Raw genomic sequence first — 115,343 nt, 5'->3', positions numbered from 1 at the left:
AGGCCCGCGATCCAGTTCGAACAATGCCGGCAGGCCAGGCAATCGCGCCATCAGTTGCTGATGAAAGCGCATGGCCTGTTCGGCAGCCCTGATGTTGTCCGGGGTGTGCAGGAAGACATAAGGCGTGCGCCCCTCTTCGATCCACACGGCGACCTTTTCCACCCACTGCACCAAAAACTGATCATTGGCCTCCAGGTCAGGACCGCCGATGAAACGGACCTGAGGAAACAGGGTCAGCGCGGCCGGACGAGGTGGCACCTTGGGTTTTTTCGATTGGGCGTGCAGGACTGCGGGATCGCTTGAGACGCAGCTGAACAACGCGCGGGAATCGAGACAGATGCGCTCGACGCCTCGGTCCAGCAACAGGCGATTGAGCATGCGCTCTTCATCACCTTTCAGGAAAAACGCCATATTGCGCACTTCTACGGCAAGCGGCACGTTGAGTTCGTCGAGAAAGCCGGCCAGCTCGGCCAGACGCTGCGGCGTGAAGCTGGCGGGCAACTGCAGCCAGAACGGCGCGATCCGCCCGCCCAGAGGCGCAAGTAACCGGATGAATTCCTCAGCGGCGCCGACCTGCTCACGAAGGTCGCCGTTATGACTGATGTCTTTATGGAATTTGGCGGTGAAACGAAAATCGTCGGGCATCGTTTCTGCCCAGCGCTGCACCGTGGTGGCGGCGGGACGGGCGTAGAAAGTGGTGTTGCCTTCGACAGCGTTGAATACCTGAGTGTAAAGATTCAGGAAATCATTGGGGCGGGCATCTTCTGGATACAGCGAATCGCGCCAGGCGTTTTCACTCCATGACGGACAACCAACGTAGTAAGGCAGACGGGACACAATCAAACGTGCAGATCGAGCCCCGATACTTCAAGGTCCCAATCGACAAAACTGGCAGTGGCCATATAACTGGCCAGCGCGTGGGCGACACGAGAGCTCATGGAGCGCGGAAAAATGATGTCTTGCGGACGCGCAGGCACGTTGGCAGTGCTGCCAATCGGTGAATCACCCGTTTCACGGCGAGCGCGCGCTGGGGGCGGCGGCAACTCGGCATCAACTACGACTTCCTCAAAAGACCCTTCGACGGTCGAAGGCGTTTTCTGCGGCTTTCGCTTGATGGGATACGAGCGTGATGAGGTTCCGTCTATGCGCATCGATTATGTACTCGGCGTCGATAGTAGCAATTTAGCGTTACCGCCTTGTAGTTCGCAAATTGCGTAACGATAACTAGACCACATATCTTGCAACTTGTTATCGCCAAATGAGATTAAAGACCATTCAGACGATAAACGGTAGATGGCAAACTGATATTTTTAAATACTGGCTGCGCGGTTGGCGAGTATTGAAAGACATCTGCATGGAATGCGGCAGGCTGTTGTGCAAGCCCCGCCCTTCCGTCAACGCGCCTTCGGCGTAGCCACCTTGTCACGCAGGTAAACCGGCTGAGCGTCATCCGCAGGCAGGGCTTCGCCGCGGTGCCAGGCAAAGGTTGCCAGCGTCAACAGATCCTGCGCGTGCGGCAGCATGGCTGCATCATGGCCTGTCAGACTGAGCGGAATACGCTCTGCATAGCCCCAGCCCGTACCGGCGCCAAACCACTGCCCGCTGGCGTGCGCAGGCAGCGCGGCCAATTCGGGCGCCATCACCGCCTCTTCGCCCAACAGGCGCATTTCCCCGGCGGCCTCGTGATAGCAACCCCAGTACACCTCGTCCATGCGCGCATCGATAGCCGATGCCACCTGCGACACGCCGTGTTCGCGCAAGGCGCGCTGCGCCAGCACGGCGAGGTTCGACACGGGCAGCACCGGACGCTCAAGGGCGAATGCCAGGCCTTGCACGACGCCGATGGCAATACGCACGCCGGTAAACGCGCCGGGACCGCGCCCGAAAGCGATGGCGTCCAGCGCCGACATGGCAATGCCCGCCTCGGCCATCAGGCTTTTGATCATGGGCAGCAGCCGCTGGGCATGCAGGCGCGGGATCACCTCGTAGTGGCTCAGCACCTTGCCGTCATGCAGCAAAGCGACCGAGCAGGCTTCAGTGGCGGTGTCCAGGGCCAGCAAGGTGGTCATCGGTGTTTCCGTCGTGGTCAATGTGAAAAAGTGCAGCAGTATAAATGACAAATGGCCCGCAAGCGGGCCATTTATTGTTCAGACCGAGAGCCTTACTTCAGGGCTTCCAGTACTTTTGCAGTGATGTCCTCAACCGAACCGACGCCCGGAATATGGCTGCACTTGGGCTTGCCGTTCTTCGCTTCCAGCTTGCTGTAGAACTCGACCAGCGGCTTGGTCTGAGCGTGGTACACCGACAGGCGATGACGCACGGTCTCTTCGACGTCGTCCTTGCGCTGCAGCAGTGGTTCGCCGGTCACATCATCAATGCCTTCAACCTTCGGCGGATTGAAGATGGTGTGGTAGATGCGCCCGGAACCTTCGTGAACCCGGCGGCCGGACATGCGCTTGACGATTTCTTCGTCATCGACGGCGATTTCCAGCACATGGTCGATTTCCAGACCGGCTTTCAACAGGGCTTCGGCCTGTGGAATGGTGCGCGGAAAGCCATCGAACAGCACGCCGTTCGCGCAGTCCGGCTGGGCCAGACGGTCCTTGATCAGGCCGATGATCAGGTCATCGGAAACCAGACCGCCCGAGTCCATGACGCTTTTGGCCTTCAGGCCCAGCTCGGTTTCAGCCTTGACTGCAGCACGCAGCATGTCGCCTGTCGAAACCTGCGGGATGCCGAACTTTTCAGTGATGAATTTTGCCTGAGTACCTTTACCGGCCCCGGGAGCTCCCAGCAGAATCACGCGCATCGTCATGCTCCTCAAATTTTTTATAGTGAAATCATCGGATTCGCCTCGGGGGCCAATCTAAAAAATGAATCAGGCCAATAGGCCGAAAGGCTGATCAAGATACACAGCAGACCGAGGCCGCACAAGCCGCCGAAAGTCGCAGTAAGCGCAGGCGTACCGCCTTGTCAGCCTTGATTTCAGAGTGATATGACCTGTATCAAGGTTTACGGCAGGCCAGCCTGCAAATCCCGCGCTGACCATCGCCGGACCGAAAAGGCCCGGCGATGGCATGGGCCTCATCCATCAGCCGGTGTTGCGCAGACCGGCAGCAATCCCCGCTACAGACACCAGCAGCGCCAGTTCCAGAGGACTGTCCAGACTGGCTTCACGATTACGCGAGCGCGACAGCAGCTCTGCCTGAAGCAAATGCAACGGGTCAAGGTAGGTGTTGCGCAGACTGATGAATTCCAGTGTTTCAGGACTGTGGGCCAGCAGTTGCTTCTGCCCGGTCAACCCCAGAACCACATTGCACGCCTGCGACAATAGGTCGCGTAAATGTGCGCCCAAATGTTGCAGCTCGGCGCTGACCAGACGTTCGTCGTAGAGTCGGGCGATGTCCGCATCGGCTTTGGCGAGGACCATTTCCAGCATGTCGATACGGGTTCTGAAGAACGGCCACTGCTCACGCATCTGTGCCAGCACCTCGCCTTCGCCGCGCTCCAGGGCTTTGCTCAGTGCAGCTTCCCAACCCAGCCAGGCGGGCAGCATCAGACGCGTCTGCGTCCAGGCGAAGATCCACGGAATGGCACGAAGACTCTCTACACCGCCCTCGCGGCGCTTGGCCGGACGACTGCCAAGTGGCAAACGCCCCAGTTCCTGCTCGGGTGTCGCCTGGCGGAAATACTCGACGAATTCAGGGTTCTCACGCACCACCGCGCGATAGGCGCTGACCCCGTCGCCGGCCATCTGGTCCATCATCGTCCGCCACGCCGGTTGTGGAGGTGGCGGCGGCAACAGGGTCGCTTCCAACACGGCGGCCAGATAAAGATTGAGGTTCTGTTCGGCGATGTCCGGCAGGCCGAATTTGAAACGAATCATTTCCCCTTGCTCGGTGGTCCGAAAACGCCCGGCCACAGAACCCGGCGGTTGCGACAGGATCGCCGCGTGCGCGGGACCGCCGCCACGACCGACTGTACCGCCACGGCCGTGGAACAGCAGCAATTCGACCTGCTGCTCGCGACAGATCTCCACCAGCCTTTCCTGAGCGCGGTACTGCGCCCAGGCCGCCGCCGTCGTGCCGGCATCCTTGGCCGAGTCGGAATAGCCGATCATCACCTCTTGCGGGCCGTGCAGACGCGAGCGATAGCCCGGCAGCCCGAGCAGCGTCTCGATCACTGGCCCGGCGTTATCCAGATCGGCCAGTGTCTCGAACAACGGCACCACACGCATGGGCCGCTGCAGCCCCGACTCCTTGAGCAGCAGCTGCACGGCCAGCACATCCGAGGCCGAGCCGGCCATCGAGATCACATAAGACCCCAGGGACGCCGCTGGAGCGGCTGCCACCTCCCGGCAGGTTGCCAGCACCTCTGCGGTGTCGGCTGCCGGCTTGAAGTAGCTCGGCAGCAGCGGCCTGCGGTTATTCAATTCACGCAATAGAAAGTCGATGCGGGCCTGCTCATCCCACTCTTCGTAGCGACCCAGCCCCAGGTAATCAGTGATTTCGGTCATCGCTGCGCAGTGACGGCTGGAATCCTGGCGAACATCCAGACGCACCAGAAACAGACCGAATGTGACTGCGCGACGCAGGCAATCCAGAAGCGGCCCGTCGGCGATCACACCCATGCCGCATTCGTGCAGCGACTGGAAGCACAGCAGCAAAGGGTCCAGCAGTTCACGGTTGTCCCGCAGCACCGCTTCCGGCGCAGGCAAGGTTTCGCTCAATGAGGCATTGGCCCAGTTGCGCGTCGCACGCAAACGCTCGCGCAGGCGTTTGAGCTCCGCCCGATAGGGCTCGGCGCTGTCACCCACGCTGGCACGCAAAGCGTCACTGGCTTGCTGCATCGACAGTTCTGCGGCGAGATTGTCCACGTCACGCAGATACAGGTCAGCCGCCATCCAGCGCGCCAGCAACAGCACTTCGCGGGTGACCGCAGCCGTGACATTCGGGTTACCGTCACGGTCGCCGCCCATCCAGGAGGCAAAACGGATCGGCGCGGCTTCCAGCGGCAAATGCAGGCCGGTGGCCGCATGCAACGCATGGTCAGCCTTGCGCAGGTAGTTTGGAATGGCGTGCCAGAGCGAGTGTTCAATGACCGCGAACCCCCATTTGGCTTCATCGACCGGCGTAGGTCGGATGCGCCGGATCTCTTCGGTGTGCCAGGCCTCGGCGATCAGCCGCTGCAGGCGCGAAGTAATCTGTGTGCGCTCGGTGCTGTTGAGGTCGCGATGATCGAGTGCTGCCAACTGCGCAGCGATGGCGTCGTATTTCTGAATCAGCGTACGGCGTGCGACCTCGGTGGGGTGCGCAGTCAGCACCAGCTCGATTTCCAGTTTGCTCAGCTGACGTGCCAGGGCAGCAGGTGAATGGCCTTCGGCCTTCAGGCGATCAAGCAGCTCGGGCAGTACTCGCGACTCGAACGGCAGCGGCTGTTTATCGTCGCGGCGGTGCATGAGCTGATATTGCTCGGCAATATTGGCCAGGTTGAGAAACTGGTTGAACGCACGTGCAACCGGCAGAAGCTCGTCATCACCCAGCCCGTCGACGCTGGAACTGAGTTGCTCGGCCCCTTCTGCGGAACCGCGCCTGCCCGCTTTGGCACCTTTGCGAATACGCTCGATCTTGTCGAGAAATTCAGCGCCTCGCTGCTCACGAATCGTATTCCCCAACAGCTCACCCAACAGGTGAACGTCTTCGCGCAGACGCGCATCGATATCGGCCATCGTTCCTCTCCCGCTTTTTATCTGGGCTCAGTTGCGTACCCGCTCGGCAGCACGGGCATACGTGAATTCAAATCCGCTGTGCCAACAGTGCACCAAAAGCCTGCAATTGGACAAATGCTTCAGCAAAAACCTGAACGCCATCAGGGTTATTGATCGTGGCTTCACGCCCCTTCATATGATGGACAACATATTGGCAATCGTCTGAAGGCCTCTGAAAAATCCTGACCGCTCAGTAGATATTTATCTGAACTATTCAAAAACCGCGCAGGTCGGAACGATTAACCATTACAGGAAAGCCCGAAAGGCAGTAGGCGGTTGTACAACCTGATGCCCGGACTTGATGCAACGACTGTCATGGATAACCACGTTGGAGTCAGACATTGGAGTTGATCAACATGAACACCCTAACTGCCAAAACCAAGTTCAAAGGCCTGCGCGGTCTCAAGCTGGCTGCGCTGGCACTCGGTAGCACCTTTATCCTGGCCGGTTGTGCCGGTAACCCGCCCTCTGAGCAGTACGCGGTTTCGCAATCGGCCGTCAACAGCGCTGTCAGCGCTGGCGGTACCGAGTTCGCGGCGGTAGAAATGAAGTCGGCTCAGGACAAGCTCAAAGCTGCTGATCTGGCCATGCAGGATCATAAATACGATGAAGCACGCCGTCTGGCTGAACAAGCCGAGTGGGACGCTCGCGTAGCAGAACGTAAATCTCAGGCCGCCAAAGCTGCCAAGGCCGTGCAGGACGCTCGTCAAGGCGTCAACGAACTCCGTGAAGAAGGCCTGCGCCAGGTACAGTGATTGCCCTGCGCCCCCTTCTGTTTTCATGAATTCGTAACTGATTAAAGGACGACCCTATTATGCGTAAACAATTGATGATCCCTGCTCTGCTGGCCATGAGCGTTGCCTTGGCAGCCTGTGCAACCAAGCCGAACCCTAACCTGGAACAGGCTCGCAGCAACTTCACCGCGCTGCAGACCAACCCTCAGGCCACTCAAGTCGCAGCCCTGGAAACCAAGGACGCCAGCGAATGGCTGACCAAGGCAGAACAGGCCTTCCGTAACGATGAAGACGTACAGAAAGTCGATCAACTGTCGTACCTGACCAACCAGCGTATCGAGCTGGCCAAACAGACCATCGCCCTGCGTACCTCTGAAGCAGCTCTGCAAAACGCTTCTGCCGACCGCGCCAAGGCCCGTCTGGAAGCGCGTGACGCGCAGATCGCTGCACTGAAAAACAGCCTGAACGCCAAGCAGACCGAACGCGGTACGCTGGTGACTTTCGGTGACGTACTGTTCGACTACAACAAGGCCGAACTGAAGCCAACCGCCCAGGGCGACATTGGCAAGCTGGCTGGCTTCCTGCAGGAAAACCCGGACCGTAAAGTGATTGTCGAAGGCTATACCGACAGCACCGGTTCGGCTTCCTACAACCAGTCGCTGTCCGAGCGTCGCGCCAACTCGGTGCGCATGGCTCTGGTACGCATGGGTGTAGACCCAGCGCGCGTTGTGACCATGGGTTATGGCAAGGAATACCCGGTTGCTGACAACTCCAGCAACTCGGGCCGCGCCATGAACCGTCGTGTGGAAGTCACCATCTCCAACGACAACCAGCCTGTTGCACCACGCTCTTCGATGAAATAAGCGACTGAGCTGCTGCACCGAAGCCCCGCCTGCGCATACAGGCGGGGCTTTTTCATGGGCGAGGGTTTTTACCGCTGTCTTTATTGCCGAGGCGTTTGCTGACCCAGGCAACGTACTGCCTGCCTGCGATCATCGATCAATACGCCCGACAGACCTTTTCGTGACGTATCGAACAACACCAGTACGCCATCAACGCACTGCGCCACCTCGGCGGCCGGCGTGGCAGCGACTTTATAATCCTCGCCGGGTACGGTTTTTAGCAGTGTGAATTCACCGAGCAGCAGCGCATCTTCTGGCTTTGCGAAGTGCAGGTAACCGTAAAGCCACAGGCAGCCCACCGTGCCGATGACTGCACCGACAGCGCTGAGGATCATGCCATTGAGGTTACGGTCGCCACTCATGGCGCTGGCGGTGTGGCGGGGGTCGGGTAGTTGGGCACTTCCGCAAGGCGGCGCAGGCCGTTGAAATGCGTCGGATCGTCCAGATAACGCAGCATCACCTGACGCCAGAGAGGGTCTGCGAATGTCTGTACGTGCTCGCCCCGGGTCAATTGCAATACGCGCGGTGGTGGCGCGGCCTTGTACAGCTCGATACCGTTGGCGAGTGGTACCAGCGTGTCGTCCATGCTGTGAAAGATCAGCATCGGCGTGCCGGCCAATCGTGGCAGGCCGTTGACGGCACTGTCTGCCTCCGGGATCAGCCAGGACAAGGGCGTTTTCAATGGCCAGGTCAGCCACGATTTACTCAGCGAGTTTCGCGCGACGCTGCGGTAGCTGGCCGGCACGCTGTCCAGCACCAATGCCTTGAGCCGCGAGCGCTCCTGCGGGTGTTCGGACAGGTAATGCACTGCCAGTGCTCCACCAATACTTTGTCCCAGAACCACAAGGGGTTTGCCTTGCACTTGCGGTGCAGTGTTCAACCAGTCGAAAGCGGCTTGAACATCCTTATAGACCGCAGGCAGGCTCGGCTCGCCCTGCGACTCGCCATAGCCGCGGTAATCCAGCATCAGCACCTGATAACCCTGCTCGGGCAACCACCAGACGCCACCAAGGTGCCAGGACAGGTTGCCACCGTTGCCATGCAGATGCAGCACCGTACCCTTCACCGGCACGCCTTCCCTGGCGGGCAGCCACCAGCCATGCAGGCGTGTACCGTCGGCCGCAGTGAGGTTCACGTCCTGATACTGCAGGCGCGCCTTGTCGGGCGTGAACGGAACACCTGGTTCGGGGTAGAACAACATCGAACTGCAACCGGTGAGCGCAAGGATCAGGGTGAAGATGCCGAGCAGTTTCAAATGAGGTTTCCTTGTTGTTTTCATCGCCACATCACTGCCGTGCTGGCGCAGAGCAATGGCACGATAGTTACAAGATTATCGTTCCTCACGCTCCAGCGTGGGAATGCCGTTCTGGACGCTCTGCGTCCGATCCTGACTGTGCAGCGCGGCGCAGATTTGTGACGCCGAGCGTCACCCACTGCGTGCCAACGCGGAGCATTGGCACGATAGTCAGTTCGGCCTACAAAATATTCGAGTAGTCCGCTTCGATGCGGTCCAGGCTCAGGTGGTTGAGGAAGTTGGAGAAGCACATCCAGGCCGACAGGGCGTTCATGTCCCGGAACTGCTCGGGCAGGTACTTGGGTGCAACCACCAGCCCTTCGTCCACCAGTTGGCGCAGGGTACGCATGTCTTCCAGCGTGGTCTTGCCGCAGAACAGCAGCGGCACCTGTTCAAGCTTGCCCTTGCGCACGGCGAGCTGAATGTAGTTGTAGACCATGATGAAGCCTTTCAGATAGGACAGGTCCTTGGTGAACGGCAAGCCGTTGGGCACCGAGCCGCGGAAGACGCGACTGGCATTGCCGTAGCTCTCCGACATGCCAAAACCCTGCTCGCGATAGAACTCGAACACCTGCAGAAAATCAGCGCCCTGCTCGGCCATGTGAATGGCGCGCGTGCGGTTGGTCAGCTTGCGCAGGCGGCTGGGATAGGATGCAAAGGCGATGACTTCCATGAGAATCGCCAGGCCTTCCTGCGTCACCGTCGACGACGGCGGCCCCTTGGACAAGAACGTACAGATCGGCTGGTTTTGCCCGTTCAGCGTGGTACCCACGTGCACCAGCCCTTCGTGCACTTCCAGCGCACGGACGTCGCGCTCGTTGAACATGGCGTCGGTGCGGATCTTGATGTAGTCGGCACCGGCAGCCGCATCAGCGACGATCCCGTCGGATTCGAAAACCCGGATGGTCTCCTCGGCCTCACCGAACACGCGGTTCAAACGCGATTGCAGCAGCGAAACGGCGTCCTTGGCGGTGAGCGTTTTCGGCTCGTCCTTCAGGTCGCCGCGTCCGGCAATGTTGTTCAGGTAATCCGAAAGCATCAAGCCAAGATCGGCCAGCGTCGGGTCACCCGCATGAAAGGCGTCGGATGCCGCGCCGTACAGTTCCTGAGAAATCAGGCCGAAGTCGGACGTACCGCGGGCCTCGAGCATACGCACCACCATGCGGTACTCACGGCACATGCGGCGCATGATCTGACCGACCGGATTGAACTGCCCCAGTTGGCGCGTGACGTCGCGCTCGATGTTCTGAAACTCCTGTTTCAAGGCGGAAGAGTCGAAACCCAGCGGACGGTTTTCGTAGTAGGCGCGGTCCACGGCAGGAAGCGCCTTGCCCTTGGCGGCCAGAAACTCCTTGCGGACGTTCTCATCCCATTTAACTGCATCCAGAATGCGAATCGGCGTCTGTGCAACGACGATCCGATCCGATAAAGCACGAATAGTCTGTTGATACTCGTCCACCGGTACTCCTTGGCTGGCTGTCACGCTACTGCTTGGCGGCGCCGAACAACACGCCACCTCTGGAAAATATCGAAACCGGCAGGATCGTCAAGCCATCTGAACAGCCGATCCCAGGCACTCGCGCAGCAGTATAGTCACCCTCGAAGCGGCTGCGGGGTCCCCAGGACCAGACGCATCTGCCGCGTCAGGATACAGAGCATTTCTTCGTCCGCCTGACGCTGCGGCCCATGCAGCAGACCTTGATACTCAATGCGACGAATAAGCCCCGTCAACACCTGAGCATCCTGATAGGGCTGCAGGGAACCGATCACCTGAAAGAACTGACAACTGCCTTGCAGAAGAATTTCCTGATGGGCCATGACCAGCGGCGTCAGGCGCGGGTTGATCAATGCTTCGTGGTAGAACGCCTGCTCGGCGATCAGATAGTCACGCCGGGTCAGCAATTGATGGCGAATATGCTCCGTCACCATACGCGCAATGTCGTCCGCCAGACGAAACCGGTCAGTCGGGCTCCCGGAACTGCGGCTCATCATCTCGCGCAGAATGCCTTCAGTGTTTTGCCACAGCCGCGCCAGATAGTCGGCACTACGCTGTACATACTGGGCGAAGGCATCGGTCAGCAGATCATCGATGTCCTTGAAGTAATAGGTGGTTGCCGACAGCGGTACGCTGGCTTCGGCGGCCACTGCACGATGGCGTACGGCGCGTACGCCGTCACGCACCACGATACGCATGGCGGCATCGAGAATGACCTGCCTGCGTTGCTCACTGCCCTCACGCGCAGCCTTGCGCCCCTGATACTTGACACTTTTGGCCACCGCGCTCGCTACTCCGGCGGCCCCTTCTCTGGCAATCGTCACGACAGCTTCCTTATAAGTCGCTCTGAAATGAGTCGATCTGAAAAAACACTTAAAAAAAAGCCGCCCAATGAAGGCGGCTGTTTTTCCACTGATTACGCTTGCGGGCGCATGTGCGGGAAGAGGATCACATCACGGATCGATGGCGAGTCGGTGAGCAGCATCACCAACCGGTCGATACCGATCCCCTCGCCTGCCGTCGGCGGCATGCCGTACTCCAGCGCGCGGACGAAGTCGGCGTCGTAGTGCATGGCTTCGTCGTCACCGGCATCCTTGTCGGCCACCTGAGCCTGGAAGCGTTCGGCCTGATCTTCGGCGTCGTTGAGCTCGGAGTAGGCATTGGCGATTTCGCGACCGCCGATGAACAACTCGAAACGGTCGGTAACATTCGGGTTTTCGTCATTGCGGCGCGCCAGCGGCGACACTTCGAACGGGTACTGGGTAATGAAGTGAGGCTGTTCCAGCTTGTGCTCGACCAGCTCTTCGAAAATCATCACCTGCAATTTACCCAGACCTTCGAAGCCCAGCACCTTGGCACCGGCCTTTTTCGCGATGGCGCGGGCCTTGTCGATGTCCTGCAGGTCGGCAGCGGTCAGCTCGGGGTTGTACTTGAGGATCGAGTCGAACACCGACAGGCGCACGAACGGTTCGCCGAAGTGGAACACCTTGTCGCCGTAAGGCACGTCGGTGGTACCCAGAACCAGTTGCGCCAGTTCGCGGAACAGTTCCTCGGTGAGGTCCATGTTGTCTTCGTAATCGGCGTAGGCCTGGTAGAACTCGAGCATGGTGAACTCGGGGTTGTGCCGGGTCGAAACACCTTCGTTACGGAAGTTGCGATTGATCTCGAAGACCTTCTCGAAACCACCGACCACCAATCGCTTGAGGTACAGCTCCGGGGCGATACGCAGGAACATTTCCATGTCCAGCGCATTGTGATGGGTTTCGAACGGCTTGGCCGCCGCGCCACCGGGAATGGTCTGCAGCATCGGCGTTTCGACTTCGAGGAAGTCGCGCTTCATCAGGAAGCTGCGGATGTGAGCGATAACCTGCGAGCGCACGCGGAAGGTCTCGCGCACGTCTTCGTTGACGATCAGGTCGACGTAACGCTGACGGTAGCGCTGTTCGGTATCGGTCAGGCCATGGTGCTTGTCGGGCAGCGGACGCAAAGATTTGGTCAGCAGACGAACGCTGGTCATCTCGACGTACAGGTCGCCCTTGCCGGAGCGTGCCAGAGTACCTTCGGCAGCGATAATGTCGCCCAGGTCCCAGGTTTTCACCTCGGCCAGGGTTTCTTCAGGCAGGGTCTTGCGGTTGACATAGACCTGGATGCGCCCGGTCATGTCCTGGATCACCATGAACGAGCCACGGTTGAGCATGATGCGACCGGCAACCTTGACCGGAATCGCTGCCTCTGCCAGTTCTTCCTTGGTCTTGTCGACGTACTGTTTCTGCAGGTCATTGCAGTAGCTGTCGCGGCGGAAGTCGTTGGGGAAGGCCTGACCCTTGGCACGGCCTGCTGCAAGCTTTTCCTTGCGCAAGGCGATCAGGGTGTTTTCTTCCTGTTGCAGGGCTTGCGGGTCGAGTTGTTGGTCGCTCATGTCTTTAAAGATTCCATCACAGGTTCGCCCTCGACTTGCGACGAGGGACTTGAGGTGTCGGCTGACGGTTTACAGCCCTTGCTTGAGGCTCGCGATCAGGTATTCGTCGATATCGCCATCAAGCACCTTGTCGCAGTCGCTGCGTTCGATGTTGGTCCGCAGGTCCTTGATACGCGAGGCGTCCAGTACGTAGGAGCGAATCTGATGACCCCAGCCGATATCGGACTTGGTGTCTTCGAGTGCCTGGGACGCTGCATTGCGCTTCTGCACTTCCTGCTCATACAAACGGGCCCGCAGCATTTTCATGGCGGTGTCCTTGTTCGCATGCTGGGAACGCTCGTTCTGGCAGCTGACCACGGTATTGGTCGGAACGTGGGTGATCCGCACCGCCGAGTCAGTGGTGTTTACGTGCTGACCACCGGCCCCGGAAGAACGGTAGGTGTCGATGCGCAGATCCGCCGGATTGATGTCGATTTCGATGTTGTCATCGATTTCCGGCGAAACGAATACGGCCGAGAACGAGGTGTGGCGACGGTTGCCGGAGTCGAACGGGCTCTTGCGCACCAGACGGTGAACGCCGATCTCGGTACGCAACCAGCCGAAGGCGTATTCGCCCTTGATATGCACGGTAGCGCCCTTGATACCGGCGACCTCACCGGCAGACAGTTCCATGATGGTAGCGTCGAAACCGCGCTTGTCAGCCCAGCGCAGGTACATGCGCAGCAGGATGTTCGCCCAGTCCTGCGCTTCGGTGCCACCGGAGCCGGCCTGGATGTCCAGATAAGCGTTGTTGGGGTCCATGTCGCCGCTGAACATGCGGCGGAACTCGAGCTTTTCCAGCGATTCGCGCAGGCGCTCGACTTCGGCGGCGACGTCATCGACGGCAGCCTGGTCTTCTTCTTCGGCAGACATCAGCAACAGGTCTTTGGCATCGGCCAGACCCGAGGACATTTCGTCCAGGGTTTCTACGATCTGCGCCAGCAGGGAGCGCTCGCGCCCCAGTTCCTGGGCGTAGGCCGGGTTGTTCCAGACGTTTGGATCTTCGAGCTCGCGGTTGACTTCGGTCAGACGATCATGTTTGTGATCGTAGTCAAAGATACCCCCGAATGGTTTCGGAGCGCTCGGACAAATCCTTGATGCTGTTTAGGATCGGGTTGATTTCCATGGTAGGCAGCACTCGCAGGCGAAATTTTCAAAGCCGACGAGTATACCCCAGGCAAGGCCACGAAAGCAGCCCGTCGAGCGGGCGTTGTGAGGCCTATTTACCGGTCGCTGCCGGCGTCAGCCCGCCGCGACCTGATTGCGCCCGTTATTCTTGGCCTGATAAAGCCCCTTGTCGGCATCCAGAATCAGCTGACGGCTGTGCATTCCGAGCTGCGGCGTCACGGTTGCCACGCCGATACTCACCGTCAGGCTGGAGCCAGGCGCTGGCGCCATATGCGGGATATTCATGCCGGAGACACTCTGGCGCAGCTTTTCAGCCAGCAGACGCGCCCCTCCCGGCGAGGTGTTGGGCAGGACCATGGCGAACTCCTCGCCGCCGTAGCGAGCCGGCAAGTCCGACGGGCGACTGCAACTGTTGCGGATTGCCTTGGCGACCTGACGCAGGGCCTCGTCACCCTCAAGATGCCCGAAGTTGTCGTTGTAGGGTTTGAAGTAGTCCACATCGATCATCAGCAACGACAACTGGGTCTGCTCGCGAACTGCACGGCGCCACTCCAGTTCCAGATACTCGTCGAAATGGCGGCGGTTCGACAGCCCCGTGAGGCCATCGGAATTCATCAGGCGCTGCAGAACCAGATTGGTATCGAGCAGTTGTTGCTGGCTGACGCGCAGGGCCCGATAGGCCTCGTCGCGCTGCAACAGGGTCATGTACGAGCGCGAGTGATAGCGAATGCGCGCCACCAGCTCGATGTTGTCCGGCAGCTTGACCAGATAGTCGTTGGCCCCGGCCGTGAACGCCGCGCTCTTGATCAGCGGGTCTTCCTTGGTGGACAGCACGATGATCGGGATATCGCGGGTCAGCGGGTTGCTGCGGTACTCGCGAACCAGCGTCAGCCCGTCCAGGCCCGGCATCACCAGGTCCTGCAGAATCACCGTCGGCTTGATCTGCACGGCCTGTGCAATCGCCTGATGCGGGTCGGCACAAAAATGAAAGTCGATGGACTCATGGCCGGCCAGGCCGCGTCGTACGGCTTCACCAATCATGGCCTGATCATCCACCAGAAGCACCATTGCGCTGTTTTCATCCGGCGTCTTGAGCTCATCCGTTTGCAGGTCATTCATGATCTTTCTCCTGATCGCCGACTGCCACTGAGTTCAGCAGAGCAGTCATTGAGTAAATACCTCGATCAAGCGAGGTGCTATGGCGGGCAATGGGGAGATTTCCACGGCAGCATCAATGGCTGCAGCAGCCTTGGGCATGCCATACACAGCAGAACTGGCCTGATCCTGAGCGATGGTCAGAAACCCCCGCTCACGCATGGCCTTGAGCCCCTGTGCACCGTCGCGCCCCATCCCGGTCAGCAGAACGCCGACCGCCTCGCCACTCCAATATCGGGTAACGCTCTCGAAAAACACATCAATCGAGGGCCTGTAAACTTCATTCACCGGCTCCGCTGTGTACGCCAGCGTGCCGTCCTTGAGCAAACGGATATGATGATTGGTGCCTGCCAGCAACACCACACCCGGCTGTGGCGTTTCGCCTTCCCTTGCCAGACGTACCGGCAGGCCGGAGGCCGAGCTCAACCACTCGGCCATACCGGCGGCGAAGACCTGGTCGACGTGCTGTACAAGGACAATCGCTGCCGGGAAACTCACCGGAAGCGCCTTGAGCAGAATCTCCAGCGCTGCAGGCCCGCCTGCCGAGGAACCGATCGCCACGAGCCGGTCACGTTTCGACGGCGCGGAAACCGGCGCAACCGCGACCCGTTCAACGCCGACACGCTGGCCGATCAGCCAGTCGATATTGAGGATCTTGCGCAGCAGGGGCGCCGCCGCCTCCTTTGGATTGGGGCCACCAATGGCCGGCGTGTCCACCACATCCAGCGCGCCGTGCCCCATCGCTTCGAACACGCGGCGCATGTTCTGCTCGCGGTCGACGGTCACGATAACGATAGCGCAGGGTGTTTCGGCCATGATCCGGCGGGTGGCTTCGACGCCATCCATCACCGGCATGATCAGATCCATCAGGATCAGGTCCGGGGTCTGCTCGACGCAACGCTGCACGGCGTCGGCACCATTGGACGCCACCCAGATGATCTGATGCGCGGGCTCGAAAGCCAGTGCACGGCGCAGGGCTTCGATGGCCATGGGCATATCGTTGACGATGGCAATCTTCATCCTTGCGCGTCTCCTATCAATTCGACGACAGCGTCGAGCAAGGCATCATCGTGGAAACTGGCCTTGGCCAGGTAATAATCGGCGCCAGCGTCCAGGCCGCGACGCCGGTCCTCTTCACGGTCCTTGTAGGACACGACCATGACCGGCAGGGACTGCAAGCGGGTATCGCGGCGCAACAGGGTCACCAGCTCGATACCGTCCATACGCGGCATGTCGATGTCGGTAATCAGCAGGTCGAAGTCCTCGGCGCGCAGCGCGTTCCAGCCGTCCATTCCGTCCACGGCCACCGACACCTGGTAGCCGCGACTGAGCAGCAGCTTGCGCTCCAGCTCGCGCACGGTCAAAGAATCATCGACGACCAGCACGCGTTTGCGTGACACCTGGTCTGCCTGACGAGTGCGTCGGTCGATGCGCTCCAGGCGGCCGGTATTCAGAAGTTTTTCCACCGAGCGCAACATGTCTTCGACATCGATGATCAGCACCACCGAACCGTCGTCGAGCAAGGCCCCCGCCGACACGTCCTGAACCTTGCCCAGGCGCGCATCGAGCGGCATCACCACCAGCGTGCGCTCACCGATGAAGCGTTCAACGGCCACGCCGTAAACAGCATCACGCTCACGAATCACCACAACCTTGAGCGTTTCTCCGGCCTTCTGCGCAGCCGGCCGATTCAACAGCTGACTGGCCGAAACCAGACCGACATGACGCTCTTCATCCCAGAAATGCTGACGCCCTTCCAGTTGCAGAATGTCGTCAGGCTGCAGGTCGCGCATGCGCTCGATATGAGCCAGCGGGAAGGCATACGCTTCACCGCCCACTTCCACGACCAGGCTGCGTACCACTGAAAGCGTCAGCGGCATTTCTATCCTGAAGCGACTGCCCTCGCCCGCCCATTGCTGCAGCTCAACGCTGCCGTGCATCTGGCGAACCATATGCTGCACGGCATCGAGGCCGACACCACGGCCGGAGATCTGCGTGACCTTGTCGCGCATGCTGAAGCCCGGCAGGAACAGAAAACTCAGCAGTTCCTCCTCGCTCAGCTGCGCAGCGGTCTCGGCCGGCGAGAGCTTGCGGTCGATAATGTTCTGGCGCAGACGTTCAAGGTCCACGCCGCCACCGTCATCGCTCAACTCAACGACCAGCAAGCCAGCCTGATGCGACGCCTGCAGACGAATCAGACCTTCAGGGTCCTTGCCGGACGCCACGCGCTTTTCGGGCGACTCGATGCCGTGGTCCACGGCGTTGCGCAGCAGGTGAGTCAAGGGTGCATCGAGCTTTTCCAGCACATCGCGATCGACCTGGGTCTTCTCGCCTTCGATCTGCAAGCGGACCTGTTTACCCAGCTCACGCCCCAGATCCCGGACCATGCGCGCCTGACCATTCAGTACGTCGGCGAAAGGTCGCATGCGGCACGCGAGTGCCGTGTCGTATAACAGTTGCGCACGTTGTGCCGACTGCCAGCCGAATTCATCCAGCTCGGCAGTCTGCCGGGCCAACACCTGCTGCGCCTGGGACAGGAGGTTGCGCGCGTCCTCCAGGGCTTTTTGCACATCGGCCGAAGGACCTTCTTCACCAAAGCTGGCCCCCAATACCTCCAGCGCACGGTCGCTGCTGCTTTGCAGGCGCTTGAGACGCTGCATACCGGCCAGCAAAGGCTTGAGGCGCTGAGTCTCGACCAGCGATTTGCTGGACATGTCCAGCAGCCCGTTGAGGCGCTCGGCGGTGACTCGTAACACGCGTTCGCCGCCCTCGGCCACACGCCGTTCACGCAAGGGCGTGAACGGTGCCTCTGGTTCCGAAGCCGGCATGGCGGCTGGACTGGCAAGCGACGCGGCGGCCAACGGCGCTGCGACAGACTCAGGCGCTGGCACAACCGACCCGCTTGACGTCTCAAGCTGCAGCATCGCGCTGGCCAGCAAGGCCTCCGAGGCTGGATCCGGCAGTGGTGTACTGACCGTACGCGCCGTGCCAGCGCCGGAAGCCAGCAACGTATTGAGCCTTTCGACATAACTGTCGATATCAGGCTGACCAATACCGTCGCTGCCGGGCGTGGCGATACGCATCAACAGGTCGGTCCCCGACAGCAGCGCGTCGATATGCTCGGCCTGAAGCAGCAGACGCCCTTCCTGAGCGCTGACCAGACAGTCTTCCATCACATGCGCGACACTCACACCGAAATCGACGCCGACAATCCGCGCTGCGCCCTTGAGCGAGTGAGCGGCACGCATGCAGGCTTCCAGCTGATCCGCCTGAGTCGGGTTACGTTCGAGTGCCAGCAGGCCCGCACTCAATACCTGGGTCTGCGCGTCGGCTTCCAGCGTGAACAGTTCGAACAGCGAGGCGTCACGCATTTGATCTGGCGTCATGTGAGGCTCCGATACACCGCCGACAACAACTCTTCTTCGTCCAGCCAGCGCAGGCTGCGGCCCTTCCATTGCAGCACGCCACGGGTGAAACGGGCATTGGCATGCGTGCCGGATGCCGAAGCAGCTTCCAGCTCACGCTCGTCGATGGCGTGAATACCGTCCACCTCGTCGACCGGCACCACCACCGGGCCGCCTTCGACGCTGACGATCAACATGCGCGGTACCACCCGCGTCGACGGGGTACTCACCGCGGTGCTGTCCAGCCCGAGCAGCTCGACCAGCGAGATGCACGCTACCAGAGCGCCGCGTACATTGGCGACACCCAGCAATGCACGCGAACGCTGGTGTGGCAGTGAATGGATGGTCTGACTGGGGGCGACTTCCGAGAAGCAGCGCGACGCCAGCCCCAGCCATTCTTCACCAAGCCGGAATACCAGAATCGAGCGCGTCTCGATATCGCGCAGCAACACCGAACCCTGAAACTGTTCTGGCGACTCCTGGACCAGCGAGTAGCGGTCCAGCAGACGGGTGGCGGCAGCCGAATAAACCGCGCAATTGCGGCAGTGGATATGCTCTGCAAGCAACGGGCAGGAGCGATCGCCATGAATACCGATGCGGTTCCAGCAATCATCGATATCCAGGGCCTGATCATGGGTCAGACTGGAAAAACCGGACACGCCCGCCATCATTGGTTTCCTTGTTTATTCGTGCCACGTGCTGCGCGGTCCTGCAAGCGCCGGGCGCCGGCAGTGTCACCCTGGGCAGCCAGCAATGCTGCCAGTTGGGCCAGCGATTCGGAGTGCTGCGGTTGCAGATACAGCGCCTTGCGATAGAAGCCCTGCGCCTGTGGCACCTGGCCTTCCACTTCGCTGAGCAGACCCAGCCAGTAAAACACCTGCGCGACCGGCTCATGCTGCTGCAGGTAACGCTCGCACGCAGCCCGAGCCTCAGCACTTTTACCTTCGTTGGCCAGCCCCGCGATCCTGTCGAGCAAGGCCGAAACATCGCTGTTGCCTGCCGCAGCGACGGGTTTCGCGACGGGCGCAAAAGCTGCGGATGTTCGCGGCGCAGGTCGTGGCGCGACCGCTCTGGCAGGTGCCTCGACCACCGGACGCGATGCCATCGGTGCAGCGACAGGCACCGGCACCACCGCATCGACGGGCGCGTGCCGGAAGGCGAAGGACTGGGCGATACCCGTCGAGCGCATGCCGATACCCGCCAGCAGATTGCCCTCCGCCGGACCGATAAACAGCAGGCCGTCTTCACGGGTCAGTTGTTTGAGGACCTTGAATACATGTTGCTGGGTCTGCCGATCAAAATAGATCACCAGATTGCGGCAGAAGACGATGTCATAGGCCACTTGTGAAGCGAGTTTCGGGTCGAGCAGGTTACCCGGCTGAAAACTCACAGAGTCGCGAACACTGTCAGCGATTTCAAAGCCGTCAGCGACAGGACTGAAATAGCGCTCGCGATAACTGATGTCGCTGCCACGGAACGAGTTTTTGCCGTAGACACCGTGCTCGGCCTTGGCAATCGAAACGGGGCTGATATCGATGGCATCGACCTTGAATTGCCGGGCGTCGACACCGGCGTCGAATAACGCCATGGCGATGGAATACGGCTCCTCACCGGTCGAGCACGGCAGGCTGAGAATGCGCAAGGGGCGCGCACCGGCAAGACCGGCGATACGCTCGCGGGCCAGCATACCCAGGGTGACAAATGATTCGGGATAACGAAAGAACCAGGTCTCGGGAACGATCACCGCTTCGATGAGCGCCTGCTGCTCCTGCGGCGACGAGACCAGAAGATGCCAGTACGCATCACTGTCAGGGCAATTGACAGCCGTCGCACGCTGACGCAAGGCGCGCTCGATGATCGCTTCGCCGACGGACGTCACATCCAGTCCGATACGCTCCTTGAGAAAGCTGAAGAAGCGCGAATCATCCACCTTCATCGCGCGTCCTCGAGCAGCTCAAGGTCAATCGGCGGCACCGGGTACAACAACTCGCGGACCGGCTCGCTCAACAGTTCGTGAACATGAATCCACTGCAGCAGGCCCTGCTCGTCCTCGCGGACCGGCCCCAGGTAAGGTGACAGGCGATTGTCCAGCCCGTACGCCTTGAACTGCGCAACCGGGCAGCGCAGCGTTTCGGTCGCCTGCTCCAGAATCAGCCCGAGCAACTGAGCCGGGTGCGCGTCATCGTAGCGATAATGCACCAGCACCATGCGCGTACTGGTACGCGAGCGCGCTGGCTGACCGGAATTCAGCGCGCTGATGTCGATCACCGGGACAATCTCGCCGCGATGAGCAAAGATTCCCGCCACCCAGTGCGGTGCCTGGGCAATCGCCTTGAGTTTTACCCGCGGCAGGATTTCGGCGATCTCGGTCGCGTCCAGCGCATAGCGGTCTTCGCCGATGCAAAACAGCAGAAAAAGCTTGCTGGCGGTCAGTGGCGTGCCATTGCGCCTCGGCGATTGATCGCTCATTGATCCTTCAGACCTTGAAACGCGAAACGCCGCTGCGCAGCCCGACCGCGACCTGACTCAACTCGTCGATCGCGAAACTGGCTTGACGCAGTGATTCGACGGTCTGGCTGCTGGCATCCGCCAGTTGTACCAGCGCCTGATTGATCTGTTCGGCGCCGGTGGCCTGGGCCTGCATGCCTTCGTTGACCATCAGCACACGAGGTGCCAGCGCCTGAACCTGATGGATGATCTGCGACAGCTGCTCACCGACCTGGGTGACCTCGAACATGCCACGGCGCACCTCTTCGGAAAACTTGTCCATGCCCATCACACCCGCAGACACCGCAGACTGGATTTCCCGCACCATCTGCTCGATATCATAAGTGGCGACGGCAGTCTGGTCGGCCAGGCGACGGACCTCGGTGGCAACCACTGCAAACCCGCGACCGTATTCACCGGCCTTCTCGGCCTCGATGGCGGCATTGAGCGACAGCAGATTGGTCTGGTCGGCGACCTTGACGATGGTGACGACGACCTGATTGATGTTGCCGGCCTTCTCGTTGAGGATCGCCAGCTTGGCGTTGACCAGATTGGCAGCGCCCATCACCTGATGCATGGTGTCTTCCATACGTGCCAGGCCCTGCTGGCCGGAACCGGCGAGAACCGACGCCTGATCCGCCGCCGAAGTGACTTCGGTCATGGTGCGCACCAGGTCCCGCGAGGTGGCGGCGATTTCCCGCGACGTGGCGCCGATCTCGGTGGTGGTTGCAGCGGTCTCGGTGGCGGTAGCCTGCTGCTGGCGTGACGTTGCAGCGATCTCGGTGACCGAGGTAGTGACCTGTACCGAGGAGCGCTGCGCCTGGGCAACCAGCGCGGTGAGCTCGGTGACCATGTCGTTGAAGCCAGTCTCGACCGCATTGAACTCGTCCTTGCGCGACAGGTTCAATCGAGTGCTCAGGTCGCCGGTACGCATGACGTCCAGGATCCGAACGATCAATTGCATCGGTGCCGTGATCGAACGCATCAACAGCAGACCGCAGGCCGCAGCCGCCAGCACGGCGACCAGCAGCGACAGGATCATGCTGATCTTGGCAGCCAGCACGGCATTGACAATGTTGGCGGTGGCCTGATCAGCCAGCTGTTTATTGGCGACAATGAGATCATTGAGCTGCTTGCGTCCCGTGAGCCAGACCGGGTTCACTTCGCCATAGAATTCGGCGCGCGCGCCTGCGTAGTCGCCGCTATCGTACTTGGCGTGAACATCGGCGAGCATGCGCGAATAGGCTTCGCGGCGCTTTTCGAAGAGCGCGAAGCTGTCTCTGTCTGCATCATCGAAGATGGACTTTTTGTAGCCGTCCATCTGTGCCTGCAGGTTTTCGTCAAAGCCCTGAAACTGGTCCTTTTCCTGCTTGGTCAGCGGCCGCGCCTGCCCTTCGGCAATCAGCTCCAGCGTGCGGATGTAACTCTCGCCCCAGGCACTGCGCACCAGGGTGCTGTAATACACGCCGGGCAACGCATCCAGACGCACATCTTCCTCGCTGGACTCGATGGACAACAACCGTGAATAAGATACAACGACCATCAACAGCATGATTGCGATGATGACGGCGAAACTCGCCAGAATCCGTTGGCGCAAGGTCCAGTTCTTCACAGTCAGCCCTCAAGAGTTCAACGACGGCGTCGGGCCGTGTTCAAGAAGTGGACCGACGGACGGTCCAAACGGCGTGAGTATAGCCCAGCCGTCAAACGTTACATGGGTAATACAGAACGAAGTCACGGCCGCTATCGATCGCCGCTCCTTCACCCATCCAATGTCTTGTCGGCCATCGCCACCACTACTTGAGCGATGGTCTTCAGAAACAGCGAAAGCACATAGATAGTTAGCACTTGTACGGCAAGTCACGACCGTAAGCTTTGTCGTTGTTCATTCACGACAAGGCACTTAAATGCTGGATCTATCTCTGTCGGGCAAGGCTTCTGCACTCCCGCATCTGCAACTGATAAAAGACAAGGCCCCGGAGTGGCTGCTTCAGGCTGAGCCGGCAACCCATGCGGCCTTGCGCAAGGCCTCGCGGCGCCCCGTGCAATGGCTGAAAGGCGCACGCAAGTCCAGCCCTGATCAGGTCGCCGAACTGCAGCGCCTGTATGCCGAGCATCGCGAGAACGAGCAACAGGTTCGTTCGACGCTGGATCGCCTGTCGACGCTGGAGGACTTCGCAAGACCCTTGCTGACAGCCGCCATCAAGGACCGCTTCGGGCTGGAGGTGGACGTCACCGACACCTGGCTGTTCCACGCCAGTCGGGCGCGAGTCGATCAATCGTTCAATACGGCATCCAGAGACCCTCTAACGCAGGCAAACATTGCACTGAGGGCCGCGACCCAGAGCCTGCTCAAGGTTGCGCTACAGAATTTCGAAGCCTGGGAAACCGCACCAGGCGCAATGGACGCCAGCACCGGTATCAAGGCCCAGGTGTTTTCTTCCTTTGAAATCCTCGGCCCACAGATCACCGGCAAGTCCCTGCCTATTTCCCCGGCCGGCTTTGCGGCGCTGTGCCGTGAGCTGGACCTGGGCGGCCAATATCAGGCGCATATCCAGACCGCCTTCAGCACGCCTTCGACCCCTGACGAAACGGAAGACGCTGCGGCATCGAGGCTGCGCCAGACCTTCATGCAGCTGGAAGCATCGTCGATCCGGCTGCAGTTGCAGATTGCATCCCTGCAACAACAGATCAGCCCGGACTTGCAAGGCGCATTACTGGAGCTTCTCGATGGCAAGCAACAAGTCCGCCTCGATAACCGGCCAGTCAACTGCAGCGTTGTGTGCCTGGGCGATATCGAACTGAGCGGTCTTCTGGTTATTGGCAAGGACCGGGATATTGCCACTCAGGCAGAGCGGATTGTGGTGTATATCCCGGATGATCCCGTTGCGCCGTTGAAGGAATACGACTCGGTCGAAGTCTTCATAAATGAATTACGCGACCGGATGTTCATCAACGACTACCTGAACTTCTTCATGCGCTTCATACCGGCGCGCCATCGAAGTGCCTTGTTTGAAAAGTTGTCCGAGCGCCTATACCCCAAAGTCAAGAAAGGCGGCATTTTCGAGCGCCAGTGGCTGGAGCGTGAGGCGGACCGAAACGCCCGACTCCACCTGAGAGAAACCGTGCTGCAAGGTCCACTGCTGGACAACCTGCACGAGCGCAAACGCGCGGCCTTGCGCGACGACGCACTGTTTCATGGTGTGCCTACAGCAGTACAGGATCAGAAAACCTTCGATGAGCGCGTGCAGTACTTCATGGACACCGCCTTCAATGTCCTGAATATCGCAGGCTTCGTCGTTCCGGTATTGGGCGAAGTGATGATGGCCGTCACCGCCATTCAGCTGGTTCACGAAGTGTATGAGGGCGTGGAAAGCTGGGCCAAGGACGAGAAACAGCAGGCGTTCGCCTACCTGTTCGATGTAGTCGAGAACGTTGCCCTGATATCGGCTCTTGGCGCTGCGTCGACGGGCGCCGCAGGTATCCCGGCGGTACAGGCGCCCGAGTTCGTAAACAGCCTCAAGCCCGTGGATTTGCCGGGCGGCACGACCCGCCTGTGGAAGCCTGACCTGACGCCCTTTGCCCATGACATCGTACTGCCCAAGGGTCTGCAGCCCGACGCTACCGGGCTGTACACCTGGCAAGGCAAGCAGTGGTTGCCACTTGAAGGACGTACCTATTCAGTCAGCCCTGCCACGAGCGGCGACGGTTACCTGATCGAGCACCCGACCCGCGCGGACAGCTATCGGCCCGCCTTGCGGCACAACGGCGCAGGCGCATGGCTGCATGAGCTCGATCAGCCGCTGGAGATGGAAGGCCTGAACCTGTTTCGACGGTTGGGCTATTCCAGTGAAACGTTTTCGGACAGCACCGCCAGGCGCATCGTCAAAGTCAGCAACACGCCTGAATCCGTGATGCGCGAGGCACTGACCGATCAGCGTCGTCCTCCGGCATTGCTTGAGGACACGGCGCGCCGGTTCAGGCTGGACCAGGAGATCGAGCGTTTCATCGAACAGCTGGAAGCCAACGATACGAACGCCGCGGCGCCCCTTCAACTTGAACTGTTGAGCCAGGACCGTGGCTGGCCGAGCAATCGCGCCTTGGTACTGGTGGATGCCGAGGGCCGCACGCTGCAGACATTCGCTCCGGCCTATCAGCCGGTCGTGTCTGACACCCTCAACATCACTGTTCATGCCGACCAGCCGGATGCCCTGCGCCAGGTGCTGGAAAAGCTGAGCAACAACGAAATCCGCACCCTGCTCGACGAAGAGTTCGGTGCAGGCCAGCTTGGCATGTCACCGCGACTGATCACGTTACGGGCGCAATTGGCGGCACGCGCCCGTGCCACGCGGGGCTGGCTGTTCGAGTCTCATTACCGCGCATTGAACACCACCGAGGCGCAAGGTGCGCAAACCCTGCAGAAGGCATTTCCCGGTCTGCCGCCTTTGGTAACCGAGGAACTGGCCAGCCATGCCTCGCCTGCCGAAAGACTGCAACTCGTGACAGAACGACGTGTACCGTTGACCATTGCCGAAGAGGCCAGCGCCTATTTACAACAGGTAAGGCTGGCGCGGGCCTATGAAGGGCTTTATCTGACCTCGGTCTACAGTGCCGACACTGACTGCCTTGCATTGCACAGCCTTGAAGCCCTGCCGCAATGGCCGCCCCAGGTCAGACTTGAGGTCCATGACCGGTATTTCGGTGGCCGCTTGATCGACAGCATCGGCCCCGAGGATGCCCCCGTACGCAAAGTACTGATCAAGGACGGCAATCGTTACCAGGCCCGTGACGCTGAGGACCAGCACCTGCACGGGCTGGACGATCTGTACTCGTCCGTGCTGCACGCCCTGCCCGATGCCCAACGCAAGCAATTGGGCTTTGCCCGGACCAGCGAGGGCCAGACGCTGGCAGCGCTGATTCAGGACAATCCCCTGCCCCGCCAGCACCTGGCACCATTGCTGAAAATGCAGGCGATCAAGCCAGGCTCGAAATCCCCCATGCGCCTGGCTGACGGTCGCCTTGGCTACCCTCTGAGCGGTAGCGGCAGAGTCGACTGGCACATGACCGACGAGAGTCTGCTGGACAAGATCCGCACACTTGAGCTGGAGGATGCGTTTCCCGAAGACATCCTCGACCGTCTGCGCCACGCCGGCTGGGACAACAGAACCATCGATACGCGACTCAACGACCTGCTGGGCGAGCAAATGCTGTTGCGCGCAAGTCTCGACGCCTGGACCTATGAATCCGTGGCAATGCCCCCCATGAGTCAGGCTCATATCGACAGTCGCACGCGCATCCACGAAGCGATCTGGAGCCACTGGCGCCTCAACAACCTCCCCGAGATAGGACGGACGCTTGAGCCGCTGCGCCTGCACCATGTCTCGCTGAGTGATTTTCCGCAACATCTGCCGGACTTCGTCTTCAACCGCGTTACCGCACTGCACCTGGAAAACATATCGGTCGAGTCCGGAGCGCGACTCGATGCAGCGGATATAACGCCAGCAGGCATGAACCTGCCCCGACAGTCGACCAACAGCGTCGAACTTGGCGCCTTCCTGCAGCGCTTCCCGCATACCCGCGCACTGAACCTGATCAGTGAGCCCGCCTCCCGTCTGGCCCCCGAGCCCTCGATCTTTCTCAACCTGCCTCAGCAAGTGTCCCGTGTGCTGCCCCAACTGACCGAACTGGGGCTGATCAACCAGGGCATTTTTCTGGACCAGGCGCAAATGGACCCCTTGCGCAGCATGCCTGGCCTGAGGATGCTGAACCTCAGTGGCAATCGCCTGATCAGCGTGCTGCCCATGGACCTGAGCTGGCTGCACCTCGACCGGTTGGTGCTGGAGCGGGTCAGCATGCACCGCTGGCCGTCCTGGCTGACCGACATAATCCCGAACAACATTCGCGAACTGTCGGTGGCGCACAATAACCTGACGGAACTGCCCGGGTGGATCCTCGACAATCCTCCCAGCCCTGAGCATCGGACAGTGATTGACTTGCGCGGCAACATCCTGTCCCGACACACTGCGATGCATGCACGTATCAATGAAGCGGTAGCCGGCAGTTCCTTCAGTTTTGTCATGGACACTCCGGTTGCCGTGCAGGCCGCTGTAAACAGGCAATTGAACGAAGGTGCAGAATTATTTGCCGCCGTTGATCGGTGGACGCATGCCTCCAGCTCGATGGCCTTACCGAGCGAGCAGACCCTCGAATCACGCCGTCGGATCGGCAGGCTTCTGACCGATCACTGGCGAACCTTCAGCCTGGGGCAAATCCACAGTCCACTGCGCCTCGCAGACATTGCGTTGGCCGACTTTCCCCGACACCTGCCGGATTTCTTTTATCGCCAGGTACGCTATCTGCATCTGAGCAGAATCATTGGCACAGCCGCTGATCTGGATCAACTGTTGCGCCGCATGACGGATCTGATCTCGCTGGAAATAAGCGGGCATGTCGCCCCCCTGCTGCAACTGCCACCGGCGCTGCTCGAGCTTCGATCTCTTCGTACACTATCGCTGATGGATCAGGGGATGCTGGTAGAGCAACAGCACATCGATTTCTTCGGCCGGATCGCGACGCTTGAAAGGCTGGAGCTGGATGGCAACAGAATCGGTGCCATCAGCGACCTGGCCAGCCTCAGTGGCACAGCACTTAACTGGCTGTCACTGAACAACATCGGATTGGTCGAATGGCCAACCTGGGTGGAGAGCATGGTCCCAGCCCAGATCAGGACACTGTTGCTGGAAGGCAATCTGATCAGCGAACTGCCAGAACACATACTCGCCAATCCCGGCAGCGAGTTTTCGCACACGGAAATAAGCCTGCTGAGCAATCCGCTTTCCGAAGACACCATGCGCCGGGCACATCTGTCAGAACGTTATGGACGCTCTTTCACCTTCGACATGGATCTGCCGCCCGAGCTCAGCGCGATGGACTGGACGGAACACCATGACTCGGACGCATCGATCTCTGATTATCTGTCATCAGATGACAGTCGGGCATCGACTCCGGAGCCCGTTACCGTCGAGCCCTGGCTGGACGACAGCAACCCGTTGAGCGCCGGGCGGCGTGAGATGTGGGAGCAACTGGAGGCCAGCGAGCACACCCGCAACCTGCTCGACCTGATCGACTCGCTGCGTCGCAGCGCCGATTATCGCAACATCACCAGCCGCACAGCACTGCGCGAGCGCGTCTGGCGGGTACTGACCGCAGTGAGTCAGGAGCCTCAACTTGGAGAGACCCTCAACGCCATCGCCGAAGAACCGCTCAGGCTGTTTCGTGACAACGACACTTGCCCGGACGGCATTCTTCTGGAATTCAACCAGATGGAGGTGCTGGTGTTCGTCCGGCAGTCGTTGCAGGACGTCGTAGCGGAGCAGCGCGGCGCCCTGTTGTATCGGCTGACCGTCCGGCTGTATCGCCTCTCCGAGCTGGATGCCGCAGCCCGCGAACAGTCCGGGGGCCGTGATGAAGCCGAGGTGCGTCTGGCGTATCGCACGCACTGGGCCAGCGCGCTGGACTTGCCAGTACCACCGGAAGGCATGCTTTTCCAGGCTCACGCAGCCATCAGACCCGGTGAGTTCGACACTGCAATGCTTCGCGTGCAAAACGGAGAACGCGGCGAGCCCTTCCTGCGCTTCGCTCAGCAGCAGGATTACTGGATCAGCTACCTGCGTGAAACCCACACTGGACGCTTCGAAGCACTCGAACGTACCTACAGGACTGAACTGAACCAGCTCACCGACGAGTTCGAACAACGCAATATCAGTCTCGAAGACCCGGAGTATGAAGAACGGATTGTAGAGTTCGAAGCCACATTCAAGGAGCAGCAGACAGCGCTGATCAGGGAACTGACCAACGCCGAAGGAATGGAACACCCCTGATCGGGGCAGTTGCCTGGCACACAAGGCGTGCCAGGCAACTCACTGGCCGGAGAGCCGGTTTACTCAGCGTTCCGCACCTGGCCTTCAAGCTCGGTCTTGAGGCCGGGTTCCAGCTTTAACTCACGCGCCAACTCATCGAGGTAGGCGCGTTCCATGAAGTGCTCTTCATCCACCAGCATCACACTGGCGATGTACATTTCCGCCGCCATTTCCGGCGTGGTCGCGGCCCGGGCCACCTCTGCCGGGTCCAGCGGCTTGTTAAGCTCGGCGTGAAGCCATTGCTGAAGCGTCTGATCGTTGTTCAGTTTGGTGAACTCACCTTCGATCAGTTCGCGCTCACGCTCATCGACATGGCCATCGGCCTTTGCGGCGGCGACCAATGCGCGCAGGATTGCCTGGCTGTGCTGCTCGGCTTCAGCCTCGGGCAGCCGGTCGATGGTTTGCGGTTCACGTTGAGCGGCAAGCCCCTGGCTGGACTGCCAGTTGTTGTATGCCTTGTAAGCCAGTACTCCTAGCGCCGCCAGGCCTCCGTAGGTCAACACCTTGCCGCCCATCCCGCGGGTACGCTTGCCGCGCAGAAGACTCATGGCACCTGCGGCCAGGGCGCCACCACCGGCGCCGGACAGCAGACCACCCAGTCCATTCTGGGAACCGCCCTGTCCTTTGCCACCGCCAAGCAGGCTGCCGAGGCCATTGATCAGTGAGTCGCTGCCCGACGATTGCTTGCCGGATTTGCCTTTGTTCTTGTCCTGCAACATGCTTTGTCCGGACTTGAGCAATTGATCGAGTAAACCACGCGTATTCACAGGAAGCCTCCTACAAGGTTTGTCAGATGAGTCATTGACCAACAAGTTGAAGAGAAGTCACTGTCTGGCTATTACCGGTGTGCTTCCGGATGTTACGGGTTTGAGCAGATACCCGTTCGTCAATCTGCCCCGCCTATTGGCGAACTGCGTGCAACCCGCACCTGTGGCGAAGAGTCAATAAAGTACAGGCTGCAGGTAAAAGCAGGTATGCAGCCCCTTTCCTGAACTGAGCAAACACACATCCCTATTCATATGAATACCCTTGCCTCTTCATGCAGATTTTCAGGAGCTTGTCCGAAGTGATATCGCCCACTGGTTTCCCGACCGCCAACGGCAAGGCCGCCGGGATTATCCGATCCAGGGACTGGAGTCAGACTTCACTCGGACCGATCGAGCATTGGCCGGTATCGCTGAAAAACACCCTGAATCTGATCCTCAATTCTCCGGAGTCCATGTACCTGCTCTGGGGACCGGATCTGGTGTTTTTCCACAATGACGCCTATACCCCGATCCTCGGCCCGCGCAAGGACGACGCTATCGGCGCACTCATTCCGGATCTGTGGGCAGACGTCTGGGACCAGGTCGCGCCGCTGGTGATCGACGCCCTCGCCGGCAAGCCCTGCCACTACCAGGACTTGCCGCTGTCCATGGCACGCTACGGCGAGGTCGAGCAGACATGGTGGTCATTCTCGTTTTCACCGGTCATCGACGAGCATGGCGTGGTAGTCGGCATGTTCTGCATTACCAACGAAACCACTGCGCATGTTCTCAATCAGCAAGCGCTGCAGGAAAGCGAGCGCAAACGCCTGAAACTGATTGATGATCTGGTCAGTCTGGAACGACAGCAGACCGCCAGACTTGAACAACGGACGCTGGAGCTGGACACGTTTTGGCAAATATCTCCTGACCCGCTGGCGATACTCGATTTCAACGGTATCTTTCTGCGGGTAAACCCGGCCTGGACAGCGCTGCTGGGCCACCCGGAACAAGAGCTGCTGGGCACCTCCATCATGACCCTGCTGCATCCGGATGATGTCAGCAACACCCAGAATGCTCTGAAACACACTGTCAACCATGTACTGCCGCTGTTTGAAAATCGTTATCAGCATGTCGACGGCAGCTACCACTGGTTCGGCTGGACTGCGGCACCCGGCAACGGAATCATTTTTGCGCTGGGCAAGCACCTGACCCACGAAAAGGACCGCATCAAAGCATTGCGTATTGCCGAAGAGGCCTTGATTCAATCGCAGAAAATGGAAGCGGTCGGGCAACTGACCGGCGGGCTGGCTCATGACTTCAACAACCTGCTGATGGGCGTCACCGGCAACATGGAGCTGCTGCTGTCGAGGATCAGACAGGAACGCTTCACGGAACTGGACCGCTACATCAACGCAGCGCTGGAAGGCTCGAGACGCGCGGCATCCCTGACACATCGGCTGCTGGCATTCTCGCGCCGTCAGACGCTGGCCCCCAAGGCCACGGATATCGATCTTCTGGTCGCGGGCATGGACGAGCTGATTCGGCGCACCGTAGGTCCGGCCATCGATATGCAGGTCAACGCCTCACGCGGGCTATGGGCGACCCTGGTTGATCCGCATCAACTGGAAAATTCGCTGCTCAACCTGTGCATCAACGCCAAGGACGCCATGCCCGATGGCGGAAAACTGCTGATCCAGACGGGCAATCGCCACCTGACGGCAATCACGGCGACCAAGTATCAACTGCCCACAGGCCGTTATGTGGAACTGTCCGTCAGCGACACCGGCACCGGCATGAGCAACGACGTCATGGCGCGGGCCTTCGACCCGTTCTTCACCACCAAACCGATAGGCATGGGCACCGGGCTGGGGCTGTCGATGATTTACGGTTTTGCACGGCAGTCCGGTGGCGGCGTTTACATTACGTCAAAGGTTGGCGAGGGTTCGAAAGTCTGCATTCTGCTGCCGATGCACGAAGGCGAAGCTGAAACGGTGGTCTTCGATGACAGCCCGTTGCAAGTCCCCGCTTCCAGCACGAGTGACGAAACCATTCTGGTCGTCGATGACGAGCCCGCCGTGCGCTTGCTCATTGCCGAGTTGCTTGAAGACCTTGGCTATATCGTCTTGCAGGCTGAACGGGGTGCCGATGCCCTGACCATTCTGCAGTCCAAAGCGGCGATCGACCTGCTGATCACCGACGTCGGTCTGCCGGGAGGCATGAATGGTCGTCAGGTCGCAGACGCGGCGCGGGATGTCCGGCCCGACCTGAAAATCCTGTTCGTGACTGGTTATGCTGAAAACGCCGCGTTGGCGCATGACACGCTTGAGCCGGGCATGCATGTGCTGCCCAAGCCGTTCGCGATTGCCGAACTGATCGGCCGCGTCACCGAACTGCTGGAAGGCGAGTAAAAAAATTGAGCGCCGTGCGGCGCTCATTTATCGGGTATTGCCAGCAGAGACCAATTGGCGATCAGTCGCGCAGGTCAGACTCATGAATGGGCTGATCACGATGCGTGGCGCGTTGATACTGCGCAGGCCAGGTTGCCAGGCGGCCACCCAGGTCTTCATCGGCGCGCAGTGGCCAGTACGGATCACGCAGGAGCTCACGCGCCAGCAGGATGATATCGGCCTGCCCGGTGCGCAGAATATGTTCTGCCTGAGCCGGATCGGTAATCATGCCCACCGTGCCCGTCGCGATGTCGGACTCCTTGCGAACCCGCTCGGCAAAGCGCGTCTGGTAGCCTGGACCAACCGGAATTTCCGCATTGGCTGACGTACCGCCCGATGAGACATCGATCAGGTCCGTCCCGATTGCTTTCAAGCGACGCGCCAGCTCGACGGTTTCATCGGCGTTCCAGCCGTCTTCCACCCAGTCGGTGGCGGACACGCGAACGAACACTGGCAGCTCTGCAGGCCATACCGCACGCACGGCTTCGGTCACTTGCAGTGTGAAGCGAATGCGGTTCTCGAATGAACCACCGTACTCGTCGGTGCGCTGGTTGCTCAGAGGCGACAGGAACTGATGCAGCAAATAGCCATGGGCGGCGTGGATTTCCACTACCTTGAAGCCTGCCTCCAAGGCACGCCGCGCAGAATCGACAAACGCCTTGATCAACTCCTGAATCTGCGTTTCGCTCAATTGCACAGGGGTCGTGTGCTGCGGATCGAATGCAATCGCTGAAGGCCCGACTGGCGTCCAGCCGCCTTCATTGAGAGAAATACTGCCATGCTTGCCAAGCCACGGGCGCCAGGTGCTGGCCTTGCGGCCGGCGTGCGCCAGCTGGACGCCTGCAACTGCGCCCTGAGCGTTGATAAAGCGCGTGATGCGTTGCAGCGGTTCGATCTGTTCGTCGTTCCACAGCCCAAGGTCTTCGGGAGTGATGCGGCCGTCCGGCGTCACCGCCATCGCTTCGGTGATGACCAGTCCGGCACCGCCGACGGCACGGCTTCCAAGGTGAACCAGATGCCAGTCATTGGCCAGGCCGTCGACACTGGAATACTGGCACATCGGCGACACTGCGATGCGATTGCGAAGGGTCAATTGGCGCAGGGTATAGGGTTCAAGCAGCAGGCTCATGGCAACCTCTCGTAATGAAAATTCAGGTGTCCAGGTTCCGTTCATTCAAAGAACAGGTTTGGCAAACCGTGTAGTGTCGACAACCCGGTGGAGAGAGGGGTTCCTGCTATCGTCAACGCGGTGCGATATGCACCACCATCAGCTGCACGGTTTCGTTGCCGCGAAACTCGTTGAGGTCGAGTTTGTAGGCCAGCTCGACCCAGCGGATATTCGGATTGGGCCAGACATCCCGGTCGACGCCGAACGCAATGCCATCGAGCTTGACGCTGCCGCACTCGGTCTTGAGCACCATCTTCAAGTGACGCTCGCCCACCACCCGTTGCTCGACCAGCTGAAACACGCCGTGGAACAGGGGCTCGGGGAAGTGCTGCCCCCAGGGACCGGCATTGCGCAGCGCGCGGGCCAGTTCCAGGTGGAATTCCTCAACGGCCAGCGAGCCGTCGGACAGCAGACGTCCGGTCAGGTCCTGCTCATCGAGTTGACGACGCACCTCCAGATCGAACGCTTCGGCAAACGCCGGGAAGTTCTCTTCAGGCAGCGAAAGACCTGCCGCCATCGCGTGGCCGCCAAACTTGCTGATCAGATGCGGATGGCTGGCCGCCACAGCGTCCAGCGCATCGCGAATGTGAAATCCCGGCACCGAGCGGGCCGAACCTTTGAGCACACCCTCCCCGGCGCTGGCGAACGCGATGGTAGGTCGGTGGTAACGCTCCTTGAGACGCGAAGCGAGGATGCCGATGACCCCTTGATGCCATTCGGCATCGAACAGGCAGAGGCCGAACGGCATCGACTCTACCGGCAGGTCCTTGAGCTGGGCGAGCGCTTCACGCTGCATGCCCTGCTCGATGGATTTGCGATCCTGGTTCAACTCGTCCAGTTGCACGGCCATTTCCCGCGCCAGTGTCGGGTCGTCACAGAGCAGGCATTCGATGCCCAGGCTCATGTCATCCAGGCGCCCTGCCGCGTTCAGGCGTGGCCCGAGGATGAACCCCAGGTCGGTGGAGGTGATGCGCGAAGGTTCACGCCGGGCCACTTCCAGAATGGCGCGCAGCCCGGGTCGGGCACGCCCGGCACGGATACGCATCAGCCCCTGATGAACCAGAATACGGTTGTTGGCATCCAGCGGCACCACATCGGCCACGCTGCCCAGCGCAACCAGGTCCAGCAGCTCGCCCAGATTGGGCTGGGCACGCTGATTGCTCTCGAACCAGCCGGTCTCGCGCAGACGCGCACGCAAGGCCATCAGTACATAGAAAATGACCCCGACACCGGCCAGCGACTTGCTGGGAAAGGTACAGCCTGGCTGGTTCGGGTTGACGATGGCGTCTGCGGCAGGAAGCTCATGACCAGGCAGATGGTGATCGGTCACCAGTACCTGCAAGCCGGCCGCCTTGGCCGCCGCCACGCCCTCGACGCTCGAAATACCGTTATCCACGGTGATCAACAGCTGAGGTTCGCGCTGCAACGCCACTTCGACGATTTCCGGCGTCAGGCCGTAGCCATATTCAAACCGGTTGGGCACCAGATAATCCACATACGCCGCGCCCAGCAGACGCAGGCCCAGAACACCCACGGTGCTGGCGGTCGCGCCATCGGCGTCGAAATCGCCGACGATCAGCATACGCTGGCCCTCGCGTAGCGCAGTCACCAGCAGGTCTACCGCAGCATCGATCCCCTTGAGTTGCTGATAAGGAATCAGCCGCGCCAGGCTTTTGTCCAGTTCGGCCTCGCAGGCCACACCTCGTGCTGCGTACAGTCGAGTGAGCAAGGGCGGCAGGTCGCCGAGGAACGGCAAGGTGTCGGGCAATAGACGAGGTTCGATGCGCATGCGGGTCAGCTGATTCTCTTTGCAGTGTCGATGAATGTGTTTTCGATCGGAACCGGCGGCTGTCAGCCGCGCTCGCCCGCAAGCCATTGCAACTGGACTTCATGCTGGCCGCGGTCGTCAGTGACGAACACCGTCCCTTCACTGATCATCACATCCCACTTGATGACCCGCGGCATGTCCTTGGCCAGCACTTCCAGCACTTCCTGCGGGACGGCGGCGATATTGACGTTTTTCAGGTTCTTGATCGCCGGGATGACCTTGCCTTCCCAGACGCGCAGGCTGCCATAGGCCAGCAGGCTGGTGCGTTCGGTACGGCGCGAGCACCAGGTCAGTCGGTCGGCGTCCGGCTGGCCGACTTCGATCCAGTGCAGAACGCGGTCATCGAGGCTTTTTTCCCACAGCGCGGGTTCGTCCACATCAGACAGGCCGCGACCGAACGACAACTGTTCGTTGTACCAGAAGGCATAGGCCAGCAGACGCACGGTCATGCGCTCTTCGGTTTCCGAAGGATGACGGGCAATGGTCTGCTTGACGCTCTCGTACACGCCGCGATCAAGGTCGGTGAGGTTGAGTTCGAATTTGTAGGTCGTGGACGGCTGGGCCATGAACGGGCTTCTAGAGTCTGGAGGGAAGACAGCAAGTCTACCCGATGCCGGGCCTGTGAACGAACTTGCTCGCGCAAGGATGTGCTTGCCCCCCATTTGCAGGACGAACAAAAATCGATAATTTGAAACAAATTTCTGATACATATCTGTGCTAAAGACGATCTGCAGCGAGCACCCGAACTCCCAACCGGGGCACCTGAATGTGACGCCACTGGCGCAGCACCATTCAAAGAGCTGCCAACCCTACCTCAGACTGTTGAACCCTTTTCGAGGATGACACCCGCGAATGCCCCTTCCTGCCTCGTGCTGTACAACGGCTCGATTGATGCTCGCCCTGTCGCTGGCTGCCATGTCGTGCGTCAGCCAGGCCAGGGAGACGCTGACCTGGCTGATGCGCGACATCCCCCCTTCCACGATTTTTTCCGGTGCCATGCGCGGCCAAGGTGCAATTGATCAGTTGATGCCCTTGCTGACAGCACGAATGCCCGAGTACAACCACGTGCTGATGCGGGTCAACCGCGCCAGGGCTCTGCAAATGCTGAGCGACGACACGTCTCTCAGTTGTGATCCCACCATGCTGTGGACGGCAGAAAGAGCCAGAACCCTGCTTTTTTCCATACCGATCGGCGCCATCCTCAGCAGCGGCCTGATTGTGCGCAAGGAGGAGATGTCGAAGTTCGAGCCCTACGTGGAGGACGGAAAGCTAGACTTCGCGGCCTTGATGGCCAGCCGGACGATCAAATTGGGCATCGTTGCCGAACGCAGCTATGGAGAAATGATCGACCACACGCTGCACGACGTCGATGAAGATATCCTCGTGCCGCACTACGGTAACGATGCGGTCGGCAGCCTGCTGCAAATGGAGCGTCTGGGGCGTCTGCAAGCCTTTATCAGCTTCTGGCCGGAAGCGCGCTATCAGGCCATGCAACAAGGCATAAGGCCGGAGGAACTGGCCTTCTTGCCGATCAAGGACAATCCTGCATACCAGTTCGTCTATGTCAGTTGCAGCAACTCGCCCAAGGGCAAGCAGGCCATTGAACTGATCAACCGCGAGATGCGCGTGCTGCGTGAAACCAGCCTGATGGGCTTTTATGCGCAGTGGCTGGAGCCCGCGCAACGGGCCAGCTACCTGGAAGACGTCAAGGCACTGCTGGACAAGGAATGACCGGACAAAAGAAACCCCGGGCAGAGGGGGACCTGCTCGGGGTAAACGTGACCTTATCGGTCATGACGTCAGCCGTTGATCACCGGAGCACAATGATCAAAACTGACGTAATGCATAGGAGTGCAGCGAACCCTTCAGGTTCCAGTTCCTTTAACGCCGGTTAAGCAACTGTTAAGCAAAAGATGGGGTGCCGACAAACGTACGGCTGATTGCAGCATTGCGCATGGCGGCAATGACGCAGGGTTCGATTCGCCCCTCGGCAACCATAAGATCGCGGCGCAGACCGTCTACCACGTCGGTGAGCTGACGTTTGTCGCTCAGTTGATCAGCGCTGAATGCGCGCTCGATCACACAGGTGCCCGCTTTATCTTTCAGAGTCACCAGACGTTCGCCCCGAGAACCGGCCGGGCCAATACTGGCCTGATAGGGAGCCAGCGCTTCGCTTAGCAGTAAGCTGATATTTTCCATCCGGATCACCACTCAACAGTTTGAATGCAAAGGTGCTAACCAATGACCATCGGCGACAGCAGAAAGTTCTTTCTATCGCCAGATCGCAGCACCTGTCTGTCATTTCGAGCATGCCTGCTGAATGTGACAAGGAAAAAACCGGACGCCGATGCCAGCCGAAAGTGAGCTTGTAGGAAGAATCCAACACAATTCCGCTACGCGTCCTACAAGGTGCCTATGCTCTTGATCACTGCGTTAAACAATTCCATCGCGTGCAATACCCGTATAGCCCTTTTGACGGAGCCATCCCTTGAGCGATTCCGCTGATCGCCGGTTGCGGGTCATCGTGGCTGATGACCACCCGATTTTTCTCATCGGCCTGCGCGTTGTACTGGAGCAGGACAATCTGGCCAGCGTCGTCGCCGAGGCCTGCAATCCGGACGAACTGCTCCAGGTACTCGAACGCCACGCCTGCGATGTGCTGGTGACTGACTTCATGATGCCCGTCGAACGGCAGAACGACGGCCTGCGTCTGCTGCAACGTATTCGCCGGGATTTCCCGGCGCTGCCAGTGATCGTTGTCACCACCCTGAGCAATGCCGGACTGTTTCAGTCCATGCTGGACCTGGGTGTCCGGGGTTTGTTGAGCAAGGCCAGCCTTGCCGGAGAACTGCCTGCTGCCATCAAGGGGGTCAGGCGCGGTGGGCTTTTTGTCGCCGATTCGGTACGCAGGGTACTCAGAGAAGCACGCCAGCATGGGCCCGACGCGCTGCTGCAGGCAGATCGCTTGTCGCCAAGGGAGCTGGAAGTGTTACGCCTGCTCTCGGCTGGCCACACGGTGGGGCAGATCGCGGCGCAACTCAATCGCAGCAAACAGACCGTCAGCGCCCAGAAAGTCGCCGCCATGCGCAAGCTCGGACTGGCCAATGACGCTGCTCTGTTCATTTATTTGCAGGAAAGCGGTCTGTCCTGAGGCGGGTTGTCTCTGGAAACAGCTTGCAGATGGCCGCTGTCACGCTCCGCCACCCAGCGCATGAAGGCCGAGGCCGGCATCGGGCGGGCAATGAAATACCCCTGAATGGCGGGATCGCCCAGCGCCAGCAGACTGTCAACGTCTTCAATCGTCTCGACACCTTCAACCACCACCGACATCGACAGCCGCTGCGCCATGAACAAAGCACCGGCCACGACCGCCGATTTACGCGCGTCGTCGGCCATGCCGCGCACGAACTCGGTTGGTATTTTCAGCTCGCTGAAAGGTAATTGCAGAAGGCGGTCGATGTTCGAAGCGCCCATGCCAAAGTCATCGATAGACAACTTGCAACCCTGCATGCATAACCTCAGCAGGCCTTCGAGCTGCCAGGTTTCCGGGCGCGCGGCGTCCTGCTCGAGGATTTCCAGGGTCAGCGCGGTGGCCGGTACGCCATGCCGGGCAAGCGCTTGCATGATCTGCTCGGCGAAATCCAGCTGCTGCAGCACTTGCGGGTCAATGTTGACGGCAACCGACAGCGGCTCACCCCGCTCGCGCATGACCTGCGCAGAGAACTGCAGGGCCTGATCCAGGACCCGCCAGGTCAATGCAACGGTCAGCCCTTCAGCCTCGATGACGTCGATGAATCGCCCGGGTGCCAGCAGCCCATACACGGGGTGCTGCCAGCGAACCAGCGCTTCGGCACCCAGCAACTCGCCCTGCAGACTGACCTTGGGTTGAAAATAGGTGATCCATTGTTCGGCAATGGACGCCACGTCTATCGGTCCGCTGCGCGTCGGGTCAAACAATTCGATGGCGGAAAGAGCTCTAAACGCGCTGCCCGTCGGGGCCTGCTCTACACAGTCTGTCCGACCGGGCCCATACGCCTCAAGCAACTCGTACAACGCCCCGGCGGACGCAGGTTTCTGCACATACCCCAGAACGTTCAGGCCTTGGGCGAGCGCCAGTTGCGCGGCCCCTTCCAGCACGCAGGCGGCGGAACAGCTGACGATGATCAGCGCACGCGCCAAACCGTTCTCAGCCATGAAGCGGATCAATTCCAGGCCGTCAGGCCCTTCCATCTGCAAGTCGCAGATCGCGATGTCGACCGGACCACGGCTTTGCAGGGAAAGCCTGGCGACTTCCACGCTATCGGCCGTCAGCACATCGAACACCTGATTGGCGTTGAGCATCTGATGCAGAGCCATCAGCTGGAAGGGATGATCCTCGAGAATCAGAACCTTGAGTGAGTGCACGATCACGCCTGCGGAGTCAGAGCCAGCGGCCCGGGATAACACTTACTGTAGCGGGTCCCGGACACCCGCCCCATAGGACATGTCCTAAACCCGCCACACGTTGTTCGCAAGATTCAACCGCCTGGCACCGCAGTCTCCGGCACGACCACCAGTTGCACTTCGATATCAGCGCGCAGACGGGTCATGGCTACCTCCAGTGCCTGCCAGCGTTCCGCCAGACTGGCCGTGCTCTGCAGCCGGACACTGTCGTCCAGCGCGGCACACGCCTTGGCAAGCGGCACTGCGTCAACCAGGCTCGCCGCCCCCTTGAGGCGATGCAGACAGGCGCTCAGCATCTTCCAGTCATTGGCCGACACCGCAGGCTCCAGCAAAGCGTATTCGTGCCTCAGATTCTTCCATAACTCGCCCAGCAACCGTTGCATCTGTTGCGGATTAGCCTGAGTCATGGTTTGCAGCGTGCCGATGTCGAACGTCGGCTCACGCACCCGATCCGCCAGCTCCTGGGCCAGACGCGCCAGTGACAGCGGCTTGATCAGCAGGCCGTCCATGCCTGCCTGCTCGCAACGTGCCGCCTCGTCACTCATCGCGTTGGCGGTACAGCCTATGACCGGGCAGCGCTGACGTTGCTCTTTCTCTTCGATCTGGCGAATGGCCTGGGTCAATGCGTAGCCGCTGATACCCGGCATGTTGCAGTCGGTGATAACCGCATCAAACGCCCCTTCACACCAGCTCGACAACGCCGCCCTGCCGTCCTCGACCGCCGTTACCTGATGGCCAAGAAACTCCAGCTGCCGGGTCAATACCAGACGATTGGCCGACATGTCATCGACCACCAGCAGATGAAGGCTACGCGTGTCGACGGGCGCATCCGCAACATCGTCCGCGGGCAAAACCGGCTCGCTCACCCTGGTCAGCGGCAGGTCGATGGTGACCAGCGTCCCTTTGCCCGGCTCGCTGTGCAGGCTGATGTCGCCCTTCATCAGTTCAACCAGTTGCCGGGTGATACTCAACCCCAGCCCGCTGCCCCCGTAGTGTGCGGCCGTGTCGTCATTTGCCTGGGTGAAAGGCTGAAATACCTGCTGCTGACGCTGCGGATCGATCCCTTCGCCACTGTCCTGAATGCCAATGCGCAGACGCGTGGACTCAGGCGAGTCACTGGTCACATCAAGCGTCACGACCACCGCACCTTGCCGAGTGAACTTCAACGCGTTGCCCAGCACATTGTGCAGCACCTGACGCAACCTCAAGGGATCCAGCCAGTAGTCGCCCCGCGCCTGCCCGGAGAACTCCAGGCGCAGTTCCACCCCCTTTTCCCGAGCCTGCGCGGAAAAAAGCTCGATCACCCCGTCGAAAAGCCCTTCCAGGGAAGTGACAGCCAGTGACAACTGCATGCCGCCCGCTTCGATTCTGGCCAGATCAAGGCTTTCGCCAATCAGCGCTACCAGCTCCGTAGCTGAGCGGTGGGCCACTTGCAGGCCTTGCGAGGGAATCCTGCCCAGGCGCAAGGCCTGTTCGCATTCCAGTTCCAGCAAACCAATGATTGCCCCCATCGGCGTGCGAATTTCATGGCTCATGCTGGCCAGGAAAGCGCTTTTTGCCTCGTTGGCCTGAGCGGCCAGATGCATGGCCTCCTGAAGCTGCTGCTCCAGTTGCTTGCGCTCGGTGATATCGATCCAGCCGCCAAGCAGCCCCTGCAACTGTCCATCGGCGGCGAAGAACGGGACCGTCCATTGCCAGACGTCCATGCGTTTGCCAGGCAGTTCGATGGTGCGATCGGAAAAGACCGGCTGATGATTTTCCAGCAGATTGAGGTAATCGGTGTGCATCTGCTCGGCCAGCGCGCGCGGGATCAGATTGACGTCCGTGAGGCGTCGGCCATTCATCTGTTCGAAACTGATGCCCAGACTCTGCTCGTAGCTACGGTTGCAGGAAATCAGACGCCCTTTGAGATCGCGTACATAAATCGGATTGGGGATACCGTCGAGCAGAGCGTGTTTGAAGGCCAGTTGATCATTGAGCTGTCGTTGCGCCCTTTGGCGCTGGCGAATCTGCACCTTGAGGCGACTGCTCCAAATCAGCGACACCAGACCGGTCAGCAACGCCAGGGACACTACCCAGAATACCCATTGCGGTATGCGCGCCCAGAGCGACGGCTGAGGCAGCGCCGATCCCAGCCACTTCAGACGGACTGAACGCAATTCGGCTACCGGGAACTCTTCCAGCGCTTTGTTCAGAATCCCCAGCAGTTCGGGTTGGGTCTTGATCACTGAAAATCTGTCGGGCGACCACTGGCCTTCGACACTTCTGGCAACCTTCAATTGTCCGGACGGAAACAGGTAGGCCCCCACTTCATTCTGAATGGTCGCATCGGCAGCACCACTTTCCACCAGCGCACGGGCCTGATCGTAGGTGTCCACCAGTCGCAGCTGGATCGAGGGGTGCTCGCGCCTGATGAGGTCCTCGAGCGCATGCCTGGCCGGAAGGGCCAGTACTTTCCCGGCCAGACTGTCGAGCGATATGCGCGACGAGCGGTCGGAGCGCACCACGAACATCCAGCTATTGCCGCCGAACGAATAAGTGAAGTCCAGAAACCGGCGACGCTCGGCATTTTCCGCGAGCGTGGTATTCATGTCGGCCTGACCGGCGCGCAGCATGTCGATGGACTGCTGCGTGGAAGGCGATTCCTGATGGACGAACTGCAATCCGGTCATGCGCGAGATACGTGACAGCACATCTGCGTTCAATCCCACCCAGTGGCCGTTACTGTCTTTGTAGATATACGGTGGGTGCTGCGCGGTCGCAATGGTTACACTCGGATGCTTGAGCAGCCAGCGTCGCTCAGCACTGGTAAGGCGAATGCGTTGCCCCTCCACGTCAGCGCCCAGACCCATGGTCCAGCGGCCGAGCACTTCACGACTGGTCGAAGGTGCAATGCTGTCCAGGGCCCGATTGATGAAGGTCAACAGGCGCTGCTCGTCGTCACGCACCGCAAAGGAGAACCCCACCGGGGGCAAACGACTTTCGAATTTGATCTGCAAATCGAGGTAGGGCCGCAGGGCGGTATAGGTACGGACGATGACTTCGTTGCCGATGAACACGTCCACTTCACCCTGACTTAGCGCTTCCAGAGCACTGTAGAGGTTAGGCGCGATAATGATCTGGCTGTCAGGGTAAACGCGATGCACCACGTCCGAATCGGCATAGCCGTCAAGCAGTACGACCTTCTTGCCGGCCAGGCTCGACAACGGGCTCAAATCGTTGCCGCGGCCAACGACCACCGATCGATCAGGCATGTATTCGGTCGAGAAGGACAGTCCTTTCACACCGCGCTCGAAACCGTTGGCACTGGTCAGCAGGTCTATGTTGCCGTCGCGCAGCGCATCGATAGCCTCGTAACGCTTGGCAAACCCGGTGACCTGCACCGGGAGGTTCAACTGGTCGCTGACCAGCCCCAGGTAGTCGGCACTGATGCCCTGATAACGGTTGCGGTCACTGGTGATATCGATCGGCTCGTAGTCTGCGATCGCAATGCCGACCCGAAGAACCTTGCGCTGGTCGAGCCAGGCCCGGTCCTGATCTTCGAGGATCAGATCCGCCGAAGCCACAAAAGGGGCTGTCAGTGAAAACGGCAAGCTTTGCGCCGCATTGGCTGCCCCGGCAAAAACCAGCGCCAGCAACACCCATACCCTGCGCCATGCGCGGCATCTCGATGTGTTGCCTGCCTCCCTGACTACGCCTTGCATACTTGCCTGCTTCACTACGAATGACTCAACTCAGTGGTTCGAAAAACCAGCGAAGTTTGGCACGTAGAAACAGAAAGGCCCGCCAAGTGGCGGGCCTAAAGTTGTTACACGACGCTTCTGTCAGAGCGGTTTACCGCGATTGCCGTGCTGGCTGACAAACGCCTGTATGGCTTTCAGGTCATTTGGCAGAACAGTGCAGCGCTCGTCACGCTCGAACAAATCAGACAAATGTGCAGGTAGCTCAAGCGCTTTTCCTACACCGGCCTTCTCCACCGCTTCCGGAAACTTGACCGGATGCGCGGTGCCCAGAATCACCATCGGCGTGTCCAGACTGCGGCGGCATTCGCGCGCGGCCTTTACCCCGATAGCGGTATGCGGGTCGAGCAGCTCGCCGGTGCTGGCAAACACTTCGGCAATGGTCGTGCAGGTATCCTCATCACTGACTGCCAGCGAATCGAACAGTTTACGGGTCTCGGTCCAGCGCTCTTCTTCGACGCTGAAACCGCCACCCTGGCGGAACGTGCTCATCAGCCCGGCAATGGCAGCGCCGTTGCGACCGTGCATGTCGAACAGCAGGCGCTCGAAGTTGGACGACACCATGATGTCCATGGAGGGCGACAGCGTGGCGTGCAGGGTTTCCTTGACGTACTGATTGCCGCTCATGAAGCGGTGCAGGATGTCGTTGCGATTGGTGGCGACGATCAACTGGTTGATCGGCAGCCCCATGTTGCGCGCCAGATAACCGGCAAAGATATCGCCGAAGTTACCGGTCGGTACCGAGAACGATACCGAACGCGCAGGTCCGCCCAACTGCAGCGAGGCGTGGAAGTAGTAAACGATCTGAGCCATGATCCGCGCCCAGTTGATCGAGTTGACCGCGACCAGCGGTGTGCCCTTCAGGAAGCTCTGGTCAGCAAAGCTGGCCTTGACCATTTCCTGGCAGTCGTCGAAGTTGCCTTCGACCGCGATGTTATGGATGTTGTCGCCGAAGATCGTGGTCATCTGCCGACGCTGTACATCGGATACACGATTGTTCGGGTGGAGGATGAAGATGTCGACGTTGTCGCAGCGACGGCAGCCTTCGATGGCCGCAGAACCGGTGTCGCCCGAGGTCGCGCCGATGATCACGACACGCTGGCCACGCTTGGCCAGTACATAGTCCAACAGGCGGCCAAGCAGTTGCAGTGCGAAGTCCTTGAAGGCCAGCGTCGGGCCATGGAACAGCTCAAGCACCCACTCGTTGCCATGCAGCTGGCGCAGCGGCGCAACAGCGCTGTGGGCAAACACGCCGTAGGTCTCTTCGAGAATCTTTTTAAAGTCGGCATCCGGGATGCTGCCAGCCACGAAGGGGCGCATCACCCTGAAGGCGAGTTCGTGATAAGGCAGACCTGCCCAGGAAGCGATCTCTTCCTGCGTGAAGCGTGGCAGGTTTTCCGGCACATAGAGGCCACCATCGCTGGCCAGACCAGTCAACAGCACGTCTTCGAAATTCAGGGCCGGCGCCTGGCCGCGAGTACTGATATAGCGCATGGGATCAAACCTTTGGTCTGGGCTGAAAGCCAGGGCTCCAGGGCTGCAAGGTCGAAACGATCGGCTTGCGGCCTGGAACTGACAGCTTGCAGTTGATGTTAATTAAGGTGCTCGACGCGGATACGAACCACCGGGCCAACGACATCCTGCAGGGCTTCCAGGGCTTGAATGGCGTCATTGATACCCTGCTCCACTACCCGGTGAGTCAACAGGATCATCGGCACCAGGCCATCGTGTTCTTCGACATCCTTCTGCATGATCGATTCGATGTTGATGCCACGCTCGGACAGGATGCTCGCGACCTGGGCCAGCACGCCCGGGTGATCCTTGGCCTGAATGCGCAGGTAGTAGGCGCTTTCGCAGGCTTCGATCGGCAGGATCGGGTGGGCTGACAACGAATCGGGCTGGAAGGCCAGATGAGGGACCCGGTTTTCCGGATCCGAGGTCATCGCACGGACCACATCGACCAGATCGGCCACCACGGAAGAAGCCGTAGGCTCCATACCGGCACCCGCGCCGTAGAACAGCGTCGAGCCGGACGCATCGCCATTGACCATCACCGCGTTCATGACGCCGTTGACGTTGGCGATCAGGCGATCGGCCGGGATCAGCGTCGGGTGTACACGCAGTTCGATGCCTTGAGCCGTGCTGCGTGCAACGCCCAGGTGCTTGATGCGATAGCCCAGCGCTTCGGCATAGTTGACGTCTGCAGTCGTCAGTTTGGTGATGCCTTCGGTGTAGGCCTTGTCGAACTGCAGCGGAATGCCGAAGGCAATGGAGGCGAGGATGGTCAGCTTGTGCGCAGCGTCGATACCTTCCACGTCGAAGGTCGGATCGGCTTCGGCATAACCCAGGGCCTGAGCCTCGGCCAGAACATCGGCAAAGGTACGGCCCTTCTCGCGCATTTCAGTGAGGATGAAGTTGCCGGTGCCGTTGATGATGCCGGCCACCCAGTTGATACGGTTCGCCGACAGGCCTTCACGAATGGCCTTGATGACCGGAATACCGCCGGCAACAGCGGCTTCAAAAGCAACGATCACGCCCTTCTCACGCGCCTTGGCAAAGATCTCGTTGCCATGCACCGCGATCAGCGCCTTGTTGGCGGTCACCACGTGCTTGCCATTCTCGATGGCCTTGAGTACCAGTTCGCGGGCAACGGTGTAGCCGCCGATCAGTTCCACGACGATGTCGATTTCAGGGTTGGTCGCAATGGCAAACACATCGCTGGTGGTAGGCGTACCGGTAATCTGGCAATTGGGGTTTGGTGTACGAACCGCAATTTGCGCAACTTCGATTCCACGCCCGGCACGGCGGGCAATCTCCTCGGCGTTACGCTTAAGTACGTTGAAGGTACCGCCACCGACAGTACCCAGCCCACATATGCCTACTTTGACCGGTTTCACTGATGAACTCCCCGAAAAACAGCCGAACCTGAATCGGCTGTGGAAAAACTGCCGCATGGCGCCATGCGGCTGAAATTTTGACGACACTTCGGCCACTTGCGCCGTGTATGCACAAGGCGCGCCTGAAAACACCGGCTTATTTGGCGCCCATTGCCAGCTTGGCAACCTGAGCTGCAGGCTGATAACCCGGAATTACCTGACCGTCGGCCAGGACAATCGCAGGCGTCCCGTTCACGCCGATCGACTGGCCTAGCTCATATTGCTTGCTGACCGGATTGTCGCATTTGGCTGCCTTGATGTCCTTGCCATCGACCATGCGGTCCATCGCGCCTTTGCGATCCTTGGAACACCACACCGCCTGCAACTGCTCGTCACCCGGAGAGCCAAGGCCCTGACGCGGGAATGCCAGGTAACGGACTTCGACACCCATCTTGTTCAACTGGCCGACTTCTTCGTGCAGCTTGTGGCAATACGGGCAAGTCGTGTCGGTGAATACTGTGATGTGCGACTTGGTCTCGCCCACTGCCGGATAGATCACCATCTCGGAAGCAGGAATGGCGTTGATGGTCTTGGAAATGGCCAGACGTTCGGTTTTCTCGGTCAGGTTGACCGGCTTGCCGTTCTGCACCTGAAACAGATAGCCCTGAACCACGAACTGACCGTCGGCACTGGCGTACAGGACGCGGCCGCCCTTGAGCTTCACTTCATAAAGGCCATTGAGCGGGCTCGGCGAGATACTCTCGACCGGCAGCTGCAATTCCAGCGAGTCGAGCGTCTTGCGGATGGCCTGATCAGGGGCTGCATCAGCCAGGGCAGACATACTGAAGGTGCCGGCCAGCATCAAAGCCGCGGCAGCGAAAATCTGTGGCAAACGCATGAAAACTCCTATGACGGCGGACAGGCTGGCAACTGTCGAAAAAAGGAGTGCCAGCCTTGATAGGCGAAACCGGCAAAGCCTACCACATAAGGCTCGCGGGGCCGACTCGGAGCGACGTAAGAAGCTTCGCAAAATACGTCGTGAGTCAACCGCGTGGATGATGCTTGGCATGCAATTCCTGCAACCGCGCCCGCGCCACATGGGTGTAGATCTGCGTTGTCGAGAGATCACTGTGCCCGAGCAACATCTGCACCACGCGCAAGTCAGCGCCGTGATTGAGCAGATGGGTGGCGAAGGCATGGCGCAGGGTGTGCGGTGACAGGGATTTGCCAATGCCTGCAACCGTTGCCTGGTGCTTGATACGGTGCCAGAAGGTCTGGCGGGTCATCTGATCGCCACGTGAGCTGGGGAACAGTACGTCGCTGGGCTTTCCGCCCAGCAACTCGTCGCGGGCGCCGCGCAGGTAACGCTCGACCCAGACGATGGACTCTTCGCCCATGGGCACCAGTCGCTCCTTGCTGCCTTTGCCCATCACGCGCAGCACGCCCTGACGCAGATTGACCTGCTCCAGGGTCAGGCTGATCAATTCGGTCACGCGCAGACCGCAGGCATACAGCACCTCAAGCATGGCGCGGTCACGCTCGCCGATGGGCTCGCTCAGGTCGGGAGCAGCAAGTAATGCTTCGACGTCAGCTTCGGAAAGCGATTTGGGCAACGGCTTGCCCAACTGAGGCATGTCGATTTGCAGGGTGGGATCGACGGAAATCAGCTTTTCGCGCAGCAGGTAGCGGTAGAAGCCACGTGCGCCAGACAGGAAACGCGCCGTGGAGCGCGGCTTGTAGGCATTTTCAACGCGCCAGGCAAGATGATCGAGGATGACTTCACGCCCGGCACTGATCAGATCAACGTTGCGCTCCTGCAGCCAGCCGTTGAACAGCGCCAGATCACTGCGGTAAGAATCCCGGGTGTTGTCGGACAGGCCCTTTTCGAGCCAGAGCGCGTCCAGAAACCGGTCAATCAGCGGATGGTCGATGGCAGCCATGTTCACTCAGTGCGTGTTTCGGTAGACAAGGGGTGAATCATCAAACAGCAGACAGCAAAAAGGCAGCCCTGGGGCTGCCTTTTTTATGCATCGAAAAACTGTATCAGGACAGTTTTTCCTTGATGCGCGCTGCTTTACCGGACAGGTCACGCAGGTAGTACAGTTTGGCCTTGCGAACGTCACCGCGACGTTTCACAGCCATGCTGTCGATTTGCGGGCTGTAAGTCTGGAAAGTACGCTCAACGCCAACACCGTTGGAGATTTTACGAACAGTGAAAGCACTGTTCACGCCACGGTTACGCTTGGCAATTACAACGCCTTCGAATGCTTGCAGACGAGCGCGGTCGCCTTCCTTCACTTTAACTTGGACGACAATGGTGTCGCCTGGTGCAAAGGTAGGGATCTCTTTGGTCATCTGCTCTGCTTCGAGGGCAAGAATGATTTTGTTAGTCATGCTGGTGCTCCTAAGGTAATCCGTCTGGATCGACCATCGATACGTTAACTATCGTCCCGCTCGCGGATGTATTCCGCCAGCAGCTTCTTCTCTTCTCCAGAAAGCGAGCGGCTTTCCAGAAGATCAGCGCGTCGTTCATAGGTCCGCCCAAGGGACTGCTGTAAACGCCAACGCCGGATGTGCGCGTGATTGCCACTTAGCAACACGTCGGGAACACGCTGATCCGCATACACCTCAGGTCGGGTGTAATGCGGGCAATCCAGCAGACCGTCCGTGAAGGAATCTTCCTCCGCGGAGTCCACATGCCCTAAAGCTCCAGGCAGCAGCCGCGTAACCGCGTCAATCAGGACCATCGCCGGCAGCTCGCCACCGGAAAGAACATAGTCACCAATCGACCACTCTTCATCGACATGAGCATCAATAAAACGCTCGTCAATGCCTTCATAACGACCGGCGATGAGGATAATCGCTTCCTCCTGCGCCAGTTCGCGTACCGCAGACTGATTCAGCTGGCGGCCTTGTGGCGACAGGTAAATCACCTTCGCCGCATCCCCTGCCGCTTGCCTGGCCTGAACCAGAGCATCTTCAAGGGGCTTGATCTTCATCACCATGCCCGGACCACCGCCAAATGGGCGATCATCCACAGTGTGATGGCGATCAGTGGTGTAATCCCGCGGATTCCAACAAGTAAGCTGCAACAGCCCTTGTTTCACCGCACGGCTGGTAATGCCGTATTCGCTGATGGCGGAAAACATCTCGGGAAACAGACTGATGACTTCTATGCGCAGGCTGGCCATGGCATTCAGAAGTCCGCGTCCCAATCCACCTTCATCTCGCCAGCAGCCATATCGATTACCAACACGCATTGCTCTGTATAGGGCAACAGGCGTTCGCGATCATCCAGGCTACCCGCGCAGGGCTTTACAACCATTACATCGTTCGAACCGGTTTCGAGCAGGTGATCGATTTTCCCGAGCAATTGCCCGAGTTGGTCGATGACCTTGAGGCCTTCAAGCTGGTACCAGTAGTACTCGCCATCGTCCAGATCAGGGAACAGGTTACGCGGCACGCAGATTTCGTAACCGGACAGAAGACGTGCTTCTTCACGATCATCGAGACCCTTGAGCTTTGTGACCAGAAACTTGCTTTGCAAGCGTCCGCTGACCAGCTCCACCTGTTTATCAACGCTGCCTTCGCGCCGAAGCGTCCAGGTTTTGTAGTCCAACAGGTTTCCAATCGGATCAGTAAAGGAATAAACCTTCACTTCGCCGCGAACGCCATGAACCGAGTAAATCTTGCCAATGACGATCAGATCGTCGGCAGATGCAGGCGTCGCGCTCATAAGACTCAGGCCGCGGCCTTGGTCTTGTTGTGCTCTTTGAGCAGCTGGGCAACGCGCTCGGAAGTTTGTGCACCCACGCTCAACCAGTAGTTGACGCGTTCTTCGTTAACGGACAGACGGATTTCCTGACCACGGGCAACAGGGTTGAAGAAACCAACCTGTTCCTTGTGGGAACCGTCACGAGCGTTGCGGCTGTCGGTTACGGTCAGGTGGTAAAACGGGCGCTTTTTGGAGCCGCCAAGGGCAAGACGGATGGTTAGCATTGAACATCGTTCCTGTAGTCGGTGCTGCAAATCTAAGATGCACAGCGGGCATAGGTGCCCGAAAGGCCGCATATTCTAAGGAATATCCCGACTTTTGCAAATGTCTTTTTCCGGCGCCTATCGGCATGCCTTCCAGATTTGCGAGGGAGCTGTCGGTATGACAGCCGGCAAAAGCCCGCATGACGCGGGCTGACTGGGGGTCACCCCCCAGATGGGACGCGTGCAAAGCCTCTTGCACGCGACGCAATTACATTTTTGGCATGCCGCCGCCGGGGAACATTCCACCCATGCCGCGCATCATTTTGGCCATCCCGCCCTTGGCGGAGAATTTCTTCATCATCTTCTGCATCTGCTTGTGCTGCTTGATCAGACGCCCGATGTCCTGAACCTGAGTGCCCGAACCCATCGCAATGCGGCGCTTGCGCGAGCCACTGACCAGATCCGGATCACGACGCTCGGCAGGGGTCATCGAGTTGATGATGGCTTCCATCTGCTTGAACTGTTTTTCAGCTGCGCCCTGGGCGTTGCCCATCTGCGACAGGTTGACGCCGCCGATGCTCGGCAATTTGTCCATCAGGCCGCCAAGGCCACCCATGTTCTTCATCTGCTGCAGCTGGTCGCGGAAGTCTTCGAGATCGAAGCCCTTGCCCTTCTTGAGCTTTTTCGCCAGCTTGTCGGCCTTGTCCTTATCGAGGGTCTGTTCGGCCTGCTCGATAAGGCTGAGCACATCGCCCATGCCGAGGATGCGTGACGCGATGCGGTCCGGGTGAAACGGCTCCAGCGCCTCGCTCTTCTCGCCCATACCGATGAACTTGATCGGCTTGCCGGTAATGGCACGCACCGACAGGGCGGCACCACCGCGGGCATCACCGTCGACCTTGGTGAGGATCACGCCGGTCAGCGGCAATGCGTCACCGAAGGCCTTGGCGGTATTGGCAGCATCCTGGCCGGTCATGGCATCGACCACGAACAGCGTCTCGGCCGGCTTGACCGCCGCATGCAGCGCCTGGATCTCGCCCATCATCTCGACATCGACGTGCAAACGACCGGCGGTGTCGACGATGACCACGTCAATGAACTTGAGCCTGGCTTCTTTAATGGCCGCCTGGGCGATGTCCACCGGCTTCTGGCTGATGTCGGAGGCGAAGAACGTCACGCCGATGTCGTTGGCCAGCGTTTCGAGCTGCTTGATGGCTGCGGGACGATAAACGTCGACCGACACCACCATCACGGTTTTCTTCTTGCGCTCTTTAAGGAAGCGCGCCAGCTTGCCGGCAGTGGTGGTCTTGCCCGCACCCTGCAAACCCGCCATCAGGATGACGGCAGGCGGCGTGACATTGAGCACCAGGTCTTCGTTGGCCGCGCCCATCAGGCTTTCGAGTTCGGCCTGGACGATCTTCACGAACGCCTGACCCGGGGTCAGGCTGCGCGACACCTCGGTGCCGACGGCGCGTTCCTTGACGTTATTGACGAAGTCTTTGACCACCGGCAAGGCGACGTCGGCTTCGAGCAACGCCATACGCACTTCGCGCAAGGTATCTTTGATGTTGTCCTCGTTCAGCTTGGCCTTGCCAGTAACATGGCGCAGCGTCTGCGAGAGGCGGTCAGTCAGATTTTCAAACATGCGCGATCCTTTAGGGCTCTCGTCGAACCCCGGTTGATGCGGCCCGGCCCGTAATGCAGAAATGGCGCTCGGCGAGCCTGCGGCTTGAGCAGGTCGCGGATTATAGCGAAGACTCCGTCGCACGGACACCACGCAGACTGCTTCTGTGGTCTTTCGTGATTTGCCGGTTCTATGCCAAACTCAGCGTCTTTTCAGGCCCGTCCATCAGGATCTATGTCCCCTTTGCCACCCAGCCTGCTTCCCAGCCTCGCCGCCGCCATCATTTATGCCGCTGCGACCGTCTATCAGAGCCTGCGCCTGAGCCAGGCCGTCAAGCCCGACAAGCGGCTGCTTTGCCTGCTCGGTACACTGGCGGTCATCGCACATGCCATTGGTCTGTTTTCCCAACTGACGCACTCGGTCGGCCTTGGCCTGGACTTTTTCAACTCGGCCAGCCTTATCGCGGCGTCGGTGATCGTCGTGACCCTGATCGCCACGTCGCGCATCCCGGTGGAAAACCTGCTGGTACTGTTGTTCCCGCTGGGCATGGTCACCGTACTGCTCGCCCAGTTCGCCCCTAGCGGCACCGTGCAGCCGATCATGGAAGAGCCCGGCATCCTCAGCCATATCCTGCTGTCGTTGCTGGCTTACGGGATGTTTACCATTGCTGCATTTCAGGCGCTGCTGCTGCTGTTGCAGGACTACCGCCTCAAGCACAAGCACCCTTCCGGGCTGATCAAGAACTTCCCGCCGCTGCAAACCATGGAAAGCCTGCTGTTCGGTTTCCTGTGGGCTGGCTGGTCATTGCTCTCGCTGTCGCTGATTTCCGGCTGGCTGTTCGTCGAAAACCTGTTTGCCCAGCATCTGGTGCACAAGACCCTGCTGGCCTGTCTGGCCTGGATCGTGTTCAGTGTGCTGCTGTGGGGGCGTAACCGCCTTGGATGGCGTGGTCACAAGGCCATTCGCTGGACCCTGGGCGGCTTCTGCCTGCTGATGCTCGCCTATTTCGGCAGCAAGCTGGTACGCGAATTCATCCTGCACATCTGACGGGCCCTGATCATGGATAATCTGCCCCTGGGCCCGCTGCTCGGTGTCCTCGCCCTCCTGCTGTTGTGGGCCGGTCTGCTGACCGCAGTCGAGGCTGCTCATCATCAAGTCAAGGCGATGCGCGCCGCCAGCCGCCCGGAAAAGTCGGCACCGCTCCCCGAGCTGGCGTTCAACCTGAACAGCCTGATTCTGGGCAATACCCTGATCAGGGTACTGATCACTGTCATCGCCACGCTTATCGCCGCCAGTTACTGGTTCTACAACGGTCCCACCGTGGCCTGGCTCGCTACCGTGAGCATCCTGCTGGTCTTCGCCGAATACATGCCCCGCCGCCTGGCGAACCGCCACCCTGTCTCGACGCTGCTGCTGGGCAACAGTGTGCTGCGCATTCCGATGAAGATCGTCTGGCCGCTGGCCTACGTGTTCAATGTTCTGGCCAAGACACTGCTGCGTCCCTTCCTGTCTCGCGCCGTACAACAGCAGGATCAGGCTTTCGAAGACGACACGCAAAATACCCCGCGCAACGATGCTGCCCAGGAATACTCTCCGCGCGCCAGCGTGCTGTCAGGCATTCGTGCGCTGGACAGCATTACGGTCAATGACATCCTGATCCCGCGCAACGAAGTGGATGGCGTCAACCTCGATGATCCCATGGAAATGATCATCGAACGCCTGATCATTTCACGGCACACGCGCCTGCCGGTCTATCACAACGACATCAATCAGGTGCAAGGCGTCATCAATACCCGTGACATCAGCCACCTGCTGCCCAAGGGCACGTTGACCAAAGAGCAGTTGCTGGCGGTCTGCTACGAGCCTTATTTCGTGCCGGAAAGCACACCGTTGCAGTTGCAGTTGCTGAATTTCCACAAACAGCAACGGCGTCTCGGCGTGGTGGTCGATGAATACGGCGAAGTGCTGGGCATCGTCACCCTTGAGGATATTCTCGAAGAGATTGTCGGCGAGTTCGAAAGCGAGCAGCGACTGGATAATCCGCACGTCAAACAACAGGACGACGGGCGTCTTGAAGTCGAAGGCGCAGCGTCCATTCGCGACTTGAACAAGAGCCTTGGCTGGCACCTGCCTTCAGACGGTCCGAAAACCGTCAACGGGCTGGTTACCGAAGCACTGGAAACCATCCCGGACGCTCCAGTCTGCTTGAAGATAGGGCCTTACCGGCTGGAAATCCTCGAGACCGAGGACAACCGCGTCAAGCGTGTCGCCATGTGGCAAAACACGCTGGTCCGCACGTTCAAATAAATGTCTGCCTTCAAATAGATCGCACCACCCTTGCCTCTCGACCCATTCGGGTTACTCTGCTCGACGCTGCACCCACAATCACAATAAATGCATGCTTGCCGGACACGGTCCTTGCCGACCGGCGAGTCGACTGTCAGGGAATCCGCATGACCAGCACCCCGCTCTCTCGTGAAGATCACGACGCGCCCGCAAAGCCGGTGAATTCGACGACCCGCGTCGCCACGGCCAGCTTCATCGGCACGGCCATCGAGTTCTACGACTTTTACGTTTATGCCACCGCCGCCGCTCTGGTGATCGGTCCGGTCTTTTTTCCGCAGACATCGGGCACGGCACAGATGCTGTCCTCGTTTCTGACCTTCGGCATCGCCTTTCTCGCTCGCCCTCTGGGGTCGACGCTGTTCGGTCACTTCGGCGACCGGATCGGGCGCAAGTCGACGCTGGTGGCCTCGCTGCTGTTGATGGGGATCTGCACCACACTGATCGGCGTATTGCCAGGCTACGCGACGATCGGGGCATGGGCGCCGATTCTGTTGTGCGTGCTGCGCTTCGGCCAGGGGCTTGGCCTGGGTGGCGAATGGGGTGGCGCGGCACTGCTGGCGACCGAGAATGCCCCGAAAGGCAAGCGCGCCTGGTTCGGCATGTTTCCGCAACTGGGCCCTTCAATCGGCTTTCTCGCCGCCAACGGCCTGTTTCTGACGCTGGCAATGACCCTCAATGACGAACAATTCCGCGCGTGGGGCTGGCGGATTCCCTTTCTGCTCAGTGCCGTACTGGTCATGGTCGGACTGTACGTGCGTCTGAAGCTTGAAGAGACACCCGTCTTCGCCAAGGCCATGGCTCGCCATCAAAGGGTCAGCCTGCCCATCGTGGAAACCTTCGGTCAGCACTGGAAACCCATGCTGCTCGGTGCGGCGTCGATGGTGGTCTGCTACGCACTGTTTTATATCTCGACGGTGTTTTCGTTGAGCTACGGCGTGGCCACACTGGGCTATACCCGAGAAACGTTCCTGGGGCTGTTGTGCTTTGCGGTGCTGTTCATGGCGGCGGCCACACCGCTGGCTGCATTGGCGAGCGATCGCTTCGGACGCAAGCCGGTGTTGATTGCGGGTGGCGTGCTGGCGATCCTGTCAGGTTTCACCATGGAGCCACTGTTGACCCACGGCAGCACCTGGGCTGTGGCGCTGTTTCTGTGCATCGAATTGTTTCTGATGGGCATCACGTTCGCCCCGATGGGCGCGCTATTACCGGAGCTGTTCCCGACACAGGTTCGCTATACCGGCGCATCGGCGGCCTACAACCTGGGCGGAATCGTTGGGGCGTCGGTCGCCCCCTTCTTCGCCCAGAAACTGGTGGCGATGGGTGGCCTGAGCTGGGTGGGCGGGTATGTGTCTGCAGCAGCGCTGATCAGCGTGCTGGCGGTGTTGAGCCTGAAGGAAACGCGGGACAGCGAGCTCTAGCTTTGAGGTCATGGTGAATGCAGGCGGCAAGAATACGCGCAGCGTTGTTTCTTGCCGCCTGCGGCGTGAGCCTTACAACTTGACGTCGACTGCCTGCGAGGCACGAGTGGCCTTGGCACGGGCGGCTTCGATGGACTCGTCACGCGCCAGGGCAACACCCATGCGCCGCTGACCGTTGACTTCCGGCTTGCCGAACAGACGCAATGCGGTGTCGGGCTCGGCCAGCGCAGCACCGAGGTTGGCGAAAGCGGTTTGCGTGGATTGGCCTTCGACCAGAATCACTGCCGACGCCGAAGGGCCGAACTGGCGGATCAACGGAATCGGCAGGCCAAGAATCGCGCGTGCGTGAAGGGCAAACTGCGACAGGTCCTGAGAAATCAACGTCACCAGACCGGTGTCGTGCGGGCGCGGCGAGACTTCGCTGAACCACACCTGATCGCCCTTGATGAACAGTTCAACGCCAAACATCCCGCGCCCACCCAATGCCTCGGTCACCGCCTTGGCAACACGCTCGGACTCTGCCAGCGCAACAGGGCTCATAGCCTGCGGCTGCCAGGACTCCTGATAGTCGCCCTTTTCCTGACGATGCCCAACCGGCGCGCAGAACGTGGTGCCACCGATGTGACGCACGGTCAGCAGGGTGATTTCGTAATCGAAGTCGATGAAACCCTCGACGATGACGCGACCCTTGCCGGCGCGACCGCCCTCTTGCGCGTAGTCCCAGGCTTTCTGTACGTCATCGGTGCTCTTGAGCAGGCTCTGCCCCTTACCCGAAGAACTCATGACCGGCTTGACCACGCACGGGAAACCGAGGTCTTCGACCGCCTTGCTGTACGCCTCGAAAGTGTCGGCAAAGTGGTAAGGCGAGGTCGGCAGCTCCAGCTCTTCAGCCGCCAGACGACGAATGCCTTCGCGGTTCATGGTCAGTTGCGCGGCGCGTGCGGTCGGGATCACAGTGAAGCCTTCGGCCTCAAGCTCAACCAGCGTCGCGGTGGCGATGGCTTCGATTTCCGGAACGATGAAATCCGGCTTCTCGGCCTCGATGACTGCGCGCAGTGCCGCGCCGTCGAGCATGTTGATCACATGGCTGCGATGCGCGACCTGCATGGCCGGCGCGTTCTCGTAACGGTCAACAGCGATCACTTCAACGCCAAGGCGCTGCAGCTCGATCACGACTTCCTTGCCCAGTTCGCCGCTGCCGCAGAACAGTACGCGCGTCGCGGTGGGCGACAGTGGAGTTCCGATTTGAGTCATCTCAGGTCCTCGTGAAGCAGATGTCGAGGGCTGCCCGCCGTATGCAAGCAACCGCTGTGGAGAAAGGCGCGCAATTTACCACGAAGCCCCGGCAAATGGGCGCTCAGCCCGGACACGCACTGTTGCGCGCCCGCCAGGCCATGATCATCCAGACAATGGTCACGCCAGCGAACTTCGATAGCAGCGCGGTGAGCACGACCGGCGCTGTCAGGGCGTCGATCATGCCGAAGAAGATAAAGGTATCCAGCGGAATGCTGAGTGCCGAACTGATCCACAACCGATCACGCAACGGGCGCCTGGTAATGCTGAACACCAGCCAGTCAATGCATTCGGAAACCGCAAACGCCGTGGCGCTGGCCAGGGCGATGGTGGGGTCGCTGGTGACATAGGACAGGACCAGCGCCACCAGCATGGCAATGATCGCGCCATGGCCAAAGCGAATCTGCACCATGTCCCGCAACACGAACACCAGCCCGCCCCAGGCAGACCAGATCATGTCCAGGTGCGGCGCACTGGAAAAGGCGAAGTTGATCAGCACGACACTGCTGATGTAAGCGATCAGGAAAAGCATGGAGGGTTTGGGCCTGTGCAAGCGAGCGGCAATGATAGCAAACGCGGGCAAGAGCCGCGCCCAAGCGAAAACGAAAGCGTTATTCCTGACGTAGCAAATGCATCGACTGCACCGCCCTCTTCGCGAACAAGTTCGCGCCTACAAAAGCTCGCGGATAACCTGTAGGAGCAAACTTGTTCGCGACTACAAGGCCATCAGAACATCAGCGTGCCCCGCCAACCGTCCACATCAGACCGCTGGCTCTGGCGCGCTCGTCGCACAGGCCGAGCACGACACGCCGCTCGTCGTTGCTCATGCGGCTCCAGCGGGTGATCTCGGTGACGGTTCGCTGGCAACCGGTGCATATATCCTGCTCATCCAGTGCACAAATACTCACACAGGGGGAGCGGACCGGCTTTTCGATCGGGGTATCAGTGCTCATCAATCTTCCTGCACCGCCAGGTCACGGGCGTAACGCTGGGCATTGTGTACGTAATGGGCTGCGCTGGCTTCCAGCATCTGCTTCTGCACATCGGTAAGTTCGCGCACCACTTTACCCGGTGTCCCCATGACCAGCGAGCCATCAGGAATGACCTTGTTTTCTCCGATCAGAGAATTGGCGCCGATGATGCAGTATTTCCCGATCTTCGCCCCGTTGAGGATGACCGCGTTGATGCCGATCAGGCTGTAGTCGTCAACACTGCAGCCATGCAGCATGGCGTTGTGGCCGATGGTCACGCCTTTGCCGATACTCAGCGGCGAGCCCATGTCGGTGTGCATCACCGTGCCGTCCTGCACATTACTGTTTTCACCGATGTGAATCAGTTCGTTGTCGCCACGCAACACCGCGTTGAACCACACACTCGCGCCGGCCTCGAGCCTGACATTGCCGATCAGCGTCGCATTGGGAGCCACCCAGCTCTGCGGATCGGTCTGGACACGGGATTCTCCCAAGCGAAATTTCATGCAGCCTCCTCGGGCGGGTCGTACTCATGGGGACGAACTATAAACGACGACGCTTCAGGTGCCAGCGACTCAGATCGTCGAGCGTTCGGGCGGATGATGCAGGCTGATTCTGGTGTCGTACAGCACGTTGACCAACTCGACGATCATGATCGCGGTAAGCCCCCAGATCTTGTACTCGCCATAACGGTAACTGGGCACGTACCAGCTGCGGCCTTCGTAATCGATACGGTGAGTGTGCTCGCGCGTGTCCTGACGAAAGAACTCCAGTGGCACGCTGAAGACGGCAGCGATCTCGCCGTCATTGGGCTGGTATTCGACGAAGTCAGGTATCACCCCCACATAAGGCGTGACCTTGATACCGTGCTTGGAAATCAGCGGACTCAAAGGCCCGATCACCTCGACCAGCCCGGGAGGCAGGCCGATTTCCTCCTCGGCTTCGCGCAACGCCGTGAAAATCAGATCGGGGTCGCCCGGGTCGCGGCGGCCACCCGGAAACGCCACTTCACCGCCATGCGTCGACAGGCCACTGGCGCGCAGGGTCAGAATCAGCTCGGGTTGCTCGCTGCGGGTAATCGGCACCAGAACAGCCGCCTCGGGGAATTGTCGATCCGAGTCGAGGGTTTCTGGCGTATGACTGACTACACGGCGAAGTAGCTCATCCAGCATGGGAAATCTCGATCTGTTGCCTGTCTGGCATCATGCACCAAAGCAACGCTGCGCCCAAGCCCTTGTAGGACAACTCCGGTCACACTGAGGGTTGCCGAGCCGCCGCACGACAGGCCAAGATAGCGACTGCGTTCACTATCGACTGATCCCATGAAATTTTGCAGCCAGTGCGGCAACCCTGTTATCCAGCGCATTCCCGAAGGCGACAGCCGTTTGCGCTATGTCTGCGAGCATTGCCACACCGTTCATTACCAGAACCCGAACATCGTTGCGGGCTGCCTGGTGACGTTAGGCGGCAAGGTCCTGCTGTGCCGCAGGGCCATCGAGCCGCGCCTGGGTTTCTGGACGCTGCCGGCCGGTTTCATGGAAAACGGCGAAACCATCGAACAGGCTGCACGGCGCGAAACCATGGAAGAAGCCTGCGCCACCCTGAGCGAACTGCATCTGTACACCTTGATCGATGTGCCGCATATCAATCAGGTGCATGTGTTCTATCGCGGGGAGATGGCGAATGAGGCATTCGCCGCAGGCATCGAGAGCCTGGAAGTGCAGTTATTCGACGAAGCCGACATTCCGTGGTCGGACCTGGCTTTCATGACAGTCGGGCGTACCCTAGAATACTTCTTTGCGGATAGGCGTCGGCAGACCTACCCGGTTCATACCAGCGCCCTTCCCCCGTCACGTCCGTTGCTGGACACCTGAAAGCCAGGGTCGCACACAACATCGGCGCTTTTGTTAAAGAAGTATCTTCAGGGAAATCGTAATGCGCTGGTTGCTCGCACTCTTTTGCATGTCGTTCATGCCGCTTTCGCAGGCCGCGTTTACTCAAACTATCGTGCCCAAGGGCAGCGAACAGAAAATCATCAATAACAAGGTCATCAATACCGAGAGTATCGCCAGCAAGCCTATCGACAAGGTGCTGGTGCTAAAGTCGGTGCGCCAATTGCAGCTGATCAGCGGTGGCGAGGCATTGAAGACCTACCGAATCTCACTGGGCAAGAACCCCAAGGGCACCAAGCTGCAGGAAGGCGATCAACGCACGCCGGAAGGTTTCTACTGGCTCGACTGGCGCAAGCCCAGCAATAACTACAACCTGTCGATGCACATTTCCTACCCGAATATCTCGGACTCGGCACGCGCACGTTCCGCAGGCGTAAAACCGGGGAGCATGATCATGATCCACGGCACACCGGTGGATGAAGAGTATCCGGAATGGTATTTCCACACGCTGGACTGGACCAACGGCTGCATCGCGCTTAAGAACAACGACATGCGGGAAATATGGGATCTGGTGAAAGACGGGACGATGATCGAAATTCGGCCCTGAATAGACGGCGTTGCGCATTCGCGAGCAAGCTCGCTCCCGCGAGACACTCTGAGCGATGGTTATCGTCCCCACGCTCCAGCGTGGTGATGCATTTCCGGACGCTCTGCGCCCAGCTTCAGAACTCTGCCAGCCGCCATACTTCATAAGCAGGCGTTTCGTAGGGATGGCTCTGCCTGAGAGCCTCCACCACGTGCTGAATCAGTTCGTCAGCGACGACCAGCTCGACCTTCCACTCCTCTACCGACTCGACCACACCGCTCTGCCCGATAAATGGCTGACTGCCATCCAGCGGGCGGAACTGGCCCTGGCCGAGCACTTGCCACGAGCAGTGATCGTAAGCGCCGATTCGCCCTGCACCAGCAGCGAATACGGCGTTCTTGACGTCGTCCACATGGCTCGGCGGAACGAAGAAGGCGAGCTTGTACACGCGCCTTAGTTAACCCAGGCCCGCGCGTTGCGGAACATGCGCATCCAGGCACCGTCCTCGTTCCAGTCCTCAGGACGCCACGAGTTCTGCACTGCGCGGAATACACGCTCCGGGTGCGGCATCATGATGGTCACACGACCGTCGAGGGTGGTCATGCCGCCAATACCGCGTGGCGAGCCGTTCGGGTTGGCCGGGTAGGTTTCAGTCACCTTGCCGTGGTTGTCGACGAAGCGCAGTGCCACGGTGCCGGAAACGTCAGCTTCAAGCAGTGCATCGTCACTGCGGAACTCCGCGTGCCCTTCGCCATGCGCGATGGCGATTGGCATGCGCGAACCGGCCATGCCCTGCAGGAAGATCGACGCCGACTCCTGAACCTGGACCATAGCCACACGCGCTTCGAACTGTTCGGAGCGGTTACGCACGAAATGCGGCCAGAACTCGCTGCCCGGAATCAGCTCGTGCAGGTTGGACAGCATCTGGCAACCGTTGCACACGCCAAGCGTGAAGCTGTCGGAACGCTCGAAGAAGCCCTGGAACGCATCACGCGCACGGCTGTTGAACAATGCCGACTTGGCCCAGCCTTCGCCGGCACCCAATACGTCGCCGTAAGAGAAGCCACCGCAGGCGACCATGCCCTTGAAGTCGTTCAGGTCGACACGACCGGCAAGGATATCGCTCATGTGCACGTCGATTGCGTTGAAGCCGGCACGATCAAAGGCTGCCGCCATTTCGACCTGACCGTTGACACCCTGCTCGCGCAGAACGGCAACCTGAGGACGAACACCCGTCTTGATGTACGGCGCGGCGATATCTTCGTTGACGTCGAAGCCCAGCTTGACGGTCAGGCCCGGATTGTCCTCTTCCAGCAGCGCATCGAATTCCTGATCCGCGCATTCGGCGTTGTCACGCAGGCGCTGGATCTGATAGCTGGTCTCGGCCCACTGACGTTGCAACAAACGACGCTGGCCACTGAATACCGGCTCGCCATGGAAGCTGATCGATACTTCATCGTTGTTGATCGGCTGACCGATCACTGCCACGCAGTCTTCCAGACCGGCCGCGCTGAATTGCGCCAGCACCAGTGGAGTAGCGTCCTGACGCACCTGGATGACCGCACCCAGCTCTTCGTTGAAGAGGATCGCGCTCAGTTCGGAAACGTTGTCGGCCACACCGTCCAGATGCAGGTTCAGACCGCAGTGACCGGCGAAAGCCATTTCCAGCGTGCTGACCAGCAAACCACCGTCGGAACGGTCGTGATAGGACAGGATATGACCGTCGGAATTGAGCCCCTGAATCACGGCGAAGAAGGCCTTGAGGTCTTCAGCGTCGTCGACGTCCGGAGCGACTCGGCCGAGCTTGCCGTGAGTCTGCGCAAGAATCGAGGCGCCCATGCGGTTCTGGCCACGACCCAGATCGATCAGGATCAGGTCGGTGATGCCCTTGTCCATGCGCAGCTCGGGCGTCAGGGTTTGACGGATGTCGACCACTGGCGCAAAGCCCGTCACGATCAATGACAGCGGCGAGGTCACGCTCTTTTCGGTGCCCTCGTCACTCCAGCGGGTCTTCATGGACATCGAGTCCTTGCCCACTGGAATGGTGATTCCCAGTTCCGGACACAGCTCCATGCCCACCGCTTTCACGGTGTCATAAAGACGCGCGTCTTCTCCAGGGTGGCCAGCCGCCGACATCCAGTTGGCCGACAGCTTGATGTCAGAAAGCTTTTCAATACGCGAGGCCGCGATGTTGGTCAGCGTTTCGCCGATCGCCATACGACCCGACGCCGGAGCATTCAGCAGCGCCAGCGGAGTACGCTCGCCCATTGCCATGGCTTCGCCGGTGTTGACGTCGAAGCTGGTGGCGGTGACGGCGCAGTCAGCCACAGGCACCTGCCATGGACCGACCATCTGATCGCGAGCGACCAGACCGGTAATGCTGCGGTCACCGATGGTGATCAGGAAGCTTTTGCTGGCGACTGCCGGGTGGCGCAATACGCGCTGCACACTTTCTTCGATGTCCAGCGTGCTTGGATCGAAATCATCGCCGATCTCTTCTTCGCGGGCGACCGAGCGGTGCATGCGCGGCGCCTTGCCCAGCAGGACTTCCAGCGGCATGTCTACCGGACTGTTACCGAAATGGCTGTCAGTAACGGTCAGTTGCGGCTCTGCCGTGGCTTCGCCGACAACCGCAAACGGGCAGCGCTCGCGCTCGCAGATAGCCTTGAAGCGCTCGAAATCCTCGACGCCAACGGCCAGCACGTAACGCTCCTGGGATTCGTTGCTCCAGATTTCCAGCGGGGCCATGCCCGGCTCGTCATTCGGTACGTTACGCAGTTCGAAACGTCCGCCGCGATCGCCATCGTTGACCAGTTCAGGGAAGGCGTTGGACAGACCACCGGCACCGACGTCGTGGATGAAGCTGATCGGGTTACGGTCGCCCAACTGCCAGCAGCGGTCGATGACTTCCTGGCAACGACGCTCCATCTCGGGGTTTTCACGCTGAACCGAAGCGAAATCCAGGTCTGCGGAGCTGGTGCCGGTTGCCATCGAGGAGGCCGCGCCGCCACCCAGGCCGATCAGCATCGCCGGGCCACCCAGTACGATCAGCTTGGAACCCACGGTGATCTCGCCCTTCTGGACGTGATCTTCACGGATGTTGCCCATACCGCCCGCGAGCATGATCGGCTTGTGGTAACCACGAACCTCGTCACCGTGGTGTGTGTTGATGGACTGCTCGAAGGTACGGAAATAGCCGGTCAGCGCAGGACGACCGAACTCGTTGTTGAACGCCGCGCCACCCAGCGGGCCTTCAATCATGATGTCCAGCGCCGTCACGATGCGCTCGGGCTTGCCGTACGGCACCTCCCAAGGCTGCACGAAACCGGGGATCTGCAGGTTGGAGACGGTGAAACCGGTCAGCCCGGCCTTGGGCTTGGCACCGCGACCGGTTGCACCTTCGTCGCGAATCTCGCCGCCGGAACCGGTCGCTGCACCAGGAAACGGCGCAATGGCGGTCGGGTGGTTGTGCGTCTCGACCTTCATTAGAATGTGCACCGGCTCCTGAACCGCGCCGTACTGACGGGTTTCAGGGTCCGGGAAGAAACGGCCGGCGACGTTACCGACGATCACCGAAGCGTTGTCCTTGTAAGCGGACAGCACGCCTTCGTTGTGCATCTGGTAGGTGTTCTTGATCATGCCGAACAGGCTTTTTTCCTGGCTCTGACCGTCGATGTCCCAACTGGCGTTGAAAATTTTATGACGGCAGTGCTCGGAGTTCGCCTGGGCAAACATCATCAGCTCGATGTCGTGCGGGTTGCGCCCCAGACCATTGAAGCTGGTGATCAGGTAATCGATTTCATCTTCGGCGAGGGCCAGGCCCAGCTCGACGTTGGCTTTTTCGAGTGCCGCGCGACCGCCACCCAGAATGTCCACAGCGGTCAGCGGCTTGGGCTGAGCGTGGCTGAACAGGTTGGCAGCCTGCTCGAGGTCGCCCAATACCAGTTGCGTCATGCGGTCGTGCAGGCTGTCGGCGATTGCCTGGGCCTCGGTCTCGCTGAACTGGCCTTCTACATAGAAGGCAATCCCGCGCTCCAGGCGCTGGATTTTGCTCAGACCGCAATTGCGAGCGATGTCGCTGGCCTTGCTCGACCAGGGTGAAATGGTGCCAAAACGCGGCAACACCAGAAACAGACGGCCGCTCGGCTCTTGAACCGGCACGCTGGGGCCGTATTTCAGGAGGCGATCGAGAACCTGCTGTTCTTCGCTGGTCAGAACGTCGTTGACGTCAGCGAAGTGGGCGAATTCGGCGTACAAGCCACTGACAGCTGAAACTTTTTGTTTCAGTTGTTCTAGTAATTTGCTGTGGCGGAAAGCAGAAAGGGCAGGAGCACCGCGCAGGATCAACATCTTCGGGACAGCCTCGAGAAGGGGGTGTGCTTTGAGGCCGCGTATTCTAGCCTAAACCGGGCATTTGATCACCCAAAACGGCGGCATCCGCTGCGCCCGAATGTCGCCCCACGCAAAAAAACTCCGGAAATGCCCATAAAAGCCACTCGCCTATCAGACGCAAGCTTCACTGTCGAGATATGGCGCCCGGTGCGCTTTGCGTATACTGCACCGATGTTCTTCAAACCAGATTTCCGCCCACGTTGCGCCAAATGGCTCATCGCAACCGGACTCTTCCTGATGCTCGGCGCCTGTGTGGAAAAACCCACCACACTGGAGCGAGTCAAGGAGGACGGCGTACTGCGGGTGATCACTCGCAACAGCCCGGCGACTTATTTCCAGGATCGCAACGGTGAAACCGGCTTCGAATACGAGCTGGTCAAGCGTTTTGCCGAGGACCTGGGCGTCGAATTGAAGATAGAAACGGCTGACAATCTGGACGATCTTTTCGACCAGATGAACAAACCGGGCGGTCCGGTACTGGGTGCCGCCGGCCTGATCGAGACGCCAAAGCGCAAATTGCAGGCGCGTTTCTCGCATTCCTATCTGGAAGTCACCCCTCAGGTGGTCTATCGCAACGGCCAGTCACGGCCGACCGATCCCGGCGACCTGGTGGGCAAGCGCATCGTGGTGCTCAAAGGCAGTGCGCATGCCGAGCAACTCGCGGCGCTCAAGGCGCAGAATCCCGGCATTGAATATGAAGAATCTGATGCGGTCGAGGTCGTTGATCTCCTGCGCATGGTCGACGAAGGCCAGATCGACCTGACCCTGGTCGACTCCAATGAGTTGGCAATGAATCAGGTCTACTTCCCCAATGTGCGCGTGGCCTTCGACCTGGGCGAAGCCCGCGCACAGCGCTGGGCCGTAGCGCCGGGTGAAGACAATAGCCTGCTCAACGAAATCAACGCCTACCTCGACAAGGTCGAAAAGAACGGCACGCTGCAACGCCTGAAAGACCGCTACTACGGCCATGTCGACGTACTCGGCTACGTGGGTGCCTACACCTTTGCCCAGCACCTTCAGGAACGTCTGCCCAAATACGAGAAACATTTCCAGACATCGGCCAAGAAAGAACAGGTCGACTGGAGACTGCTGGCCGCCATCGGCTATCAGGAATCGATGTGGCAGCCGACCGTGACCTCGAAAACCGGCGTGCGCGGCCTGATGATGCTCACTCAGAACACCGCGCAAGCCATGGGCGTATCCAACAGGCTGGATGCACGCCAGAGCATTCAGGGCGGGGCAAAGTATTTTGCCTACATCAAGGATCAGCTGGACGACTCGATTAAAGAGCCGGATCGCACTTGGCTAGCTCTCGCTTCCTACAACATTGGCAGCGGTCACCTCGAAGATGCGCGCAAATTGGCCCAGAACGAGGGGCTGAATCCTGATAAATGGCTCGACGTGAAAAAAATGCTGCCGCGTCTGGCACAGAAGAAGTGGTACAGCAAAACACGATACGGCTATGCCCGAGGCGGTGAGCCGGTGCATTTCGTGGCCAACATTCGCCGTTATTACGACATTCTGACCTGGGTGACGCAGCCACAGCTTGAAGGAAGTCAGGTCGCCGATGGCAATCTGCACGTTCCTGGCGTCGACAAGACCCAACCGCCCGTCCCGCCAGCCTCTCCCGTCCCCTCCTCCAGCAGCACGGACGAATCTGCGCTCTAAACGCTGTGTTTGCCAGCGTCCTTGGCTGCCCTGCGCATTCTGAAAAACTCGCTCAACATCGTCCCGCATTCCTCGCCCAGCACCCCGCCTTCGAACAGCACGCGGTGATTGAGAAAAGCCTGACTGAAAAACTGCCCCTGGCTCTGCACGATGCCCGCCTTGGGCTCAAGCGCCCCGTAGACCACACGTGCCACGCGTGAGTGCACGATCAGCCCCGCGCACATGCTGCACGGCTCCAGCGTTACGTAGAGCGTGCTGCCCGGCAGGCGATAATTGTCCAGCGTCTTGGCGGCATCACGAATTGCGACCATTTCAGCATGCGCGCTCGGGTCGCTGCCGCTGATCGGGCAGTTGTAACCGCGACCGATGATCTCGCCGTTCTGCACCAGCACTGCCCCGACAGGCACCTCACCCAACAGTGCGCCTTGCGCGGCGAGCGCCAGCGCCTCGCGCATGAAGTGCTGATCCTTACTGCGGTCGATGATCTGCGGTTGCCGCATCATGCCACCTCGATGGCGGCCATCAGGCCGGTTTCCATGTGATCGATCACGTGGCAATGGAACATCCATACACCAGGATTATCCGCCACCAGCGCCACTCGCGCCCGCTCGTTACGACCCAGCAAGAACGTGTCAGTAAAGTACGGGATGATCTTGCGCCGATTGGAGGCGATCACCTTGAAACTCATGCCGTGCAAATGAATCGGGTGCTGATACTGAGTCATGTTCTTCAGTTCGAAGATATAGCTTTTACCGAGCTTCAACCTGGCGATAGGCCGATCGGCGCAGGTCTTGTCGGTAATGTCCCACGCTTCGCCATTGATCTGCCACAGGCTGGGCGGCTTGCCATTGTCGGTGTTGACCGACATGGAGCCCACCCACTCGAAGTTGAAATTGATCTTCTCGGCGTTATCCATATCAGGCTCGGCCACCGGATTGGCCGGCAGCTCGGGCGGCCACTGGCCGGGCGCGTCATTATTGGCGACCGAGCGGAACGTACCCAGGCGCACCGGGCCGTTACGCAGCGAGATCTCCTCGCCCGCCGGCGGAGCCTTGATCGCCAGACAGATGCGCATGCCCGGCCCCAGCCAGTATTCGTCACCGAAGGGACGAGGCTTTACCGGATTGCCATCCAGCGCATAGATCTGCGCCTCGGCGTCCGGCAGGTTGAGGCGGTAGGTCACGGTATTGTCGAGATTGAGCAAGCGCACGCGTGTGATCTGCCCGGCAGGCAACTCAATCACCGCCTGCGAAATACCGTTCAGCGTTGAAAGCCGCCCCGCCGTGCCCTCACGCGCCGCTTCACGTAGCACACTGAACTCGGTAAAGGCACCCTGCTCGTCCACGTGCCAGCTTTTCAGACTGACCGTACGCTCATGGGCAAAACCGGTCGGCTCGCGCTCTTCGACAATCAGCGGCCCGACCAGCCCGCGGCCCAGCTCTTCGCTGCTGCTGACGTGCGGGTGATACCAGTAGCTACCCGCGTCCGGCACACGGAATTTGTAATCGAAGTATTCACCCGGCTTGACCGGCAACTGCGACACATACGGCACGCCGTCCATCTCCAGCGGCAAGCGAATGCCATGCCAGTGAATGGTCGTCTCGACCGGCAACTGATTGATGAAGCGCAGCCGCAGCCACTCGCCCTGGCGCACGCGCAGCTCTGTGCCCGGAGCAGAACCGCCGAAGGCCCAGGCAGGCGTCTTGTGGCCAGGCACCAGTTCCACATCCAGCGGCGCGGCGATCAGCACAAAGTCCGTACCAGCTTCAGACTCGCGACGCCCCATCCAGTAACGCGAAGCACCACCCGCGCCAAGGCCTATGACGGCCAGACCGGCGATGCCTGTAAGGATTTGACGACGGGTAAAGGACATGAACGGCGCAACCTCAAAAACGACAACTGAGCGCATCTGCGAGCAAATGCGAGGGGCGAATACGATACACCTGCATTTGCGTAAAGATAAGGGCAGATACCACGAACTGAAGTCGAGGCGCAAAAAAGCCGGGCAAGGCAGTGACACCCGCTCCGGCTTTTTGCATCGATCAACCGCTATGACTGACTAACCCGCTGCAGCCATTCGCTATGCGCCGGCTCTGCATCCAGCGGTGGATGGGCGCGGTAATACCCCAGTTCTTCCTGCATGCCAAACACCTTACACACCAACAGTGCCATGCGCGATGCAGGGCTATTCCTGGCAGTATTCAGCGATGGGCTGCTGATAAAAAGCATCCAGTGCCTGCTCACGCTGGCACTTCCAACGGATATTCAGACCCATCTGCAGGACTGTGACAACGCTACTATCGCACCGACCGTTATCACAACGTTTCACAACTTTTCACAACGATTTGCAGGTGATCGCAGTAAGAATCGAAGAACTCCTTTTTTCGCTTTCTTGCGGCCTTACCTTTCAAGGCTCGCCTTAACTGACGAGGCGCTCATGAACATCACGCCCAAAAACGACACGCTCCCTCGCGAAGGTCTTGCAGATTTCGAGTCGAGGCTTAAGCGCAGCATCGTCTCCGCCAAAGGCGATGAGCAGAAAAAGCCAGACCGCACCGCAACCGACAACGAGCAATGGCCGCCGATTGAAGGCACCACCGTTTCGGTTACCGACAACGGTGACATGCGTTACGAGCATGATGGGCAAGGTGTTGTCGTGGCGGCGTCGACTAATCCGAAGTTGTATCAGTTTCTCAAACAACTCGATGACCTGAGCCAGTCTCCGACACAGAAATCGCTGGTCGAAAAAGCCATCGCCGACGGGACCCCAATCGCAGATCGAAACACCGAGCTACCTGCGTGGGGCGATATCAAGAACTTTGAATGGCAAGGTCAGCTGGAAACAGCCGAGGTGGTCACTTACGTCAAACAGGATGGTGAGAAGGTCACTGTTTCAAAATCACTCACACCGGAATTGTTCACTGCGGCTCAGCAAGTGGGCCTCTCGCGCGTTACCGTGGAAAACCGCGTCAATAACAACGGGCGCGAAGTGGCAGACGAGAACGTCTATGTCGCGGATCACGACATCATCAAGACTGGCACCAAGGACGAACTGGGTAACGGCGTGATCGAGTTCGAGAGCCGCGACGGCAAGCAATACGTGGTCTCCGAATATCAGAACAAGGAGCTGTATGATCGGGTTGCCGACAAGAGCAGTTCCGGGGTGCAGGGCGACGTGCAGAAGATCCGTGACGAACACGGCCTGGGCAATCTCGACGAACTGGATATTCTCAGTAAACCCACAGGCGTGAAGTCTGACGAGAAAGACAAGGACTCCGAAGACCTGACCGTGGTCGAGCTGGCCACCAAAAACCTGATGGACAAGTATCAGAAGCTGGTCGACGACAAGAAAGTCGACAAGAACAGCGACGTTTACAAACTGGTCATGGCGATCCAGGCCAAGGCCGGTATGGAAAGTGGACGCACCATCACGCCTTATATCGAAGAGCCTCGCGGCGCCGAGTCCTGGCGCAGGTTCGACAGCGAGGGCGAAACCCTGACAAGCGCCGATATGCAGGACATCCTCGACGGCAATAACATCGATAAAGCGTTGACGGAGCTGTTTGCCAATGGCAATGGCGAGAAGGACAAGATCGGCAAGGAATATCAGGCCGAGATGGACGCGGCCATCGAAAAAGTCAGCGGTGGCGATAAGGAGGCGTTGGCCAAGGACCTGCATGACAAGTTGGTCAGCAGCGAGTTTGTCGATTACCTCGCTGATCTGGACAAGGCCGGTAAAAAGTCCGAAGGACAATCCGATGTAGCCCGCCTGCTTTCCAGCCTGGAACTTCTCGATCCGCAATTGGCGAAAGACGCCCAGAATGAGCTGCAGAAAAACAGCGTCATGGCCGAAGTCGATAAGTTGATGGCCGACCCTGGCGGTATCCCGGACGAATACAAAGAGCTGGCCCTGAAGGACATTTTCTCTGCACTTAAACAGGGGATCAAAGGTATGGCGGATATACCCCGCCGTACTCAGGAGACGATCGAGAAATTCATCAACGAGTTGCTACAGGACAAAACCAAACTCAGCGATTTTTCGGACCAGGTGGACAAGGTCAAATCAGGCGAAATGACTCAGGCGCAGCTCGAGGAAAACCTGGCAGGTAAATACGTGGGTGCCGAAGACAAGGAAGGCTTCAAGAAAGCCATCGGTAAACTTAACCAGAGCGGCGTATTCGGCACCGCTGCAGGCTTCACCTCTCTCGGTGGCGCTATCTATATGCTAACGGCCAAGAACGGCCAACTTGCTGACGATCCGCTGGAACGCCTGGCTATCGCCAAGGACTTCATCACCTTCCTGGGCTCCGGTGCGCAGTTTGAAAAGACTGGCATCTTTGATTTGATGACCCACACCAAAACTGCGGATTTGCTCGGGCTGAGCAAGAGCGTCCCGGAGATCTGGGGCAAGGAAGGTTTGTGGGGCAAAAAGATTGAAACGGCGCAGGCTGCCAATAACGTGCCAGACGTTGCGGACGGTCTGGAGAACCGACTGGCCAGCGTTTATGAGCTGGACAGCATCAGAGCAGGTAGCAGTATCGGCGACGTAATGGATCAGATTGGCCTGATCAATGAGGTCAACGACGCCGGCTCGCTTTCCGAGGACGTCAGTCGCGAATTGCTGGACGAGATCGTGACCCGATCTGGCGGCACTCCGCCCGCAGATTATTCGAAGTACGGCAATCTGAACGAACTGGCTGAAGATCTGAGACTGAACATCAGTCAGGATGCGGTGGTGCAGAGCATCAATTCTCAGCGCGCCTTAGTCGACCTCCCCGCCCTGGATGCTGAAAGCCTGAACAATATGGCCGTCGAGGTGGAGCGTGCTGCCAGCACGCCGGTTCCGGACTCTGCTTCCGGCTCCGGTTACGCCAGCTACAGCGACTCGTTGTACAAACTCTACGACGATGCCGTGCAGCGCTTCGTCGCACAAGACATCACCCCGCCAACCCGTGAAGCGTTTGCTGCCGGCATTGAGGACCAGCTGGAGCGCAACGGTCAGCCGGTCCCGGCGGAAAACGATCGGGTCAACCTGAGTGAAATGCTTGGCAGCGACGAGATCGATCGCGAGTCGATCAACGTGATGCTCGAAGCCGATAATCAACCAATCCCGGCTGATGACATCGTCGATAACATGCGCAACTCGGTCGGCCAGGCCGTGGCCGGTAATGCAGGGGGTGCGGGCCTGGTAGACCCACAATCTGTTGCACAAGGCGTTCAGAGTGCTGCACCGGACGGAGCGGACAAGGTGGTGCCCGGTGTATCGGCGCGCATTGCCGGGACAGTGGTCAAGGTACTCGGCGTAGCACCGGACATCATGAGCATCGCCGATATCGTCATGGGCGGGATCGCCATCAAGGATGGCATCAAGTCCGACAGCGATCTGGCAATTGCCAATGGCAGCCTGCAAATTGTTTCAGGTGTGGCGGGCACAGCAGCCGCCGGGATCGGGATCGCCGGTTTGCTCGGCCCTATCGGCGCCATTGCTGGAGCAACCGCGCCGCTATTTCTGGTGACGGCAGGCCTGGGGATCATTACCGGCATCATCAGCGTGTTCGTCGATCATCAGAAGAAACAAAAGGCCACCGACAAGGAAGGCCAGTGGTTCAAGGATCAGGCCGAACTGGGCTTCGCGCAGGACGACTGGGGCGACAAGCTTGAATACGGGCGTTACAGCTTCTACGAATATGAAGGCCGGGATGCACCGGACGATCAAAGCATCTTCGACTACCAGACCGAAGAGTGGAAGCACTTCCAGGAAACCCCACAGGATCAGGGCTCGTCGATGATCCGCCTGGACGAAAGCGTGCATAAAGACAAAAACGGCATCGTTGGCGAGAATACCAACGGCTTGCCAATGGACGTTTACAACAAGGCGTACTACGACGCGCACAAGGAAGAGATCGAAACCATCCGCGAGAAGTGGGACGAATGGAACGGCAAGGACGATATCGTCAGCAAAAAGGACTTCGAGAAGATTCTGAGTGGTGGCGACGAGAAGGAAAAAGCTGCGGCCGAGTTTATTCTTAGTGACCAAGGCTTTTTCGACTTGCTGGATAACCTCTGGAAGAAAGACAAGCGCGACACGAAGATCAGCACGGATGACCTGGATACCTGGCTCAAGCTGATTGATGTGATGGATCGGACGCCGGGTGAGACGGTGTTTTATGAGAAGCCGGAGTCGAATATTTATCGAGGCAGGTGAGTTCTTTGCTTGATTGGATGGGTGCGGTGTCGCTTCTGCTGGATAACTGACTGGCCGGTGGAGGCAGTGACTGAGACTTTCTGAAAAGACAGTCTCAGCCATATCACGGTGCAGGCCACTATCAACTCCTCCGTATGCTCGCGGGCGCGAAAATCACGCCCTGCCAAGGCGTGTCATGGACGGCAGCGCGATCCTCCCGTGGTCAGTCTCGCACCAGCTTCAGCAGTCCGCCGTCATACCAGGAAAGAGCTAACGACCCATCCTGTGCCAGGAAAAATGCCGGCGTTTCTTTATCAAAAGGACCCCAGCTTCCAGATTTGCATTCAACGCTATAGCGGTCGGCTTTTTCGATGCCAAGCTTATGGAGTTGTGGCTCTAGTTCAGCTCCACTGATCGGCGGAAGCTTATGAAAAACAGGCCCCTTGCACACATCTTCCGTCGAGTTTGCCGACGCCTTCCATGCAAGCTGGTCGTGATTGAAACTGAGACGTCGCCCCATAAAGCTCGGATCATCATCCCCCAGTGCCTGCACGCCCGAGTCTGATACCGCTACACCTGCAACATGCCAACTGCCGTAAAGCGCGCTTTCTCCAGGCTGATGGTGCTTTGGAGCATCCATATTCGCTGCGCATCCTGTCAGCGACAATATGATCAGAAAGGATGAACTGTAAGGAAATCGGGATTTCATGAATGGGATCCTTGGTTTTTGCGGATGCGGATATTGAATCTTTTTGCTGGGCTACGCCGGCGTTGACGTTAGGGGCTTGAGGGCCTTTGAGCGGATTTTCCGTAACGATTTTCCTCGAACTTCAGATCAGTTTCAAATGAGGTGCTTTGCGGATTGCCCAATGTACCGGCCTGCTCACCTTTGGTAGTTTTAGAGAGCCTGCTGATACCCGCCCCACGAATTCCGGAGTTGCGCGATGAATCCAAGTACCGTGCCCACGCCTGCCCGCGGCGCCATTCGCTGGGAGGCCCATGCCTGCCTGCCGTTGCTGCCCAACCAGGACATGTCTGCGCTACTTCGTTACCGCGACAGCGGCTTTCATCACGTCTCGGTCAATGTGGGCATGGACATGACCCCGTTCGGCGATGTGATACAGGTCATCGCAGGCTTTCGCCAATGGCTGGTCGAGCATCCCGAAAACATCATGCTGGCCGGTACCCTTGCCGACCTGCACGGCGCCCGCGAGCAGGGAAAGCTGGCGGTGTCTTTCGACCTGGAAGGCTCTGACATGCTGCTGCAAGACCCGGCAATGGTCCGCTTGTATGCCGACCTCGGCGTACGCCAGATGCTTCTGGCGTACAACCGCGATAACAGCTGTGCGGGCGGTTGCCACGGCAGCGGCATGGGATTGACCGCGCTGGGACGCGAGGTCGTGAGGGCGATCAATGCTGCAGGTATCGTGATGGATTGCTCCCATACCAGCAAGCGCGCAAGTATGGAAATAATCGAGCTGTCGCAGCGGCCGGTTATTTTTTCACACACTAATATCAAGGCCGTGTATGACCATCCACGCACGGTGGATGACGAGCAGATCATGGCCTGTGTTGAATCGGGTGGTGTGATCGGGCTGACCGGTCTGGGTATTTTTCTGGGCGATCCGCAGGCGTCGGTCGAAGCCTTCGTGCGCCAAATCGATTATCTGGCCGAGCGAGCGGGGACGGCGCATATCGGCCTGGGCCTCGACACCGAGCTGCATCCTGATGTTAAGGATTTGTCCGAGGACGTGAAGGAAGAGGATTGGTGGCCCAAAGCATTCTATGGCGGTATCACTGGACATCGTCAACTGCAACCGGAAGCGCTGGGGCTGGTGGCAGAGGCATTGCTACAGCGTGGCTATGATGCCGCGCAGATCGACGGCATTTTTGGCGGCAACTTTATGCGGGTCGCTCAGGCCACCTGGCCGTAAGCGTCCGGTGATCACGCCTGCGAACGGTGCTATCGGCGCGCTATGGAAAAATGAATTGTTTCATGGCTGCCATCATCGCGATCATCAGAACGGCGAACCCCACCGCAGAAGTCCACTCGGACTCCGGTGTATAGGCAAACCAAGAGCCCTTCGATGGATATTTACCTCGCGTGAGAAGCTTCACGATGGGCCAGCCAACAGGAAAGCAGATGGCGCGAAAAATCGCTTCAATCAGTACATCCAGCACGTTCGTACGTCCCTTTGCTCGGCGATAATCGACAGACAAGTATTACGTGCCGAGGATTATTCGACAATGGCGATGCAGAACGATGTTTGCACTAAGTAACGTCCCTCTCAGGGCATAGATAGCTTGCAGAGTACGGGGTATGAGCCGACATTGCCGCTCTGCCGCCAACCATAACATCTTCAGAAGGATAATTAGCAGTCTCGATCAAGGTCGGCATCTTTTCAACCCGGCGAAACTCTAAGACTTTTATCTGGAGCAGGCGGCGTCCATTGATCCACAAACGCCGCGACTTTTTCTTCAATATGGCTCTCGATAGTGCGTAGACGGAGCAAAGGAATGCCGCACTTTTCCAGAATGCTGTTTTTCACGGTGTCTCTTTCGATCTGTACCGGATCGTTATGGTGACCGCCGTCGACTTCAACCACACCCAGTGGGCTCTTGCCTACCTTGAAATAAAGCACGAAATCACATCGGCCGCCATTTCTCATAAACTCCAGCTCCCTCTCTGTGAAACTCGCACGGGTAACCGACGCCAGTTGTATCAGCAGGACCTCGTGATGGAACATGATCCCGCGGCGGGTATCCTGCGCCAATGCTTCACGGAGTAAATGCGCCACAATCTGCTCGGACTTGAAGAAGGAATCATTCGGATTGAGCCTTTTTTTGAGACGCTCCAGCGAGCGGTCATACTCTTTATAAAGCAGGTCAAAAGCCGAAATCACCGGAGCTCGATGGACGTGCTCGTCTTCTGCGTAATATTCCATATAGCGGATCAGCGCAGCGATATGCCCATTGCTGGTTTTGAAAACATTGTCGCCTGTAACCAGCGTAAACCTGTTCTTGGCTCTGGATACCGCCACATTAACCATCCGCGCATCGTCTACAAAACTCAGGCGCTCCGGGCTTTTGTACTTGTCCAGCACAGTAGAAAAAACGATTTCGTCGCACTCCCTGCCCTGAAATTTATGCACGGTGGCGCTGACGAAATCAGCTGGCAGGCAGGAACCTGAAAGCATCGCCTGATTCTTGAAGGGGGCAATGAACCCTCTACCATCTTCTCCCTCCCAGAGGCTTTCCCCGTCGGCCTCAAGCACTGCCAATAAAGAGTCGAGCTCTCTGAGATTGGAATTGTTGCGCGTGTGGTTTCCCTTGGCAGTCACCAGCAGCGTCAACGGTTTTTCGCCATTGTCCATTGTCATCGGCACGAGCTGATTATCGTAAAACTGCTGATTGCAGAACTGAATAATTCGGGGATGACACCGATAGTGCTCTTTGAGCAACGTCATCGGTATCGAATTGCCGAACACACTGACGCATGAGTCCAAAAGGCTGTACTTCTCACAGTCATACCAGGGCGCGGGCGCTTCCAGCCCGAGTTTTTCCGGGATGTGTGCAAGTTGCTTCCTGTCCCCCACGATGATCAGATTTTTCGCACAACTGAGTGCCAGTACACCTGGGACGATGTCCTGTTGCGAGGCCTCGTCGATAATCACGTAATCGAGAACAGTCTTGCCGCCAAGGGAGTTGACGATTGAATGCGTACCGCTGCCAATGACCGGGTAGCGCTTCAGGAACGCATCAAGCCGCTTTCTGTAAGTGGTGTCGAAGGTATCGTCATCAGAGATATTACGATACAGGTGGTGTTTCAGGTGAAGCATGGAAGAAGTGGTCAACTCCTCCAGCAGCGCCTTGAAGTTACCGACGCGCAACGCCTCTTCATGGGCTGCCAACTCTGCCTTCTTACCTTGCAAGACCTTGTCGTAATAATGGAGCTGCAGGCTGTAGAAGGCAGACATGCGCTTGTCCCAGTTATCGAAGGGGCGAGTGCGCAGAATTCTGAAATTGAACAAGAGCTCGATACGGTCCTTGATTCTGATGCGCTCGCTCGAAAGCTGCTCAAGGTAAGCCATCAAGTCCGTCGTCTTTTGGGGCGACAGTTTATATCTGTCCAGAGAAGGACCGACCACACCGTTATCCCGCTGCCACTCTTTAAGGTAGCGCCGTTCTATCTCCAGCTCGTTAATCTCGATCTGCAACTGCGCCACTGCGTTACGAGCACCCAGGTAGCTTTTCAGCTGTTGCAGCACAGTCTGGATATGCTCAATGGCAGGCGCTGGTGAAGGTTCTGTGGAAGGTCGAGAAGGACGGTTAGCAAAAAACTCCTTCTGATTGTCGTTTTTACCCAGTCTCGCGACCAGATAATCCAAGCCACACTTCCCTAGCTTTTCATAAACATTCTCGACTGCAGAGTTATTGTTGGACACCACCGCCACTGTTTTTCCCTGCAAAAGGATGTTGGCAATGATGTTCAGGATAGTCTGCGTCTTGCCCGTGCCGGGAGGACCTTCAATCACGCTTATCTGTGAAAGGAACGCTTGCTCCACCGCCTGGAGCTGACTTTCGTTGAGGCCGAAAGGAAAGATGAAATTGCCTGACGACTCCAGCTTTCCATGCTGCCCTTTGCAGTAGGCATGCAGCGCCGTGGCCGGAGACAACGAAAGAGTCCCCATTTGGCGGTCAATATTTTCGGCCATTCCCTTTTTATCACCGGCAGCGGCAGTGCTGACCCGAGCTGCAGCCACTGAGCGAAAATAAGTGAATGCAGGCTCATCAGTGATCGAGGTCGGGGAAACGAAATCGATGTTGTCCATGTTGAACGGGTAGATGTCCGAACTGCCCGGAAACTGAACGAGCGCGTATTTCTCGCCATAGATCACCGCTTTCTCGACGGGACTCAGAACATAGCCTCCTCGTCTCAAAAGAAGCATGCCGTTGACCTCTCGGGTCGGATCGACTTTGCAGTCGTCAAGCGGACGGGTGTAGGTTTTTTTTGAGGGGTAATGGCAAGTCAGAATGAATGCACCCCTGACATCCTTTTTTATAACCCAGTCGCTAATTTGCCGGGTCTTGTCCTCGCCACACACAAAGATGGAAACCATAAATCCCTTAAACAGGTGTGATGACCACCTGTACGCGTCCGTGCCGTAAAAATCCGAATTCATTGATTCGGGTAGTCGGTGCCATTCTGGCATTGCTAAACAGATTGATGCCAGCGCGAAGTGTGGCGAGAGGCTGTTTGATAGGGCACGCCACATAACAACAGTGCTTGGCGATGCACAAAGCTTCCAGAATTTGCCAGACCCAAAAAGCCAAAAGCCCGCAATTACGCGGGCTCCAGAGCATTTCTTGCTAGTGGGTGCCGGACAATGCCGGACGCCAGATCACTCCCACTCAATCGTAGCCGGCGGCTTGCTCGACACATCGTAAGTCACCCGCGAAATCCCTTCGATCTCGTTGATGATCCGGCCGCTCACCGTCTCCAGCAGCTCATAAGGCAGGTGTGCCCAGCGAGCGGTCATGAAGTCGATGGTTTCGACCGCGCGCAGCGCGACGACCCAGGCGTAGCGGCGGCCGTCGCCGACGACGCCCACTGATTTGACCGGCTGGAACACTACGAACGCTTGGCTGACCTTGTGGTACCAGTCGGCCTTGCGCAGTTCTTCGATGAAGATGTGGTCGGCACGACGCAGGAGGTCGGCGTATTCCTTCTTCACTTCGCCGAGGATGCGCACGCCCAGGCCTGGGCCGGGGAATGGGTGGCGGTAGACCATGTCGTAGGGCAGGCCAAGTTCGAGGCCCAGGCGGCGGACTTCGTCCTTGAACAGTTCGCGCAGTGGCTCGACCAGCTTGAGGTTCATTTCTTCCGGCAGGCCGCCCACGTTGTGGTGCGACTTGATGACGTGGGCCTTGCCGCTTTTCGCGCCAGCCGACTCGATCACGTCCGGGTAGATGGTGCCTTGCGCCAGGTACTTGATGTTGTCCAGCTTGCAGGACTCGGCATCGAACACGTCGATGAAGGTGCGGCCGATGATCTTGCGCTTCTTCTCTGGATCGCTCTCGCCTGCCAGGTTATTCAGGAACTGTTCTTCGGCGTTGGCGCGGATCACCTTGACGCCCATATTCTCGGCGAACATGGCCATCACTTGCTCGCCTTCATGCAGACGCAGCAGGCCGTTGTCGACGAATACGCAGGTCAGTTGATCGCCGATGGCCTTGTGCAACAGCGCCGCGACCACGGAGGAGTCAACGCCGCCGGAAAGGCCCAGCAACACGTTGTCAGTACCGACCTGAGCGCGAACCTGAGCGATAGCGTCTTCAGCAATCTTCGAAGGGGTCCACAGTGCTTCACAGCCACAGATGTCGAGGATGAAGCGCGACAGGATGCGACCGCCCTGCTTGGTGTGGGTCACTTCCGGGTGGAACTGCACGCCGTAGTAACCGCGCGCGTCGTCAGCCATACCGGCAATCGGGCAGCTCGGGGTGCTGGCCAGAATGTGGAAATCTTCCGGCAGTTTGGTGACCTTGTCACCGTGACTCATCCATACGTCGAGGCCAAACAGGCCGTCGGCGTCGATATGGTCTTCGATACCATCGAGCAGACGGCTTTTGCCGACTACGTCAACGCGAGCGTAGCCGAACTCGCGCAGCTCGGAACCGGCAACCTTGCCGCCCAACTGCTCGGCCATGGTCTGCATGCCGTAGCAGATACCGAAAACCGGCACACCCAGGTCAAATACCGCTTGCGGGCAGCGCGGGCTGTCGGCTTCGTGTACGGACTCGGGGCCGCCGGCGAGGATCACGCCTTTTGGAGCGAATTCGCGGATCGCTTCGTCGTCCATGTCAAACGGATGCAGCTCGCAATACACGCCGATTTCGCGCACGCGGCGGGCGATCAGCTGGGTGTACTGGGAACCGAAGTCGAGGATCAGGATACGGTGGGCGTGAATGTCGAGGGCCATGACTCATTCTCGTCAAAAAACAGAAACGACACGGGGCTGCGTCAACAGCCCCGGCTATGAAACTTGCTGGCCTGCATCGAGGCAAACACCCCGATGCAGTCCGGATCAACCGACGCGATAGTTCGGCGCTTCCTTGGTGATCTGCACGTCATGGACGTGGGACTCAGCCATACCGGCGCCAGTAATGCGAACGAACTCGGGCTTGGTGCGCATCTGCTCGATGTCGGCACTGCCGGTGTAACCCATGGAGGAACGCAGGCCGCCCATCAACTGATGGATGATGGCCGACAACGGACCTTTATAGGCCACACGGCCTTCGATACCTTCCGGCACCAGTTTCTCGGCACCTGCGGACGAATCCTGGAAGTAGCGATCGGAAGAGCCTTGCGCCTGGGACATCGCACCCAGCGAACCCATGCCGCGATAGGCCTTGTAGGAACGACCCTGGAACAGTTCGATCTCGCCTGGCGCTTCTTCAGTACCGGCGAACATCGAGCCCATCATCACGCAGGAGGCGCCAGCCACGATAGCCTTGGACAGATCACCGGAGAAGCGGATACCTCCGTCGGCGATCATCGGCACGCCAGTGCCTTCAAGGGCAGCGGAGACGTTGGCGATGGCGCTGATCTGCGGCACGCCGACACCGGCAACGATACGCGTGGTGCAGATGGAGCCCGGGCCGATACCGACCTTGACTGCATCGGCGCCTGCGGCAACCAGTGCCCTGGCTGCTTCGCCGGTGGCGATGTTGCCGCCGATGACCTGCACCTGAGGGAAGTTTTCCTTGACCCAGCGAACGCGGTCGATCACGCCTTTGGAATGGCCGTGAGCGGTATCGACGACCACGACGTCAACGCCAGCCGCGACCAGTGCGGTGACGCGCTCGCCGGTGTCCTTGCCGGTACCGACTGCAGCGCCGACGCGCAGGCGAGCCTGATCGTCCTTGCTGGCCAGCGGGTAAGCCTTGGCTTTTTCGATGTCCTTGACGGTCATCATGCCCTTGAGCGCGAAGTTGCCGTCGACGATCAGGACTTTTTCCAGACGGTGCTTGTGCAGCAGTTCGCGCACTTCGTTCTTGTCGGCGCCTTCGCGCACAGTGACCAAGCGCTCTTTGGGCGTCATCACTTCGCGAACAGGGACATCAAGACGGTTTTCGAAGCGTACGTCGCGTGACGTCACGATGCCGACCAGGTCGCCATTGTGCAGAACCGGTACGCCGGAAATGTTGTGCATGCGGGTGAGTTCGAACAGATCGCGAACAGTGGCGTCGGCTTCGATCGTGATCGGGTCTTTAACGACGCCGGCCTCGAACTTCTTGACCTTGCGCACTTCGGCAGCTTGCTGCTCGATGGTCATGTTCTTGTGGATGATACCGATACCGCCTTCCTGGGCCATGGCAATTGCCAGACGGGCCTCGGTGACTGTATCCATTGCAGCAGAGACCAAAGGTATATTCAGCTCGATGCCACGGGTCAAACGGGTTTTCAGACTGACTTCGTTGGGAAGTACCTCGGAATAACCGGGCACAAGGAGAATGTCGTCGAATGTAAGGGCTTCTTGACTGATACGCAGCATCGCGGGGGCTCCCGGGCGGGAAATTGGAAGCGCGCCATTATACCCACAGACCCCGCCCGGCTCAATGTAAACCTCAGCCTATTATCAAAGCTGTTTATAGACGCACATTAACGCAGGAGACCGGGCGATCCAGACGTTCGGCGAAGTCATCCAGAAAGGTCTGCGTGAACGACGCATCCAGCCAGTTATTGAAGATGAAACCGAGGTTGGAAAACCCGCAGGCGTCGAGAAAAAGAAAGCCGTTGATGTCATCTTCGTGGCGGCATTCGGGGCAGGTGAAATTATCGGTATGACCGGGCATCCAGTCTTCCAGGCTGTCGAACAGCGCCTCCCCCACTTCGCGGCGACACTCCGGGCAACCGGCCTCTTCGGCAAAGTCGTTCAGCGGGGTATAGATGCAGCGCTTGGTGACGACTTCCAGGCCATTGACGACCTGCCCGAACGGCAACGCATCGGGGTTCTTCACCACCCGCTTCGCTCCGGGTGCCACTGCGTAGGCCATCTTGTTATAGGTGCGTCCACACGTGGTCAGCTCCGGCTCGACCACATCGAGCTTGACCAGCCAGCGCAGGATCAGCCGCGCCCTGGCCTCGTGCCCGGGAAAGGTGGAAATTTGCGGGACGATGATGCTTTGGGTGTTCATAACGGAGCGTCGCTTAAAGCTGTTCGAGGCCGCAGCTTAATAGGCTGGCCATTCAGGTCAAGAAGCAATCCTGCCTTTACCGACGAGACAGACCTGTGCGCCAGACCGGCATTGCCATTATGATGCCGGACATGATCAAAGACCCTTTCGCAAGACTCGGCCTCGACCGGGAAGTCCTTACTGTCAGCCAGCTCAACGGCCGTGCCCGTGTGCTGCTGGAAGACGTGTTCAGCAGTATCTGGGTCGAGGGGGAGATCTCCAACCTCTCGCGCCCGGCGTCGGGCCATGTGTACTTCACGCTGAAGGACTCTGGCGCGCAGGTCCGCTGCGCCTTGTTCCGGCAGAGCGCGGCGCGTGTGCGTCAGGCGCTCAAGGACGGCTTGCAGGTCAAGGTGCGCGGCAAGGTCTCGCTGTTTGAAGGCCGCGGCGACTATCAGTTGATTCTCGACACGGTGGAACCTGCCGGTGATGGTGCGTTGCGCCTGGCATTCGATGCGTTGAAAGCCAAGCTCAGCGACGAAGGCCTGTTCAGCGCCGAGCGCAAGGTCGCACTGCCGCTGCACCCGCAACGTATCGGGATTATCAGCTCTCCGACCGGTGCGGTGATCCGCGACATCATCAGCGTGTTCCGCCGTCGCGCGCCGCGGGTCGAGCTGACCTTGATTCCCACAGCCGTTCAGGGTCGCGAGGCGATCAACCAGATTGTCCGCGCGCTGAAGCTGGCCGACAGCAGGGGCTTCGATGCGTTGATCCTGGCCCGTGGTGGCGGCTCGCTGGAGGACCTGTGGTGCTTCAACGAAGAAGCTGTCGCCCGCGCCATCGACGCGTGCGTGACGCCGATTGTCAGCGCTGTCGGGCATGAAACCGATGTATCCATCAGCGACTTTGTCGCCGACGTGCGCGCACCGACGCCCTCCGCTGCCGCCGAACTGCTCGCCCCGGATTCCAGCGACCTGCATCGACGCGTCGACAACCTGCACCGGCGACTGGTCAGCCGCATGCAGGACCGCCTGATGCGCGAGCGGCTGCGTCTGGAGGGTATTTCCCGGCGTCTGCGCCACCCTGGCGAGCGCTTGCGTCAACAGTCGCAACGGCTGGATGATCTGGACATGCGCCTGCGCCGCGCCTTCGAACAGAACATGCATCAACGCCAAGTGCGTCTGGCGCACCTGCAGAGCCGCCTTGCTGCCCAGCACCCGGGCCGGACCCTGGCCTTTTTGCGCCAACGTCTGGATGCCCTGGCCGAGCGTCTGCCGCGAGCCATTCGTGAACAGATCAAGGCGCGCAAGCTGCAACTGCAAAGTCAGGTGCAGACCCTCAACGTGGTCAGCCCGCTCGCCACACTGGGACGCGGTTACAGCATCCTGCTCGACGAGCGCGGCCATGCGATCCGCAGCGCGGCACAGACGCAAACGGGCCAACGGCTTACCGCCAGGCTCGGCGAAGGCGAACTGCAAGTGCGCGTTGAAGACAATCACCTCACACCCGTGACCCTCTCCCTTCTGGACTGACTGCCTGATGCTACGTTTTATCGCCCCGCTGTTCGCCCTGCTGCTCTGTCTTCCCGCTCACGCTGACAGCTTTATTACCCGCGCACTCGACAAACCGGTGCCAGGCGGCGTGGCGGTTGTCGATCTGGGCACTGGCGCTCAGGCTCCGACCGCCACCTATCAAGGCAAACCGGTGCTGGTGGTCAAGGAACAGGGCACGCGCTGGCTGGCCATCGTGGGCATTCCGTTGACCGTCAAACCCGGCACTCAGCAAGTCACGTCCGGCGGGCGCACGCTCAACTTCACCGTTGGCAGCAAGAAATACCCGGAGCAGCACATCACGCTCAAGAACAAACGTCAGGTCAATCCCAACCCTGAAGACAACAAACGCATCGAGGGCGAATTGGCCGAACAACTGCGCGCTTACCGCAGTTTCAGCCCAGGCACGCCAAGCAACCTGATTCTGGACAAGCCGGTCAACGGCCCGCTGTCGAGCAAATTCGGCGTGCGTCGCTTCTTCAACGGCGAAGAGCGCAACCCGCATTCGGGACTCGACTTCGCGGTTCCGGCCGGCACACCGATCAAGTCCCCGGCAGCGGGCAAGGTCATCCTGACCGGCAATTACTTCTTCAATGGCAACACCGTATTCGTCGATCACGGGCAAGGCTTCATCAGCATGTTTTGCCATATGTCGAAGATCGACGTGAAGGTCGGCGACCTCGTCCCGCGTGGCGGAGTGGTCGGCAAGGTCGGCGCCACCGGTCGCGCAACCGGGCCGCACATGCACTGGAACGTCAGCCTCAACGATGCGCGCGTGGACCCGGCGATCTTCATCGGCGCTTTTCAGCCGTAAGCCTGTTAGTGAGCGAGCGTTACGGCGTTCGCTCACGCAAGCCCTCACTTGCGCACATCGCTTTCGACCAACAATAACCTGGATATAACGCTTTAAATACCGCTATAAAAAATCGTCAAAGGCGTATTTTCGAGAATTTATTCCAATCTTTTTCAAGTGCTTGCCATCATCCATGCCAATGGTTACGGTTGGCCTCATGAAAACCTCTCAAACCCTTATTCTGTTGCGCCAACACCGGTGCCTCAGCCTGGTCAGCGCCCGACTGCCTGGCTAGCATGCTGTGCCTCGTCCCTGTGTTCGCAATTCCCTGTGCTATCTATCCAGAACGGCAGGCCGCCCAACCCCGGCCCCGTGAATACAAAAGGATTTCCTGATGACCATGCTCAAAGACCCTTCGAAGAAGTACCGTGCGTTCCCGACCATTGATCTGCCTGACCGCACCTGGCCTTCGAGGACCATCGATGCAGCGCCGATCTGGTGCAGCTCCGACCTGCGCGACGGCAACCAGTCGCTGATCGAACCCATGGACGCGGCCAAGAAACTGCGCTTCTGGAAAACCCTGGTCAGCGTTGGCGTCAAGGAAATCGAGGCATCCTTTCCATCGGCTTCGCAGACTGACTTCGACTTCGTGCGTACCCTGATCGAAGACGGACATATCCCGGATGACACCACCATCCAGGTACTGACCCAGGCTCGCGAAGACCTGATCGCCCGCACCTTCGAATCGCTGCGCGGCGCGAAAAAGGCCATTGTTCACCTGTATAACGCGACCAGCCCGTCATTCCGCCGCATCGTCTTCAATCAGGACAAGGCCGGGGTGAAAGAGATCGCGGTCAACGCGGCCAAGCTGTTCGTCAAATATGCAGCACAACAGCCTGAAACCCAGTGGACCTTCGAGTACTCGCCGGAAACCTTCAGTGCGACCGAGCTGGAATTCGCCAAGGAAGTCTGCGATGCGGTGATCGAAGTGTGGAACCCGACGCCTGAGAACAAGGTGATCCTCAACCTCCCGGCCACCGTGGAAGTGGCGACACCCAATATCTACGCTGACCAGATCGAATGGTTCGGCCGCAATATTACCCGCCGCGACAGCGTGCTGATCAGCCTGCATACCCACAACGACCGTGGTACGGGCGTTGCCGCTACCGAGCTGGGCCTGATGGCCGGCGCAGATCGCGTCGAGGGCTGCCTGTTCGGTAACGGCGAGCGGACCGGCAACGTCGATCTGGTCACCGTGGCCCTGAACCTTTACACCCAAGGCATCAACCCGGAGCTGGATTTCTCGGATATCGACGGTGTGCGCAAGGTCGTCGAAGAATGCAACCAGATTCCTGTGCACCCACGTCACCCGTACGTTGGCGACCTGGTGCACACCGCGTTCTCCGGTTCGCACCAGGATGCGATTCGCAAGGGTTTCACCCAGCAGAAGGAAGGCGAGTTGTGGGAAGTGCCTTACCTGCCGATTGACCCGGCCGACATCGGTCGCAGCTACGAGGCGGTGATTCGCGTCAACAGCCAGTCGGGCAAAGGTGGCATCACTTACCTGCTGGAACAGGAATATGGCATCTCCCTGCCACGCCGCATGCAGATCGAGTTCAGCCAGGTGGTTCAGGGTGAAACCGATCGTCTGGGTCTGGAGATGACGGCCGAGCAGATTCACTCGCTGTTGCGTCGTGAGTACCTGCAAGCCAACGTTCCTTATGCGCTGATCAGCCATAAGTTGCAGGAGGAGAACGGCAACAGCTCGGTGGATGCCGAGGTGCACGTCGACGGCGAAACCCAGCACTGGCGCGGCAAGGGCAAGGGCGCCTTGGAAGCACTGGTTGCCGGTCTGCCGGTGGCCGTGGAAATCATGGATTACAACGAGCATGCGATCGGCTCGGGTACCACCGCCAAGGCGGCCGCCTACATCGAGCTGCGCGTGAATGGCGAACGCGCCGTCCATGGCGTGGGCATCGATGAAAACATCACCACGGCGAGCTTCCGCGCCCTGTTCAGTGCCCTGAATCGTTCACTCAGCCAGACCCAGGCCAAAGCGGCCTGATTCGATAGCCGGATGGCGGACGCAGGTCCGTCATCCGCATCGCCCTCTTCCCTCCCCGCCTCACACTGCACCAGCCTCTTGCATTCCGCGCATGACCCTGCCTGTTTCGGCATAATCTTTTTCATTTATGCTGTGGTAGCATGCTGCCCTTACTCCAGAGCGCGCCCAATCCAACAGCAATTCATATGCTGACGATGCCTGCTCGGACTTACCTGCCAGCTGCACCTTTCCTATAAAACCAAGACGACTATTGCATTGATTTCCGGACGAAAAGAATGCTCGGGCAGACCCACCGTGCATTGAAATTACCATCGGCCTCGGTACGCTGAGCTGATCCAATCACATTTGGAGCGATTATGCCCAAGGCTTCCCATCAAGATTTGCGCCGTAGCTTCCGTGCGCTCACCTCGTCGAACGCTTGCTTTCACACAGCCTCGGTGTTCGACCCCATGTCAGCGCGAATCGCAGCGGATCTGGGCTTTGAAGTAGGCATCCTCGGCGGCTCCGTGGCGTCGCTGCAAGTCCTGGCAGCCCCTGACTTCGCCCTGATCACCCTGAGCGAATTCGTTGAACAGGCCACGCGCATCGGCCGTGTCGCACAGCTCCCGGTCATCGCGGACGCAGACCATGGTTATGGCAATGCCCTTAACGTCATGCGCACCGTTGTCGAACTGGAACGTGCCGGTATTTCTGCACTGACGATCGAAGATACCCTGCTGCCGGCACAGTTCGGACGCAAATCCACTGATCTGATTTCCACTGCCGAAGGTGTTGGCAAGATCCGCGCAGCGCTGGAGGCTCGCGTCGATCCAGAGATGTCGATTTTCGCTCGTACCAACGCAGCGATCATTCCGGTTCAGGAAGCCATCAGCCGGGTTCAGCAGTATCAGGCTGCCGGGGCTGACGGCATTACCATCGTCGGCATTCGGGACTTTGATCACCTGGCGCAGATATCCGAAGGCGTGACCGTACCGCTGATGCTGGTGACGTACGGCAACCCGGAACTGCACGACAACGCGCGCCTTGCCGAGATGGGTGTGAGGATTTGCGTGCATGGCCACGCAGCGTACTTCGCGGCGATCAAGGCCACCTATGACTGCCTGCGCGAGCAGCGTCAGATACTGGGCAACGAATCGAACATGAGTGCGACTGAACTGACCCACACCTACACGCAGCCTGAAGACTACGTAGAGTGGGCCCGTAAGTTCATGAACGTGAACGAGTGACAGGCAACGCTGGACGCTGCGCCGCCTGATCAGGGGCGCAAGCAGCTGAATGCCCACGCAACACTGTGCGCGGGCATGATGAGCGTCACTTCGGACGCAAAGCAGGCGATATCACGCGGTGGTGTTTACACCGCCACCGGTTTCCAGCTGCAGCAACGAGGCCTGCAACGTCTGCAGGTTGGCGCTGATGGTCGCGATCTGGCCCTGAATCGCCATGGATTTCTGCGCCTTCTCTTCCGCTGACCCTTTACCGCTTTGAGCAGCAGCCAGCTGCGCCTTCTGCTCGGCGAGTTGCTTCTGAGCGTCCTTGATCTGCTGCTTTATCTGCTCGATCGTCTGATTGAGAGACGATTCGCTGGAGCCACCCACGCTGCCGCCGCCACCCGCTGCACCGGCCTTGCCACCTTCAGTTGACGCCTGATCAGAGCTTTTCTCCGTTTCGGTAGTCGTGGTGGCGGCAGCAGTCGCGGTCTTGGCCGTTTCAGCATCAGTAGGCTTGACCGTTAGAGTAAACGAGCTTGAGTAACTGTTCAGCGTGGAGGTATTGATAGTAGTCATGACGGTCTCCTGGAAGTCTGGAACAGCTATCGGCCGACTGGAAACATTCTGAAGTACTTTTATTGAATATTGAAAGAGTCCGCGTCCAGCCCAGCCGGAAACCGCGTACGGTAGGCTTGCAGGTCTGCCGCGCTGAGCGTCGCCCTGAACACTCCATCCGCTTCGCCCGCGCTCAACAGGCTCTCGCCCTGAAAATCCAGGACCTGACTGTCACCGGTGTACGCAAAGCCCTTGCCGTCCGACCCGACGCGATTGACCGCCGCCACGTAGCACAGGTTTTCAATGGCTCTGGCGGGCAGCAGGCGGTTCCAGTGCAGACGCCGTGCGCCCGGCCAGTTGGCGGTGTACAGCAACAGATCGGTGTCCTGGGCGTCACGGCTCCAGACCGGAAAGCGCAGGTCATAGCAGATCAGCGGGCGTACACGCCAGCCGTTGAGCTCAAACATCACCTGGCGATCACCCGGCGTGTAGTGCTCGTGTTCACCGGCCATGCGAAACAGATGACGCTTGTCGTAATGCAGCAGTTCACCGTCTGGCCGCGCCCACAACAGGCGATTGCGATGACTGCCATCGGCAGCGCGCATCATGACGCTGCCGGTCACCACGGCGTTGATACGCCTGGCCTGCGCCAATAGCCATAGCGATGTAGGCCCGGCTTCCGGCTCTGACAGGGCCTCGGACTCCATCGAGAACCCGGTGGTGAACATCTCTGGCAGGATCACCAGGTCCGCGCCGCGCGCCTGATCCAGCAATGGCTCGAAATGCTCGAGATTGGCCTCGCGATCATGCCACGCCAGCGTGGTCTGGATCAGTGCGAGGTTGAGGTTGGGCAGCCCGCTTATATCGCGCATAGTTTCTCCGCCGCCAGACGCAGCGTCTCTTCCTGTTTGGCGAAGCACAGGCGGATCAGGCGCTGCCCTTCTGGCGGGCTCTGGTAGAACACCGAAATCGGAATGCTCGCCACGCCATGCTCACGGGTCATCCACAAGGCCATGTCGACGTCATTGAGGTCGGGCCTGATCTGCGAGTAATCGACCAACTGGAAATAAGTCCCGCCCACCGGCCGGAAGCTGAAACGCGACTCGGCCAGATGACTGCAGAAAAAGTCGCGCTTGGCCTGATAGAAGCCTGGCAGTTCATCGACATGCTCAGGGTGTTCGGCCATGAAGTCGGCCAATGCGTATTGCAACGGCGTGACACCACAGAAGCTCACATACTGATGCACCTTGCGCAGTTCGGACGTCAGCGCAGGCGGCGCGACCACGTAACCGGTTTTCCAGCCTGTGACGTGATAGGTCTTGCCGAACGAGCTGACGACGAAGGCGCGCTGATACAGCGCTTCGTGGTCGAGCACACTGACGTGGCGTGCGCCGTCAAACACCAGGTGTTCATAGACTTCATCGCTGAGCAGGTAAATGTCGCGATCGGCGATCAGCGCGGCCAGTCGATCAAGCTCTGAACGACTGATCAGAGCGCCGCTGGGGTTGTGCGGGCTGTTGATGACAATCATGCGGGTACGCGGGCTCAGCGCATCGCTGAGCTTTTGCCAGTCGATGGAGAAGTCATCCAGCCCCAGTTGCACATGAACGCAGCGCCCACCGGCCAGTTCGACGGCAGGCTCGTAGCTGTCATAACAAGGGTCGAAAATGATCACTTCATCGCCAGCACGAATAACGCTATGGATCGCACAGAAAATCGCCTGGGTGGCACCCGGTGTAATAGTGATTTCAGTGTCCGCGTTGACCGTACGCCCGTAGCTGCGGGCGATCTTTGCCGCAACTTGCTGACGAAGCGCAGGCAGCCCGGTCATCGGTGAGTATTGGTTATGGCCTTGAGTGACGTGTCGGCAGACCGCATCACGCAGCGCCTGCGGCCCGTCAAAATCAGGAAACCCCTGGGACAGGTTGATAGCTCCGGTTTCGGCGGCCAGCTGTGACATGACGGTGAAGATAGTGGTGCCCACGTTGGGCAACTTGCTGTCGATCATGGAACCCTTTCCCTGCAATCTCCCGGCACCGGGCGGCACGGGGTCAGGCAGGATAGCCCATTAAACGGACACAAAAAAAGGCGCCGAAGCGCCTTTTTCCAGATGCTGACTCAGCGCTTGTCGCGGCGCTTCTTGTCGGCCTTCTTGTGGTGCGACATCATCCGACGCTTCTTGTTGACCTGACGGTCAGTGAGCGTGTTCTTGTTGCCTTCATACGGGTTCTCGCCGCCCTTGAACTCGATACGGATCGGCGTACCGACCAGTTTGAGCACACGTCGGTAAGTGTTTTCCAGGTAACGGACGTAGGACTTGGGTACTTTCTCGACCTGATTACCGTGGATCACGATCAGCGGCGGGTTGGCACCACCCAAGTGAGCGTAGCGCAGCTTGATGCGGCGGCTGCCGACCATCGGTGGCGCATGCTCGCTGACCGCATCTTCGAGAATCTGCGTCAGGCGGCTGGTTGGCCAGCGGGTTACCGCAGACTTGAACGAGTTCTGTACCGACTGATACAGGTTGCCCACGCCCGTGCCGTGCAGTGCGGAGATGAAGTGGATGTCGGCGAAGTCGACGAAGAACAACCGGCGCTCCAGCTCGATCTTCACGAAATCGCGTTCGCCCGGCGTCATGCCGTCCCACTTGTTCAGCGCGATGACCAGCGCACGACCCGCTTCAAGGGCGAAGCCCAGCAGGTTCAGGTCGTGGTCGACCACACCTTCGCGGGCGTCCATCACAAAGATCACCACGTTGGCGTCCTTGATGGCCTGCAGCGTCTTGACCACCGAGAACTTTTCAACTTCCTCGTGGATCTTGCCGCGCTTGCGCACACCCGCGGTGTCGATCAGCGTGTACTTCTCTTCGTTACGCTCGAAGGGAATGTAGATACTGTCGCGCGTGGTGCCTGGCTCGTCATAGACGATAACCCGGTCTTCACCCAGCATACGGTTGACCAGCGTCGACTTGCCGACGTTGGGACGACCGATGATGGCGATCTTGATGCCGTCTTTCTCGCTAGGGCCGGGAATGCGCTTGGCTTCCTGACCTTCGGCGACTTCCTCGACCTCAACGCCCTCTTCAGGCTCGTCTTCGTCCCTGGGGAATTCGCGCAGAGCGATTTCGAGCATCTGCGAGATACCACGACCGTGGGCACCGGCCACCGGGATGGCATCGCCCAGGCCCATCGGGCTGAACTCGGCGCGTGCCAGGTTCTCGTCGATGTTGTCGATCTTGTTGGCAACCACGTAGGAACGCTTGTTGCGCTTGCGCAGGTGCTCACCAATCATCTGATCAGCAGCGGTGTAGCCCGCACGGGCGTCCACCAGAAACAGCACCACATCGGCTTCTTCAATGGCCAGCAGCGACTGCTCGGCCATCTTTTCGTCCATGCCATGCTCGTCACCGGAGATACCGCCGGTGTCGATCAGAATATAGGAGCGCCCTTGCCACTTCGCCTCTCCGTATTGGCGATCACGGGTAAGACCGGACAGATCGCCGACAATGGCGTCGCGAGTCCTGGTCAGGCGGTTGAACATGGTGGACTTGCCGACGTTCGGTCGACCCACCAGGGCGATTACGGGAACCATGCGGCTCTCCACTTCGTTATTTCAGAAAATACAAAAGCCGCTGCAGGGCAGCGGCCGGAGTTCGGGGCGATGCCACAAAGGCACCGCAGCCTTGCCGAAGCAAGGGCACCCGGGGCCATTGGCCCCGGGCATGGACACTTATTGCTTGATGGTCAGGGCTTCCAGTTTGCCGCTGTTGCCATACACGTAAATCATGTCCCCAACCACCAGCGGACGCGCACGCAGGCCGTCGCTGTCGATACGTTCGCGACCGACAAAACGACCGTCCACCTGGCTCAACAGGTGCAGGTAGCCTTCCATGTCACCGACCGCTACATAGCTGGAATACACTTCCGGCGCGCCGAGCTGGCGGCGAGCCAGTGATTCGTTGCTCCACAGTGCAGAGGACGAACGCTCGTCGATACCTTCGACAGTACCGGAGGCCAGAGTGGCATAGACGCTGCCAAAGCCCTGGGCGACACCCGAGTAGCTCGAAGCATCACGCTGCCAGAGGACACGACCGCTTTCCAGATCGAGACCGGCGACGCGACCCTGATAGGTAGCAACGTACAGCGTACCGCCGGACAGCAACAGGCCGCCGTCGATATCGACCACACGATCCAGTTCCGAGCGACCTTGCGGGATGGCAACACGCTGCTCCCAGATCGGCACGCCGTTGGTGATATCCAGAGCGACGACCTTGCCGGTCGACAGACCTGCCACGGCAAGACGGTTAGTCGCCAGCGGAGCACCGGTACCGCGCAGGGTCAGCACCGCCGGGGTACTTTCGTAGATCCAGAGCTGCGAACCGGTAGAGGCGTCGAAACCGACGATGCGGTCATCCTGAGTCTGGACAACGACCACGGAACCGTTGGTGGCAGGCGGAGCCAGCACTTCGCTGGTGACGCGAGCGCGCCACTTTTCTTCACCGGACGTGGCGTCCATGGCAATCACTTCACCCTTGAGGGTGCCGATCATCACCAGTCCGTAGCCCACGCCGACTGCACCGGAAACGGGCAGGTCGAGATCCTTCTTCCAGATCACGTCGCCAGTCAGACGGTCCAGCGACACGACTTCGCCCGTGACGTCAGCCGCATAGATGCGGTCGCCATCAATGGCCGGCACGAGCATGTTGTAAGTCTTACCCTGACCGTCGCCAATGGAACGGCTCCACTGCTTGTGCAGAACCACTTCTTCTTTGAAGTCGGTCAGCTCGGCCGGAGGCAATTCCTTTTTGCTGTTGCTGCTGCAACCCGCGGCCAGAATGGCCAGAGCCAGCAATGCTGCATGTTTCCAACGAATCACGTCACGCATCCCCTTTCGCCAGATCGTCGAGCTTCATTTGCAGGCCACCCACTGCTGCGTCTTCGGACAGAGCAGATTTGGCCTTTTGGTATGCAGCATACGCCTCGTCGGTACGACCCAGCTGTACCAGCAGGTCACCCTTGAGTTCTTCACGACTGGCGAGGAAAGCCTTGTCGGCATCGCCGTCGAGCAGCTTCAGCGCGTCATCGGTCTTGTTCTGCGCAGCCAGCACGCGTGCCAGACGCTGACGGGCAATCTCGCCCAGCGTGTCATTGGCAGGTTTGTCGGCCACGGTTTTCAGCTCGGCTGCGGCATCGTCCAGCTTGCCAGCATCGACCGCCACCTTGGCGACGAACAGGCTACCGAACTGTGCGTAGGTAGTGCCACCGAATTCGCTTTTCAGTTTGCCGGAGATCTCGGCGACACGTGCGGTGTCTGCCTGACCACTGGGCGTCAGTGCGGTTTCCAGCAATTGCTGATAAAGCATCGAGGCGCCTTGCGACTGGCTGGCCTGATACCTGTGCCAGAACTGCCAACCCAGAACCACGACCAGCGCAAGCAGACCGCCGGTCAACAGAGGTTTGCCGTTGCGCTGCCACCAGTCCTTCATTACCGCCAGCTCTTCATCTTCGGTACCCGACACCCCAATACTCCTATTCGCTAAACGGCTGTTAAATCAGCTTCAACCCTGCACGACGCAGGAGGCCAGGTGCTCTGACAGAGCATCCCAGGCAATATTTTGTTGTTCACCCTGGCCACGCAGGGGCTTGACGCCAATGACCTTCGCCGCCAGTTCTTCTTCGCCGAGGATCAGTGCGAACAGCGCACCGCTCTTGTCGGCCTTCTTGAACTGGCTTTTGAAGCTGCCGGCACCGGCGTTGACCTGCAACCGCAGGGTCGGCAGCTGATCACGGACCTTTTCGGTCAGTGCCAGTGCCGCCAGCTCGGCCGCTTCGCCGAATGCACACAGGTAGACATCGACCTGACGGGCAATCTCTTCCGGCACCTGCTCAAGGGTTTCGAGCAGCAGAACCAGTCGCTCGATACCCATCGCGAAACCGACGCCTGCAGTAGGCTTGCCACCCATCTGCTCGACCAGACCGTCGTAACGACCGCCCGCACAGACCGTACCCTGGGCACCGAGTTGATCGGTGACCCACTCGAAAACGGTCTTGCTGTAGTAGTCCAGGCCACGCACCAGCTTGGGATTGATCACATAAGGGATACCGGCGGCGTCCAGACGGGCCTTCAGGCCTTCGAAGTGAACGCGGGATTCGTCATCCAGGTAGTCCGCCAGTTTAGGCGCATCGACCAGCACAGCCTGGGTTTCAGGGTGCTTGGTGTCCAGCACGCGCAGCGGGTTGGTTTTCAGGCGGCGCTGGCTGTCTTCGTCCAGTTGGTCGAGACGTGCCGAGAGGTATTCGACCAGCGCGTCGCGATAACGCGCACGCGCCTCGCTGGTGCCCAGGCTGTTCAGCTCGAGCTTCACGGCGTTACGAATGCCCAGCAGGCCCCACAGGCGCCAGGTCATGACAATCAGCTCGGCATCGATATCCGGACCGTCCAGGTTGAAAACCTCGACACCGATCTGATGAAACTGACGATAACGGCCTTTCTGTGGACGCTCGTGACGGAACATCGGACCGATGTACCACAGTTTTTGAACCTGGCCGCCGCCAGTGATGCCGTGTTCGAGGACCGCACGCACGCATGCGGCGGTGCCTTCAGGGCGCAGGGTCAGAGAGTCACCGTTACGATCGGCGAAGGTGTACATCTCTTTCTCGACGATATCGGTCACTTCACCGATGGAGCGCTTGAACAGCTCGGTGAATTCGACGATAGGCATACGAATCTGGCGGTAACCGTAGTTATCCAGCAGACGGGCAACAGTGCCTTCGAAGTGACGCCACAACGGCGTCTGCTCGGGCAGGATGTCGTTCATGCCACGAATGGCTTGTAGAGACTTACTCACAGAAAATCCTTAGCAATCCGGGTTAGCCGCGCACGATGACCGAGGCGTCGGCTTCGGCTTTTTCAGCCGCTTTCTCGCGAATCAAGCGTTCCAGCTCATTCACGAGATTGTCATTGGTCAGTTTCTGCGCGGGTTTGCCGTCGATGTAGATCAGGTTCGGCGTACCACCGGTCAGGCCGATATGCGCCTCTTTGGCTTCGCCCGGACCATTGACCACACAACCGATGACCGCGACATCGAGCGGAACCAGCAAATCCTCGAGGCGACCTTCCAGCTCGTTCATGGTCTTGACCACATCGAAGTTCTGCCGCGAGCAGCTCGGGCAGGCGATGAAGTTGATTCCACGCGAACGAAGGCGCAACGATTTAAGAATGTCGTACCCGACCTTCACTTCCTCGACCGGGTCAGCCGCCAGCGAGATGCGGATAGTATCGCCAATTCCTTCGGCGAGCAGCATACCGAGACCGACAGCCGATTTCACCGTACCTGAACGCAAGCCACCGGCTTCGGTGATGCCCAGGTGCAGCGGCTGAACAATCTCCTTGGCCAGCAGGCGATAGGCAGCGACGGCCATAAACACATCGGAAGCCTTGACGCTGACCTTGAAGTCCGGAAAGTTCAGGCGTTCCAGATGCTCGACATGGCGCAGCGCAGATTCTACCAAGGCCTCTGGCGTAGGCTCGCCGTACTTCTTCTGCAGGTCTTTTTCCAGCGAACCGGCGTTGACGCCGATACGGATCGGGATGCCTCGATCACGCGCAGCATCGACCACGGCCCGCACACGGTCTTCACGACCGATATTGCCCGGGTTGATACGCAGACAGTCGACGCCCAGCTCCGCCACACGCAGGGCGATGCGGTAATCGAAGTGGATGTCGGCGACCAGCGGCACCTTGACCAGCTGCTTGATGCGGCCGAATGCTTCGGCAGCGTCCATGTCAGGCACCGAAACACGCACGATGTCGACACCCGCCGCTTCCAGACGATTGATCTGTGCCACGGTAGCGGCCACATCGTTGGTATCACTGTTGGTCATGCTTTGCACCGCGATCGGCGCATCACCGCCGACTGGTACGGAACCGACCCATATTTTCCGGGATTCGCGACGCTTGATTGGAGATTCGCCGTGCATGACTTATTGCCCTAGCTTCAGGCGAGCAGTTTCGCCGCTGGTAAAAGGTGCTACATCCACAGGCTGACCGTTGTAGCTGACCTGCGCACCACGCGCATAGCCCAGACGCAGGGTCAACGGCGGCTTGCCGCTGACATCCAGACTGTCGCCCTTGCGCTTGAGGCCGCTGACCAGCACCTTGCCGTTTCCGTCAGTGACCTGGGTCCAGCAATCGGCAACGAACTGTACGGTCACCTGACCGGCACCCGCCACGACAGGCGCTGGCTGCTCGGCAGGTGCAGTCGGCATCGACGGCACGGTCGGCGCAGCAACGGGGGCTTGCGGCGTGCTCGCCGGTGGCGTGGCAGCAGCAGGCGTCTGTGTTTGTGGTTGTGCGGTTGCATGACCTGTAACGCTGGAAGCCGGGGCCGCTGGCGCAGCAGCTGGCGCCTCACTGGCAGGCGCACCGGTATTCAACGGCAAGGAAGTTTGTCCGGAGGCAGGCGTTTCAGCCACAGCAGGCTCTTCCGGCTCGTCGAGCGGGTGAATCTGCGTGGTGCCGTCGGCACTTTCGACTTCGACGTGCTCCATGTTCAGCCCGGACTGATCCTTGCCGCGCAAGGTCGCCTGATCCTGCCACCAGAAGAAACCACCGCCGACCAGGATCACCAGCAACAGCAGGCTGACGATACGCAGAATGTTGTGCGACAGCCTGACCGGCTCTTCGATACGGCCCAGCGCGTGGACCGAACTGCCCTTACCGTCAGTGCCGGTGAACTGGTCGAACTGTTCGACCAGCGCCGCCTGATCAAGGTCAAGCAGTTTGGCGTAGGCACGCACGTAGCCCCGGGCAAACGTATGCCCAGGCAGCTTTTCAAACTGGCCGTTCTCCAGATTGGTCAGGGAGGTCACGGTGAGATTGAGTCTCAAGGCCACATCTGGCAGCGACCAGCTCCTGCTCTCGCGGGCCTGGCGCAGGGTTTCTCCAGGATTCACGCGATTGGTTGCTACAACTTCGGGATGCGCCGCTTTCATCATTGCTCCGACAGGTATTGCTGATATTCCGGCGTACCGGGATAGAGTCTTTTCAACAGCAGGCCAAAGCTGGCTGCCTTGTTACGATCATCATATATCTTCGCCAGCCGTGTACCGAGCAATAGACTACGTGCATTTTGCTCGCTGAGTTGGCTAAAACGGTCGTAATAGTCACGCGCCGGCACATATTGCTTGTCTTCGTAGGACAGCTGAGCCATTTCCAGCAAGGATAATGGCAACTGACGGTCCAGGCGCAATGCCTTGGTAAAATGCTCGCGAGCCTGCTCGCGGTTGCCCAGTTTCAGCGAGGTCATGCCCAGGCTTTCAAAAACCCGTGACCGCTCAGGATACAGGTTGTCGGCAGCCGCCTGTTCAAAACGCTCGTAGGCTTCCTTGTAACGTTTTTGCTCGAACAGAAAACTGCCGTAATTGTTGACGATACGTGTTTCGTTATTGCTGGCGGCCAACGCCTTGCGAAAGTACTGCTCTGCCAGCTCCGGCTCCATCTCTGTCTGGAACACCAGGGCCAGCGCGGCGTTGGCCTGCGCATCCGAGCTGTCGAGTTCAAGCGCCTTTTTCAGCGGAACCTTGGCGCGCTCGGTCTGCCCCTGCTGGAAATAACCCAGGCCAAGCTGCACGTAAGCCTTGCGCGCTTCCTCGCGCCCCTGGGCCGTCGTCAGCGGATTGACGTTACCGGTGGACACGCACGCTGTCAGCAGGACGACAACACAGAGCAGCAGCGAGGCACGCACAGGCATGGAGTCTCTCTCGGTCAGGTTCGCAGTCAGGTTCGAGTCACCGCGACAGGGGCCGCATCGGCCTCGGCGCTCAACTCACGCACTGCAATGTAGCGTTCGCTACGGCGTGTGCGGTCCATCACCTGCCCGACCAACTGGCCGCATGCAGCATCGATATCTTCACCGCGTGTGGTGCGCACAGTGACGTTATAACCGGCCTGATGCAACAGGTCCTGAAAACGACGGATTGCGTTGTTGCTGGGACGCTCGTAACCGGAGTGCGGAAACGGGTTGAACGGAATCAGGTTGATCTTGCAAGGTGTGTCCTTGAGCAGTTCGATCATCTCGACCGCGTGCTCTACCTTGTCGTTGATGTCCTTGAGCATGGTGTACTCGATGGTGAGCACACGCTTTTCGCCCAGATTGGACATATAGCGACGGCAGGACTCGAGAAGCATTTTCAACGGGTATTTCTTGTTGAGCGGCACCAACTGGTTGCGCAGCGCATCATTCGGTGCGTGCAGCGACAAGGCCAAGGACACGTCGATGTGCTTGGAAAGCTCATCGATCATCGGCACCACACCGGAGGTGGACAAGGTCACCCGGCGCTTGGAAATGCCATACCCCAGGTCATCCATCATCAGATGCATGGCGGCAATGACATTGTCGAAGTTCAGCAGCGGCTCACCCATGCCCATCATCACCACGTTGGTGATGGCACGGTCGACGGTCGCCGGGACGCTGCCGAAGGATTTGTTGGCAATCCACACCTGACCGATGACTTCGGCGGCGGTGAGGTTGCTGTTGAAGCCTTGCTTGCCCGTGGAACAGAAGCTGCAATCCAGGGCACAGCCCGCCTGGGACGAAACACACAAGGTGCCACGCTTGCCCTGCGGAATGTAGACGGTCTCGACACAGCTGCCGGACTCTACGCGCACCACCCATTTACGGGTGCCGTCGCTGGAGATGTCCTCGCTGACCACTTCGGGACCGCGAACTTCGGCACAGGCCTTGAGCTTTTCGCGCAGGGCCTTGCTGACGTTCGTCATCGCGTCGAAATCGTCGACGCCGAAGTGGTGAATCCACTTCATGACCTGACCGGCACGGAAGCGCTTCTCCCCGATAGAGTCGAAGAATTTCTCCATTTCCTGTTGAGTCAGCCCCAGCAGGTTGGTTTTACCAGTCGATGCAATCATGAATTCACCCTTCACTCGTCAGTCAAAAATGACTTAGCGAGCGGTTACTTCGGTAGCTGCGAAGAAGTACGAGATTTCGCGAGCGGCGGCTGCTTCGGAATCGGAGCCGTGAACAGCGTTGGCGTCGATGGAATCAGCGAAATCAGCACGGATGGTGCCGGCAGCAGCTTCTTTAGGGTTGGTAGCGCCCATCAGCTCGCGGTTCAGAGCGATAGCGTTTTCGCCTTCCAGAACCTGAACGACAACCGGACCGGAGATCATGAAAGCAACCAGGTCGCCGAAGAAACCGCGAGCGCTGTGCTCAGCGTAGAAACCTTCAGCTTCGGCCTTGGACAGTTGCTTCAGCTTGGAAGCGACAACGCGCAGACCGGCTTTTTCGAAACGAGTGGTGATCTCGCCGATTACGTTCTTGGCAACGGCGTCAGGCTTGATGATGGAGAAAGTACGTTGAACAGCCATGGTGAAACTCCAGAAGCAGTGATTGAAGCGAAAAATTAAACCCGCGAATTATACGCGGGTTCTGGTGTATTGCCTAACTGCGTACGTTACTGAACGTCAATCGGCCTCTTCGATCCATAACCCCTGGATCGCCTCGAGAACCTTTTCCCCACTACGGTCCGGGTGGTCATCGAACTCAGGCAAGGCCATGACCAGATTACGCAGCCTGGGAAAACTCACAGTCAGCGGATCGACATCCGGGTGGCTTTCAGCCAGCTGGATGGCGATTTCCTGCACATCAACCCATTTGAGACTCATGAGCAATCCTTGAATCAGTGTGGCGCTTCAGCGGCGTGGTTGAGCGAATACTTGGGTATTTCGACCGTGAGGTCTTCGTTGCCGACAATGGCCTGACAGGACAGACGCGATTGCGCTTCCAGCCCCCACGCCTTGTCGAGCATGTCTTCTTCCAGCTCATCGGCTTCATTCAGCGAACCGAAACCTTCGCGAATGATGCAATGGCAGGTGGTGCACGCACACACGCCACCACAGGCGCTTTCAATCTCGATGTGGTGCTCGTGGGCAATGTCGAGAATAGACGTGCCGGGCTCCACTTCTACAACCAGCCCGTCCGGGCAATGCTCGGCGTGGGGCAGAAAAATCACCTGCGGCATCAGTTATTCCTCAATCTCATTCAAGTTGCGCCCGGCCAGTGCGGCTTTTACCGTCGAATCGAGGCGTCGGGCAGCAAATGCATCGGTTACCTGCGACAGACGCTTGGTCTGCTGCTCGATGGCATAACCATCGGTGCCTTGCATCAGTTCACGGAGTTCGTCCATCTGCAGATTGATGACCAGGCGCTCTTCCTCGTCGAGAAGACGCTCGCCATCGGCATCCAGGGCACCCTGAACAGCTTCGAGCAGACGCTCGGCATCAACCTGATGCTCACGCAGCACACGAGCGACCTTGTCGTCGCCGGCATACTCGAAGGAGTCCTTGAGCATGCGGGTGACTTCGTCATCGGTCAGCCCGTAGGAAGGCTTGACCTGAATGCTCGACTCGATACCCGAGCCCATTTCACGCGCCGAAACGCTGAGCAGACCGTCAGCATCGACCTGGAAGGTGACACGAATCTTTGCCGCACCCGCGACCATCGGCGGGATGCCACGCAGCTCGAAGCGCGCCAGCGAACGACAGTCGCTGATCAATTCACGCTCACCCTGCAGTACATGAATCTTCATGGCCGTCTGGCCATCCTTGTACGTGGTGAATTCCTGACCACGCGCCACAGGGATGGTGGTGTTGCGCGGAATGACCTTCTCCATCAGACCGCCCATGGTTTCCAGCCCCAGCGAGAGCGGAATCACATCGAGGAGCAGCAGCTCGCCACCGTCACGCTTGTTGCCGGCCAGAGTATCGGCCTGGATCGCAGCCCCGATGGCCACCACCTGATCCGGGTCGATCTCGGTCAACGGCTGACGACCGAACAGCTCGGCCACCGCTTCGCGTACGCGTGGAACTCGGGTTGAACCGCCGACCATGACCACCGCTTCGACTTCTTCAAGCTCGATACCGGTATCACGCACCGCACGACGACAGGCCTTGAGACTGCGCGCGACCATAGGCTCGATCAGCGCATTGAGCGCCTCGCGGGTCAGCGTGCCACGCCAGTGACCGTAGGCGACCTCGACAGACTCGGCGTCAGTCAGCGCTTCCTTGGCCGAGCACGCAGCCTGCAGCAGGCTGCGTTGCGCGGAAGGGTCGATATCGGCAGACAGACCGGCATCAGTAACAATCCAGTTAGCTATCGCATGATCGAAGTCATCGCCACCCAGAGCGGTATCGCCGCCAGTGGCCAGTACTTCAAACACACCGCCGGTCAGGCGCAGGATCGAGATATCGAAAGTCCCGCCACCCAGATCATAGATGGCAACCACACCTTCGGCTTTCTGATCCAGGCCATAGGCGACAGCCGCCGCCGTGGGCTCATTGAGCAGGCGCAGTACGTTGAGGCCCGCCAGTCTGGCAGCGTCCTTGGTCGCCTGACGCTGAGCGTCATCGAAGTAGGCAGGAACGGTGATCACCGCGCCTACCAGCTCGCCACCCAACGAGGCTTCTGCGCGCTGGCGCAGGACCTTGAGGATGTCGGCAGACACTTCGACCGGGCTTTTCGGCCCCTGCACGGTGTCGATGAACGGCATGTGCGACTCACCGCCAACAAACCGGTACGGCAGCTGCTCGCCCAGTTGCTTGACGTCAGTCAGGCCACGCCCCATGAGACGCTTGACCGACAGAACGGTATTGAACGGGTCCTGGGAGGCGGCGATCTTCGCTGACTGTCCTACTTCGACACGATCAGCGTGATAGCGCACGGCAGACGGCAGAATGACCTGCCCCTCCGCATCGGCCAGCGGTTCGGACAGGCCGCTGCGTACTGCAGCAACCAGAGAATTGGTGGTGCCCAGGTCGATACCCACAGCCAGACGACGCTGGTGCGGTTGAGGACTCAGGCCGGGTTCGGCGATCTGCAGTAAAGCCATGCTGTTCAGAATAATCACTGGCGCGCGGCCGAAGCCGCGCGGGGTTAATCGTCGAGGCGCTCTTCTAACTGGCGCACTTCGTGAGAGAGCTTGTCGAGAAACTGCATACGCCGCATCAGCTTTTCAGCGTGCTCGCGCTGTGCAGCATCATTCCAACAGGCCGCGAAGCTCTGGTTCAGTTCGTCCTGAGCGACCTTGAGCTGACGCTTGAAGGTCGCAACGCCGGCGAGATCAGCCTCTTCCTGCAAGTCCTCAAGGTCTTCGCGCAATTGCATCTGCTGCAGAAGAAACTCGGGATCATGCACCGTGACTTCGAGCGGCACTTCGTTGCCGTTCATTGCCAGCAGGTAGCGCGCCCTTTTCGGCGGGCTTTTCAGGGTCTGATAGGCCTCGTTGAGACTGGCCGAGCGCTCCAGCGCCACACGCTGCTCACGCTCGGGGGCATCCGCAAAGCGATCCGGATGCACGTTACGCGCAAGCTCACGGTAGCGCGTGGCCAGCTGGTCAAGATCAAGCTGAAACTCGGGCTTGAGGTCGAACAGGGCGAAGTGACAGGGAGTACCCACAATAAAAAGCCTCAGACGTTGAAGCTTTCGCCACAGCCGCACTCACCGCGCGAATTGGGATTGTTGAACTTGAAGCCTTCGTTCAACCCTTCACGCACGAAATCGAGCTCGGTGCCATCCAGATAGACCAGACTCTTCGGATCAATGATCACCTTGACGCCGTGCATTTCAAACACGGTGTCTTCGCTGGCCGCCTCATCGACGAACTCGAGCACATAGGCAAGACCTGAACAGCCTGTGGTGCGAACACCCAGACGAACGCCGTCACCCTTGCCGCGCCCCTCAAGGGAACGTCGTACGTGGTTAGCGGCAGCTTCTGTCATGCTGATAGCCATCGGAACTCCTTAGCCTGTTGCATTAGCCTGTTGCAGTTGACTCTGTCGCAAGCTTCTCTTGAAAAGCCTGCTTACAGCAGACCTTTCTTTTGCTTGTAATCGCGAACGGCCGCCTTGATGGCGTCTTCAGCGAGTACCGAGCAGTGAATCTTCACTGGCGGCAGTGCCAGCTCTTCAGCCAACTGAGTGTTCTTGATGGTCTCTGCTTCATCCAGAGTCTTGCCTTTCATCCACTCGGTCGCCAGGGAGCTGGACGCAATGGCCGAACCACAGCCGTAGGTCTTGAACTTGGCGTCTTCGATAACGCCCTGCTCGTTGACCTTGATCTGCAGGCGCATCACGTCGCCGCACGCAGGAGCGCCGACCATGCCGGTGCCAACATCAGGATCTTCCGCGTTCATCTTGCCGACGTTACGTGGATTTTCGTAGTGGTCGATGACCTTTTCGCTGTAAGCCATGATTCTATTCCTCTCACATCAGGGAGCCGCTCTGCAGGTCACGTCGCAATTGCCCATGACCTGTCTTGGAGGCGACTTTAAATTAGTGCGCCGCCCACTCGATCTTGGAGATGTCGACGCCGTCTTTGAACATGTCCCACAGCGGCGAAAGCGTGCGCAGCCGGGTGACAGCCTCGCAAACTTTCTGCGCGGCGTAATCGATTTCTTCTTCGGTGCTGAAACGGCCGAAGGTGAAACGAATCGAGCTGTGCGCCAGTTCGTCGTTGCGACCCAGGGCACGCAGCACGTACGAAGGCTCAAGCGAGGCCGAGGTACAGGCCGAACCGGACGATACCGCCAGATCCTTGAGCGCCATGATCAGCGACTCGCCTTCGACATAGTTGAAGCTCAGGTTCAGGTTGTGCGGTACGCGTGCGGTCAGACTGCCGTTGACGTACAGCTCTTCCAGGTTTTCGACCTGCTTGAAAAAACGATCGCTGAGTGCCTTGATGCGCACGTTTTCAGCAGCCATTTCTTCCTTGGCGATACGGAATGCTTCGCCCATGCCGACGATCTGGTGAGTCGCCAGGGTGCCGGAACGCATGCCACGCTCGTGACCGCCGCCGTGCATGGTCGCTTCAAGGCGAACACGTGGCTTGCGGCTGACGTAGAGTGCGCCGATGCCTTTGGGGCCGTAGGTTTTGTGTGCAGAGAACGACATCAGGTCAACCTTGAGGCTGGCCAGATCGATTTCAACCTTGCCGGTCGACTGCGCGCCATCGACGTGGAACAGCACACCACGTGAACGGGTCAGCTCACCGATCGCGGCGATATCGTTGATGGTGCCGATCTCGTTGTTCACATGCATGATCGAAACCAGGATGGTGTCGTCGCGCAGTGCCGCTTCAATCATGGCAGGCGTGATCAGACCGTCTTCGCCTGGCTCGATGTAGGTCACTTCGAAACCTTCGCGTTCCAGCTGGCGAGTGGTGTCGAGGACAGCCTTGTGCTCAACCTTCGACGTGATCAGGTGCTTGCCTTTGCTGGCGTAGAAATGCGCAACACCTTTAATAGCCAGGTTGTTGGATTCAGTGGCACCCGAAGTCCAGACGATTTCGCGCGGATCGGCGTTGACCAGATCAGCGACCTGACGACGAGCGTTCTCGACCGCTTCTTCGGCTTTCCAGCCAAAGACGTGGGAGCGCGAGGCCGGGTTGCCGAAGTTTCCTTCGACGGTCAGGCAATCGATCATTTTCTGCGCGACACGCGGATCGACCGGGGTCGTCGCGGAGTAGTCGAGGTAAATTGGCAATTTCATTGAAGCTCTCCTATCAGGCAGGCGCACCGCTCATTCATCTGCGTTCATTCGACGGCGGACGTTTCGATCTTACCCAGTTGCGACATGTGGTTATGACCACGGCGCATATCCTGGCGCTGAGCGACTTCTTGTACCTCACGGCGAGTGACAAGATCCGCCAAGCTGATACCGCTTAGAAATTCGTGAATCTGCTGGCTCAGGTCGCACCACAGGTGGTGAGTCAGGCAGGTATCGCCAGCATGGCAATCGCCCAGACCCTGACACCGCGTGGCATCGACAGATTCATTGACTGCATCGACAACCTGAGCAACCTGGATGCCTTTCATGTCGCGCGACAGCTGGTAACCACCGCCCGGACCACGAACACTGGAAACCAGATTGCCGCGACGCAGCTTGGCGAACAGCTGCTCGAGGTAGGACAGGGAAATACCCTGCCGCTCGGAGATGTCGGCCAGAGACACTGGCCCGTTCTGCGCGTGCAACGCCAAGTCAAGCATGGCTGTTACAGCGTATCGGCCTTTAGTAGTCAGTCGCATGGCGTATACCGCAGAGGTTCGGAATGAGAGCGAGTATGCTATTCCCGAGTAAAAGAGTCAACTATTAGACCAAGTAAAACAGTCGGGATTAGCGAAAAGCGCGGGCTGCATCATAGCAAAGGTGCGGCGTAATGGCACGCACCCTGCCCACCGTGAGCGCTAGCCGACCTTGCCTTCCTGGCAGTCCTTGACGCAGTCGAAAACTTCGTCACGCAGCTCCGGCAACTCCTTGGCGCGGTAATCGCTGCCAAGCCTGCCGAGTGCATCGCACATGCCTTCCAGGCGCCCATCGACAGCCTGCAAATGGTCAAGCAACTGGCCAATGGCGCGCGCGACCGGATCGGGCATATCTGCACTGACACCGTAGGCATCGAAGCCGAGCTTCTCGGCCATGGCCTTGCGCCTGGCCTCAACCTCATCGTCTGACTTGACGATGATGCGCCCCGGGATGCCCACTGCGGTTGCGCCCGCAGGCACAGCCTTGGTGACCACTGCATTGGAGCCGATCTTGGCGCCGGCGCCCACCGTGAACGGCCCGAGCACCTTGGCACCCGCCCCGACCACCACACCGTCTTCCAGCGTCGGATGGCGCTTGCCGGCATTCCAGCTGGTGCCACCCAGGGTCACGCCCTGGTAGAGGGTGACGTCACTGCCGATCTCGGCGGTTTCGCCGATCACGATGCCCATGCCGTGATCGATGAAAAAACGGCGGCCGATGCGCGCGCCCGGATGGATCTCGATTCCGGTCATCCAGCGGCCAAAGTTCGAGACCACCCGCGCCGGCCATTTCCAGCCGTTGCGCCACAGAATATGGGCGAAGCGGTGCAGCCAGATCGCGTGCATCCCCGGATAGCAGGTCAGGACTTCAAAGGCGTTGCGCGCTGCGGGATCGCGGTGGAACACGCTTTGAATGTCTTCTCGCAGACGCTCGAACATCACTGATCCTTTCGCTTGTAGGGTTCACCGCGCGCGGCTTTCTGGGTTTCAGTGAGCACACCGCGCAGGATACTCAGCTCGGATCGCTCGACTTCGCTACGCCCGTACAGCCTGCGCAACCGGGCCATCAGATGCCGTGGCTTTTCCGGATCAAGAAAACCGATGGCCACCAGCGTGGCCTCGAGGTGGGTGTAGAAACCTTCCATTTCGTCCATGGTCGCCAGTTCGGCACTGTGCGCCGACGCAGGCCTTGAAGCCTCGCCCTGCTCCGCGGCAGCCAGCCAGGCCACGCGCACCTCATAACTGAGCACCTGTACGGCAGCCGCCAGATTGAGAGAACTGAACGCAGGGTCAGACGGGATGTGCACATGGAAGTGGCAACGCTGCAGCTCTTCGTTGGTCAGGCCCGCATGTTCGCGACCGAACACCAGCGCCACCTCGGCACCGTCGCCGGCCTGTTCGATGACTTTCTCACCCGAGGCACGCGGATCCAGCATAGGCCAAGGCAGGCTTCGATCCCGCGCGCTGGTGCCCAGCACCAGACGGCAGCCGACCAGCGCTTCTTCAAGGGTCGCCACCACCTGCGCGCCCTCGAGAATGTCGGTAGCGCCGGACGCACGCGCATCGGCATCGGGCGAAGGAAAAATGCGCGGATCGACCAGCACCAGACGCGAAAGCCCCATGTTTTTCATGGCGCGAGCAGCCCCGCCGATATTTCCGGGATGGGTAGTGCCGACCAGGACAACACGAATGTTCTGCAACAAAGCGAACGCTCACTGATACGAATTAGGGGGGCAAATCTTACAGAAACGGCTCGACTAACGCCATGAAGCTGTGAGAGCTGCAACAGCATGGGCGACCGCGCCGGACGCAAAAAAACACACACGAACCCGACAACCGTAACAACGCAAGGCTGGAAATAATTCGAATCAGCCCATAGAATGCCCGGCTCTCTTTAACAACCTTAGGTGAATTATCCATGCAGCCCATGCTGAATATCGCGCTGCGCGCCGCCCGCAGCGCCAGCGAATTGATTTTCCGCTCCATCGAGCGCCTGGATACCATCAAGGTTGACGAAAAAGAAGCCAAAGACTACGTCACAGAGATCGACCGCGCTGCCGAGCAAAGCATCATCACCGCTCTGCGCAAGGCCTACCCGACTCACGGCATCCTCGGCGAAGAAAGCGGCCTGCACGAAGGCAGCGGCGAAGGCACCGACTACCTGTGGATCATCGACCCACTGGACGGCACCACCAACTTCGTTCGCGGCATCCCGCACTTTGCCGTCAGCATCGCCTGCAAATACCGCGGCCGCCTCGAGCACGCCGTGGTTCTCGACCCGGTCCGCCAGGAAGAATTCACCGCAAGCCGTGGTCGTGGCGCAGCCCTGAACGGTCGCCGTCTGCGCGTCAGCCAGCGCAAGAGCCTGGAAGGCGCCCTGCTCGGCACCGGCTTCCCGTTTCGTGACAACCAGATGGACAACATCGAGAACTACCTGGGCATGTTCCGCAGCCTGGTAGGCCAGACCGCCGGCATCCGCCGCGCAGGTGCTGCCAGCCTCGACCTGGCTTATGTCGCTGCCGGTCGCTTCGATGCGTTCTGGGAGTCAGGCCTGTCCGAGTGGGATATGGCTGCAGGCGCCCTGCTGATTCAGGAAGCAGGCGGTCTGGTCAGCGATTTCACCGGTGGTCACGACTTCCTCGAGAAAGGCCACATCGTTGCCGGCAACACCAAGTGCTTCAAGGCGGTACTGACCGCGATCGCACCGCACCTGCCAGCNAGGCATAAAAAAACCGGCGCAAGCCGGTTTTTTTATGTCTTGTGAAGCTCAGCGGATGGCGTTACTGCGCCTGACCCAATATCAGCTGACCGTTCTTGTCGACCGGAATCTGGCTACCCGGATCACGCTCCATACGAACCTGACCCACCTTCTCGTTCAGCTTGTACTTGACGTTGTAGCCCACAACCTTGTCGCTCACATCATTGACCGTCGTGCAGCGGTTCTGCGTAGTGGTGTAGGTATCACGCTCCTGCATGCCTTCCTGAACCTTGTTACCCGCATAACCACCACCTACCGCGCCCGCGACTGTAGCGATCTTCTTGCCGTTACCGCCACCGATCTGGTTACCCAGCAAGCCACCGGCAACCGCGCCAATAACGCTACCGACGATCTGATGCTGGTCCTTGACCGGCGCCTGACGGGTAACGGTTACGTCCTTGCAAACTTCACGGGGGGTTTTGATCTGCTGATTGATCGGCTCTACCGCCAATACATCCGCATACTCAGGACCACCCTTGACCAAGCTATAGGTGGCAACGGCGCCGCCAGCAGTCACGACAGCAGCACCTAACACAGCACCAACAAGCATAGACTTGTTCACTTGAACCTCCTGACCAATCGAAACGCAGCATGGCTGCGCAATGCCTAGCCTTGGAGCATAAAAAAAGGCGCGAGTTCAGCACTCGCGCCTTTTTTATGATGGCCGGACCTACGGGAGGTCATCAGCCTTCTCGACGACCACTGGAGGAATCAGATCCTCGGTGGTCAGGTTCAGCCAGATCAGCACCACGTTGGCGATGTAGATGGACGAGTAGGTACCCGCCAGTACGCCGATGAACAACGCGATGGAGAAGCCTTCCAGGCTGTCACCGCCAAACACCCACAATGCCACGATCGCCAACAGGGTCGAAACCGAGGTGGCAATGGTGCGCAGCAGTGTCTGCGTGGTGGAGATGTTGATGTTCTCGATCAACGAAGCCTTGCGCAGCAGGCGGAAGTTTTCGCGTACCCGGTCGAAGACCACAATGGTGTCGTTCAGCGAGTAGCCGATGATCGCCAGCACCGCCGCCAGCACCGTCAGGTCGAAGGTGATCTGGAAGAACGACAGGATCCCCATCGTCACCACCACGTCGTGAATCAGCGAGACGATCGCCCCGACTGCGAATTTCCACTGGAAGCGGAATGCCAGGTAGATCAGAACACCGCCCAGCGCCATCAGCATGCCGAGGCCGCCCTGATCGCGCAGCTCTTCACCGACCTGCGGGCCGACGAACTCGACACGCTTGACCACTGCCGGGTTATCGGCACCGGCCTTGCGCAGCGCCTCGGCAACCTGGGTGCCCAGTTGCGGGTCTTCACCCGGCATGCGCACCAGCAAGTCGGTGGTGGCGCCGAAGCTCTGTACAACGGCTTCGTGATAGCCCGCCGAAACCAGCTCCTGACGAACCTTGCCCAGGTCGGCGGGACGTTCGTAGGTCAACTCGATGAGCGTACCGCCGGTGAAGTCCAGACCAAAGTTGAGCCCTTTATGGAACCAGCTGAACAACGCCAGTACGGTAAGGAGCATTGTGATGGCGAACGCAACATTGCGAACGCCCATGAAGTTGATGGTACGTAACATGGCAGCCCCTTAAATCCACAACTTCTTGAAGTCACGACCGCCGTAGATCAGGTTGACCATAGCGCGGGTCACCATGATGGCCGTGAACATCGAGGTAAAGATCCCGAGCGACATGGTCACCGCAAACCCCTTGACCGGGCCGGTGCCCATCGCAAAGAGAATGCCGCCGACCAGCAGCGTCGTCAGGTTGGCGTCGAGGATCGCCGTGTAGGCACGATCGAAACCTTCGTTGATAGCACGCTGAACCGTCATGCCGTTGGCGATCTCTTCACGAATCCGCGAGAAGATCAGCACGTTGGCGTCCACCGCCATACCCATGGTCAACACGATACCGGCGATACCCGGCAGGGTCAGTGTGGCACCCAGCAAGGACATCAATGCCAGCAGCATGACCATGTTGAGGGCCAGTGCCACGGTCGCGATCAGACCGAAGAAGCGGTAGATCGCCATGATGAACAGCGAGACGAACAGCATGCCCCACAGGGAAGCGTCGATACCCTTGGTGATGTTGTCGGCACCCAGGCTAGGACCGATGGTGCGCTCTTCAGCGAAGTACATCGGCGCCGCCAGACCACCGGCACGCAACAGCAGCGCCAGCTCGGAAGACTCACCCTGACCATTCAGACCGGTAATCCGGAACTGGCTGCCCAGTGGCGACTGAATGGTCGCCAGACTGATGATTTTCTTGTCTTCCTTGAAAGTCTGCACCGGCACGTCTTTCTCGACGCCATCGACCATCTGTTTGGTATAGGTGGTGGTCGGACGCTGCTCGATGAAGATCACCGCCATGCTGCGCCCCACATTGCTGCGGGTTGCGCGGCTCATCAGTTCGCCGCCGTGACCATCGAGGTTGATGTTCACCTGTGGACGACCATGCTCGTCGAAGCTGGCCTTGGCGTCAGTCACCTGATCACCGGTAATGATCAGACCACGCTCCACCGCCGCTGCCGGACGACCGCCTTCGCGGAATTCGAACATCTCGGTGGTGCCTTTCGAATCATCCGGGCCTGCACCCAGACGGAATTCGAGGTTGGCGGTCTTGCCCAGAATACGCTTGGCTTCGGCCGTGTCCTGCACACCCGGCAGCTCGACCACGATGCGGTTGGCACCCTGGCGCTGAACCAGCGGCTCGGCAACACCCAGCTCGTTGACCCGGTTACGCACGGTGGTCAGGTTCTGCTTGATCGAGTATTCGCGAATCTCGGCCAGCTTGGCAGGCGTCAACGCCATGCGCAGTACCGGGATACCGTTCAGCTCGGCAGGCGTGATTTCGAAATCGGTAAAGGTCTTGCGTACCAGTGCACGCGCCTGCTCACGCTCTGCGTCGTCGGTGAAGCCCAGCTGAATCACATTGCCCAGCTGCGGCAGGCTGCGATAACGCACCTTTTCCTTGCGCAACAGGGATTTGACTTCGCCTTCGTAGACTTTCAGACGTGCATCGATCGCCTTGTCCATGTCGACTTCCAGCAGGAAGTGCACACCGCCGGACAGGTCGAGACCAAGCTTCATCGGGCTTGCACCCAGGTGACGCAACCAGGTCGGCGTGGTACGCGCCAGGTTCAGTGCAACGACATAGTCGTCACCCAACGCCTTGCGCACGACATCCTTGGCTGGCAACTGATCTTCCTGCTTGCTCAGACGCAACAAACCGCCCTTGCCATTCTCGGCCAGAGAAGAAGCCTTGACCGAGATGCCGGCATCGGCAAGCGCCTTGGCTGCACGATCCACGTCCGCCTGATTGACTTGCAACGCAGTGCTTGCGCCGCTGATCTGGATGGCAGAATCATCAGGGTAGAGATTGGGTGCGGAATAAATAAAACCGACCACCAGCACCGCCAGGATCAGTACGTATTTCCACAGAGGGTATTTGTTCAGCATCACGCCGCCCGCTTAAAACGCGGGGCGCCTTGCGCGCCCCGTCGATGGGTAAAAAGTTGTTGCTCAGATCGCTTTCAGGGTGCCTTTAGGCAGAGTGGCCGCGATGGCGCCCTTCTGGATTTTCAGCTCAACGGTGTCAGACACTTCGATGACCACGAAGTCATCGGTCACTTTGTTGATCTTGCCCGCGATACCGCCACTGGTGACAACTTCGTCGCCTTTCTGCAGGTTGCCCAGCAGGTTTTTCTGCTCTTTGGCGCGCTTGGCCTGTGGACGCCAGATCATCAGATAGAAGATGACCAGGAAGCCGACCAGGAAGATCCACTCGAAACCACTGCCCGCAGGACCGGCAGCCGGTGCAGCAGCATCCGCAAAAGCGGGAGAGATGAAAAAGCTCATTTGTCGCTCCAGTTACATAATTAGTATAAAAAGCAGGAAAAACTCGTTCTGTTTCAACCCAGAGGCGGCGTTGGAAGACCGCGTTTGGCATAGAAGGCATCGACGAAGGCGGCCAATGTACCCTGTTGAATAGCCTCGCGCAAACCAGCCATAAGCAGCTGGTAGTGCCGCAAATTATGGATTGTATTGAGCATGCTCCCCAGCATTTCCCCGCACTTGTCCAGATGATGCAGATAAGCGCGCGAGAAGTTCTTGCAGGTGTAGCAATCGCAGGTCGGGTCCAGCGGCGAATTGTCGTGGCGATGGAACGCGTTACGGATTTTCAATACACCGGTATCGGTGAACAGATGGCCGTTGCGGGCGTTGCGGGTGGGCATCACGCAGTCGAACATGTCGACGCCACGGCGCACACCTTCGACCAGATCTTCCGGCTTGCCTACACCCATCAGGTAACGAGGTTTGTCTGCCGGCATGAGGCTTGGCAGGTAGTCCAGCACCTTGATCATCTCGTGCTTGGGTTCGCCCACCGATAGACCGCCGATCGCCAGACCGTCAAAGCCGATCTCGTCCAGGCCTTCCAGCGAGCGCTTGCGCAGGTTCTCGTGCATGCCGCCCTGAACGATGCCGAACAACGCGGCAGTGTTTTCGCCGTGGGCGATCTTGGAACGCTTGGCCCAGCGCAGCGACAGCTCCATGGAGACCCGCGCTACATCTTCGTCGGCCGGGTACGGCGTGCATTCGTCGAAGATCATCACGACGTCCGAGCCCAGATCACGCTGAACCTGCATCGACTCTTCCGGCCCCATGAACACCTTGGCACCATCGACCGGCGAAGCGAACGTCACGCCCTCTTCCTTGATCTTGCGCATGGCGCCCAGGCTGAACACCTGAAAGCCGCCGGAGTCGGTCAGAATCGGCCCCTTCCACTGCATGAAATCGTGCAGGTCGCCGTGGCCCTTGATGACTTCGGTACCCGGACGCAGCCACAGGTGAAACGTGTTGCCCAGAATCATCTGCGCGCCGGTCGCCTCGATATCACGGGGCAGCATGCCCTTGACCGTGCCATAGGTGCCCACCGGCATGAACGCCGGGGTCTCGACCACACCACGCGGAAAGGTCAGGCGACCGCGACGGGCCTTGCCGTCGGTGGCCAGCAGTTCGAAAGACATACGACAGGTGCGACTCATGCGTGATCCTCTGGTGCCGATTCCTGTGGGGCCGTCGGCGCGGGATTGCGGGTGATGAACATCGCATCACCGTAACTGAAGAAGCGGTAGCCGTGCTCGATGGCCGCAGCATAAGCCGCCATCGTCTCGGGATAACCGGCGAACGCCGAAACCAGCATCAACAGCGTGGATTCAGGCAGATGGAAATTGGTCACCAGGGCATCGACCACGTGAAACGGCCGGCCTGGATAGATGAAGATGTCGGTATCGCCGCTGAACGGCTTCAGTTCGCCGTCACGCGCGGCACTCTCCAGCGAGCGCACACTGGTGGTCCCGACGGCAACCACTCGCCCGCCCCGTGCACGGCACGCGGCCACAGCGTCGACCACGTCCTGGCCAACTTCCAGCCATTCGCTGTGCATGTGGTGATCTTCGATCTGCTCGACGCGCACCGGCTGGAATGTACCCGCGCCAACGTGCAGCGTGACGAACGCAGTCTCGACGCCCTTGGCGGCGATCGCCTCCAGCAGCGGCTGATCGAAATGCAAGCCAGCAGTCGGTGCAGCCACAGCACCCGCACGCTGCGCGTATACGGTCTGATAACGCTCGCGGTCCGCGCCCTCGTCCGGGCGGTCTATATAAGGAGGCAACGGCATATGGCCGACACGCTCCAGCAACGGCAGCACCTCTTCGGCAAAGCGCAGTTCAAACAGCGCATCGTGCCGCGCCACCATCTCGGCCTCGCCACCGCCATCGATCAGAATCGACGAGCCAGGCTTGGGCGACTTGCTCGAACGCACATGCGCCAGCACACGATGGCTGTCCAGCACGCGCTCGACCAGAATCTCCAGCTTGCCGCCGGAGGCCTTTTGCCCGAACAGACGTGCGGGAATGACCCGGGTATTGTTGAACACCATCAAATCGCCCGGGCGCAAATGCTCGAGCAAATCGGTGAATTGACGATGTGCCAGCGCGCCCGTCGGCCCATCGAGGGTCAACAGACGACTGCTGCGACGCTCGGCCAGCGGGTGGCGAGCAATCAGGGAATCGGGGAGTTCGAAGGTAAAGTCGGCGACGCGCATGATCGGGTTCGTTTAGCAGGGCCGGGAAGTTTATCCGGTTTGACGGCATTAGTAAAAAACCTGCGTAAATCCCTGTTGACCAACGGAAAACTCATCCTTATACTTCGCCGCCATTGAGCCCTGATGGCGGAATTGGTAGACGCGGCGGATTCAAAATCCGTTTTCGAAAGAAGTGGGAGTTCGATTCTCCCTCGGGGCACCACCTTTAAAAAAGACCTTGAAATTCAAGGTCTTTTTTTTCGTCTGGTGGAAAGTGCCTTGATCCAATCCTCGCTCTTCCGCCTCTTTCTCGGAATAGAGTGCTAAACGTCCAGCAAAGCCTTCCTGCATTAAACATTCGTCGTTACACACATGCCTTCGATGAGCAGTGGCCGAAGACCTCCAAATGCCGGTCCCCTAATCACTTGAACCTTTCGAAACGTAAGCACTGACAGGGCGTCTGCCTGACGTTTCTGTACGCGCATGGAACCTTATCGGGAAAATTTGCCACCCACCCGACAAATCCACAGTGGCGAACCGATTATGAGTAGCCTTTTCTACAAAACGTTGCTTGATGACTTTTCAAGATGCATGGAGATGCCCGCCTTGGCGTTTGACGATAAGGGTGCGTGCAACATGATCATCGACAAGGCATTCGCTCTGACGCTGTTGCGCGACGACACGCATCAACGTTTGTTGCTGATTGGTCTGCTTGAGCCACACGAGGATCTACCCTTGCAGCGCCTGTTGGCTGGCGCTCTCAACCCCCTTGTGAATGCCGGCCCCGGCATTGGCTGGGATGAGCAAAGCGGCCTGTACCACGCTTACCAAAGCATCCCGCGGGAAAAAGTCAGCGTGGAGATGCTGAAGCTCGAAATTGCAGGATTGGTCGAATGGATGAAGTGCTGGCGAGAAGCCCGCACGTGACCGTGCTTTCAATCTTCCGACGTATTTCAACTACTCTTGCTTAGCGTAAGGAGCTTTTAGTGAACCCTATCCATGCACGCTTCTCCAGCGTAGAAGCGCTCAGACATTCAAACGTTGATATTCAGGCAATCAAATCCGAGGGTCAGTTGGAAGTCAACGGCAAGCGTTACGATTCGTGCGGCCGCTGACGGCTCAATCGCGGTCCTCAGACCCGATCAACAGTCCAAAGCAGACAAGTTCTTCAAAGGCGCAGCGCATCTTATTGGCGGACAAAGCCAGCGTGCCCAAATAGCCCAGGTACTCAACGAGAAAGCGGCGGCAGTTCCACGCCTGGACAGAATGTTGGGCAGACGCTTCGATCTGGAGAAGGGCGGAAGTAGCGCTGTGGGCGCCGCAATCAAGGCTGCCGACAGCCGACTGACATCAAAACAGACATTTGCCAGCTTCCAGCAATGGGCTGAAAAAGCTGAGGCGCTCGGGCGCGATACCGAAATCGGTATCTACATGATCTACAAGAGGGACACGCCAGACACAACGCCTATGAATGCGGCAGAGCAAGAACATTACCTGGAAACGCTACAGGCTCTCGATAACAAGAAAAACCTTATCATACGCCCGCAGATCCATGATGATCGGGAAGAGGAAGAGCTTGATCTGGGCCGATACATCGCTGAAGACAGAAATGCCAGAACCGGCTTTTTTAGAATGGTTCCTAAGGAGGCGCTGCAAAAATAGCCAACTGTCCCCACCCTTGGCACACTAAGTTCCTTCAACCAGCCTCCCTCTCC

General features: G+C 59.2%; 97 protein-coding genes, 1 tRNA gene and 1 pseudogene (1 of these 99 running past the window's edge). 22 read left to right on the top strand and 77 right to left on the bottom strand.

Annotated elements, in window-relative coordinates; translation table 11 throughout:
* The 5 genes from AO388_RS02790 to ppc all read right to left on the bottom strand — a co-directional run.
* Positions 1 to 837: the 5' portion of a DUF72 domain-containing protein gene (locus AO388_RS02790; RefSeq protein WP_032609524.1), read on the bottom strand. 27 nt of this gene lie to the left of the window's left edge; 837 of the gene's 864 nt are visible here — the first part of the coding sequence; it begins with the start codon at positions 835 to 837; its stop codon lies beyond the left edge, outside the window.
* Between the two features lie 2 nt (positions 838 to 839).
* Positions 840 to 1,151, bottom strand: a complete 312-nt coding sequence (locus tag AO388_RS02785) for a hypothetical protein (RefSeq protein WP_003364898.1) — start codon at positions 1,149 to 1,151, stop codon at positions 840 to 842.
* 243 nt (positions 1,152 to 1,394) lie between these two features.
* Positions 1,395 to 2,069: a tRNA (adenosine(37)-N6)-threonylcarbamoyltransferase complex dimerization subunit type 1 TsaB gene (gene tsaB, locus AO388_RS02780; protein ID WP_003433409.1), complete on the bottom strand. Its 675-nt coding sequence runs from the start codon at positions 2,067 to 2,069 to the stop codon at positions 1,395 to 1,397.
* A gap of 92 nt (positions 2,070 to 2,161) precedes the next feature.
* Positions 2,162 to 2,809: an adenylate kinase gene (gene adk, locus AO388_RS02775; RefSeq protein ID WP_003364903.1), complete on the bottom strand. Its 648-nt coding sequence runs from the start codon at positions 2,807 to 2,809 to the stop codon at positions 2,162 to 2,164.
* 282 nt (positions 2,810 to 3,091) lie between these two features.
* A complete protein-coding gene (ppc, locus tag AO388_RS02770; RefSeq protein WP_003433410.1) occupies positions 3,092 to 5,728 on the bottom strand; it encodes a phosphoenolpyruvate carboxylase in 2,637 nt (878 codons plus the stop codon).
* 380 nt (positions 5,729 to 6,108) lie between these two features.
* Here ppc and AO388_RS02765 point away from each other — a divergent pair, with 380 nt between their 5' ends.
* Both AO388_RS02765 and AO388_RS02760 read left to right on the top strand, forming a co-directional pair.
* Positions 6,109 to 6,522, top strand: coding sequence for a DUF4398 domain-containing protein (locus AO388_RS02765; protein ID WP_003409265.1), 414 nt, complete (start codon positions 6,109 to 6,111; stop codon positions 6,520 to 6,522).
* Between the two features lie 59 nt (positions 6,523 to 6,581).
* Complete coding sequence (locus AO388_RS02760; RefSeq protein WP_003364910.1) at positions 6,582 to 7,364, top strand: OmpA family protein; 783 nt, start codon at positions 6,582 to 6,584, stop codon at positions 7,362 to 7,364.
* 80 nt (positions 7,365 to 7,444) lie between these two features.
* Here the strand turns inward: AO388_RS02760 and AO388_RS02755 are convergent, their stop codons facing one another.
* The 13 genes from AO388_RS02755 to AO388_RS02695 all read right to left on the bottom strand — a co-directional run bounded on the left by AO388_RS02755 (position 7,445) and on the right by AO388_RS02695 (position 22,436).
* Positions 7,445 to 7,765 carry a hypothetical protein gene (locus AO388_RS02755; RefSeq protein ID WP_058416020.1) on the bottom strand — a complete coding sequence of 107 codons (321 nt, stop codon included), beginning with the start codon at positions 7,763 to 7,765 and terminating at the stop codon, positions 7,445 to 7,447.
* Positions 7,762 to 8,658 carry an alpha/beta hydrolase gene (locus tag AO388_RS02750; RefSeq protein ID WP_058416019.1) on the bottom strand — a complete coding sequence of 299 codons (897 nt, stop codon included), beginning with the start codon at positions 8,656 to 8,658 and terminating at the stop codon, positions 7,762 to 7,764. Before AO388_RS02750 ends, AO388_RS02755 begins: the two co-directional genes overlap by 4 nt.
* Positions 8,659 to 8,878: 220 nt before the next feature.
* Positions 8,879 to 10,156, bottom strand: a complete 1,278-nt coding sequence (locus AO388_RS02745) for a flavohemoglobin expression-modulating QEGLA motif protein (protein WP_003433414.1) — start codon at positions 10,154 to 10,156, stop codon at positions 8,879 to 8,881.
* Between the two features lie 134 nt (positions 10,157 to 10,290).
* Complete coding sequence (locus tag AO388_RS02740; protein WP_003364919.1) at positions 10,291 to 11,016, bottom strand: TetR/AcrR family transcriptional regulator; 726 nt, start codon at positions 11,014 to 11,016, stop codon at positions 10,291 to 10,293.
* Between the two features lie 92 nt (positions 11,017 to 11,108).
* Positions 11,109 to 12,611 carry a lysine--tRNA ligase gene (lysS, locus tag AO388_RS02735; protein ID WP_003364921.1) on the bottom strand — a complete coding sequence of 501 codons (1,503 nt, stop codon included), beginning with the start codon at positions 12,609 to 12,611 and terminating at the stop codon, positions 11,109 to 11,111.
* 69 nt (positions 12,612 to 12,680) lie between these two features.
* A protein-coding gene (prfB, locus tag AO388_RS02730; protein WP_096102164.1) for a peptide chain release factor 2 occupies positions 12,681 to 13,776 on the bottom strand; the annotation gives its coding sequence in 2 pieces (ribosomal slippage) (positions 12,681 to 13,703 and positions 13,705 to 13,776; 1,095 coding nt in all).
* A gap of 116 nt (positions 13,777 to 13,892) precedes the next feature.
* On the bottom strand, positions 13,893 to 14,897 hold the full coding sequence (locus AO388_RS02725; protein WP_003364923.1) for a response regulator: 1,005 nt from the start codon (positions 14,895 to 14,897) through the stop codon (positions 13,893 to 13,895).
* A gap of 45 nt (positions 14,898 to 14,942) precedes the next feature.
* Complete coding sequence (locus tag AO388_RS02720; protein WP_058416018.1) at positions 14,943 to 15,953, bottom strand: chemotaxis response regulator protein-glutamate methylesterase; 1,011 nt, start codon at positions 15,951 to 15,953, stop codon at positions 14,943 to 14,945.
* Positions 15,950 to 18,319 (bottom strand): hybrid sensor histidine kinase/response regulator, encoded by a 2,370-nt coding sequence (locus AO388_RS02715; protein WP_058416017.1) that lies wholly within the window; start codon positions 18,317 to 18,319, stop codon positions 15,950 to 15,952. The genes AO388_RS02720 and AO388_RS02715 overlap by 4 nt, the downstream gene beginning before the upstream one ends.
* Positions 18,316 to 19,005, bottom strand: coding sequence for a chemotaxis protein CheW (locus tag AO388_RS02710; protein WP_003433418.1), 690 nt, complete (start codon positions 19,003 to 19,005; stop codon positions 18,316 to 18,318). The genes AO388_RS02715 and AO388_RS02710 overlap by 4 nt, the downstream gene beginning before the upstream one ends.
* Entirely contained in the window at positions 19,005 to 20,273 is a 1,269-nt protein-coding gene (locus AO388_RS02705; RefSeq protein ID WP_003364932.1) for a CheR family methyltransferase, read from the bottom strand. The genes AO388_RS02710 and AO388_RS02705 overlap by 1 nt, the downstream gene beginning before the upstream one ends.
* The gene (locus tag AO388_RS02700) at positions 20,270 to 20,806 is read right to left on the bottom strand and encodes a chemotaxis protein CheW (RefSeq protein ID WP_003364934.1); all 537 of its coding nucleotides are present in this window, start codon (positions 20,804 to 20,806) and stop codon (positions 20,270 to 20,272) included. The genes AO388_RS02705 and AO388_RS02700 overlap by 4 nt, the downstream gene beginning before the upstream one ends.
* A 7-nt stretch (positions 20,807 to 20,813) precedes the next feature.
* Positions 20,814 to 22,436, bottom strand: coding sequence for a methyl-accepting chemotaxis protein (locus tag AO388_RS02695; RefSeq protein WP_044309239.1), 1,623 nt, complete (start codon positions 22,434 to 22,436; stop codon positions 20,814 to 20,816).
* 295 nt (positions 22,437 to 22,731) lie between these two features.
* On the opposite strand from AO388_RS02695, the gene AO388_RS02690 reads away from it, so the two are divergent.
* On the top strand, positions 22,732 to 28,704 hold the full coding sequence (locus AO388_RS02690; protein WP_058416016.1) for an NEL domain-containing protein: 5,973 nt from the start codon (positions 22,732 to 22,734) through the stop codon (positions 28,702 to 28,704).
* A gap of 59 nt (positions 28,705 to 28,763) precedes the next feature.
* Here AO388_RS02690 and AO388_RS02685 read toward each other — a convergent pair whose 3' ends face one another.
* Complete coding sequence (locus tag AO388_RS02685; protein WP_054080746.1) at positions 28,764 to 29,510, bottom strand: tellurite resistance TerB family protein; 747 nt, start codon at positions 29,508 to 29,510, stop codon at positions 28,764 to 28,766.
* A gap of 299 nt (positions 29,511 to 29,809) precedes the next feature.
* Between AO388_RS02685 and AO388_RS02680 the strand changes: the two genes are divergently transcribed.
* Positions 29,810 to 31,897, top strand: a complete 2,088-nt coding sequence (locus AO388_RS02680) for a response regulator (protein WP_058416033.1) — start codon at positions 29,810 to 29,812, stop codon at positions 31,895 to 31,897.
* Positions 31,898 to 31,958: 61 nt separating this feature from the next.
* Here the strand turns inward: AO388_RS02680 and AO388_RS02675 are convergent, their stop codons facing one another.
* The 3 genes from AO388_RS02675 to AO388_RS02665 all read right to left on the bottom strand — a co-directional run bounded on the left by AO388_RS02675 (position 31,959) and on the right by AO388_RS02665 (position 35,498).
* On the bottom strand, positions 31,959 to 33,065 hold the full coding sequence (locus AO388_RS02675) for an NADH:flavin oxidoreductase/NADH oxidase (protein WP_003391177.1): 1,107 nt from the start codon (positions 33,063 to 33,065) through the stop codon (positions 31,959 to 31,961).
* A 112-nt stretch (positions 33,066 to 33,177) separates the two neighbouring features.
* Entirely contained in the window at positions 33,178 to 34,893 is a 1,716-nt protein-coding gene (gene recJ, locus AO388_RS02670; protein ID WP_054080828.1) for a single-stranded-DNA-specific exonuclease RecJ, read from the bottom strand.
* A gap of 62 nt (positions 34,894 to 34,955) precedes the next feature.
* Positions 34,956 to 35,498: a YaeQ family protein gene (locus tag AO388_RS02665; RefSeq protein WP_003314240.1), complete on the bottom strand. Its 543-nt coding sequence runs from the start codon at positions 35,496 to 35,498 to the stop codon at positions 34,956 to 34,958.
* Between the two features lie 325 nt (positions 35,499 to 35,823).
* Here AO388_RS02665 and AO388_RS02660 point away from each other — a divergent pair, with 325 nt between their 5' ends.
* Entirely contained in the window at positions 35,824 to 36,663 is an 840-nt protein-coding gene (locus AO388_RS02660) for a TIGR02285 family protein (RefSeq protein ID WP_003364958.1), read from the top strand.
* A gap of 171 nt (positions 36,664 to 36,834) precedes the next feature.
* Here the strand turns inward: AO388_RS02660 and AO388_RS02655 are convergent, their stop codons facing one another.
* Positions 36,835 to 37,131 (bottom strand): DUF3509 domain-containing protein, encoded by a 297-nt coding sequence (locus tag AO388_RS02655; protein WP_003433423.1) that lies wholly within the window; start codon positions 37,129 to 37,131, stop codon positions 36,835 to 36,837.
* A gap of 289 nt (positions 37,132 to 37,420) precedes the next feature.
* On the opposite strand from AO388_RS02655, the gene AO388_RS02650 reads away from it, so the two are divergent.
* Positions 37,421 to 38,083 carry a response regulator transcription factor gene (locus tag AO388_RS02650; RefSeq protein WP_003364962.1) on the top strand — a complete coding sequence of 221 codons (663 nt, stop codon included), beginning with the start codon at positions 37,421 to 37,423 and terminating at the stop codon, positions 38,081 to 38,083.
* On the opposite strand, the gene AO388_RS02645 is transcribed toward AO388_RS02650, so the two are convergent.
* From AO388_RS02645 to ffh, 11 genes are all read right to left on the bottom strand, one after another.
* Positions 38,056 to 39,336 carry an EAL domain-containing response regulator gene (locus AO388_RS02645; RefSeq protein WP_072365658.1) on the bottom strand — a complete coding sequence of 427 codons (1,281 nt, stop codon included), beginning with the start codon at positions 39,334 to 39,336 and terminating at the stop codon, positions 38,056 to 38,058. The genes AO388_RS02650 and AO388_RS02645 overlap by 28 nt on opposite strands.
* A gap of 113 nt (positions 39,337 to 39,449) precedes the next feature.
* Positions 39,450 to 43,079 (bottom strand): ATP-binding protein, encoded by a 3,630-nt coding sequence (locus tag AO388_RS02640; protein ID WP_072365655.1) that lies wholly within the window; start codon positions 43,077 to 43,079, stop codon positions 39,450 to 39,452.
* A gap of 120 nt (positions 43,080 to 43,199) precedes the next feature.
* Positions 43,200 to 44,609: a threonine synthase gene (gene thrC, locus AO388_RS02635; protein WP_003433427.1), complete on the bottom strand. Its 1,410-nt coding sequence runs from the start codon at positions 44,607 to 44,609 to the stop codon at positions 43,200 to 43,202.
* Positions 44,610 to 44,707: 98 nt separating this feature from the next.
* On the bottom strand, positions 44,708 to 46,012 hold the full coding sequence (locus AO388_RS02630; protein ID WP_054080742.1) for a homoserine dehydrogenase: 1,305 nt from the start codon (positions 46,010 to 46,012) through the stop codon (positions 44,708 to 44,710).
* 136 nt (positions 46,013 to 46,148) lie between these two features.
* Positions 46,149 to 46,889 carry a bifunctional protein-disulfide isomerase/oxidoreductase DsbC gene (gene dsbC / locus AO388_RS02625; protein ID WP_003364987.1) on the bottom strand — a complete coding sequence of 247 codons (741 nt, stop codon included), beginning with the start codon at positions 46,887 to 46,889 and terminating at the stop codon, positions 46,149 to 46,151.
* Between the two features lie 145 nt (positions 46,890 to 47,034).
* On the bottom strand, positions 47,035 to 47,931 hold the full coding sequence (xerD, locus tag AO388_RS02620) for a site-specific tyrosine recombinase XerD (protein ID WP_003364989.1): 897 nt from the start codon (positions 47,929 to 47,931) through the stop codon (positions 47,035 to 47,037).
* 103 nt (positions 47,932 to 48,034) lie between these two features.
* Complete coding sequence (gene rplS, locus AO388_RS02615; protein ID WP_002552524.1) at positions 48,035 to 48,385, bottom strand: 50S ribosomal protein L19; 351 nt, start codon at positions 48,383 to 48,385, stop codon at positions 48,035 to 48,037.
* A gap of 44 nt (positions 48,386 to 48,429) precedes the next feature.
* A complete protein-coding gene (gene trmD, locus AO388_RS02610) occupies positions 48,430 to 49,182 on the bottom strand; it encodes a tRNA (guanosine(37)-N1)-methyltransferase TrmD (protein ID WP_002552523.1) in 753 nt (250 codons plus the stop codon).
* Between the two features lie 5 nt (positions 49,183 to 49,187).
* The gene (gene rimM / locus AO388_RS02605; RefSeq protein WP_003433429.1) at positions 49,188 to 49,727 is read right to left on the bottom strand and encodes a ribosome maturation factor RimM; all 540 of its coding nucleotides are present in this window, start codon (positions 49,725 to 49,727) and stop codon (positions 49,188 to 49,190) included.
* Positions 49,728 to 49,732: 5 nt separating this feature from the next.
* Positions 49,733 to 49,990 (bottom strand): 30S ribosomal protein S16, encoded by a 258-nt coding sequence (gene rpsP, locus AO388_RS02600; RefSeq protein ID WP_002552521.1) that lies wholly within the window; start codon positions 49,988 to 49,990, stop codon positions 49,733 to 49,735.
* 247 nt (positions 49,991 to 50,237) lie between these two features.
* On the bottom strand, positions 50,238 to 51,614 hold the full coding sequence (gene ffh / locus AO388_RS02595; RefSeq protein ID WP_004406399.1) for a signal recognition particle protein: 1,377 nt from the start codon (positions 51,612 to 51,614) through the stop codon (positions 50,238 to 50,240).
* A gap of 213 nt (positions 51,615 to 51,827) precedes the next feature.
* On the opposite strand from ffh, the gene AO388_RS02590 reads away from it, so the two are divergent.
* The 3 genes from AO388_RS02590 to AO388_RS02580 all read left to right on the top strand — a co-directional run bounded on the left by AO388_RS02590 (position 51,828) and on the right by AO388_RS02580 (position 55,357).
* On the top strand, positions 51,828 to 52,640 hold the full coding sequence (locus tag AO388_RS02590) for a cytochrome C assembly family protein (RefSeq protein ID WP_003314223.1): 813 nt from the start codon (positions 51,828 to 51,830) through the stop codon (positions 52,638 to 52,640).
* Positions 52,641 to 52,652: 12 nt separating this feature from the next.
* Positions 52,653 to 53,900 (top strand): transporter associated domain-containing protein, encoded by a 1,248-nt coding sequence (locus tag AO388_RS02585; RefSeq protein WP_058416014.1) that lies wholly within the window; start codon positions 52,653 to 52,655, stop codon positions 53,898 to 53,900.
* A 146-nt stretch (positions 53,901 to 54,046) separates the two neighbouring features.
* Positions 54,047 to 55,357, top strand: a complete 1,311-nt coding sequence (locus AO388_RS02580; RefSeq protein ID WP_003433432.1) for an MFS transporter — start codon at positions 54,047 to 54,049, stop codon at positions 55,355 to 55,357.
* Between the two features lie 72 nt (positions 55,358 to 55,429).
* On the opposite strand, the gene purT is transcribed toward AO388_RS02580, so the two are convergent.
* The 5 genes from purT to AO388_RS02555 form a co-directional block, all read right to left on the bottom strand.
* Positions 55,430 to 56,611, bottom strand: a complete 1,182-nt coding sequence (gene purT / locus AO388_RS02575; protein WP_003433433.1) for a formate-dependent phosphoribosylglycinamide formyltransferase — start codon at positions 56,609 to 56,611, stop codon at positions 55,430 to 55,432.
* A 103-nt stretch (positions 56,612 to 56,714) separates the two neighbouring features.
* A complete protein-coding gene (locus AO388_RS02570; RefSeq protein ID WP_003365000.1) occupies positions 56,715 to 57,182 on the bottom strand; it encodes a hypothetical protein in 468 nt (155 codons plus the stop codon).
* A gap of 202 nt (positions 57,183 to 57,384) precedes the next feature.
* Complete coding sequence (locus AO388_RS02565) at positions 57,385 to 57,603, bottom strand: DUF1289 domain-containing protein (protein ID WP_003365002.1); 219 nt, start codon at positions 57,601 to 57,603, stop codon at positions 57,385 to 57,387.
* Complete coding sequence (locus tag AO388_RS02560) at positions 57,603 to 58,127, bottom strand: gamma carbonic anhydrase family protein (RefSeq protein ID WP_003433434.1); 525 nt, start codon at positions 58,125 to 58,127, stop codon at positions 57,603 to 57,605. Before AO388_RS02560 ends, AO388_RS02565 begins: the two co-directional genes overlap by 1 nt.
* A 69-nt stretch (positions 58,128 to 58,196) precedes the next feature.
* Complete coding sequence (locus AO388_RS02555; protein ID WP_003365012.1) at positions 58,197 to 58,793, bottom strand: CoA pyrophosphatase; 597 nt, start codon at positions 58,791 to 58,793, stop codon at positions 58,197 to 58,199.
* Between the two features lie 150 nt (positions 58,794 to 58,943).
* On the opposite strand from AO388_RS02555, the gene AO388_RS02550 reads away from it, so the two are divergent.
* Positions 58,944 to 59,495 carry an NUDIX hydrolase gene (locus tag AO388_RS02550; RefSeq protein WP_010428262.1) on the top strand — a complete coding sequence of 184 codons (552 nt, stop codon included), beginning with the start codon at positions 58,944 to 58,946 and terminating at the stop codon, positions 59,493 to 59,495.
* A gap of 202 nt (positions 59,496 to 59,697) precedes the next feature.
* Positions 59,698 to 60,120 (top strand): annotated as a pseudogene (locus AO388_RS02545) (L,D-transpeptidase family protein); the annotation flags it as partial.
* 115 nt (positions 60,121 to 60,235) lie between these two features.
* Here the strand turns inward: AO388_RS02545 and AO388_RS02540 are convergent.
* On the bottom strand, positions 60,236 to 60,547 hold the full coding sequence (locus AO388_RS02540; protein ID WP_058398145.1) for a Nif3-like dinuclear metal center hexameric protein: 312 nt from the start codon (positions 60,545 to 60,547) through the stop codon (positions 60,236 to 60,238).
* Between the two features lie 5 nt (positions 60,548 to 60,552).
* Positions 60,553 to 64,449: a phosphoribosylformylglycinamidine synthase gene (purL, locus tag AO388_RS02535; RefSeq protein WP_054080738.1), complete on the bottom strand. Its 3,897-nt coding sequence runs from the start codon at positions 64,447 to 64,449 to the stop codon at positions 60,553 to 60,555.
* 213 nt (positions 64,450 to 64,662) lie between these two features.
* Between purL and mltF the strand changes: the two genes are divergently transcribed.
* Positions 64,663 to 66,159 (top strand): membrane-bound lytic murein transglycosylase MltF, encoded by a 1,497-nt coding sequence (gene mltF / locus AO388_RS02530; protein WP_058416013.1) that lies wholly within the window; start codon positions 64,663 to 64,665, stop codon positions 66,157 to 66,159.
* Here the strand turns inward: mltF and tadA are convergent.
* Entirely contained in the window at positions 66,156 to 66,659 is a 504-nt protein-coding gene (gene tadA / locus AO388_RS02525) for a tRNA adenosine(34) deaminase TadA (protein ID WP_046720330.1), read from the bottom strand. The genes mltF and tadA overlap by 4 nt on opposite strands.
* A complete protein-coding gene (locus AO388_RS02520; protein WP_058416032.1) occupies positions 66,659 to 68,032 on the bottom strand; it encodes a multicopper oxidase family protein in 1,374 nt (457 codons plus the stop codon). Before AO388_RS02520 ends, tadA begins: the two co-directional genes overlap by 1 nt.
* A gap of 564 nt (positions 68,033 to 68,596) precedes the next feature.
* On the opposite strand from AO388_RS02520, the gene AO388_RS02515 reads away from it, so the two are divergent.
* Positions 68,597 to 72,364 carry a hypothetical protein gene (locus AO388_RS02515; RefSeq protein ID WP_058416012.1) on the top strand — a complete coding sequence of 1,256 codons (3,768 nt, stop codon included), beginning with the start codon at positions 68,597 to 68,599 and terminating at the stop codon, positions 72,362 to 72,364.
* A 202-nt stretch (positions 72,365 to 72,566) separates the two neighbouring features.
* Here the strand turns inward: AO388_RS02515 and AO388_RS02510 are convergent, their stop codons facing one another.
* Positions 72,567 to 73,052: a hypothetical protein gene (locus AO388_RS02510; protein ID WP_058416011.1), complete on the bottom strand. Its 486-nt coding sequence runs from the start codon at positions 73,050 to 73,052 to the stop codon at positions 72,567 to 72,569.
* Between the two features lie 235 nt (positions 73,053 to 73,287).
* Here AO388_RS02510 and AO388_RS02505 point away from each other — a divergent pair, with 235 nt between their 5' ends.
* A complete protein-coding gene (locus AO388_RS02505; protein ID WP_058416010.1) occupies positions 73,288 to 74,277 on the top strand; it encodes a dipeptidase in 990 nt (329 codons plus the stop codon).
* Between the two features lie 40 nt (positions 74,278 to 74,317).
* On the opposite strand, the gene AO388_RS02500 is transcribed toward AO388_RS02505, so the two are convergent.
* The 5 genes from AO388_RS02500 to AO388_RS02480 form a co-directional block, all read right to left on the bottom strand.
* The gene (locus tag AO388_RS02500) at positions 74,318 to 74,524 is read right to left on the bottom strand and encodes a hypothetical protein (RefSeq protein WP_003365036.1); all 207 of its coding nucleotides are present in this window, start codon (positions 74,522 to 74,524) and stop codon (positions 74,318 to 74,320) included.
* 221 nt (positions 74,525 to 74,745) lie between these two features.
* Positions 74,746 to 77,463: an AAA domain-containing protein gene (locus AO388_RS02495; RefSeq protein WP_058416031.1), complete on the bottom strand. Its 2,718-nt coding sequence runs from the start codon at positions 77,461 to 77,463 to the stop codon at positions 74,746 to 74,748.
* 282 nt (positions 77,464 to 77,745) lie between these two features.
* Positions 77,746 to 79,323, bottom strand: coding sequence for a glutamine-hydrolyzing GMP synthase (gene guaA / locus AO388_RS02490; protein WP_003433442.1), 1,578 nt, complete (start codon positions 79,321 to 79,323; stop codon positions 77,746 to 77,748).
* 105 nt (positions 79,324 to 79,428) lie between these two features.
* Entirely contained in the window at positions 79,429 to 80,898 is a 1,470-nt protein-coding gene (guaB, locus tag AO388_RS02485; protein WP_003433443.1) for an IMP dehydrogenase, read from the bottom strand.
* A 94-nt stretch (positions 80,899 to 80,992) separates the two neighbouring features.
* The gene (locus AO388_RS02480) at positions 80,993 to 81,541 is read right to left on the bottom strand and encodes a hypothetical protein (RefSeq protein WP_054080733.1); all 549 of its coding nucleotides are present in this window, start codon (positions 81,539 to 81,541) and stop codon (positions 80,993 to 80,995) included.
* A 131-nt stretch (positions 81,542 to 81,672) separates the two neighbouring features.
* Here AO388_RS02480 and xseA point away from each other — a divergent pair, with 131 nt between their 5' ends.
* The 4 genes from xseA (at position 81,673) to AO388_RS02460 (ending at position 87,154) form a co-directional block, all read left to right on the top strand.
* A complete protein-coding gene (gene xseA, locus AO388_RS02475) occupies positions 81,673 to 83,052 on the top strand; it encodes an exodeoxyribonuclease VII large subunit (protein ID WP_161937151.1) in 1,380 nt (459 codons plus the stop codon).
* A gap of 7 nt (positions 83,053 to 83,059) precedes the next feature.
* Positions 83,060 to 83,884 (top strand): M23 family metallopeptidase, encoded by an 825-nt coding sequence (locus tag AO388_RS02470; RefSeq protein ID WP_003365059.1) that lies wholly within the window; start codon positions 83,060 to 83,062, stop codon positions 83,882 to 83,884.
* Positions 83,885 to 84,257: 373 nt separating this feature from the next.
* Positions 84,258 to 85,928 carry a 2-isopropylmalate synthase gene (gene leuA, locus AO388_RS02465; RefSeq protein ID WP_058416009.1) on the top strand — a complete coding sequence of 557 codons (1,671 nt, stop codon included), beginning with the start codon at positions 84,258 to 84,260 and terminating at the stop codon, positions 85,926 to 85,928.
* 356 nt (positions 85,929 to 86,284) lie between these two features.
* Positions 86,285 to 87,154: an isocitrate lyase/PEP mutase family protein gene (locus AO388_RS02460; protein WP_003365065.1), complete on the top strand. Its 870-nt coding sequence runs from the start codon at positions 86,285 to 86,287 to the stop codon at positions 87,152 to 87,154.
* Positions 87,155 to 87,265: 111 nt separating this feature from the next.
* Here AO388_RS02460 and AO388_RS02455 read toward each other — a convergent pair whose 3' ends face one another.
* The 22 genes from AO388_RS02455 to trmJ all read right to left on the bottom strand — a co-directional run bounded on the left by AO388_RS02455 (position 87,266) and on the right by trmJ (position 106,487).
* Positions 87,266 to 87,712, bottom strand: a complete 447-nt coding sequence (locus tag AO388_RS02455; RefSeq protein WP_054080731.1) for a FlxA-like family protein — start codon at positions 87,710 to 87,712, stop codon at positions 87,266 to 87,268.
* A 59-nt stretch (positions 87,713 to 87,771) separates the two neighbouring features.
* On the bottom strand, positions 87,772 to 88,563 hold the full coding sequence (locus AO388_RS02450) for an amidohydrolase (protein WP_024662103.1): 792 nt from the start codon (positions 88,561 to 88,563) through the stop codon (positions 87,772 to 87,774).
* Complete coding sequence (locus tag AO388_RS02445) at positions 88,551 to 89,699, bottom strand: pyridoxal phosphate-dependent aminotransferase (RefSeq protein WP_003365071.1); 1,149 nt, start codon at positions 89,697 to 89,699, stop codon at positions 88,551 to 88,553. Before AO388_RS02445 ends, AO388_RS02450 begins: the two co-directional genes overlap by 13 nt.
* A 110-nt stretch (positions 89,700 to 89,809) precedes the next feature.
* On the bottom strand, positions 89,810 to 91,282 hold the full coding sequence (der, locus tag AO388_RS02440) for a ribosome biogenesis GTPase Der (protein ID WP_003365072.1): 1,473 nt from the start codon (positions 91,280 to 91,282) through the stop codon (positions 89,810 to 89,812).
* Between the two features lie 138 nt (positions 91,283 to 91,420).
* Positions 91,421 to 92,575 carry an outer membrane protein assembly factor BamB gene (gene bamB / locus AO388_RS02435; RefSeq protein ID WP_042930335.1) on the bottom strand — a complete coding sequence of 385 codons (1,155 nt, stop codon included), beginning with the start codon at positions 92,573 to 92,575 and terminating at the stop codon, positions 91,421 to 91,423.
* Complete coding sequence (locus AO388_RS02430; RefSeq protein ID WP_002552488.1) at positions 92,568 to 93,209, bottom strand: YfgM family protein; 642 nt, start codon at positions 93,207 to 93,209, stop codon at positions 92,568 to 92,570. The genes bamB and AO388_RS02430 overlap by 8 nt, the downstream gene beginning before the upstream one ends.
* Positions 93,210 to 93,248: 39 nt before the next feature.
* Complete coding sequence (gene hisS / locus AO388_RS02425) at positions 93,249 to 94,538, bottom strand: histidine--tRNA ligase (protein WP_003365074.1); 1,290 nt, start codon at positions 94,536 to 94,538, stop codon at positions 93,249 to 93,251.
* 22 nt (positions 94,539 to 94,560) lie between these two features.
* Positions 94,561 to 95,670 (bottom strand): flavodoxin-dependent (E)-4-hydroxy-3-methylbut-2-enyl-diphosphate synthase, encoded by a 1,110-nt coding sequence (ispG, locus tag AO388_RS02420; RefSeq protein ID WP_003365075.1) that lies wholly within the window; start codon positions 95,668 to 95,670, stop codon positions 94,561 to 94,563.
* A 3-nt stretch (positions 95,671 to 95,673) separates the two neighbouring features.
* A complete protein-coding gene (locus tag AO388_RS02415; protein ID WP_058416008.1) occupies positions 95,674 to 96,684 on the bottom strand; it encodes a RodZ domain-containing protein in 1,011 nt (336 codons plus the stop codon).
* A complete protein-coding gene (gene pilW / locus AO388_RS02410; RefSeq protein ID WP_003409116.1) occupies positions 96,684 to 97,442 on the bottom strand; it encodes a type IV pilus biogenesis/stability protein PilW in 759 nt (252 codons plus the stop codon). Before pilW ends, AO388_RS02415 begins: the two co-directional genes overlap by 1 nt.
* Before the next feature lie 26 nt (positions 97,443 to 97,468).
* The gene (gene rlmN / locus AO388_RS02405) at positions 97,469 to 98,617 is read right to left on the bottom strand and encodes a 23S rRNA (adenine(2503)-C(2))-methyltransferase RlmN (RefSeq protein WP_003433455.1); all 1,149 of its coding nucleotides are present in this window, start codon (positions 98,615 to 98,617) and stop codon (positions 97,469 to 97,471) included.
* A 33-nt stretch (positions 98,618 to 98,650) separates the two neighbouring features.
* The gene (ndk, locus tag AO388_RS02400; RefSeq protein ID WP_002552482.1) at positions 98,651 to 99,076 is read right to left on the bottom strand and encodes a nucleoside-diphosphate kinase; all 426 of its coding nucleotides are present in this window, start codon (positions 99,074 to 99,076) and stop codon (positions 98,651 to 98,653) included.
* A 96-nt stretch (positions 99,077 to 99,172) separates the two neighbouring features.
* Positions 99,173 to 99,373 (bottom strand): Fe-S cluster assembly protein IscX, encoded by a 201-nt coding sequence (gene iscX / locus AO388_RS02395; protein WP_002552481.1) that lies wholly within the window; start codon positions 99,371 to 99,373, stop codon positions 99,173 to 99,175.
* A 14-nt stretch (positions 99,374 to 99,387) separates the two neighbouring features.
* Complete coding sequence (gene fdx / locus AO388_RS02390; RefSeq protein ID WP_003433456.1) at positions 99,388 to 99,729, bottom strand: ISC system 2Fe-2S type ferredoxin; 342 nt, start codon at positions 99,727 to 99,729, stop codon at positions 99,388 to 99,390.
* Positions 99,730 to 99,732: 3 nt separating this feature from the next.
* The gene (gene hscA / locus AO388_RS02385; protein ID WP_058416007.1) at positions 99,733 to 101,595 is read right to left on the bottom strand and encodes a Fe-S protein assembly chaperone HscA; all 1,863 of its coding nucleotides are present in this window, start codon (positions 101,593 to 101,595) and stop codon (positions 99,733 to 99,735) included.
* 44 nt (positions 101,596 to 101,639) lie between these two features.
* Positions 101,640 to 102,161: a co-chaperone HscB gene (gene hscB / locus AO388_RS02380; protein WP_002552478.1), complete on the bottom strand. Its 522-nt coding sequence runs from the start codon at positions 102,159 to 102,161 to the stop codon at positions 101,640 to 101,642.
* A gap of 11 nt (positions 102,162 to 102,172) precedes the next feature.
* The gene (gene iscA, locus AO388_RS02375; RefSeq protein WP_003365093.1) at positions 102,173 to 102,496 is read right to left on the bottom strand and encodes an iron-sulfur cluster assembly protein IscA; all 324 of its coding nucleotides are present in this window, start codon (positions 102,494 to 102,496) and stop codon (positions 102,173 to 102,175) included.
* A gap of 71 nt (positions 102,497 to 102,567) precedes the next feature.
* Positions 102,568 to 102,954 (bottom strand): Fe-S cluster assembly scaffold IscU, encoded by a 387-nt coding sequence (iscU, locus tag AO388_RS02370; RefSeq protein WP_002552476.1) that lies wholly within the window; start codon positions 102,952 to 102,954, stop codon positions 102,568 to 102,570.
* A gap of 82 nt (positions 102,955 to 103,036) precedes the next feature.
* The gene (locus AO388_RS02365; protein WP_003365095.1) at positions 103,037 to 104,251 is read right to left on the bottom strand and encodes an IscS subfamily cysteine desulfurase; all 1,215 of its coding nucleotides are present in this window, start codon (positions 104,249 to 104,251) and stop codon (positions 103,037 to 103,039) included.
* A 44-nt stretch (positions 104,252 to 104,295) separates the two neighbouring features.
* Positions 104,296 to 104,787, bottom strand: coding sequence for a Fe-S cluster assembly transcriptional regulator IscR (gene iscR / locus AO388_RS02360; RefSeq protein WP_002552474.1), 492 nt, complete (start codon positions 104,785 to 104,787; stop codon positions 104,296 to 104,298).
* A 159-nt stretch (positions 104,788 to 104,946) separates the two neighbouring features.
* A complete protein-coding gene (gene cysE / locus AO388_RS02355; protein WP_058397328.1) occupies positions 104,947 to 105,723 on the bottom strand; it encodes a serine O-acetyltransferase in 777 nt (258 codons plus the stop codon).
* The gene (gene trmJ / locus AO388_RS02350) at positions 105,723 to 106,487 is read right to left on the bottom strand and encodes a tRNA (cytosine(32)/uridine(32)-2'-O)-methyltransferase TrmJ (RefSeq protein ID WP_003433458.1); all 765 of its coding nucleotides are present in this window, start codon (positions 106,485 to 106,487) and stop codon (positions 105,723 to 105,725) included. Before trmJ ends, cysE begins: the two co-directional genes overlap by 1 nt.
* Positions 106,488 to 106,702: 215 nt before the next feature.
* Between trmJ and suhB the strand changes: the two genes are divergently transcribed.
* Entirely contained in the window at positions 106,703 to 107,548 is an 846-nt protein-coding gene (suhB, locus tag AO388_RS02345) for a type III secretion system regulator SuhB (RefSeq protein WP_058416006.1), read from the top strand.
* A 16-nt stretch (positions 107,549 to 107,564) separates the two neighbouring features.
* Here suhB and AO388_RS02340 read toward each other — a convergent pair whose 3' ends face one another.
* The 6 genes from AO388_RS02340 to queA form a co-directional block, all read right to left on the bottom strand.
* A complete protein-coding gene (locus AO388_RS02340; RefSeq protein ID WP_002552471.1) occupies positions 107,565 to 108,104 on the bottom strand; it encodes a glycine zipper 2TM domain-containing protein in 540 nt (179 codons plus the stop codon).
* A 108-nt stretch (positions 108,105 to 108,212) separates the two neighbouring features.
* The gene (gene secF / locus AO388_RS02335) at positions 108,213 to 109,124 is read right to left on the bottom strand and encodes a protein translocase subunit SecF (RefSeq protein ID WP_003433459.1); all 912 of its coding nucleotides are present in this window, start codon (positions 109,122 to 109,124) and stop codon (positions 108,213 to 108,215) included.
* Between the two features lie 9 nt (positions 109,125 to 109,133).
* Positions 109,134 to 111,002, bottom strand: coding sequence for a protein translocase subunit SecD (gene secD, locus AO388_RS02330; protein ID WP_003433461.1), 1,869 nt, complete (start codon positions 111,000 to 111,002; stop codon positions 109,134 to 109,136).
* Between the two features lie 63 nt (positions 111,003 to 111,065).
* The gene (yajC, locus tag AO388_RS02325) at positions 111,066 to 111,401 is read right to left on the bottom strand and encodes a preprotein translocase subunit YajC (RefSeq protein WP_002552468.1); all 336 of its coding nucleotides are present in this window, start codon (positions 111,399 to 111,401) and stop codon (positions 111,066 to 111,068) included.
* Between the two features lie 53 nt (positions 111,402 to 111,454).
* Complete coding sequence (gene tgt, locus AO388_RS02320; protein ID WP_122267084.1) at positions 111,455 to 112,570, bottom strand: tRNA guanosine(34) transglycosylase Tgt; 1,116 nt, start codon at positions 112,568 to 112,570, stop codon at positions 111,455 to 111,457.
* Between the two features lie 14 nt (positions 112,571 to 112,584).
* The gene (queA, locus tag AO388_RS02315) at positions 112,585 to 113,649 is read right to left on the bottom strand and encodes a tRNA preQ1(34) S-adenosylmethionine ribosyltransferase-isomerase QueA (protein ID WP_002552466.1); all 1,065 of its coding nucleotides are present in this window, start codon (positions 113,647 to 113,649) and stop codon (positions 112,585 to 112,587) included.
* A gap of 117 nt (positions 113,650 to 113,766) precedes the next feature.
* Here queA and AO388_RS02310 point away from each other — a divergent pair.
* The 3 genes from AO388_RS02310 (at position 113,767) to AO388_RS02300 (ending at position 115,290) form a co-directional block, all read left to right on the top strand.
* Positions 113,767 to 113,851 (top strand) — tRNA-Leu (locus AO388_RS02310).
* Between the two features lie 320 nt (positions 113,852 to 114,171).
* Positions 114,172 to 114,555, top strand: coding sequence for a type III secretion system chaperone (locus tag AO388_RS02305; protein WP_032609490.1), 384 nt, complete (start codon positions 114,172 to 114,174; stop codon positions 114,553 to 114,555).
* 114 nt (positions 114,556 to 114,669) lie between these two features.
* The gene (locus tag AO388_RS02300) at positions 114,670 to 115,290 is read left to right on the top strand and encodes a hypothetical protein (RefSeq protein WP_201786898.1); all 621 of its coding nucleotides are present in this window, start codon (positions 114,670 to 114,672) and stop codon (positions 115,288 to 115,290) included.
* The last annotated feature ends 53 nt before the right edge of the window (positions 115,291 to 115,343 follow it).

Source organism: Pseudomonas sp. ICMP 10191 (assembly GCF_001467335.1).
Classification (GTDB): domain Bacteria; phylum Pseudomonadota; class Gammaproteobacteria; order Pseudomonadales; family Pseudomonadaceae; genus Aquipseudomonas; species Aquipseudomonas cerasi.
This window is presented reverse-complemented; position numbering and strand designations above follow the sequence as displayed.

Bases quoted from the DNA above. Each gene is read 5' to 3' on its own strand.
- AO388_RS02520 (WP_058416032.1), bottom strand. From the start codon at position 68,032: ATGTCCTTTACCCGTCGTCAAATCCTTACAGGCATCGCCGGTCTGGCC.
- AO388_RS02560 (WP_003433434.1), bottom strand. From the start codon at position 58,127: ATGAAATTTCGCTTGGGAGAATCCCGTGTCCAGACCGATCCGCAGAGC.
- mltF (WP_058416013.1), top strand. From the start codon at position 64,663: ATGTTCTTCAAACCAGATTTCCGCCCACGTTGCGCCAAATGGCTCATC.
- tadA (WP_046720330.1), bottom strand. From the start codon at position 66,659: ATGCGGCAACCGCAGATCATCGACCGCAGTAAGGATCAGCACTTCATG.
- der (WP_003365072.1), bottom strand. From the start codon at position 91,282: ATGGTTCCCGTAATCGCCCTGGTGGGTCGACCGAACGTCGGCAAGTCC.
- pilW (WP_003409116.1), bottom strand. From the start codon at position 97,442: ATGCCTGTGCGTGCCTCGCTGCTGCTCTGTGTTGTCGTCCTGCTGACA.
- lysS (WP_003364921.1), bottom strand. From the start codon at position 12,611: ATGAGCGACCAACAACTCGACCCGCAAGCCCTGCAACAGGAAGAAAAC.
- AO388_RS02515 (WP_058416012.1), top strand. From the start codon at position 68,597: ATGAACATCACGCCCAAAAACGACACGCTCCCTCGCGAAGGTCTTGCA.
- AO388_RS02675 (WP_003391177.1), bottom strand. From the start codon at position 33,065: ATGAGCCTGCTGCTTGAACCCTATACCCTGCGCCAATTGACCCTTCGC.
- AO388_RS02700 (WP_003364934.1), bottom strand. From the start codon at position 20,806: ATGAGCGATCAATCGCCGAGGCGCAATGGCACGCCACTGACCGCCAGC.
- AO388_RS02510 (WP_058416011.1), bottom strand. From the start codon at position 73,052: ATGAAATCCCGATTTCCTTACAGTTCATCCTTTCTGATCATATTGTCG.
- AO388_RS02585 (WP_058416014.1), top strand. From the start codon at position 52,653: ATGGATAATCTGCCCCTGGGCCCGCTGCTCGGTGTCCTCGCCCTCCTG.
- ndk (WP_002552482.1), bottom strand. From the start codon at position 99,076: ATGGCTGTTCAACGTACTTTCTCCATCATCAAGCCTGACGCCGTTGCC.
- AO388_RS02785 (WP_003364898.1), bottom strand. From the start codon at position 1,151: ATGCGCATAGACGGAACCTCATCACGCTCGTATCCCATCAAGCGAAAG.
- rlmN (WP_003433455.1), bottom strand. From the start codon at position 98,617: ATGATTGCATCGACTGGTAAAACCAACCTGCTGGGGCTGACTCAACAG.
- leuA (WP_058416009.1), top strand. From the start codon at position 84,258: ATGACCATGCTCAAAGACCCTTCGAAGAAGTACCGTGCGTTCCCGACC.
- AO388_RS02755 (WP_058416020.1), bottom strand. From the start codon at position 7,765: ATGAGTGGCGACCGTAACCTCAATGGCATGATCCTCAGCGCTGTCGGT.
- hscA (WP_058416007.1), bottom strand. From the start codon at position 101,595: ATGGCTTTACTGCAGATCGCCGAACCCGGCCTGAGTCCTCAACCGCAC.
- iscX (WP_002552481.1), bottom strand. From the start codon at position 99,373: ATGAGTCTCAAATGGGTTGATGTGCAGGAAATCGCCATCCAGCTGGCT.
- AO388_RS02455 (WP_054080731.1), bottom strand. From the start codon at position 87,712: ATGACTACTATCAATACCTCCACGCTGAACAGTTACTCAAGCTCGTTT.
- tsaB (WP_003433409.1), bottom strand. From the start codon at position 2,069: ATGACCACCTTGCTGGCCCTGGACACCGCCACTGAAGCCTGCTCGGTC.
- cysE (WP_058397328.1), bottom strand. From the start codon at position 105,723: ATGTTCGAGCGTCTGCGAGAAGACATTCAAAGCGTGTTCCACCGCGAT.
- fdx (WP_003433456.1), bottom strand. From the start codon at position 99,729: ATGCCGCAGGTGATTTTTCTGCCCCACGCCGAGCATTGCCCGGACGGG.
- thrC (WP_003433427.1), bottom strand. From the start codon at position 44,609: ATGCGCTATATCAGTACTCGCGGCCAGGCGCCGGCCCTGAATTTCGAA.
- ispG (WP_003365075.1), bottom strand. From the start codon at position 95,670: ATGCACGGCGAATCTCCAATCAAGCGTCGCGAATCCCGGAAAATATGG.
- AO388_RS02660 (WP_003364958.1), top strand. From the start codon at position 35,824: ATGCTCGCCCTGTCGCTGGCTGCCATGTCGTGCGTCAGCCAGGCCAGG.
- AO388_RS02495 (WP_058416031.1), bottom strand. From the start codon at position 77,463: ATGGTTTCCATCTTTGTGTGTGGCGAGGACAAGACCCGGCAAATTAGC.
- AO388_RS02655 (WP_003433423.1), bottom strand. From the start codon at position 37,131: ATGGAAAATATCAGCTTACTGCTAAGCGAAGCGCTGGCTCCCTATCAG.
- rpsP (WP_002552521.1), bottom strand. From the start codon at position 49,990: ATGCTAACCATCCGTCTTGCCCTTGGCGGCTCCAAAAAGCGCCCGTTT.
- tgt (WP_122267084.1), bottom strand. From the start codon at position 112,570: ATGTCTTTCGAACTGCTGGCCACCGACGGCAAGGCCCGTCGCGGTCGC.
- AO388_RS02640 (WP_072365655.1), bottom strand. From the start codon at position 43,079: ATGCAAGGCGTAGTCAGGGAGGCAGGCAACACATCGAGATGCCGCGCA.
- bamB (WP_042930335.1), bottom strand. From the start codon at position 92,575: ATGCGTGACGTGATTCGTTGGAAACATGCAGCATTGCTGGCTCTGGCC.
- ffh (WP_004406399.1), bottom strand. From the start codon at position 51,614: ATGTTTGAAAATCTGACTGACCGCCTCTCGCAGACGCTGCGCCATGTT.
- AO388_RS02725 (WP_003364923.1), bottom strand. From the start codon at position 14,897: ATGAATGACCTGCAAACGGATGAGCTCAAGACGCCGGATGAAAACAGC.
- xerD (WP_003364989.1), bottom strand. From the start codon at position 47,931: ATGGCTGCCATCGACCATCCGCTGATTGACCGGTTTCTGGACGCGCTC.
- AO388_RS02690 (WP_058416016.1), top strand. From the start codon at position 22,732: ATGCTGGATCTATCTCTGTCGGGCAAGGCTTCTGCACTCCCGCATCTG.
- AO388_RS02460 (WP_003365065.1), top strand. From the start codon at position 86,285: ATGCCCAAGGCTTCCCATCAAGATTTGCGCCGTAGCTTCCGTGCGCTC.
- AO388_RS02665 (WP_003314240.1), bottom strand. From the start codon at position 35,498: ATGGCCCAGCCGTCCACGACCTACAAATTCGAACTCAACCTCACCGAC.
- AO388_RS02480 (WP_054080733.1), bottom strand. From the start codon at position 81,541: ATGAACACCCAAAGCATCATCGTCCCGCAAATTTCCACCTTTCCCGGG.
- iscU (WP_002552476.1), bottom strand. From the start codon at position 102,954: ATGGCTTACAGCGAAAAGGTCATCGACCACTACGAAAATCCACGTAAC.
- AO388_RS02505 (WP_058416010.1), top strand. From the start codon at position 73,288: ATGAATCCAAGTACCGTGCCCACGCCTGCCCGCGGCGCCATTCGCTGG.
- queA (WP_002552466.1), bottom strand. From the start codon at position 113,649: ATGCGCGTCGCCGACTTTACCTTCGAACTCCCCGATTCCCTGATTGCT.
- AO388_RS02715 (WP_058416017.1), bottom strand. From the start codon at position 18,319: ATGACGCCAGATCAAATGCGTGACGCCTCGCTGTTCGAACTGTTCACG.
- AO388_RS02470 (WP_003365059.1), top strand. From the start codon at position 83,060: ATGCTACGTTTTATCGCCCCGCTGTTCGCCCTGCTGCTCTGTCTTCCC.
- rplS (WP_002552524.1), bottom strand. From the start codon at position 48,385: ATGACTAACAAAATCATTCTTGCCCTCGAAGCAGAGCAGATGACCAAA.
- AO388_RS02365 (WP_003365095.1), bottom strand. From the start codon at position 104,251: ATGAAATTGCCAATTTACCTCGACTACTCCGCGACGACCCCGGTCGAT.
- AO388_RS02710 (WP_003433418.1), bottom strand. From the start codon at position 19,005: ATGGCGGGCGTGTCCGGTTTTTCCAGTCTGACCCATGATCAGGCCCTG.
- AO388_RS02570 (WP_003365000.1), bottom strand. From the start codon at position 57,182: ATGCTTTTCCTGATCGCTTACATCAGCAGTGTCGTGCTGATCAACTTC.
- yajC (WP_002552468.1), bottom strand. From the start codon at position 111,401: ATGAGCTTTTTCATCTCTCCCGCTTTTGCGGATGCTGCTGCACCGGCT.
- secF (WP_003433459.1), bottom strand. From the start codon at position 109,124: ATGTTACGTACCATCAACTTCATGGGCGTTCGCAATGTTGCGTTCGCC.
- AO388_RS02555 (WP_003365012.1), bottom strand. From the start codon at position 58,793: ATGCTGGATGAGCTACTTCGCCGTGTAGTCAGTCATACGCCAGAAACC.
- iscR (WP_002552474.1), bottom strand. From the start codon at position 104,787: ATGCGACTGACTACTAAAGGCCGATACGCTGTAACAGCCATGCTTGAC.
- AO388_RS02550 (WP_010428262.1), top strand. From the start codon at position 58,944: ATGAAATTTTGCAGCCAGTGCGGCAACCCTGTTATCCAGCGCATTCCC.
- dsbC (WP_003364987.1), bottom strand. From the start codon at position 46,889: ATGCGTTTGCCACAGATTTTCGCTGCCGCGGCTTTGATGCTGGCCGGC.
- guaA (WP_003433442.1), bottom strand. From the start codon at position 79,323: ATGGCCCTCGACATTCACGCCCACCGTATCCTGATCCTCGACTTCGGT.
- AO388_RS02705 (WP_003364932.1), bottom strand. From the start codon at position 20,273: ATGAAGGTGGATGATTCGCGCTTCTTCAGCTTTCTCAAGGAGCGTATC.
- AO388_RS02305 (WP_032609490.1), top strand. From the start codon at position 114,172: ATGAGTAGCCTTTTCTACAAAACGTTGCTTGATGACTTTTCAAGATGC.
- AO388_RS02580 (WP_003433432.1), top strand. From the start codon at position 54,047: ATGACCAGCACCCCGCTCTCTCGTGAAGATCACGACGCGCCCGCAAAG.
- rimM (WP_003433429.1), bottom strand. From the start codon at position 49,727: ATGAGCGCGACGCCTGCATCTGCCGACGATCTGATCGTCATTGGCAAG.
- AO388_RS02720 (WP_058416018.1), bottom strand. From the start codon at position 15,953: ATGAAGATTGCCATCGTCAACGATATGCCCATGGCCATCGAAGCCCTG.
- iscA (WP_003365093.1), bottom strand. From the start codon at position 102,496: ATGGCTATCAGCATGACAGAAGCTGCCGCTAACCACGTACGACGTTCC.
- secD (WP_003433461.1), bottom strand. From the start codon at position 111,002: ATGCTGAACAAATACCCTCTGTGGAAATACGTACTGATCCTGGCGGTG.
- AO388_RS02760 (WP_003364910.1), top strand. From the start codon at position 6,582: ATGCGTAAACAATTGATGATCCCTGCTCTGCTGGCCATGAGCGTTGCC.
- guaB (WP_003433443.1), bottom strand. From the start codon at position 80,898: ATGCTGCGTATCAGTCAAGAAGCCCTTACATTCGACGACATTCTCCTT.
- purL (WP_054080738.1), bottom strand. From the start codon at position 64,449: ATGTTGATCCTGCGCGGTGCTCCTGCCCTTTCTGCTTTCCGCCACAGC.
- purT (WP_003433433.1), bottom strand. From the start codon at position 56,611: ATGACTCAAATCGGAACTCCACTGTCGCCCACCGCGACGCGCGTACTG.
- recJ (WP_054080828.1), bottom strand. From the start codon at position 34,893: ATGCGCATCGAACCTCGTCTATTGCCCGACACCTTGCCGTTCCTCGGC.
- AO388_RS02565 (WP_003365002.1), bottom strand. From the start codon at position 57,603: ATGAGCACTGATACCCCGATCGAAAAGCCGGTCCGCTCCCCCTGTGTG.
- AO388_RS02590 (WP_003314223.1), top strand. From the start codon at position 51,828: ATGTCCCCTTTGCCACCCAGCCTGCTTCCCAGCCTCGCCGCCGCCATC.
- adk (WP_003364903.1), bottom strand. From the start codon at position 2,809: ATGCGCGTGATTCTGCTGGGAGCTCCCGGGGCCGGTAAAGGTACTCAG.
- AO388_RS02445 (WP_003365071.1), bottom strand. From the start codon at position 89,699: ATGATCGACAGCAAGTTGCCCAACGTGGGCACCACTATCTTCACCGTC.
- xseA (WP_161937151.1), top strand. From the start codon at position 81,673: ATGATCAAAGACCCTTTCGCAAGACTCGGCCTCGACCGGGAAGTCCTT.
- trmD (WP_002552523.1), bottom strand. From the start codon at position 49,182: ATGGCCAGCCTGCGCATAGAAGTCATCAGTCTGTTTCCCGAGATGTTT.
- AO388_RS02415 (WP_058416008.1), bottom strand. From the start codon at position 96,684: ATGAAAGCGGCGCATCCCGAAGTTGTAGCAACCAATCGCGTGAATCCT.
- AO388_RS02450 (WP_024662103.1), bottom strand. From the start codon at position 88,563: ATGCGCGATATAAGCGGGCTGCCCAACCTCAACCTCGCACTGATCCAG.
- ppc (WP_003433410.1), bottom strand. From the start codon at position 5,728: ATGGCCGATATCGATGCGCGTCTGCGCGAAGACGTTCACCTGTTGGGT.